This is a genomic window from Variovorax sp. PBL-E5, assembly GCF_901827185.1.
Classification (GTDB): domain Bacteria; phylum Pseudomonadota; class Gammaproteobacteria; order Burkholderiales; family Burkholderiaceae_C; genus Variovorax.
This window is the reverse complement of record NZ_LR594671.1, coordinates 2683777-2793427: the sequence shown is the minus strand read 5'-3', so window position 1 is coordinate 2793427 and position 109651 is coordinate 2683777. Positions and strand designations below refer to the sequence as shown.

Below are 109651 nucleotides of genomic sequence, written 5' to 3'. Positions count from 1 at the left end.
CGCCGTGCGGGCTTGCAGGCGAACGAGGCGCTGCCTATATTGAGGCGTCGGCATCCGCATCTGCAACCCGCCCGAAGGAGATCGTCGCATGGCCTACGTCGATGGATTCGTCATTCCCGTCCCGAAAGACAAGGTGGAGGCCTATCGCGAGTTGGCGATCCGCGCAGGCACCGTCTGGCGCGAGCACGGCGCGCTCGAATACCGCGAATGGATCGCCGACGATGTCCCCTCCGGCAAGCTCACCTCGTTCCCGCAGAGCGTGCAGCTGAAGGACGACGAGATCGTGGTGTTCACCTACATCCTCTACGAATCACGCGAGCAGCGCGACGAGGTGAATGCCAAGGTGATGAGCGATCCGCGGCTGGCCGACATGATGGACCTGACGAAGTTGCCCTTCGACGGCAAGCGCATGTTCTGGGGCGGCTTCAACCCGCTGGTCGCGCTCTAGGCTTCGGACGGCGATCGGCTTCCCGTCAAATACTGGGACTGAAGAGTCACCACGTTCCCTCCTGTTCATCTACAGTCGGACTCCCAGACCAAAAAGGAGCTGCCGTGAAGCAAGCTGTCGCATGTTCGCTTTTGGCTGCGGGCGCTTTGCTTGCGGGATGCGCCTCCAGTCCACCGGGTTCCGCATCGGCGCGAACCGAGGTCTGCAAGGCAACCAGCGAGCCGGAAGTTGCCGCGCTGTTCGATCGCTGGAACCAGTCTTTGCAGACTGGCGACGCACACAAGGTGGTCGCGAATTACGCGGATAAATCCATTCTGCTTCCCACCGTTTCCAACACGCCGCGTCTCAATGCGGCGCAGAAGCTGGACTATTTCGAACACTTTCTTGAAAACAAGCCGTTCGGCCGCATTGATTTCAGGACCATCGAGATAGGTTGCAACACGGCCGTAGATGCCGGCCTGTATACCTTCAAATTCGCCAAGACCGGCGCTGTCGTCGAGGCGCGGTACACGTACACCTACCATTGGGATGGCAACCAATGGCTGATCACCAGCCACCATTCATCGGCCATGCCGGAGAAGTAGGTCGCCGGTGCCTCGGCGCCGCACAACGCTGCCTGGCGCGCCGAACGGACAAGCCTCGATGCGTTCCGTCGCCGTGGCCGAAGTGCTGGCCGGGCTCGACATCGTGCTCCGTCCCTGACGATGGCCGGTGCCGGGCCGGCTGTCGCTCTACCCTCTACCATAGCCAGGTCGACATCGACGCGGGACGCCTGCCGGCCCGGGTGCGTACGCCGCCGGATTTTCCGGTCACGCAGCTCGCCGGCCATCGACATGGAGGTTTATGAAGGAAGTTCCAGAGGCCATCGTGTGCCAGGGTTGCGACGCCGTCTGGCGCCGCACGCCGCTGCGTCCGCGCGAGGTCTCGCACTGCGCGCGCTGCGGCACCGAACTCGACCGCCATCCGGGCGACCAGAGCACGCGCGTGCTGCCGCTCACGGTCGCCAGCCTGATCCTGTTCGCCATCGCCAACCTGTTCCCGATCGTCGAGATCGAACTGCAGGGCCTGAGCAGCCAGACCACGCTGCTCGGCGCCGTGATGGCACTCGGCAGCGAAGGCATGTCGCTGGTGGCGCTGCTGGTGCTGGCCACCACCATCCTCTTTCCGCTGCTGCAGCTGTGCATCCTGTTCTACCTGCTGGTGCCGCTGGCGCGGGAACGCCGGCCGGCCGGCTTCGGCCTGCTGGTGAAGGGGCTGCAGGCCCTGCGTCCGTGGGGAATGATCGAGGTCTTCCTGCTCGGCGTGCTGGTGGCAATCGTCAAGCTGGGCAGCATGGCCAAGGTCCTGCCGGGTCCGGCGCTCTGGGCCTTCATGGGCCTCACGGTGCTGCTGACCGCGATCCTGTCCTTCGATCCGCGCACGTTCTGGGAAATGGCCTTCGGGCCGAAGACGGAGCGGCGCGAATGAGCGATGGCCCCACGCATGTCACGACGGCGGTGCAGCTCGGGCTGATGAGCTGCCGCCACTGCGGCACCGTGTGGCAGGGCGCCGCCGAAGGCGCAGCCTGCGGGCGCTGCGGCACGCGTCTGCACATCCGCAAGCCGCACAGCATCCAGTTCACCTGGGCATTGCTGATCGCGGCCGCCGTCATGTACCTGCCGGCCAACCTGCTGCCGGTGATGATCACCCGCAGCCTGTTCGGCGCGCAGTACGACACCATCCTGAGCGGCGTGATCTACTTCTGGGTCTCGGGCGCTTACGGGCTGGCCGCCATCGTCTTCGTCGCGAGCTTCCTGGTGCCGCTGTTCAAGCTGAGCGCGCTGACGCTGATGACCATCATGGCCCAGCAGCGAAGCGACTGGCGCCAGCAGGAGCGCGCGACCCTCTACCGCATCCTCGAGGTCATCGGCCGCTGGTCGATGCTCGACGTGTTCGTGGTGTCGCTGCTGGCGGGGCTGGTGCGCATCCAGGGCTTCGCCGAGGTCACGGCGGGCGTCGGCATCGCGGCCTTCGGCGCGGTGGTGGTGCTGACCATGCTGGCCTCGCTGAGCTTCGATCCGCGGCTCAGCTGGGACAGCGAGCCCGTGGCGCAGGATGCCATGAACGCGGCCGGAATCAACGAAACCGAAAGAACCGCATGAGCGACGAAGACAAGACGACACAGGCCGAGCCGCCGCTGCTCGGGCCGGTCATCGCGCGGCGGCGCGACTGGGTGCCCTCGTTGATCTGGCTGATTCCCATCGTGGCAGCCATCGTCGGCGTGTCGCTGATCGCGCGCATCCTGATCGACCGCGGGCCCGAGATTCAGCTGAGTTTCAAGACCGCCGAAGGCCTCGAAGCCGGCAAGACGGCGGTCAAATACAAGGACGTGCAGATCGGCACGGTGCAGTCGATCCGGCTGGCCGACGATCGTTCCGAGGTGCACGTGCAGGTGCAGCTCAAGAAGGAGGCGAAGAGCTTCACGGCGCAGGACACGCGCTACTGGGTGGTGCGGCCTCGGCTCGACACCTCGGGCATCTCCGGCCTCAACACGCTGCTGTCGGGCGCCTACATCGGTGCCGACGCCGGCAGCTCCGACGAGACCGCCGACGAGTTCCAGGGACTCGAGGTGCCACCGATCGTGACGCGCGATGCGTCGGGCCGGCAGTTCCTTCTGCATGCGCGCGACGTCGGCTCGCTCGACATCGGCTCGCCGGTGTATTTCCGGCGCGTCAAGGTCGGCCAGCTCGCGGCCTACGAGCTCGACGGCGACGGCCGCGGCGTGACGCTGCGCGTGTTCATCAACGCGCCCTACGACAAGTTCATCGGCGCCAACACGCGCTTCTGGCATGCGAGCGGCGTGGACGTCGAGCTGAACGCGGGCGGCCTCAGGCTGCGCACCCAGTCGCTCGTGAGCATCCTGCTGGGCGGCATCGCCTTCCAGTCGCCCGACGACGAGATGGGGCCGGTCGCGCCCGAGAACACCGCCTTCGCGCTGGCCGATGACGAGACCACCGCGATGAAGGAGCCCGACGGGCCCGCGCAGAACCTGCTGCTGTATTTCAACCAGTCGCTGCGCGGTCTGTCGCCGGGCGCGGCGGTCGACTTCCGCGGCGTGGTGCTGGGCGAGGTCAAGTCGATCGGCGTCGAGTTCGATCGCAACGAGCGCGAGTTCAAGATGCCGGTGCTGGTGCAGGTCTACCCGGACCGCTTGCGGCGCCAGGCGCACAACATGCCGGCCGACCTGAAATTCACGGCGGCGGAACGCTTGCAGTTCCTGGTCGGCAAGGGCCTGCGCGCGCAGCTGCGCACCGGCAACCTGCTGACCGGGCAGGTCTACGTCGCGCTGGACTTCTTTCCGAAGGCCAAGCCGGCCAAGGTGGACATCGCGCAGAACCCGATCGAACTGCCGACCGAGCCCAACAACGGACTGGACGAGATCCAGTCGCAAGTGGCCGAGATCGCGGCCAAGATCAACAAGGTGCCCTTCGAGCAGATCAGCGCCGACTTACGCCGTGCGCTGGGCACGCTCAACACCACGCTGGTCAGCGCCGAGCAGTTGACGAAGAGCCTCAACAACGACGTCGCGCCTGAGATGACCGCCGCGATGAAGGACGTGCGCAAGACGCTCGACTCGGCCCAGAAGACGCTGGACTCGGCGGGCAGGGCGGTCGCCGAGGACGCGCCGCTGCAGCAGGACCTGCGCCAGACGCTGCAGGAACTCACGCGCGCGGCCGGCTCGCTGCGCGTGCTCACCGACTACCTGGAACGGCATCCCGAATCGCTGCTGCGCGGCAAGCCGGAGGACAAGCAGAAATGAAAGCCATGCTCTCTCGCGCCGCGGCGCTGATCGCCGTGCTGGTCCTGGCGGCGGGCTGCGCCAGCCCGCCGCCGCAGTACTACAGCCTGGCCGACGACACACTGCGGTCCGCACCCGCCGCGGCCGGTGCCGCGCCGCTCTTCATCGAACTTGCGCCCGTGGCGATGCCGGAGCGCTTCGCGCGCCCGCAGATGGTGGTGCGGCAGAAGGGCGCGGCGGACAGCCCGCAGGTCGACATCCTCGAGGAACATCGCTGGTCGTCCTCGTTCGAGAACGAGCTGCGCGACGCGCTGGCCAGCGGCATCGCCGGGCGGCTCGGCGCGGTCGATGCCACCAGGTCCGGGCTGGCGCGCGGCCGGCCGGTGGTCCGCATCGCGGTGCAGCTGCGCCAGTTCGACGCGGTCGAGAACAGCCGCGTCGATGCCGGCTTCAGCTGGACCGTACGCCGTGCGGACGAGGGTCCGTCGAGCGCCTGCCAGCTGTCGCTGTCGGAGCCGGTCGATCGCGGCCTCGATGCGCTGGCGGCGGGCGCGCAGCGCGTGACGGCGAAGCTGGCCGATGCCATTGCGCGCAGCGTGTCGGCGATGTCTTCGCAGCCGGCGGCGGCATGTCCCGCCTGATCAACGAACCGGGTGCCGTGAACGGCATCGGCTTCGCGCTGTTCGACACGGCCATCGGGCCGTGCGGCATCGCATGGGGCGCGCGCGGGCTGGTCGGCGTGCAGCTGCCCGAGGCCGACGAAGCCGCCACGCGGCGCCGCATGAAGGGGCGCTTTCCCTTGCTGCCCGAACTGCCGCCGCCGGCCGAGGTGCAGCAGGCGATGGCCGCGATCCGCGCGCTGCTCGACGGCGAGCCGCGCGACCTGATGGAGATCGTGCTCGACGTCGAGCACGTCAGCGAATTCCACCGGCAGGTCTACGCGATCGCGCGCCGCATCCCGCCCGGGCAGGTCCGCACCTATGGCGAGATCGCGCTCGAACTCGGCGACAAGGGCCTGTCGCGCGCGGTCGGCCAGGCACTCGGGCTCAATCCTTTCGCGCCGGTCGTGCCCTGCCATCGCGTGCTGGCGGCCGGCAGCAAGTTCGGCGGCTTCTCGGCCCATGGCGGCGCGGCGTCGAAGATCAGGATGCTGGCGATCGAGGGAGCGCGGCGGGACAGCGAGAGCGGGTCGTTGTTCTAGGGGTGGTCACAAACCGTGACCACCTTGCCGACCCGCACCTAATCCGAGAACCAGTCACCCGCCGAGCGCCCCTGGTCCGGCCCCAGCATCGAGAACCCGCCATCGACCGGAATGTCCGCACCGGTGACGAAACGCGCGGCGTCGGAGCACAGGAACAGCACGACCTTCGCCACGTCCTGCGCATCGCCGGCCCGCCCCAGCGGATGAAAACGCGCGGCGACGGCGTCCGCGTGCGCGCGATCGCCGCCCGCCATGCGCGACAACGCGTCCGACCAGGTCCAGCCGGGCGACACCGAGTTCACGCGCACGCGCCGCGGCGCGAGGCTTGCGGCCTGGTTGCGCGTCAGTTGCAGGATCGCGGCCTTGGCGGCCGGGTAGAGCGCGCGGCCGACCGTGCCGAACTTGCCGCCGACGCTGCCGAAGTTGACCACCGCGCCGGCCTGCCGCGCCAATTCATCGGCCGCCTTCTGCACCAGCATCGCACCCGAGACGAGGTTGACATCGAGCGCGCGCAGCCACTCGGCGCGCGTGGCTTGCATGCCGCGGTCGCCGTACAGCACCGCGTTGTTGACCACGAAGTCGATGCGGCCGCCGACGTGCAGCGCCTCGGCGATCAGCGCATCCAGCGCCGCATCGGACGCGATGTCGCAAGCGACGAAGCGGCAGCGCGGCCCGAGCGATGCGTGCAGCGCGCGGCCGCGATCGACGTCGATGTCAGCGGCGATCACCTGCGCGCCGGCCTCGACCAGGGTGCGCGCGATCGCACTGCCGAGCATGGCGGCGGCGCCGGTCACGATGGCGAGCTTGCCGTCCAGCCTCATGCGTGCGCCGCCATCTGCTTCAGGGCCTCATCGACGTTCACGATGCTCGCCAGCATCGAAAGGGTTTCGAGGCTGGCCTCGTGCAGATGCCGCTTGGCGGTGCTGCACGCGTCGGCCACCACCGCGACGTCGTAGCCGAGGTCGCTCGCATGGCGCGCGCCGTGCTCGACCACGTAGTTGGTCGCGATGCCGGCGACATAGAGCCGCGTGGCGCCGGTGCGCCGCACCACCTCGTCGAGATCGGTGGCCCAGAATGGGTTGTCGCGCTTGTGCGTGACCACGGCCTCGCCGGGCAACGGCGCGAGCGCATCGAAGAAGGCCGAGCCCCAGCGGCCTTCCTGCACCGCGCCGCCTTGCGCCGTGCGGCGGAACAGCTCGCAGTTGGCGAGGCAATCCGAATAGTCCGGCGCGAAGGCGATGCGCACCGAGATCACGGGCACGCCGTGCTCGCGCGCACCCTGCATCAGCCGCAGCGCCGCGTCGATGAGCTCGCTGCGCTTCGGATCGTCGGCCGCGACGCCGACCCGCACCTTGCCCTCGGGATGCAGCACGTCGTTCTGGTAATGCATGGCCAGCAGCGCGGCTTTCACAGGAACACCTGCAGTGCCTCGTGCGGCGCATCGCAGTTGATGAGGTCGACGCGCTTCATGCGGATGCGAAAGTCGTCGCCCTCGCGCTGCAGCGTGTGCAGCACCGTGCCGCCGAACATGCGCTGCTCGAACTTGCGCCATTCGAGCAGATGGAAGGTCGAATACACCACCAGCGCCGCATCCTCCTGCGATTCAAGCGTGATGTTGCCGATCACGTGGGCCGTGCGCGTGGCGGGCTGCTGCGAATAGGCGCGCGCCTGTTCGAGCCGGCGTGCGCGCACCGAGCGCTGCATGCGGTCCTCGCAGAACAGCGAGGCATGGTTGACATGGTCGGTCTGGCCCTTGACCAGCGGCACCCAGTAGAGCCCGTCGGGTGTGAACAGGTCCTGCCACTCGGCCCAGCGGTGCTCGTCGAGCAGGCGCGCCTCGTGGTGCAGGAACTGCGTGATCTGCTGCTGCTCCTGCCAGCTCGCGAAGTTCATGACGCTTCTCCCGCATCGCGCATATAGCCGGCCCAGGCCTGGAACATGTTGCGCATCGGCATCTCGCTGTTGCCGTTGGAGGCGCGGCCGCCTTCGATCGGCTGCTCGCGGCCGGCGGCGCGGTGCAGGCTGACCCAGTCGCCGCCGTCGGAGCCCAGGCCTTCCTGCACGCGGTTGTAGGCCTCGAGGTCGTCCGGCATCACGTTGGAGGAGGGCGAGTTGACCACGTTGGTGTACTTGAGCGCGCGCTGGAAGGTCGCGTCGGGCGCGCCCTTGAGCCGGAAGGTGAAGATCTCGACCAGCGTGCGGTCCACCGCCAGCGGGCGGATCACGCGGATCTGCTGGAAGGAGGTGTGCGGCGAGCAGCTCGGGTAGACGATGGTGTTGTGGCGGTTCACGCGCAGGATCTGATCGGCACGCGCCTCGCCCTGCTTGTCCTTGAGCGCCGCGACGTAAGCCAGGCTGACCGGGTCGGTCGGCGGCGTGAAGATGCCTTCCATGTAGCCATGGCCGCGGTCGTAGCCCTTGAGTTCGAGCTTCTCCCAGAACTCCAGCGGCTCGCCGTTGCCGTCGACGATCACGATCTCGAAGGGCTTGGGCGTGCCGGGCGGCATGGATTCGTACTCTTCCTTGGCCGCGCGCCAAGACGATTCGTGCGTGGCGACGGCATGCAGGGTGTCGTGCAGGTTCTCGAAGAAGATCTTCCAGTTGTTGCGCTGGATCACGCGCTGCACGCCGCCGGCCACTTCGACCTCGCCGTCGGGCGCGCGGTCGCAGAAGTTGTCCAGCGAGGTGGCGACGCCGCCGAGGAAGGTCTCCAGGTCCGGGCCGTCGGCCGCGAGACTGGCGAACACGAAGCCGCGATAGCTCGCCACGCGCGCGGCCTTGCGCACCGAGAACCGCGGGTCCTGGAGGTCGAGCGCGGTGTCCTCGTAGCCGCTGCGCAGCGGCACCGACAGCAGGGTGCCGTCGCAGTGGTAGGCCCAGCCGTGGTAGAGGCAGCGCATGAACTTGCCGACGCTGCCGCTGCCTTCGGGCACGATCCGCGCGCCCTTGTGCGCGCAGCGGTTGTAGAGCACCTGCACCGAGCCGTCGGTGTGGCGCAGCATCACCATCGGCTCGCGGCCCAGGCGCGTGGTGAAGTAGTCACCGGGCCTCGGCACCTGGCTCTCGTGGCCCACATAGAGCCAGGCCCGGCCGAAGATGCGGTCCATCTCCAGCTCGTAGATCGCGGGGTCGGTGTAGACGCGCTTGTGCACGCGGTCGGGCTGCACGAGTCGGCTCGGGTCGATGTCCATGGCGTCGGCTTTCAGGTCAAAGTGAGCTTTGGCTGTGACTGCAGCGTGCATCTTGCCAAAACCCGCGAAGCGCGTCGCTTAACGGGCGGCTAAGGCGACCTTCATCGATCGCGAATGGCCAATCGGCGCATGCGGCTGCATACTTTTCATATCGGCATCACGCCACACTACACCACATCACGCCATGCCATCCTCCCGCGCCGAATCGGCGCCATTGACCGACGCCTGGAAGGACTGGGTAGGCCGCACCGAACAGCGTACCGACATGGCCAGCGCCGCACCGGCTGCGGCGCTGGCAGCGACACTCGACCGCGAAGACCCGGGACTGCTGCCGGGCAGCGCGTTGCCGCCGCTGCGCCACTGGCTCCACTTCACGCCCCGGGCGCGGCAGAGCGAGATCGGCCAGGACGGACACGAGAAGCGCGGCGGCTTCCTGCCGCCGGTGCCGTTGCCGCGCCGCATGTGGGCGGGCGGCAGCCTGCAGTTCGACCATCCGCTGCGGGTCGACGACGAGATCACGCGCGCGTCGCGCATCGTCTCGATCGAGGGCCGCCAGGGGCGCTCGGGCGAGCTGGTCTTCGTCAAGCTGCTGCATCGCATCGCCAGCGCCGAAGGCACGGCGGTGACGGAAGAGCAGGACATCGTCTACCGCGGCATGCCGGTGCCCGGCGCGCCCGAACCCGCGCCCCTTGCGGCGCCCGCCGACGAGGCCTTCTCGCGCGAGATCCGGCCCGACCCGGTGATGCTGTTCCGCTATTCCGCGCTGACCTTCAATGGCCACCGCATCCACTACGACCGCGACTACGTGATGCGCGTCGAGGGCTATCCGGGCCTGGTCGTCCATGGCCCGCTGATCGCCACGCTGCTGCTCGACCTGGTCGACCGCGAGCGGCCGGATGCGCGCGTGCACCGCTTCAAGTTCAAGGCGGTGCGGCCGCTGTTCGACATCCATCCCTTCACCGTCTGCGGACGCTCCGACGGCGAAGGCCGTCTGGCACTGTGGGCGCGCGACCACCAGGGTTACCTCGCCATGCAGGCCGAGGCCGAACTCCTCTGACCCGACAACGAAGACACGCATGCCCTCCCACGCTCCCGACCGCCACGCCGAAATCCGCGATGCGGTGCGCGCCCTGTGCGCCCAATTCCCCGACGAATACCACCGCAAGGTCGATGCCGAGCGGGCCTATCCCGAAGCCTTCGTCGATGCGCTCACCCGGGCGGGCTGGCTGGCGGCGCTGATCCCGCAGGCCTACGGCGGCTCGGGCCTGGGCCTGACCGAGGCCTCGGTGATCATGGAAGAGATCAACCGCAGCGGCGGCAACTCCGGCGCCTGCCACGGGCAGATGTACAACATGGGCACGCTGCTGCGCCACGGCTCGGAAGCGCAGAAGCAGCAGTACCTGCCGAAGATCGCGAGCGGCGCGCTGCGCCTGCAATCGATGGGCGTGACCGAGCCGAGCACCGGCACCGACACCACGAAGATCAAGACCACCGCCGTGAAGAAGGGCGACCGCTACGTGGTCAACGGCCAGAAGGTCTGGATCTCGCGCATCCAGCATTCCGACCTGATGATCCTGCTGGCGCGCACCACGCCGCTGGCCGAGGTGAAGAAGAAGTCCGAGGGCATGTCGATCTTCCTGGTCGACCTGCACCAGGCGATCGGCAACGGCCTGACGGTGCGCCCGATCGCCAACATGGTCAACCACGAGACCAACGAGCTGTTCTTCGAGAACCTCGAGATCCCGGCCGAGAACCTGATCGGCGAGGAAGGGCAGGGCTTCAAGTACATCCTCGACGGCCTCAATGCCGAGCGCACGCTGATCGCGGCGGAATGCATCGGCGACGGCTACTGGTTCATCGACCGCGTGACCAAGTATGTCAACGAGCGCATCGTCTTCGGCCGGCCGATCGGCCAGAACCAGGGGGTGCAGTTTCCGATCGCCGAGGCCTACATCGAGGTCGAGGCGGCCAACCTGATGCGCTGGAAGGCCTGCGAACTCTTCGATGCGCACCAGCCCTGCGGCGCCGAGGCCAACATGGCGAAGTACCTGGCGGCCAAGGCTTCGTGGGAGGCCGCCAACGCCTGCCTGCAATTCCACGGCGGCTTCGGCTTCGCGCACGAATACGACATCGAGCGCAAGTTCCGCGAGACGCGGCTCTACCAGGTGGCGCCGATCTCGACCAACCTGATCCTTGCCTACGTTGGCGAACACATCCTCGGCATGCCCAGGAGTTTTGGATGAAATGCAATGAAGGCACTTGAAGGCATCACCGTCGTCGCGCTCGAACACGCGATCGCCGCGCCGTTCTGCACGCGGCAGCTGGCCGACCTGGGCGCGCGGGTCATCAAGGTCGAGCGGCCCGGGGTCGGCGACTTCGCGCGCGCCTATGACCAGCGCGTGCGCGGCCTGGCCTCGCACTTTGTGTGGACCAACCGCTCCAAGGAAAGTCTCGCGCTCGATCTCAAGCACGCGCGGGCGCCGGAAGTTCTAGCTCGCCTGCTGGCGAAGGCGGACGTGCTGGTGCAGAACCTCGCGCCGGGCGCCGCGGCGCGCATGGGCTTGTCCTTCGAGGCGCTGCACGAAAAATACCCGCGCCTGATCGTCTGCGACATCTCGGGCTACGGCGACGACGGCCCGTACCGCGACAAGAAGGCCTACGACCTGCTGATCCAGAGCGAATCCGGTTTCGTCTCGACCACCGGATCGGCCGACGAGCCGGCCAAGGCCGGCTGTTCGATCGCGGACATCGCAGCCGGCATGTACGCCTATTCGAACGTGCTGGCGGCCTTGATCGAGCGCGGCCGCACCGGCGTCGGCAAGCACATCGACGTGTCGATGCTCGAGAGCATGGTCGAGTGGATGGGCTACCCGATGTACTACGCCTTCGAGGGCGCCGCGCCGCCGCCGCGCGCGGGCGCGGCGCACGCCACCATCTATCCCTATGGACCGTTCCCTACCGGCGACGGCAAGACGGTCATGCTGGGCCTGCAGAACGAGCGCGAGTGGCAGGCCTTCTGCGACCGGGTGCTGTGCCGGCCCGAACTCGCCGCGGACGAACGCTTCTCGTCCAACGCAAGGCGCACCGCGGCGCGCGAGGCGCTGCGCGCGATCATCGTCGACGCCTTCTCCGGCATGACGGCCGCAGAGGTCGTGGCGCGGCTGGACGAAGCTTCGATCGCCAATGCGAACGTCAACCAGATGGCCGACGTGTGGGCGCATCCGCAGCTGCAGGCGCGCGGGCGCTGGGTCGAGGTGCGGACGCCGGCAGGCGCCGTGCCGGCGCTGCTTCCGCCCGGCATGCGCGACGCGGACCAGGTGCGCATGGACGCCGTGCCGGCGCTGGGCCAGCACAGCGAGGCCCTGCTGATGGAGCTCGGCTACACGGGCAGCGACATCGAAGGCCTGCGTGCCCACAAGGCGATCTGACATGGAGACTCTCGTGACCTCATCGAATCCCGGCGAAAGCCTGGCGCACTTCGCCGCGACCCTGCGCATCGACGCCATTCCGCAGCCGGTGCTGCGGCGCGCCGAGGACCTGATGCTCGACTGGTTCGGCTCCGCGCTCGCCGGCAGGAATGCGCGGCCGGTCGAATCCATCGTGCGCTTCATCGAGAGCATGGGGCCAGCCGATGGACCCAGCGAGGTGCTGACCAGCCGCAGGCGCACGAGCCCGCTGGTCGCCGCGATCGCCAACGCGGCGTCTTCGCACTTCGCGGAGCAGGACGACGTGCACAACGGCTCGGTGTTCCATCCCGCGGCGGTGGTGTTCCCGCCGGCGCTGGCGGTGGCGCAGGCCGTCGGTGCCAGCGGTGCCGAACTGCTGGTGGCCGTGGTCGCCGGCTACGAGGTGGGCATCCGCGTCGGCGAATTCCTCGGGCGCTCGCACTACCGCACCTTCCACACCACGGGCACTGCCGGCACCTTCGCGGCCGCGGCGGCCGTCGGCTCGCTGCTCGGACTGACACCCGGGCAGATGCTGCACGCCCTCGGCTCCGCGGGCACCCAGTCGGCGGGTCTCTGGGAGTTCCTGCGCGACGCGGCCGATTCCAAGCAGCTGCATACCGCGCACGCGGCGGGCGCAGGCCTCACGGCGGCCTACCTGGCGCGCGATGGCTTCACCGGCGCGCGGCGCATCCTCGACGGCATGCAGGGCGTTGCCGCGGGCATGTCGAGCGATGCCGATCCGGCCCGACTGGTCGACGGCCTCGGCACGCGCTGGTGCCTTGCCGAGACCTCGTTCAAGTTCCATGCCTCGTGCCGGCACACGCATCCGGCCGCCGACGCGCTGCAGCAGGTGATGCAGCGGCATTCGCTCGCCGCCGGCGACGTGCGGCGCGTGACCACGCTCGTGCACCAGGGCGCCATCGACGTGCTCGGCCCGGTGACGGATCCGCAGACGGTGCACCAGGCGAAGTTCTCGATGGGCACGGTGCTCGGCCTGGTGGCCGTGCACGGACGGGCGGATCTGGATGCGTTCGATGCGCACTACCGCGATCCGGCGGTGATCGCCTTTCGCGACCGGGTCGGCATGGCGCTGGACGCGGAGGTGGACGGCGCCTATCCCGCGCGCTGGATCGGCAAGGTGGTGGTCGAGACCCGCGAAGGCGGCCGCCTCGAAGGCCGCGTCGACGAGCCGAAGGGCGATCCGGGCAACACGCTGTCGCGCGACGAGATCGAACAGAAGGCGCTGCGGCTCGCGCTCTACGGCAAGGCCGCGAGCGCCGAGGAAATGCGGCAGGTGACCGGGCGCATCTGGTCGATCGCGCATGCGGCGTCGGTGCAGCACTTTCTGGCAGCGCACGGATGAACGCGAGCGTCACCCTCCGGGTGGCGTGATCGGTCGCTGCGCAGAACTACCGCCCTGCCAGCGTGGCAGAGGGCGACTCTCCGAACCGTTGGCGATAGCTGGCCGCGAACATGCCGAGGTTGACGTAGCTCCACGCTTCCGCCACATCGCGCACAGTGGTGCCCGCCGGCGCCACGAGCAGTGTGCATCTGCTGCCGCCAAAGCGTCAGCGGATGCAGGCCGATCGACTCCTCGAGATGCCGGCCCAGCGGCCCGTGCCCGACCGCGTCGGGCATCTCGGTGATGCAACGGCACACGTAGGACAGCAGGCTGATCCAGCTCGATTGCGCACCACCGAAGCGGAATTTGTGCGTCCACATGCGTTCTTCGGCCGGCTGGCCGAACCAGCGCTCGTGCAGCGCAGCCATCGCGTCGTGCTGGAACGTGAGGTTCACCTGCAGATGATCCCGGTCGGCGTCCAGCCAGTAGTGCGTGCGCGAGTTGTCGACGAGAAAGGCCTCGCCGACGCCGGTATCGCTGTGTTCCCGGCCGCTGGACCAGTGCCGGATCGCCCCGCGCAGCGTTGTCAACACCATGCCCGTGCCCGCCTCGGCCGAGAACGCCGTCAGATGGACCGGCACGCCGTAGCTGAAGCGGCTGAGGGTGAAACGCCCGATGCGGATCGCGTCGAGCACGGAGTCGGGTTTCCGATACGACCCCACCGGTGCGGCGTTGTAGGGCATGTAGACCTGGCGGCACCAGTGCTGCACCTCGTCCCAGTCGGTCGACACCACCAGGCGGTGGCGCGTGCTCGGTGCACCCGTGGCATCGGTGACCAGGACATTGCGGATCGCTTCCATCTCGACGGCCTCCTCGTGATGCGCGAATGCCCCGATGGGGAGCGGCTCAACGGTGAGTGCAAATCGCCGTCTCGAACTCCACGAAGCCAGGGTAGGACGCCATGTCCTGGAAGGGCAGGATCTGCGTGGCCCAGTAGCCGCCGATGCCGTTCGCACGATCGATCCAGTAGAAGCAATTGGCCAGCCCCGCCCACATCAGCGAGTTCGCGGGCCGACCCGAGGGCGTACGTTCACGGTTGGTCATGAAGGTGTAGGCCCAGCCCTCGGGCGTGCCCGCGAAGAACTCGCCGCTGTTGCTGAGCGAGGGGATCGAGGTCGTCCAGCCGCCCGCCGAGAGACCCATCGCCGCCAGGCCGTCGCGGCTCATGGCCTCCACGGTCTCGGGCTTCAGCACGCGGCCGTCGGGGCCGGCGCCGTTGTTGAGGATCATGCGGATGAATTTCATGTACTCACCCACGGTGGCGTAGAGGCCACGCCCGCCCATGCCCATCGGCGGCGGATCGGGCAGCGCCAGGTCGGGCAGCGGCGTGAGCCTGCCGTCGGCGGCCCGGTCGTGAATGGTCACTCGACGGGCGCGCATCGACTCGGTCAGGCCGCGCCGGGGTCGTGCAGCAGCACCGTGCGGATCGAGTCGAAGTTGCAGGCCACCACGGTCGGGATGCCCTTGGCGGTGCGGTACTTCAGATCGTCGGCACTGAAGAACTCGTAGCACAAGCCCGAGGTGTGCAGCATCAGGTCGTTGATGGTGACGGGCCGCTTCGGGGGGCGGGTACGGGGCTGGCCTGCCGCGTCGAAGCCGTCCAGCACCTGGAGCTGGTCGATCTCGGGGACGTATTTGCTTGCCCGCGGGCTCGTCCAGCCGGATGCGCCCTTCTTCGACCAACTGCATCACGCAGGTGCCCGTCAATGCCTTCGTGGTCGAGAAGATCGCGAACACCGAGTCGGTGGTCATCGGCCGATCCTGGCCGAGCTCGCGGGTGCCGGCGGCGCCTTCGTAGAAGTTGGCGTTGCGGTCGCTGACCATGGCCACCACGCCAGGGGCGCCACCGTGGCGCTGGGTGGTCTGGGCGAGAACAGCGTCCAGCGCGGGCCTGATCGTGGAATTCGTCATCTGTGGTCTCCTGTGAATCGCGTTGAGCCAGTCGGGTCGATTCCAAGGGGGCCGCTGGCGTGGCGAATCTAGGCCGCCGCGCCGCAAAGAGCTGTCCGGATCTGGCGAGCCGCTGTCTCGCGCTGGCAGGAAATGGCGCGATCGCGGCCGCGCTCAACGCCGCAGCGCAGGCGCGTCGCCGTCGCGCGCGGTCGCGGCGTCGGCTGCCAGCAGGTCCATCAGGTCGCGCGCGAAGGCGGGCAGCGAGGCGAGGCTGCGCACGCAGATCTTCAGTTCGCGCAGTGCCCATTCGTCCCGCAGCGGCACCGCGCGGATGTCGAGCCGCTGCGCATGGCGCATCGCCACCGCGTGCGGCATCACGCCGACGCCGGTGGCCGCCTCGATCATCCGGCAGGCCGATTCGAAGTTGCCGACCTGGATGCGCAGCGGAAAAGGGCGGTTGAGCGCTTCGCAGATCCGCCGCAGGAAGCCGTGGATGGCCGCGCCCTCGTGCAGGCCGATGTGCTGCAGCTCCAGCGTCTCCTCGAAGTACACGCCCTGCGAATCCGCCAGCGCATGGCCGGCCGGCACGACCAGCACGAGCCGGTCGGTGCGAAAGGGGATCACATGCAGCTTTTCCGTGCGCACGTCGCCGGCGACGATGCCGATGTCGGTCTGGCCTTCGCCCACCGCCTTGACCACGTCGTGGCTCAGGTGTTCCTTGAGGTCGATGTTGATGTCGGGATGGGTGCGCAGGTAGGTGCGCAGCACCGCCGGCAGGAACTCCATGGCGGTGGTGTTGGCGAAGACCCGCAGGTGCCCCTTCACGCCCTTTGCATACTCCAGCATGTCGCCGCGCAGATGGTCGACCTGGCCGCGCAGCAGCCTGGCGTGGTGCACCAGCGCATCGCCGGGCGGCGTGAGCGTCACGCCCTGGCTCGTGCGGTAGAACAGCTTGACGCCGAAGCTCTCCTCCAGGTTCTTGATCCGCGTGCTGGCGGCTGGAACGGAGATGTGCAGGGCCTGGGCGCCCTTCGTGAGGCTGCCGGTTTCGGCAATGTGGACGATCAGCTGCAGGTCGACCAGATCAAAATGCATCGGCATGGGACGAACTGTAGCCGGCGCGTGGATCCGCCTAGCACAGCGACCCGTCCTGCGCTGCGCAACGTCCATTGCCTCGTTGGCGACAATCGGGGCATGACTTCCTCGCGTTTCTTCAGGATCGCGCTCGTGCTGGGCCTGTTGTCGGCCGTCGGGCCGTTCGCGATCGACATGTATCTGCCGGCGCTGCCGGAGATCGGCAGCAGCCTCGGTGCGGCGATCGGTCCGGTGCAGATGAGCCTGACGGCCTTCTTCCTCTCGCTCGGCGTGGGCCAGCTGCTCTACGGTCCGGTGTCGGACATGGTGGGGCGCAAGCCGCCGCTGTATTTCGGGCTCGGGCTGTTCGCGCTGGCCAGCGTCGGCTGCGCGCTGGCGACCGACATCCACATGCTGATCGCGCTGCGCTTCGTGCAGGGCCTGGGCGCAGCCGCCGGCATGGCGATCCCGCGCGCGGTGGTGCGCGACCTCCACACCGGCAACGACGCGGCGCGGCTGATGTCGCTGCTGATGCTGGTGTTCAGCGTCTCGCCGATCCTGGCGCCCCTGGTCGGCAGCGCGGTGATCGCCTTCACCGGATGGCGCGGCGTGTTCTGGGCGGTGACGCTGGCCGCAGGCGCGGGCCTGCTGGCGACCGGCGCCTTCCTGAAGGAGACACGGCCGGTGCAGGAGCGGGTCGAAAGCAGCCTCGGCAGCGCGGTCAGGGCCTACGGCCTGCTGCTGCGCGATGGGCACTACCTCGGGCTGGTGTTCATCGGCGCCTTCGCGATGGCCGGCTTCTTCACCTACCTGGCGAATTCGTCCTTCGTGATGATCGACCACTACGGCCTGTCGCCGACGCTCTACAGCCTGGCCTTCGGCGTCAACGCCGCGGCCTTCATCGGCGCCTCGCAGTTCAACGGCGCCTTGGGCGAGCGCTTCGGCCTGGTGCGGCTGGTCAAGTTCAGCGTCGGCGCCTGCGGCCTGGTGATGCTGGCGATGTTCGGCTATTTCGCCAGCGGTGGCGATCAGCTGGAGGTGCTGATCGTGCTGTACTTCATCGCCAGCGCGTTCATGGGCTTCGTCATTCCGACCACGTCGGTGCTGGCCCTGGAACAGCACGGCGCCATCGCAGGCACGGCGTCGGCGCTGCTCGGCACGCTGCAGATGCTGACGGGCGCGCTGGTGATGGCGGTGGTCGGCCTCTTCACCGATGGCCGCCCGCTGCCGATGGTGGCGGGCATGACGGCCGGTGCGCTGATCTCGGTGCTCCTGGTCTGGCTCACGCTGGGCGGTCCGCGAACGGCCGCACGCCGGGCCGCGGAGGCGAGCCGGTGAAGCCGGCATTGGGCCCGTCGACCGACGGCCTGCCGCTGCCGCAGCGCTGGCACGCGATGCTGGTGATCATCCTGGGCATCGCGATCGCGGTGCTCGACGGCACCATCGTCAACCTCGCGTTGCCGGGCATCGCGCACGAGCTCCATGCGGACGCCTCGCATTCGATCTGGGTCGTCAACGCCTACCAGATCGCCACGCTGGTCATGCTGCTGCCGCTGGCCTCGCTCGGCGACCTGATGGGCTATCGGCGCGTGTACCTGGTGGGCATGGCGCTCTTCACGCTGTCGTCGCTCGGCGCCACGCTGGCGGATTCGCTCGGCACGCTGATCGCGGCGCGCGCGATCCAGGGCTTGGGCGCGGCCGGCATCATGAGCGTCAACGCGGCGATGGTGCGGCTGATCTACCCGTCCTCGCAGCTCGGGCGCGGCATGGCGATCAATTCGATGGTGGTGGCAACGGCCTCGGTGGCCGGGCCGTCGGTGGCGGCCTCGATCCTGTCGGTGGCCTCGTGGCCATGGCTGTTCGCGGTCAACGTGCCGTTGGGCGCGCTGGTGATGGTGCTGGGCTGGCGTTCGCTGCCCGTCAATCGCGTGGCCGCCGCGGCGGGCTCGCGTTTCTCGGTCACCGACGTGGTGCTCAACATGCTGATGTTCTCGCTGATCTTCGTCGGCGCCGACCGGCTGGGCGTGCACAGCGCGTCGGCCCAGGGCGGCGGCGATGCGCTGGCATGGGCACTGCTGCTCGCGGGCGTGGCGGTCGGCTTCTTCTACCTGCGGCGCCAGAGCCGGCTCGCATTGCCGCTGTTTCCGGTCGACCTGCTGCGCATCCCGGTGTTCGCGCTCTCGATGGGCACCTCGGTCGGCGCGTTCTGTGCGCAGATGCTGTCTTTCATCGCGTTGCCTTTCCTGCTGCTCGAGACCTACGGGCGTTCGCACTTCGCGGCCGGTCTGCTGATCACCGCATGGCCGCTGGCGATCGTCGTGATGGCGCCGATCGCGGGCCGCCTGATCGGGCGCTATCCCGACGGCCTGCTGGGCGGCGTCGGGCTGGCGATGCTGGCCACCGGCCTGACGCTGCTCGCGGCGCTGCCGGCGCATCCGAGCGACCTCGACATCGTCTGGCGCATGGTGTTGTGCGGCCTGGGCTTCGGCCTGTTCCAGTCGCCCAACAACCACACCATCGTGAGCTCGCCGCCGCCGCATCGCAGCGGTGCGGCGAGCGGCATGCTCGGCACCGCGCGACTCACGGGGCAGACGCTCGGCGCGGTGATGATCGCCTGCATCTTCAGCCTCTGGCATTCCGCCGACGGCAAGGGGCCGGTGGTGGCGCTCGGGCTGGCGGCCTGCTGTGCGGCCGTGGCCGCAGTGTTCAGCACGCTGCGTACGCGCGCGCCGGCCGCACGGCACGCCTGAACCGTGCTCGGCCGCTCTGTGCCGACAGGCATTGCGGGCGATGCGGGTTGGCGTCCATACTGGGGCGATGAGCCAGATCGGCAAACCACCGGGGGACGACGCGCTGATCCGCCACGGCTGCGAAGCCGTCACCTGTCCGCCGGCCTCCAGGCCCTGGGTGCTGACCGCGGCCATTCTCGGATCGAGCATGGCCTTCATCGACGGCACGGTGGTCAACGTGGCGCTGCCCGCCATCCAGCATGCGCTGCATGCCACGGCCTTCCAGGCGCAGTGGGTGGTGGAGTCCTATGCGCTCTTCCTCGCCGCGCTGCTCCTGGTCGGCGGTTCGCTGGGAGATCATTTCGGGCGGCGCCGGATCTTCGCCCTCGGCATCGGCATCTTCGCGCTGGCTTCCGTCGGCTGTGCGCTCGCGGCCTCGGTGCAGCAACTGATCGCGGCGCGCGCGGTGCAGGGCGTCGGCGGCGCCTTGCTGGTGCCCGGCAGCCTGGCGCTGATCAGCGCCTCGTTCCCCGAAAAGGAGCGCGGGCGCGCCATCGGCACCTGGTCGGGATTCAGCGGCATCACGGCGGCGATCGGGCCGGTGCTCGGCGGCTACCTGGTCGACCACTATTCCTGGGCCTGGGCATTCCTGATCAATGTGCCGATGGCGATCGCTGTTCTGGCGATCGCGTGGCGCCACGTGCCCGAGAGCCGCGGCGGCCCGGCGGCCTCCGGTGCGCTGGACCTCTGGGGCGCGGTCCTCGCGACGCTCGCATTGGGCGGCATCGTCTACGCGTTCATCGAAGCACCCACGCAAGGATGGACCTCGCCGGCCGTGCTCGCGGCGCTGATCGCAGGCGTGGCGGGCAGCGTGGCGTTCGTCGCGGTCGAATTGCGCGTGCGCTCCCCGATGCTGCCGCTGGCGCTGCTGCGCATCGGCAATTTCGGTGGCGCCAACCTGCTGACGCTCTTGCTGTATGCGGCGCTCGGCGGCAGCCTGTACTTCTTCCCGCTGAACCTGATCCAGGTGCAGGGCTACTCGGCCACCGTGGCCGGCGCCGCGCTGCTGCCTTTCATCCTGATCCTGTTCGCGCTGTCGGGCTGGGCCGGGCAACTGGTCGACCGCTTCGGGCCGCGCCTGCCGCTGGTGATCGGGCCGGCCATCGCAGCGGCGGGTTTCGCGCTGTTCGCGGTGCCGGGTGTCGGCGCCAGCTACTGGACGGCGTTCTTTCCGGCGGTGGTGGTGCTCGGCCTCGGCATGGCGGTGACGGTCGCGCCGCTCACGACGACGGTGATGAATGCGGTCGGGCCGGATCGCGCGGGCATTGCGTCGGGCGTCAACAACGCGGTGTCGCGCACGGCCTCGGTGCTGGCCATCGCGGTCTTCGGTGTCGTGATGGCCTGGGCCTTCGACGCAGCGCTGGCCGATGGCCTGCACGCGGCAGGCGCATCGACCGAGGCCAGTGCCTTTCTGGAAGGCCAGCGAAGCAGGCTCGCGGGTGCCGAATTGCCGCCGGGACTCGATGCGGCGGCAGCGGCCGCGTTGCGCAAGATCGTCGCCGAGTCCTTTGTCGCCGGTTTTCGCTGGGTGATGCTGCTCGGTGCCGGCCTGGCGCTTCTGAGCGCGCTGAGCGCGTGGATGCTGATCGAGAAACGGCCGGCGGCGGGGCAGGGCGAGCAGGGCTTGCCGGAATCTCGCTGAGCGCCGGCCCTGCGCGCGGCGATCAACGCAGCAGATGGCTGTCGGGCTCCTGCCGCAGCCGGGAAGGAGAAAGCTTCTCGCGCTTGTTCCAGTTCGCGCGGAACGCCTGCACGCTGCTGAAGCCGCAGCGCTCCACCACGTTCTCCAGCGTCAATCCGGAATCGAGCAGCAGGCGGCGCGCGAGTTCCATGCGCATCTCGATCTGGTAGCGCTTGATGCTGATGCCCGTCTCGGCAGAGAACAGGCGCGAGAGATGCCGCACGCTCAAGCCGAAGCGCTGCGCCAGGATCTCGCAGCCGTCGTTCGATGCGAGACCCTTGCCGATGGCATCCTGGACCGAATGCACGAGCTGGTTGCCATGAGACCGGTAGCGAAAGGGCACGTTGAGTTCCGGGTCGCTGCCGAAACGGCGGAAGTGAACCACGTTCTCGCGCGCCACCTGGACGGCAGCGTCGTCGCCGTAGGCATGGGCGATCACGTGCAGGGCCAGGTCCACGCCCGATGCCACGCCGGCCGAGGTCCACACGTCGCGGTCGCGAACGAGCACCCGGTTGTCGACGACATGCGCGTCGGGACACCAATGGCGCAGCTTGCGCACGAATCGATGGTGTGTCGTGCAGACGCGGCCGCTGAGCAGTCCGGCCTGCGCGAGCAGAAAGGTGCCGGTGCACACGCCGCACAATTGCAGCGCCGGAGATCCGCTGGTCCTCACGCTGCGCAACCAGGCGACGGCCTCGGCCCACGGGGCCGACTGCATCAGCGTCTCGTCGAGCTTGCTGCCGATCACGAACAGCACGTCGCCATCGGCGAGCCGCGGCGGCAGCGCGCCGATGTCCGACAGCATGACTTTCTGGAAAGTGCGCAGCGTCGTTCGCGGGCCGACGCATTCCACGGGCACCTTCGCAATGCCGAGTTCCTTCAGTGTCGTAATGATCTGCAGCGGGCCTGCCAGGTCGAGCAGGTGCGCATTGGCAACGACGAGGAAGAAGACTCTCCTCAACGTTCCCGGACCTCCAAAATCGGATGAGAACGCATAAGTGCCTATGACGGGTTTCTTGCCTGACATTTGTTCGCTCCCTTTTTTTCCAGTATAGAAAGAGAAAACGCAGTGAGGCAATGGGATGTCTGAATATTTGCTATTTCGATCCGCTTATTTGCTCGAAACGATGGGCGCAAATCGTTAAATTCCATGGCATGTCACACATCTCAGGCCGCGCCGCGGTCGCTTCATGATCGAGCTCGACGTCACTGCCCATTGGGTCACGCTGTTCGATGACGAGGTCGCCGCGGCGCTCGTTTCACTGGTCGATTGCGCGGTCGACGATGGCGGCACACTCGGCTATTCGGAGCCGTTGACACCCGACGAAGCGGCAAGCTTCGTCGCCAACCTGCGCCGCCGTGTGGAAGCCGGCGAGGCGCATGTCCTGCTGGGCCGCGTCTGTGGCGTTCCCGCCATGATGGCGGTGCTTGCATTGAACGGAATGCACAACTGCCGCCATCGCGCCGAGATCTGCAAGGGGATCGTGCATCCGTCGTTTCGGGGCCGTCGACTCGTCGAGATGGCGCTGAAGCAACTCGTGAAGCGCGCCGAGTCGCTTGGCATCGAGCAGCTGATTCTGGATGTCCGGGAAGGCAGCCGCGCGCATGCGCTGTGGAAGCGATTCGGCTTCTCTACTTACGGCGTGCTGCACGACTATGCGCGCATCGATGGGCGTACCTATCGCGGCCATTTCATGGTCCAGGCGGTCGGATCCCTGCGCACACGCCTCGGCTTGGACACACACACACCCACTGGATCAATGAAACGGAGAACCTCCATGCTTGAAAGAACGGCATTCAAGAGCGAACTGAAGCACCTGCTTCAAACCCACCTGACGCTTTCGCATCCCATCTTCCTGGAGCTGTTCGATCCCAGGCGACCGAACCTGGAGTTGTTGCGCAAGGTGGCGTTGCAGGGATACCAGTTGACCAAGCACTTCCTGGGCTATGTCGAACACCTGTACTTCCATTGCCCGCTGCCGAGGTTCAAGCGCGCGCTTCTGATCAATGTCTACGAGGAAGAGACCGGGCGCCTCTCCCGGACGGGCAATCACGTTGCGCTGATGCAGAACTTCATTGCCGCACTCGGCGTTTCCGATGCTGCGCGCGAGGCGGCGCAGCCACTGCCGGCGACCCGCGAACTCATCGAATATCGGCTGGCTGCGGTCAGGGACCCGGGCCGCTATCACGTCGGCGCTGCCGCGGTGATGATCGCGAGCGAGGGACAGAACCTCGAGACGCGTGCCGGCGAGCCGCGTCACGAGCTGCTTGCCAAGGCCTACGGATTGAGCCCGTTCGACCTGCAGTTCTTTTCCGTGCATCAGCAGGAAGATGTCGGGCACGTCGAGCAGGGACTGAGTCTGGTGGCCGAGCTGTGCACGACGCGCGCCATGCAGGACGAGGCACGCGATGCAGTCGACCATACCTGCCGGCTCTTCCATGCGATGTACGAGAACATGCACGTCGAATTCTGCCGCCCTGCGGCCCGCGCGATGGCGGTCTGACCATGCAGTCCCCGACCCTTCAACGCGCGATGGTCTACCGGCTGGTGGCGCTCGGCTTTCTGGTGATGTTCCTTTCGACCAGCATCAAGAGCGTCTACCAGGTCTACTTCAGCCAGCTCGCCGTGCACTTCGGCACGGGGCGAGCCGATCTGGCCTGGTCCGGTTCGTTGTTCATGCTTGTCACGGGCCTGATGTCGCCGCTCTGCGGTGCGCTCTGCGAGCGTGCCGGACCGCTGCGCACATTGCTCGCCGGCGCCTTGGCCGGTGGCGCCGCGCTCATCGGCATGGCCCTGGTGCCGCAATCGCTGACGGCATTCGTGCTGATCTATGGCATCGGGGCGGCCTTCGCGCTCGCGGCGATGACCTACGTCCCGATGGGCATGCTGGTCGATCGTCTGTTCGAACAAAGGAAGAAGGGATTGGCCTATGCCATCGTCACCAACGGGACCGCGGTCGGCTTCATCGTGCTGTCGCCGTTCTGGATCTGGCTGCAGCCGAAAGTCGACTGGACGACAGCCTTCCTCGTGACAGGGCTCGTGCTTGCGGGCCCGGTCGCTGCGCTCGTGGCGTGGGCGTCGAAAGCTGCCGCGGCATCGGGTCTCGCTCAGCCGGAACGCCGTTCCACCTCGGAGTCGGGCGCATGGCGGCAAGTCTGCTCGGATCCGGGCTTCTATGCGCTGGCCCTGGGGTTCCTGGGTTGTGGTGCCACGATGGCCTTCATCGACGTGCACCTCGTGCCTTACTGGCAGGACGCCGGCACGCCGCGCGCGCAGATGGGATTGAGCATGAGCTTGCTGGGCGTGCTCGAGCTCGCCAGTGGTCTTGCCACCGGCTGGCTGGCGATGTGCTGCAGCAAGCGCGTGCTGCTCGGCGCCTTCTATGCCTTGCGTTCGCTGGCGATGCTCATGCTTCTGAGTGGCGTGCCCGTTGTCCACACCATGGGTTTCGCCGCCGTCTTCGGCGCCAGCTATCTCGGCACGGTGGTGCTGACCTCCATGTATTGCTTCGAGCGCTACGGCCCGCAGGTCAAGGGCCGGGTGTTCGGGGTGCTGTTCCTGGTGCATCAGCTCGGCGCATTCGCGTCGGTGCAATTCGGTGCCTGGTGCTATGACCTCACCGGCAGCTACCGGCTCTCCATCCTGCTGCTGGCGAGCCTGACCGTCCTCGCCGCGATCGCCAGCTGGATCGGCCTGCGCCATCCGTCGCGAGACCTGGGGCGCGACACGGCGCTCGTTGCAAGTGCTTGATGCGCAGGGGCAGCCGCTGATGCAGGCCCGCGACGCAACCCGCGCCGTTCACGTCGGACAGCATCAGGACCTGTCCGATGCCCATTGCGAACCCATTGCACTCACTTCCTCCTACGTGTTCGCGTCCGCCGCCGATGCTGCGGGCAAGTTCAGCGGCGCGGTGCCTGGCAACGTGTATTCGCGCTTCACGAATCCCACGGTCCGCGCTTTCGAGCAACGGCTCGCCTCGCTGGAGGAGGCCGAAGACTGCGCCGCCTTCGCGTCTGGCATGGCGGCCATCGTGGCCATCGCGCATGCCTGCCTGGCGGCGGGCAGCAACGTGGTCTGTTCGCGCGACGTGTTCGGCACCACGCTGACCGCCTTTCGCCGCTACTTCGGCAAGCTCGGCATCGAGCTGCGCGCCGTCGGCCTGACGCAGTTGCACAGCTGGCATTCCGCCATCGACGAGCGCACGCGGCTCGTGTTTCTCGAAACGCCCTCCAACCCGTTGCAGCAGGTCGCCGACATCGGCGCGATCGCCGCCATCGCGCATGCGGCCGGCGCATGGGTCGTCGTAGACAACACGATGCTGACCCCGGTCTGCCAGAAGCCGCTGCGCTTCGGTGCCGATATCGTCGTTCACTCCGCCGGCAAGTACATCGACGGGCAGGGGCGGTCGATCGGCGGCGCGGCGCTGGGCAGCGAGCGGCTGATGGGCGAACTGCGCGGCGTGCTGCGCACGCTCGGATCCAGCCTCGGCCCGATGAACGCGTGGTTGCTGCTCAAGAGCATCGAGACGCTCGCACTGCGCGTGCATGCGATCAACCAGACGGCCGGTCGGCTGGCCTGCTGGCTGGCAACCCATCCGAAGGTTGCCAAGGTGCACTACACGGGCCTGCCGGGCCATGCGCAACGCGCCCTCGTGCAACGTCAGCAGACGGGTTGCGGCGGGGTGCTGGGCTTCGAGATCGCCGGTGGCCGCGAAGCTGCATGGCAGCTGATCGATGCGCTGCGGCTGGTGTCGATCGCAACCAACATGGGCGATACGCGCAGCATGGTGACGCATCCGGCCACGACCACGCATGGCAGGCTCACCCCCGAAGAACGCCAGCTCTGCGGCATCACCAGTGGGCTGGTGCGCCTGTCGGTCGGCCTGGAGCACCAGGACGACCTGCTGGCGGACCTCGACCAGGCACTGTCCACGCTGCCGGACTTCGATGCCGCGGCACGCGCGGCCGACGATCTCTCCACAGCGCACGCGCCATGCAGACCGCATTGAAGCTGCTGTTCTTCGCCTGCGTCGCCGCGCCGATGATCGCAGCCATCGGGCATTCATCGCGGAGGATGGCCCTCGGGATCTGCGGCATCGCGTTGATGCTGTTCGTCCTTGCCCAGACGCGGGTCGACCCGCTCGCCGTCGGCTCGCTGCAGGTCGACGAGGCGCTGTTTCGCGGCTTCTGCGGGATTGGCCTACGCCCTTCGCGTTAGCGCGCATGGCCGATAGCCAAAAGTGCCGGCCGCCATCCACACTGCGCGTCGATGGACCGTTCACCCGGGCGGTCGATCCCGGAGGAATGGCAATGACCCAAGGTGGCTGGCGCGCGGCAAGGCTGTTGCCGCTTCTCGCATGCATGATCTTCGCGGTGGGTTCCAGAGCGCAGCAGCCCGGCGAAGTGCTCGACGAGGCCAAGCTGGCCGGCCGCGACGCGGCGTCGTTCACGCAGGCCTCGGAAGACTACTTCCACGACATGGATGGCGGCGTGGCACTCACGCAGGAAGAGATCAGGGGCCGCAACATGTGGCTGGTCTGGAGCGGCGGCAACGACCGCTTCTGGAACCAGATGACCGACTACACCTTCGGCGCCTTCGATCTGCTGAAGATCATCAGCTCGCACCCGAGCCTCGGCTATTCGAGGACCAACCGCTGGGACTATTTCGGCCTCGTGAACGAGCCTTGCTTCGAAAAGTCGACCGGCCCCGACAAGGCGCGCCGCGGCCTTTGGCTGGACGTGCGCAGCAAGAACTGCCCGGCCGATCCGTTCGAGAACGAAGGCAAGTACCCCGGCGTCGCGGTCGGCTCGCGCGGCAAGCCCCTGGGCGACGGCACCACGCAGCCCATCGGATCCTTCTACGGCTGGGGCACGGGCATTGCCGGCCTGCGCCTCTTTCCCAATCCGGACTTCGACGCGAAGGCGGCCAAGGCCTGGGACGCCGACAGGTACTACACCGACCCCAGCTACTACAACCGCAAGGACCTGGTGCGTCCTTACCGCGTCGGCATGTCCTGCGGCTTCTGCCACCTGGGGCCGAGTCCGGTGAATCCGCCGGCCGATCCCGCGAACCCGAAGTTCGCCAACCTCAGCTCGTCGGTGGGCGCGCAATACATGTGGGTCGACCGGCTCTTCATCTTCAATTCGAACAAGCCCGAAGGCCGCCGGAACTACATGTACCAGCTCGCCCACACCTACCGGCCGGGCACCATGGACACCTCGCTGGTCTCCACCGACAGCATCAACAATCCGCGCACCATGAACGCGGTCTACGAGTTCGTCGGCCGCATGGGCATGGCCAAGCGGATCGGCCAGGAGAAACTGGGCGGCGGCGAGCTCGACAACAAGCAGTTCAACGACTATCTCACCAGCGGGCCGCTGCTCGAATTCTTCTCCAAGGCCGACGGCACGGTCCACACGCCCCATGTGCTGAAGGACGGCGCCGATTCGGTCGGCCTGCTGGGCGCGCTCAACCGCGTCTACCTGAACATCGGCCTCTTCAGCGAGGAGTGGCTGCTGCATTTCAATCCGGTGATCGGTGGCAAGACCATCACGCCGATCAAGATCGCGTCGGCGCAGAAGAACTCGGTCTACTGGCAGGCGACCGAAGCCGGCACGCCCGACACCGCGCTGTTCTTCCTGAAGGCAGCCCAGCCCGATCGATTGAAGGATGCGCCCGGCGGCAGCAAGTACCTGAATGCGGACTCGGCCACGCTCGACCGCGGCAAGGTGGTCTTCGCCGACACCTGCGCACGCTGTCATTCGAGCAAGGGCCCGCCGCCGCCGCAGGCGCTCGATCTGCGTCCCGAGAAGTGCGCCGGTCCCGGCTACGTCGACTGCTTCAAGCGCTACTGGGGCTGGACGCAGACCGATGAATTCAAGGCCCAGATGCGCAAGGTCGTGCAGGCGCCGGACTTCCTGCAGGGCAACTACCTGTCGAGCGACGCACGCATCCCCGTGACGCTGCTGCGCACCAACATCTGCAGCCCGCTCGCGACCAATGCGCTGGCCGGCAACATCTGGGACAACTTCTCGTCCGACACCTACAAGAGCCTGCCGTCGGTCGGCACCGTCACGCTGAGCGATCCGTTCACCGGTGCGCCGCGGTCCTACGTCATGCCGGCCGGCGGGCGCGGCTACACGCGCGTGCCTTCGCTCATCAGCCTGTGGTCGACCGCGCCTTTCCTGCTCAACAACACGGTCGGCAAGTTCGACGGCAATCCCTCGGTCGAATCCCGCATGAAGGTGTTCGACGATGCGATCACGCAGATGCTGTGGCCCGAGAAGCGCGAGCAGGACGCGGTGCTGGGCGACAAGGTCGGCGGCACCATCGACCGCACGACCGAGCGCAGCGCGATCATCATCGCGCCCGGCTTCCTGCCCGAACCGCTGCAGCCGCTGCAGGGCGCGCTGCATCGCTGGCTGCCATGGCTGGTCGGCCGCGGCGACGATGTCACGCTCGGCCCGATTCCGCAGGGCGTGCCGATCGGCCTGCTCGCCAATCTCAAGCTGCGCGCCGAAAGCGACGATCTCGGCGACAAGGCCCAGCAGGTGCGCGACGCGGGCGACCTGCTGCTCAAGCTCAAGCTCGCGCTCGCCAGCGCGCCAGCCAATGCCACCGACGCCGAGCTGCGCCAGCATTTCGCGTCGCTCAGGGAGCCGATGCTGAAGCTCAGCAAGTGCCCCGACCTGGTGGTCAACCGCGGGCACTACTTCGGCACCGCGCAGTTCAACCGGCAGGAGGATCTGAGCGCCGACGAAAAGGCCTTCGGCCGCGAGCCGGAGCTGAGCGACGACGACAAGCGCGCGCTGATCGCCTTCCTCAAGACCTTTTGACCTCGACCTCCGACGCACCGATGGCCGGCGCCGACGCGCCCCGGTGGGACTACGTGATCGTCGGCTCGGGCGCGGGCGGCGGCACGCTGGCGGCGCGGCTGGTCGAATCGGGCATGCGGGTGCTGCTGCTCGAGGCCGGCGGCGATCCGCGCGCCGGCGGCGGGCGCCTGCCCGATGACTACGACGTGCCGGCCTTTCATCCCTTCGCCTGCGAGGACGCGGCGATGCGCTGGGACTTCCATGTCCGCCACTACGCCGACGAGGCGCAGCAGTCCAAGGATTGGAAATACCAGGCGGGGCAGGGCGTGCTGTACCCGCGGGCCGCGACGCTGGGCGGCTGCACCTCGCACAACGCGATGATCTTCATGCTGCCGCACGACAGCGACTGGGACCACATCGCTCAGCTTACCGGCGACCGTTCGTGGGTGGCTTCGCAGATGCGCCGCTATGCGCATCGCGTCGAGGACTGCCGGCATCGGCCGCTGTGGCGTCTGCTGCGCCATGTCGGACTCGATCCCACCGGTCACGGCTGGAACGGCTGGCTGCGCACCGAGAAGGCCATGCCACTGTCGGTGCTGGGCGACGAGGGCCTGCTGCGTCTGCTGATCGACAGTGCCGGCGCCTTCACGCACGGGTTGCCGGCGCCGCTGCGCAGCGCCTTGCGCTGGGTGCGCGGTGGCCTCGGCGATCCCAATGCGCGGCGCTTTCGGCCCGGCAGCTTCGAGGGCCTGTGCTACACGCCGCTCGCCACGTCCTCGCACCAGCGCACCGGCGTGCGGGAGCGCCTGCTGGCAGTGGCCGCGGCGCATCCGGGCCGGCTGCAGATCGAACTCAATGCGTTGGCGACGCGCGTGCTCTTCGATGCCGACGGCGCGGCCTGCGGTGTCGAATACCTGAAAGGCGCGCACCTCTACAAGGCCCATGCCGTGCCCAGCGAGAAGCCGGGCGATCGGTGCACGGCACGCGCGCGGCGCGAGGTCGTGCTGTGCGGCGGCGCGTTCAATACGCCGCAGTTGCTGATGCTGTCCGGCATCGGTGCGGCCGCGGAATTGCAGGCGCATGGTATCGCATTGCGCGCCGACCTGCCGGGTGTCGGCCGCAACCTGCAGGACCGCTACGAGGTCGCCGTGACGCACCGCATGCGCGAGCCCTGGCGGGTGCTGAAGGGCGCCCGCTTCGATCGCGACGACACGCTCTGGCGCCGATGGCAGCTGGAGCGCGAGGGCATGTACGCATCGAACGGCGCCGCGCTCGGCGTGGTCAGCCGCTCCGACGGCGCGCAGCAGCAGGGGCACGATCCGGACCTCTTCTGCATGGCGCTGCTGGCGCGCTTCGAAGGCTACTTCCCCGGCTTCTCGGCACGCATCCGCGACCAGGCCGACCAGATGACCTGGGCCGTGCTGAAGGCCCACACGCGCAACCGCGCCGGCACCGTGCGCCTGCGCTCGGCCGATCCGCGCGACATGCCGCGGGTCGACTTCCACTACTTCGAGGAGGGCGACGACCAGGCCGGCGAGGACCTGCGCGCCGTGGTGCAGGCAATCCGCCAGGTGCGCGCCATGACGGCGCCGCTGATCGCCAGCGGCTGGATCGCCGAGGAACTCGCGCCGGGCGCCGAGGTGCAGAGCGACGGGGCGCTGGCCGACTATGTGCGCCACACGGCCTGGGGGCATCACGCCTCGTGCTCGTGCCCGATCGGGCCGCCAGGGCAGGGCGGCGTGCTCGACAGCGCCTTCATCGTGCACGGCGTGCCGCGGCTGCGCGTCGTCGATGCCTCGGTATTTCCGCGCATTCCCGGATTCTTCGTCGCCGGTGCGATCTACATGGTGGCCGAGAAGGCCGCCGATGCCTTGCTGCACACGGCGTCGAAGACACCACTTTCGGCAAATTGACGCCCCCTTGCCAGGGGCAGACACTTTGCCGGCAACGAGGTTTCACCAGAGGAGAACGTGCATGGCCTACGACGTACAACAACTGCTCGACATGTCGCAGCAGCAACTCGACGACCTGTTCCGTGCCAGCCCGCCGGGCGACATCCCCTCCGGCGAGGCCGACGGCACCGCCATCATCGCGCCCGGCACGCGCTACACGCTGTCGATCGCGAAGACGATCAGCTACTTCGGCTGGCAGGGCAAGGTGTTCGATGCGGAGAACGGCGTGCTGAAGAACAAGGTCACACCCTTCGGCGTCAAGGCCATCGTGGCCAAGGTCTACAAGGGCGACAGCTGGCTCGACGGCAGGGAGTGCATCGTGCTGGACTATTCCGAGACCTCGCTGGTCGCGCACTGGATCCGCGACGAGATCCGCCTGATCTCCCCGAACTTCTACCTGGGCAAGGTCTACTGGGGCAAGGAACGGCTGATCGACTTCTGCCTCCAGTTCTGATGCGGTGACGCCCCAATCCCACTTCACGGTGGCCGCGCCGATCGCCCCGGGCCGCGAACCCGGCCTCAGGGCGATGCTCGACACGATGAACACCGAACCCGGCGTGGTCGACGCCGCGAATGCGCTGCTGCCTTTCGCTGCCTTCGAGCGGCTGCACTTCGCGCGCTTCGCGATCCTCGACGACATGACCATGGGCGACCTCGAAGTGTTCGGCCTGCTGCGTCCCGTGCTGCCGCGGTACCTGTCGTTCATGGGCGATTGCGATGGCCCGGCACGCGCGCAGCTGACCGAGCTGGTGCAGCGTGCGGGCGAGGGGCTGCGCCGGATCTTCTCCCACTGCGAAGGCTTCGATGCGGCAGGCGATCTGCTCGGCTGGCTCATGGCGCACGACCTGCCCGTGGCGACCCGCTATGTCAACTGGATCGGCCGCACGGTGCTGCAGGTGCACGAGGAGGCCGCGTTGCAGCGCGCGCTGTCTTCGCGGGTGCCGCGGCCTGCGACGGGTGCCGCGCAGGCCGATCCGCAGGCCACGCGCAACGCGCTGGTCGCCTTCGTGCGCGCCGAACAGGCCGCCGGCCGCCTCGCGCTCACGCCACCCGAGCCGACGCCGCCGGGATGGCAACTGCGCAACCTGCTGCACCTGATCGGCATCCCGGCGATCGGGCTCGTGCTGGTCGTGCTCGCGATCGTGCTGCTGCCGCTGGCGATCGTGCTGGCGGTATGGGCTGCCGTGACGCTTCGCCGCCACGAGCGAAGCGATCCGGAATACTGCCCGCGTCCCGACGCGGCGGCCGTGCTCGCGATGCAGCAGCTCGAGGACCATGACCTCAGCAACAGCTTCACGGCCGTGGGCGCCGTCAAGCCCGGCCGCTTTCGGCGCGCGCTGGTGCAACTCGTCCTGGTGCTGATCGACTATGCCGCGCGCCATCTCTTCGCACGCGGCCATCTCGCGCGCGTGCAGACCATCCATTTCGCACGCTGGGTCTTCCTCGACGACAGGACGCGGATGGTGTTCGCGAGCAGCTACGACGGCAGCCACGAGAGCTATATGGATGACTTCATCAACAAGGCGGGCTGGGGCCTCAACCTGGTCTTCAGCAACGGCTTCGGCTGGCCGCGCACCGCATGGCTGATCAAGCAGGGCGCCCGCCACGAGCTGCGCTTCAAGCACTACCAGCGGCGGCACCAGGTGCCGACCCAGGTCTGGTACAAGGCCTACCCCGGGTTGACGCTGACCGATCTCGACCGCAACCGGCGCATTCGCGACGGGCTGGAGCGGCCCGCGATGAGCGATGCAGAAACGCTCGAATGGCTGGGGCTGCTATGAGCGCGAGCACGAGGCGATCGGTCGAGTACGAGGACATCCAAGGCCTGGTGCGCTTCGGCTACGGCAAGCTCACCGAAGCCTGCTTCCTGCTGCTGCGCATCAAGGACCCAGCGGCTGCGTGCGTCTGGCTTGCGGGCGCGCCGGTTGCCAATGCGGTCGCTTGCGAACATGCGCCCGAGACCGCGATGCAGATCGCCTTCACCAGCGAAGGCCTGCGTGTGCTCGGCGTGGCCGAGGACATCGTGCAAGGCTTTTCGCCGGAATTCATTGCCGGCATGAACGGTGACCCGAGCCGCGCACGCCGGCTCGGCGACCTCGGCCCGAATGCGCCTGCCGAATGGGCATGGGGCGGTGCGCCGCAGCGCCTGCCGCATGTGCTGGTGATGCTCTATGCGATGCCGCACAGGCTGCAGCCGTGGCAGGACGACGTGTGCGCTGCGCTTGCCGCCGGCTTCGACCGGATCGACTGCCTCACGACCTCCGACATGAAAGGCTTCGAGCCCTTCGGTTTTGCCGACGGCATTTCGGAACCCATGCTCGACTGGAAGCGCACGCGCGAGGCGCGTGACCAGGAGCTGCTGACCTACACCAACCTGTCTTGCCTCGGCGAATTCCTGCTCGGCTACCCGAACGAATACGGCGAGTACACCGATCGTCCGCTGCTCGATGCCGAACGCGATCCGCGGGCGATGCTCGCGCGTGCGGAAGACGACGCCGGCAAGGCCGACCTCGGGCGCAACGGCAGCTACCTGATCGTGCGCACGCTGCGCCAGGATGTCGGCCGCTTCTGGCGCTTTCTCGACGCACAGGCCGGCGGCGATGCAGCGCGACGCGTGCAGCTGGCCCAGGCGATGGTCGGCCGCACGATGGACGGCGCGCCGCTCGTCGACTTCGCCGACAAGCGCATCGACGGCGAAGACGAACTGCGCAACACCTTCACCTACGACAAGGATCCGTCGGGATTGCGCTGTCCGTTCGGCGCCCACATCCGCCGCAGCAACCCGCGCAATGCCGATCTGCCGCCGGGCGATGAGGGCTTCATCTCGTGGGCCCGGCGCACGCTGGGATTCGACGCCGATGCGCTCGCCCGTGACCTGATCGCTTCGACACGTTTCCACCGCGTGTTGCGCCGCGGACGCGAATACGGCAAGGCGATGTCGATGGGCGAGGCGCTGGGCGGCGCGGCGGAAGGCGAAGACACGGGACTGCACTTCATCTGCCTGGGTGCCAACATCGCGCGCCAGTTCGAATTCGTGCAGGGCGCATGGCTCGCCGGCATCCGCTTCGACGGCGCACGCGACGAGAGCGATCCATTGATCGCCACCCATCTGCCGCGGCCCGACGGCACGCGCACCGACGCCTTCTCGATGCCCACGGCCTCGGGACCCGACGAGCGGATCGCGGGCCTGCCCCAGTTCGTCACCGTGCGGGGCGGCGCCTATTTCTTCCTGCCCGGCCTGCGTGCGCTGCGCTATCTGTCGAAGGTCCAGCCATGACGAATTCCAATGTCAGCCGTCCCGCGCCGAGGGCCAACACAGGCTCGGTGCTGCGCAACTTCATCAGCGACTCGGGCATGGCGCTGCTGCGCCTGGAGCGGCGCTTCGATCCCTTCGTGCGGCCGGCCTTCGACGCGCTGCTGCGCGATCCCCTGGCGCGCTTCACGACGGCGCTCATCAACAGCAAGCGAAAGGACGAAGGCCTCGGCATCGCCGAGGAAAGGCTGATGCCCGACGAGGAGAGCTTCACCGACTCGATCGTGCAGAGCTTCACGCGCCAGATGAGCGACCTCTGGAAGCCCGGCGGCTTCGAGCGCGGCGGCAACACCAAGACGCAGGGCATCGTGCGCGGCGAGTTCATCGTGCACGACGGCATCCCCGAACCGATGCGCCGCGGCATCTATGCGCAGCCGCAGACCTTTCGCGCCTGGGTGCGCTTCTCGGGCCCCGGTCCCTACATCACGCCCGACATCGACGACGTCGGCTTCATGAGCATCAGCATCAAGCTGATGGGCGTGCCGGGGCCGAAGCTGATGGACGACGAGCAGCACACGCTGGACATGTTCGGCGTCTCCACGCCGACCTTCGTGACGCCCGATGCCAGGGCGAATGCGGCGCTGCAGATCGAAAGCGTGAAGAACGCGCAGATCTTCTACTTCGTCAACCTGCACGATTCGCACGTGCTCGACCTGGTCATGCAGTCGCTCTTCATCAAGACGCAGAGCAGTCCCTTCGAAGCGCCTTACTTCAGCTGCGTGCCTTACCTGATGGGGGAGGGCCAGGCGATGCAGTACTCGGTGTGGCCGAGGTCGACGAAGCGCACGCCGATACCGCGGCTGCCCTTGCGCCCGCCGGACGACTACCTGCGCCAGGCGATGGTCGCCTCGCTGGCCGAAGGGGATGTCGAGTTCGACATCCGCCTGCAGATGCAGACCCATCCGCACCTCATGCCGATCGAGAACGCCGGGGTGCTGTGGCCCGAGAAGCTGTCGCCGCGCGTCACGGTGGCCACGCTGCGCCTGCCGCGTCAGACCTTCGATTCACCGCTGCAGATGGACTTCGCCAAGCGGCTGTCGTACAACCCGTGGCACACCATCGCCGAACACCGGCCGCTCGGCAACCAGAGCCGGGCGCGCAAGCGCATGTACTGGGAGCTGTCGAAGCTGCGGCATTCGATGAATGCGGTACCGCACTACGAGCCGACGGGCGACGAAGTGTTCGAATAGATGGAACCTCGGCAGCGGACCCCTGTCGAAGCCGCGAGAGGTGCATCGAATGAAAAAGCGCTGGATTGCCATGGCCGTGGTGGTTTATTGCGGAGCGGCCGTGATCGGCGCGGAAATTGCATCGGTGGTCATGAGCCCCGGATCTTCGGCCGCACCGGTCGCAAACGCTGCCCCGCAAGCCGCGCCGGCGGCCCCGGTCGTTGCGGCGGCCCCGGCCGCCGCGCCGGCCAACTTCAGGAAGATCGAATGGGATGCGCTGGTGCCCAAGGACTGGGATCCCCAGAAGCGCTTCCAGAATGCCGACCTGAATGCGTTGAGCGACTCGGATCCCAAGGCGAAGAAGCTGCTCGCGGACCTGCGGGCGGTCTGGGACAGTGCGCCGACGGTCAGCGCCCTGGAAGGCGCGGCGGTCAAGTTGCCCGGCTACGTGGTTCCGCTGGAGGAAGTCGACGGCAAGCTGAAGGAATTCCTGCTGGTGCCGTACTTCGGCGCCTGCATCCACACGCCGCCGCCGCCGGCCAACCAGATCGTCCACGTGATCACTGCCAAGCCTGAAGAAGGACTTCATGCCATGGACACCGTCTGGGTCAGCGGAACGATGCAGAGCGTCCGCTCCAATTCCGAGATGGGTGTCAGCGGCTACCGGATGGCCGAGGCCACGGTCGAACCCTACACAGCCCCCAAGCCGCAATGAACGTGGTCAGTTGGAGGTCAAGGTCGGCGGGTTACAAGCGCGAGGGGTGCCGTGGATCGGCACCGTCACACCGGGAGGGCCACCATGCCGGCCGATTGCCGAATCGTGCTCGTTCTTCTGCTCGCGGCGCTGGCGCCGCTGCAAGCCAATGCCGCGCTGGGCGGCCTCGTCTCGTCCGTCGAAGCCGACCAGATCCACATGCATGCCGCGCGCAAGGTGACGGCCGCAGGGGCCTACACCGTGCACGAGATCACGCTGCCCTCGGGAACCGCGGTCCGTGAGTTCGTGTCGTCCGCCACCGGGCAAGTGTTTGCGGTGGCATGGCACGGGCCCTTCATGCCCGACCTGAAGCAAGTCCTGGGCGATCAGTTCGATACTTTCGTCCAGGCCGCGGGCAGCGCCGGGCTTCGGCGCAGCAATGTGCTGGTCAACCGGCCCGGACTGGTGGTGCATTCGGGCGGACACATGCGCGCGTTTTTCGGCAAGGCCTATCTGCCCGGCCAGTTGCCGGCGGGAGTTCATGTTGAAGACATTCGCTGACCGCATCGGCCTTCGACGCCTGCGGGCCGCGCTCGCGGCCGGCCTTTGCGTTCTTGCCACGGGATGCGGCGGTGGGGGCGGTGGCGGCGGTGCGCTGCCGGTCCTTCCCGCCATCACGGGCACGACCACGGCGGCCGGCACCACCACGTCCGGCAGCACGACGGCGAGCACGTCGGGCTCCAACGTGGCCGCCATCAGCGTGGACGTCGGCCCAGCCGGCACGGCCAGCACGGTCAACTTCCCCTTTGTCAGCGTCAAGGTGTGCGCGCCCGGCAGCACCACCGTCTGTCAGACCATCGACCACATCATCCTGGATACCGGGTCGAGCGGACTGCGCCTCCTGGCCTCGGCCCTGAACATCCGCACCGGGCTGACGCCGCAGATCGACGGCTCGAGCGTGCCCTACGCGGAATGCGTGCAGTTCGTCAGCAGCTATGCCTGGGGCTCGGTCAGGCTGGCCGACGTCAGTCTGGCGGGCGAGACGGCGCCCTCGGTGCCGGTGCAGATCATCGGCGACCCCGACTTCGGCGTGGTGCCGTCGTCCTGCTCGACCAGCGGCGCGCAGGCCGACACGGTCGCGAGCTTCGGCGGCAACGGTCTGCTGGGTGTGAGCGTGTTCCGGCAGGACTGCGGCAGCGCCTGCGTCGGCAATGCCATCCCCGGCACCTACTACGTGTGCCCATCCGCAGCGTCATGCACTTCATCGACCATCACGCTCGCGCGGCAGGTCGCCAATCCGGTGGCGCTGCTTGCGTCCGACAACAACGGCGTGCTGATCCAGCTTCCGGCGATCGCCGCCGCCGGTGCCAAGGCCGTGGCCGGCTCCCTGGTGCTCGGCATCGGCACGCGCAGCAACAACGCACTGGGCAGCGCGCAGATCTACGGCCTGGACCGCTTCGGCAATTTCAGCACCACCTTCAACGGGCACGCCTACGCGCAGAGCTTCATCGACAGCGGCTCGAATTTCTTCTTCTTCGATTCGAGCACGCTGCCGGGGTGTACCAACGCGGGCGAAGCGGGTCTTTATTGCCCGACTGCCGCGCAGTCGCTGAGCGCGGTCAACCAGGGCACCAACGGCACCAACGGCACGGTGAACTTCAGCATCGGCAACGCCCAGGCGCTGCTCGCCGGCAATCCCACCGCGACGGCATTCGACAACATCGGCGGCAACATCCCGGGGATCGACGGCTTCGACTGGGGCCTGTCCTTCTTCTTCGGACGCAACGTGTTCACGGCGCTGGAAGGCGCCTCGACCGCCGGCGGGACCGGGCCCTACGTCGCGTACTGAGCGCTCCTCAGATCAGCCTGCGGATCGCCTTCTTGCGCCACACGAAGCGGTAGTAGCAGGCCTGCAGCGTCAGCATCGAGATGAAGGCCGCCGGGTAGGCGATCCAGATGCCGTTGAGGCCGATGCGATGGCTGAACCACCACGCCACCGGCACCTCGATCAGCGCGATGCAGAAGATCGAGATCGAGGTCGGCACCAGCACCGAACCGCTGGCGCGCATGATCCCCGACAACGCCGAGCCCATGCCGAAGATCACCGTGCTCCACAGCATGATGTGCAGCAGCGTCTGCGCGACCTCGATCACCGGATCGCTGGTGATGAAGAAGCCCATCAGCGAACGCGAGAACAGGTAGCCCAGCAGCACCAGCGCACCGGTGAGCACCAGGTTCATCAGCAGCGCCGTGCGCGTGATGGCGCCCAGGCGCTGCACCTGTCCGGCGCCGATGGCCTGCGCACCCAGGATCGAGGCCGTGATCGCGATCGAGATCGCCGGGAACTGCACGTAGGCCACCACCTGGTTCACCGCGCCATAGGCCGCCGTCGCATTGGAGCCGTAGCTGTTGACGAAGGACAGCAGCACGAGTTCGGCCAGCGACACCACGATCATCTGCACGCCGGTGGGCACGCCGACCTTGAGCACCGCCAGCAGCAGCTTTGGCCGCACGCGCAGGTGCCGAACGAAATCGGCATCGGGCGCGAGCGGGCTCTTCTTGCGCCGTAGATGGAAGGCCAGCCAGGTGGTCGCCACCACGAACGCGACCACGGTCGCGCTGGCACCGCTGGCCACGCCGAGCTGCGGCAGGCCGAACCAGCCGCGGATCAGCGCCGGCGTGATGACGACGCCGAGCCCGGTCGAGATCAAGAGCGTGTAGAGCGGCGCCACCGTGTCGCCGACGCCGCGCAGCATCGCGGTCGAAAGCAGGAACACGAACAGGCCCGGCATCGCGATCAGGATGATGCGTGCATAGCGCGTGGCGTCCGGCAGGATGTCGGCCGGCGTGCCCAGCGCGGCCAGCATCGGCTGCGTGAAGGCGCCGCCGAACACCGCCACGCACAGGCCGAACAGCACGCCCACCGTGAGCGTGGTGCCGGCGACCGCGCGCGCCTTGTCGAGTTCGCGCGCGCCCCAGGCCTGGCCGATCAGCACCGACGCACCGGCGCCGAGACCGATGGTGAAGGCGATGAAGAAGAACATCATCGGAAAGAAGCTCGACACCGCCGCCATCGCGCCGACGCCGATCATCTGACCGAGGTAGACGTTGTTGAGCGTGCCCGACAGCGATTGAAGGATGTTGCTCAGCAGCATGGGCGCGAGGAACAGCAGGAAGGTCTGCCATAGCGGCTTGTTGGACGCCATCGCTGCGGCGTGCCGGTTGGCGTTGGCTTGCGGCGCGATCGGCGGTGGCACGGGGTCGGCCACCGTCGCGGGCGGTGCGGCGATCTCGCCGGCGTGCTGGATGTCTTCGGGGTCGAGGGCGGCGTCGGGGGTCAGGGTGGGTCCTTTCATGATGCGGCGCTCCAGGCCGCGGCGGCAAGCTTGTGAAGGTGAGTGCGCAAATCCTGGGGCCAGGGCGCGACGAGTTCATCGAAACGCGAACGATCGCCGGCGAAGAGCGCGCGGGTCGCGTCCTCGAAACCCGGCAGGTCGCCCGCGATCGCGGTCATGAAGCGGTAGGTGGCTTCGCGCGCGCCGCGTTCGGCGTCGCGGCCGGCATGCACTCGGCGGGCCTCGTCGACCAGGCGCCGCAACGCCACCGAGGCGCCGCCGGGCTGGCGGCCGAGCCATTCCCAATGGCGCGGCAACAGCGTGACCTCGCGCGCCACCACGCCCAGGCGTGGGCGGCCGACGCCGCGCGCCGTTTGTCCTTCGGATGGCGTGGCGGCCGCTGCGGGCGCAGGGCCGTGGCGCAGATCGAGGTCGAGACGGTCGCCCGTGGCGTCGTCGAACACGAAGGGTGCCGCGTCCTCGGCATGGCGGCGCAGCTTGCGCAGCTTGGCGATCACCTCGGCGCGCGGGCCGGACGCGATGCGCCGGAATCCCGCGAAAGCGGTGAGGGTGGATTCGGGTGCGGGGGATGACATGGGCGCGAATAATACCCGGACAAAAACCCCTTGGCAATCTACCCGGGTGAAAATTCAGCGGATCAGGCGGTGCCGCGCCATTGGCGCCACCGGCGGCGTGCGCCATCCTTCAGGCGGCGCACGACACGCCAGGTCGCGCTCGCGCGCACGATCGAGAGCATGCGGTCCTTCCAGGTCTTCCAGCGCGGATACCAGCGCGCGAACAGCGGAATGCGCATCAGCGTCGGCTCCAGCAGCTGGAACAGCCGCGCCACGATCGCGGTGCCGATCACCTTGGCCGCCAACAGCAGCAACAGCGCGCTCAGTCCGTGGCCTTCGCCGAGCAGGAACAGCCCGAGCAGCTTGATCGGGAACAACACCCCCATCGGTACGAAGAACGCCAGCAGCGCAGCCCATGGCGGCAGGGACCTGAGCCAGCGTTCGAAGCGCGCCCACAAGGGCAGGCGGGTCAGTTGCGCCACGACACGGGCCAGCGGTTCCCAACCCCATTCCTCGAACAGCAGGATCGGAACGAGGAGGACGGCGGCGAGTGCGGCCAGGAGTTTCTTGAGCATGCGCATGCCGGGCCATTGTCGCCGCGGGCCCTATGGCAAACTTCCGCGCTTTACCCGCCCTGCGTCGCCGGCCCGTCGGCGGCGCGCTCCAGGAACGCTCCTCCAGACATGCAGAAAATCATTCGCCAGCTCGCGGCCGAGATCAAGGTCGGCGAGCACCAGGTGAAGGCCGCCGTCGATCTGCTCGACGGAGGTGCCACCGTGCCCTTCATCGCACGCTATCGCAAGGAGGCGACCGACGGCCTCGACGACATCCAGCTGCGCGAACTCGAAGCGCGCCTGTCCTATCTGCGCGAACTCGAAGACCGCCGCGCCGCCGTGCTGAAAAGCATCGAGGAGCAGGGCAAGCTCACGCCCGAGTTGCGCGCCGCGGTCGAGGCCGCGCCGACCAAGCAGGAGCTCGAAGACCTGTACCTGCCCTACAAGCCGAGGCGCCGCACCAAGGGCCAGATGGCGCGCGAGGCCGGCATCGAGCCGCTGGCCGACAGGCTCTTCGCTGAGCCGACGCTGAACCCCGCGGAAGAAGCCGCGGCCTTCGTCAAGCCGGCCGCCGACGGTCTCGATTTCTCGACCGTCGCGCTGGTGCTCGACGGCGTGCGCGACATCCTCTCCGAGCGCTGGGCCGAAGATGCGCCGCTGGTGCAGCGCCTGCGCGAATGGCTGTGGGCCGAGGGCCTTCTCAAGTCGAGCCTGATGAGCGGCAAGGACGAGAACAACGCCGACGTCTCCAAGTTCCGCGACTACTTCGACTACGACGAGCCGATCGGCCGCGTGCCTTCGCACCGTGCGCTGGCCGTGTTCCGCGGCCGCGCGCAGGACATCCTCGATGCCAAGCTGGTGCTGCCGGTCGAGCCCGAGCCGGGCAAGCCGTCGATCGCCGAAGGCAGGATCGCGCTGCACCTTGGATGGAGTCATGCGGGCCGGCCGGCCGACGATCTGATCCGCAAGTGCGTGGCCTGGACCTGGCGCGTCAAGCTCGCGCTGTCGACCGAGCGCGACCTCTTCACGCGGCTGCGCGAAGAGGCAGAGAAGGTCGCGATCAAGGTCTTCGCCGACAACCTGCGCGACCTGCTGCTGGCGGCGCCCGCCGGCCCGCGCGTCGTGATGGGGCTGGACCCGGGCATCCGTACCGGCGTCAAGGTGGCGGTGGTCGATGCGACCGGCAAGCTGGTCGAGACCGCCACCGTGTTCCCGCACGAGCCGCGCAAGGATTGGGAAGGCTCGCTGCACACGCTCGGCAAACTGTGCGCCAGGCACGGCGTGAACCTGATCGCGATCGGCAACGGCACCGCCAGCCGCGAGACCGACAAGCTGGCGGCCGACCTGATCAAGCTGCTCGCAAAGATGACGCAGCAGGCCGGCGCGCCGGCGGTGAACGTCGAGAAGGTGGTGGTCAGCGAGGCCGGCGCCTCGGTCTATTCGGCGAGCGAATTCGCGTCGCAGGAAATGCCCGACGTCGATGTCAGCCTGCGCGGTGCCGCGAGCATCGCACGCCGGCTGCAGGATCCGCTGGCCGAGCTGGTGAAGATCGATCCCAAGTCGATCGGCGTCGGCCAGTACCAGCACGACGTGAACCAGAGCGAGCTCGCGCGCACGCTGCATGCGGTGGTCGAGGACTGCGTGAACTCGGTCGGCGTCGACCTCAACACCGCGAGCGTGCCGCTGCTGTCGCGCGTCTCGGGCCTGTCGGCCAGCGTGGCCAAGGCGGTGGTGCGCTGGCGCGAGGCCAATGGTGCGTTCGCGAGCCGGCAGCAATTGCTGGACGTGAGCGGCTTCGGTGCCAAGACCTTCGAACAGAGCGCAGGCTTCCTGCGCATCCGCGGCGGCGCCAATCCGCTCGACGTGACCGGCGTGCATCCGGAAACCTACCCGGTGGTAGAAAAGATGATCGAGAAGACCGGCAAGCCGATCGCCGAACTGATGGGCCGCGCCGAGATGCTCAAGACGCTGCGGCCCGAGCTGTTCGCCAACGAGAAATTCGGCGTCATCACCGTCAAGGACATCCTCGGCGAGCTCGAGAAGCCGGGCCGCGACCCGCGACCCGACTTCAAGGTGGCGCGCTTCAACGACGGTGTCGACGACATCAAGGACCTGGTCGAAGGCATGGTGCTCGAAGGCACGGTGAGCAACGTGGCCCAGTTCGGCGCCTTCATCGACCTCGGCGTGCACCAGGACGGGCTGGTGCACGTGAGCCAGCTCTCGCACAAGTTCGTCAACGATGCGCGCGAGGTCGTGAAGACGGGCGACATCGTCAAGGTCAAGGTGATGGAGGTCGACGTCGCGCGCAAGCGCATCGGGCTGTCGATGAAGCTCGATGCCGCGCCGTCGCGGCGCGATGGTCCGCGCGAGAACCGCTTCGAAGGGGCAGGGCGCGGGCAGCAGGGACCGCGCCGCGACAACAGCCCGCAGCCTTCGGGGCAGATGGCTTCCGCCTTTGCCAAGCTGCAGGGCCTGCGCAAGTAAAGTGGGCGCATGAAGGCGCTGCGCATCCACGCCGGCCCCGCGGCGCGCGCGCACATCGAGGCCCATGGGCTGCGGCCGCAGGACGTGCGCATCATTCCCGGCGCGGCGGGTGGACCCAAGGGCTTGATCCTCGGGCCGATCGACCGCTTTCTTTTTTCCGAATGGCTGCCGCAATCGGCGCAGCCCGTCGATCTGGTCGGCGCATCGATCGGCGCCTGGCGACTGGCCAACGCCTGCCTCGACGATCCGAAGACGGCCTTCGAGCAGTTCGAGCACGGCTACATCCACCAGCACTTCGAAGTGCCGGCGGGCCAGAAACGTCTGAGCGCGAAAGAGGTCAGCGCGCAGTTCTGCGAAGGGCTGCGCAGCTTCTACGGCGGCCGCGTCGACGAGGTGCTGCGCCACCCGCGCTATCGGCTGCATGTGATCACCTCGCGCGGCCGGCACATCCTCGGGCGCGAGGGCAGGGCGCGCACGCCGGTCGGCTACCTGGGCGCCTTCCTCTCCAACAGCATGCATCGCCGCAGCCTGGGCGCATGGCTCGAACGCGTGGTGTTCTCCAGCCCGGGTGCGGTGCTGCCTTTCGGCACGCGGGACTTTCGCACGCGGCAGGTCGAACTGATGCCCTTGAATTTCGAGCTGGCGCTGCAGGCTTCCTGCTCGATCCCCTTCATGCTCGAGGCCGTGCACGACATCCCCGGCGCCCCCCGTGGCGCGTACTGGGACGGCGGCATCACCGACTACCACCTGCACCTGGACTACGGCAACGCCGACGGCATCGTGCTCTATCCCCATTTCCAGAAAGCCGTGGTGCCGGGTTGGCTCGACAAGGGCCTCAAGTGGCGCCATGGCGCGACCCGCTTTCTCGATCGCATGGTGCTGCTGGCGCCGGACCCCGCATGGGTGAAGAGCCTGCCCAACGGCAAGCTGCCGGACCGCAACGACTTCGTGCGCTATGGCAACGACGCATCCGCGCGCATGAAAGCCTGGCGCGCGGCAGCCGACGCGTCGCGCCAGCTGGCCGATGAGTTCGCGCAATGGCTGCATGCGGGCAGCGCGTGCGACGTGCTGCCCTTGTGAGGGCGCGCCGCGGCTACAGTCGGGCGTGCATCAACGGAGGATCTTCATGAATGCAACTCGAATCGTCGGCCTCGTGCTGATCGTGGCCGGCATTGCAGCCCTCGGCATGGGCGGCTTCAGCTTCACCAAGGAAACGCATCAGGCCAAGATCGGGCCGATCGAGCTCTCGCTGCAGGAAAAGCAGGAGGTCGACTTCCCGGTCTGGGCCGGGGTGGCGGCGATCGTCGTGGGCGGCGCGCTGCTGGTGTTCGGCGGCAAGAAGGGCTGAGTCCGGCGCGACGTCAGACCCAGCCTGCGATGGCCGCTCCGGCCGATGCGATCGTGGCATTGCGCGCATTGGCCGGCGCCTCCGTTTCCGTGAGATAGATGGTGACCAGGATCGGTGCGCGACCCGGCGGCCGCAGGATGCCGATGTCGTTGGTCGCGCCGCGTTCTCCGGAGCCGGTCTTGTCGCCGACCTTCCAGCCCGCGGGCAGGCGCGCACGCATCCGTTCATCGCCGGTCTTGTTGGCGTCGAGCCAGCGCAGCAGCTGCGCGCGCGAAGAGGGCGACAGCGCATCGCCGACGAGGATCTTTTGCAGGTTGCCGAGCATGGCGGCGGGCGTGGTGGTGTCGCGCGGGTCGCCCGGGCGGGCCTCGTTGAGCGAGGTCTCGTTCCGGTCGAGCCGCGTGAGCGTGTCGCCCAGCGAGCGCGCATAGGTCGTGAACACCTTCGGTCCGCCGAAGCTGGCGAGCAGCATGTTACCGGCCGTGTTGTCGCTGCGCGTGATGGCGGCTTCGCAGAGTTCGGCCATCGTCATGCCGTTGCCGCCGGCGTGCTGGCCGGTGATCGGCGAACCATCGACCAGATCGCGCGCACCGAAGACCACGCGGCGCTCCAGCCGTTCTTCATGCCGGTCGACGCGCGCGAGCACGAGCGCAGAAGCGAGCAGCTTGAAGGTGCTGCACATCGGGAAGCGCTCGTCCTCGCGATGGCCGGCGCGCTGTCCGGTGGCGGTGTCGAGCACGCCGACGCCGAGCCGGCCGCCGCTGCCGCGCTCGATCTCTGCCAGCTGCGCCGGCAGATCGGCCAGAGATTCGGCGCGAGCGAGCGATGACATGCCCAGGGATGCGAACAGTGCGGCGGAGAATTGACGTCGATGAATCATGGAAGGGTCCTGAAAAGCGAATGACTTTCGGCGATCCGCATCGACGGCACAAACGATAGTATTTGTTGCCTCGCCCCAGAAAAACTACCAGCTCGACGATGACGCGCCCGCACCTTCCGCTCAATGCCTTGCGCGCCTTCGAATCCTCCGCACGCCATCTGAGCTTCACGCTGGCGGCGTCGGAGCTGAACGTGACGCAGGCCGCGGTGAGCCAGCAGGTCCGCGGGCTGGAGGCGCGACTGGGCGTTGCGCTCTTTCGCAGGTTGCCGCGCGGCCTCGCGCTCAGCGACGAAGGGCATGCACTGCTGCCGGTGCTGGTCGATGCCTTCGGCCGCATGGAAGCAGTGATCCAGCAATTCGACAACGGCCATTTCTTCGAAGTCCTCACGGTCGGCGTGGTGGGCACCTTCGCGGTCGGATGGCTGATCCCGCGCCTGCGGCTGTTCCAGGAAAGCTGCCCCTTCATCGACCTGCGGCTGATGACGCACAACAATGTCGTCGACCTCGCCGCCGAGGGGCTGGACTTCGCGATCCGGTTCGGCGACGGCACCTGGCAGGGGATGCAGGCCGAGCATCTGACGGATGCGCCGCTGACGGTGCTGTGCGCGCCCGCCGTCGCGGCACGCATCATGCGGCCGCAGGCCCTTGCCCACGAGACGTTGCTGCGTTCGTACCGCCCGGACGACTGGCCGGGCTGGTTCGCTGCGGCCGGCATGGCATGCCCGGCGATTCGCGGGCCGGTCTTCGATTCCTCGCGGCTCATGGTGGAGGCCGCGATGCAGGGCGCCGGCGCGGCGCTCGCGCCGGCCTCGATGTTCGCGCAGGAACTGGCCGATGGGCGGCTGGTGCGGCCGCTCGAGATCGAAGTGATGACCGGGAGCTATTGGCTCACCCGCCTGCGGTCCAGGCCGCAGAGCCAGGCGATGCAGGCCTTTCGCCAATGGCTGCTGGAGCAGACCGCCGCCATCGGCGCCCCGAAGGGCCGGCCGGCGAGACGCCGACTGTACGATCCGGAGCTTCGCATCCAACCCGTGCCGTCTCGGACATGAACCCCACCCTTGCCGCAGTCGCGGCCGATCGCGCAGGCATGCCGCCGCTCACGCCCAAGATGGCCGGCGTGGTCGATCGCATGGCACGCGCGCGCAATCCGCCGCTCTACACGCTGACACCCGCAGAGGCCAAGGCCGCCTACGAGAAAGGCGCCGGCGTGCTCGAGGTGCCGAAGCCCGCGCTCGAGCGCGTCGAAGACTTCACGCTGCCCGCGCGCGATGGCCATGCCTTGCCGGCGCGGCTCTATGCGCCTTCGCATGAGGTGCTGCCGTTCCTGCTGTACTTTCATGGCGGCGGCTTCACGGTCGGGAGTATCGCGACGCACGACACGCTGTGCCGCGTGCTGAGCCGCCAGAGCGGCTGCGCGGTGGTCTCGCTCGACTATCGCCTCGCACCCGAGCACAAGTTTCCGACCGCCCAGAACGATGCCTGGGACGCACTGGCCGCGCTGGCGAAGAACGCAGCGCAATGGGGCCTCGACGGCACGCGCATCGCCGTCGGCGGCGACAGCGCGGGCGGCACGCTGGCTGCGGTCTGCGCGATCCTGGCGCGCGACGCCGGGCTGCGGCTTGCGCTGCAATTGCTCTTCTACCCGGGCATGACGGCGCACCAGGACACGCCCTCGCACCGCCGCTTCGCCGCCGGGCCCTTGCTCGGCGAGCCGCTGATCACGTGGTTCTTCGCCCAGTACGTCCACAATCGTGCCGAGCGCGACGACTGGCGCTTCGCGCCGCTGAATGCCGAGGACGTGGACGGTGTCGCACCGGCCTGGCTCGGCCTGGCCGAATGCGATCCGGTCGTCGACGAAGGCATCGCCTATGCCGACAAGCTGCGCGCCGCAGGTGTCGCGGTCGACCTGGAGATCTACCGCGGCGTGATCCACGAATTCGTCAAGATGGGCCGCGCGATCCCCGAGGCGCTGCAGGCGCACGCCGATGCGGCCCGCGCACTGAAAGAAGCCTTGCAACCATGACCGACAATCAGCAGAAATCCGACTTCCGATTCTTCCATCGCCTGCGCGTGCGCTGGGCCGAGGTGGACATGCAGAAGATCGTCTTCAACGCGCACTACCTGATGTACTTCGACACCGCCGTCTCGGATTACTGGCGCGCGCTGGCGCTGCCGTATGAAGAGGCGATGCAGTCGCTGGCGGGCGACCTCTATGTGCGCAAGGCGACCATCGAATTCAATGCCTCGGCCCGCGTGGACGATCTGCTCGACGTCGGCATGAAGTGCGTGCGCGTGGGCAACTCGTCGATCGTCTTTCACGGCGGGCTGTTCCGCGGCGACGATCTGCTGGTGAGTTGCGAACTGGTCTATGTCTTTGCCGATCCGGCCACGCAGACCTCCAGGCCGGTGCCGCAGGTGCTGCGCGCGATCTTCGAAGACTACGAAGCGGGAGGCTCCATGCGCGAGATCGTCACAGGGACGTGGGCCTCGCTCGGTGAGGGTGCGGCTGCGCTGCGGCGCGCGGTGTTCATCGAGGAGCAGAGGATCCCGGACGAACTCGAATGGGACGCGCACGATGCTATCGGTTTGCACTGCGTCGCACGCAACCGGCTGGGCCAGGTGATCGCCACCGGGCGGCTGATCGCGGACGGCACGGGCATCGGCCGCATCGGCCGCGTGGCGGTTCACCGCGCACTGCGCAGCGGTGGCCATGGTGCCGCGGTGATGCGCGCGCTGGAAGAAGCGGCGAAGGCGCGCGGCGATCGCGAAGTCACGCTGCATGCTCAGCGCAGCGCGCAGCCCTTCTACGCGCGGCTCGGCTATGCGCCGCACGGCGAGCCCTTCGAGGAAGCGGACATCGCGCACATCGAGATGCGGCGGCCGCTCCAGGACGCGCTCTAAGCCCTCAGATGTCCTCGAGCAGCGCGTAGGGCAGCGGCTCGATGGTGAGTGCAGCACCATCGACCGCGCCGGCGTGCAGGCCCCCGGCTTCCAGGGCCGCGATCTGGATCGAGATCAGCGCGGCCCATCCACCGTCCGGCGCCAGGGCGGCCTGGGCCACGGTGCCGACGGGCTGTTCGGCGTTGTGGGCGGCAAAGACTTCCTGGCCCGCGGCCAATGCGGCATCCGCCTTCACGAGGTAGGTGCGGCGCTTGAGCGTGCCGCGGAACTGGCTGCGCGCCACCACCTCCTGGCCCGGGTAGCAACCCTTCTTGAAGTTCACGCCGCCGACCGATTCGTAGTTGAGCATCTGCGGCACGAAGGCCTCGACCACCGGCTGGGTCAGCGTGACGATGCCGCTGCGCACCTCGCTCCATTGCCACAGCGCGAGATCGAGGTCGGCACCCTGGGGCGCCGCGCTGGCGGCCGGTGCGATCCATAGCGCGCGCGGCACGCCGTCGGAGGGATAGAGCGCGACCACCTGCGCCTGGCCGGCCACGCTGCACCGGCCCGGCGCCGAGCCGGCATCGATGCCATTGGCGGCCAGCGCAGTCCCTGCCAGGCCATGGAGCGCGAACTCCTCGCTGGCATCGCTCAGCTTCACCTTGGCGCGCAGCACGAACATCGACAGCCGCTTCAGCGTGGCGGGAAGGATGTCGCGGCTGCACACCAGCAGGATCCGATCGGGTTGCGGCCGGATACCGATGAAACTCGCGATCACGCGGCCCTTGGCCGTGCACAGTGCGGCCAAGCGCGCTTCGGAGGCACCGAGCAGCACGAAGTCCTGGGTCAGCTGGCCATGCAGGAAGTCGGCGGCATCGGGGCCTTCGGCGCGAATCACACCGAGGTGAGGGAGGGCGGTGACGCCATTCAGAACGACAGAGGTCATCGCTGAATTATCATGGTCGGCTTCGTTCCGTTCGACCCGCAGGGCTACCTGTTTTCTGTGTCCGCCTCTCTCCATCGGAATCCGTGCGCCGCTTCTTTCTCAAGCTCTTTCTCCTGGCTGCCGTGCTTGTGCTCGGCGCCGGCGCGGCAGGTCTGTGGTGGGTGAACCAGCCGCTGAAGCTGCCTGCGCCGGCCGTCGACCTGTCGGTCGAACCCGGCACCACGCCGCGCGGCATCGCGCAGGCCATATCGGACGCCGGCGTGGGCGCGCCCGCGCCACTGCTCTATGGATGGTTCCGCTTCTCAGGGCAGGCGCGGCAGATCCGGGCCGGCAGCTACGAATTGGAGCGCGGCGTCACGCCGCGCCTGCTGCTGAACATGCTGGTGCGCGGCGAGGAAGCCACGCGCAGCGTGGTGCTGGTCGAAGGGTGGAACTTCCGCCAGGTGCGCGCCGCCCTGGCCAAGGCCGATCAATTGAAGCCCGAGACCGTCGGCCGGACGGACGAGGAGGTGATGGCCCTGCTCGGCAAGCCGGGCCTGCACCCCGAAGGCCGCTTCTTCCCGGACACCTATACCTATTCCAAGGGTTCGACGGATGTGGCGCTGCTGCAGCGCGCCATGCGCGCGATGGACAAGAGGCTGGATGCCGCCTGGGCTGCGAGAGCGTCCAGCCTGCCGCTCAAGACGCCCGATGAGGCGCTGATCTTGGCCAGCATTGTCGAAAAGGAGACAGGCAAGGCCAATGACCGTGCCGAGATCGCAGCGGTCTTCGTCAATCGCCTGCGTGCGGGGATGCCTTTGCAGACCGATCCGTCGGTGATCTATGGCCTCGGCACGCGCTTCGACGGCAACCTGCACAAGAAGGATCTCCAGACCGACACGCCGTGGAACACCTATCTGCGCGGCGGCCTGCCGCCGACGCCGATCTCGATGCCCGGCAAGGCGGCGCTGCTGGCGGCGGTGCAGCCGGCGCAGAGCAGCTCGCTCTATTTCGTGTCGCGCGGTGACGGTTCGAGCCAGTTCAGCAACTCGCTCGACGAGCACAACCGCGCGGTGAATCGTTATCAGCGGGGCGGCGACCCCAGCCAGCGGAGCGGCCAATGAAGGGATTGTTCCTGACGCTCGAGGGCATCGACGGCGCCGGCAAGTCGAGTCACATCGATGCGCTTGAAGCGCTGTTCAAGGCCGAAGGCCGGCAGGTCACGCGCACGCGCGAGCCGGGCGGCACGCCGATCGCCGAGATCCTGCGCACGATGATTCTGGAGCAGCCGATGGACCCGCTGACCGAATCGCTGCTCGTCTTCGCGGCCCGTCGCGATCACGTGGTGCGGGTCATCGAACCCGCGCTGGCGCGCGGCGACGTCGTGCTGTGCGACCGCTTCACCGACGCCACCTTCGCCTACCAGGGCGCGGGCCGAGGCTTCGACACGGCCGTGTTGTCGATGCTCGAAGAATGGGTGCAGGGAGGAGGGCGCAGCGCCGGACCCGAGGCCTTGCTGCAGCCCGACGTCACGCTCTGGTTCGATCTGGCGCCGGAGCTGGCGGCCGAGCGGCTGGCCGGTGCGCGGCTGCCGGACAAGTTCGAGTCGCAGCCTGTCGAATTCTTCCGGCAGGTCGCGGCCGGCTATGCCCAACGGGCCGCAGAGACATCGCGTTTCCTTCGGATCGATGCGAGCCAGTCGCGCGATCAGGTCTGGCAACAGGTCGAGGCTGCCCTGGCCGGGCGCGGCGTGGTCGCGTCGCGGATCGGGAGGGCATCATGAACGCGTCCGCCCTGTCGCCGTGGTTGCGCGAGCCGCTGGTCGAACTGCTGCGTCAGCGCGGCCATGCCTGGCTGCTGCAAGGCCCTTCCGGCCTGGGGCAATACGAACTCGGCCTGGCGCTCGCAGCGGCCTGGCTGTGCGAGCAACGGGACGAGGAAACGGGCGAGGGCGCCTGCGGCCACTGCCCCAGCTGCCATGCGATCCAGGTGCGCACGCACGCCGATCTCTGCATGCTCATGCCCGAGGTGGCCATGCAGGAACTGGGCTGGCCGCTCGACGAAAAGGCCCAGGCCGACATCGACGACAAGAAGCGCAAGCCCAGCCGAGAGATCCGCGTCGAAGCGATGCGCGATGCGGTCGGCTTCGCACAGCGCACCAGCGGGCGAGGGCGAGGGAAGGTCGTGCTGGTCTATCCGGCCGAGCGCATGAACACCGTCACCGCGAACACGCTGCTGAAGACGCTCGAAGAGCCGGTCGGCGATGTGCGTTTCGTGCTCGCCACGGAGGCCGCGTGGCAACTGCTGCCGACGATCCGCAGCCGTTGTCTGGGGTTCACCTTGCCGTGGCCTGCGAGCGAGGAAGCGCGGGACTGGCTGGTGGCACAAGGCGTGCCGCCAGCGGATGCGCTCGGCTTGCTGCGCAGTGCCGGCGGCCGGCCCAGCGATGCGCTGCGATTGGCGGGCCAGGGACAATCGCCCAAGGCCTGGGCCTTGCTGCCCAAGGCCATGTCGCGCGGCGATGCGAGCGCCCTGGCGGACCATGCGCCATCGCAGGCCATCGGTGTGCTGCAGAAGCTGTGCCATGACCTGATGGCGGCGGGCAATGGCGCCGCGCCGCGCTTCTTCGAAGCCGCGGATCTGCCGCCAGCCCCTTCGCGGGTTGCGCTGGCCCGCTGGTCGAAGTCGCTCGCAAACGCGGCAAAAACCGCAGAACATCCGTTCAATGCAGGGCTGATGCTCGAGGCGCTTGTGAGCGAAGCGCGAACCACCCTAAACTCGGCGGGTCGTCGCCCATGAACACACCTGCACCACCCACGCCCCCCGCACCCGCCCGGCCCAGCGTCATTCAGCTGGCCATCAAGGAAAAAGGGGCTCTCTATGCAGCGTACATCCCGCTGTTCGCCGAGGGTGGGATCTTCATCCCGACCTCGCGCGAGTACCGCCTCGGCGACGATGTCTACGTGCTGCTCACCCTGCCTGAAGATCCACAGCGTTATCCGGTGGCCGGCAAGGTCGCCTGGATCACGCCGGCGCGCGCCGCTGGCAATCGTGCACCGGGTGTCGGCATCCGTTTCCCGGCCGACGAGAAGTCACGCCAGCTCAAGGCCCGGATCGAAGAGGCGCTGGGCGGCACGATGGCGTCCGACCGCCCAACACAAACTATTTGACTCGCCCCCAGGCTTGCCCACTTCGTGTGGCCGCCAACCCCCCTGCCGGGGGCGATACCGGCGGACCGGCTGAGCCGGATCCGCAGTATCTCTGAACTGGGGTGCGGGCACTAAACCACGATGTTCACCGATTCCCACTGTCACCTTACTTTTCCCGAGTTTGCGGATCAGATGCCGCAGATCCGTGCCGCAATGGCGGCGGCGCAAGTCGATCGGGCGCTGTGCATCTGCACGACGCTCGAGGAATTCGGCGACGTGCAATCGTTGGCGGCGCGCTATGACAATTTCTGGGCCAGCGTCGGCGTGCATCCAGACAACGAGGACATCGCCGAGCCGACCGTGGCCGATCTGGTCCGGCGCGCGGCGCTGCCCAAGGTGATCGCGATCGGCGAAACCGGGCTGGACTACTACCAGATGGAGGAGCGAAAGGGCGGCCGAAGCATCGCGGACATGGAATGGCAACGCGACCGGTTCCGGGTGCACATTCGCGCTGCGCAAGAGACGCGCAAGCCGCTCGTGATTCACACGCGGGACGCTTCAGCCGACACACTGGCGATCCTCAGGGAGGAGGGCGAGGACGGTGCGGGCCGCGCGGCCGGCGGCGTCTTCCATTGCTTCACCGAAACCGCGGAGGTGGCGCGTGCGGCCCTCGATCTCGGGTTCTACATCTCCTTCTCCGGCATTCTGACTTTCAAGAAGGCACAGGATCTGCGTGACGTGGCCGGGTTCGTTCCGCTGGACCGGATGCTGATCGAAACCGACAGTCCCTATCTCGCGCCTGTCCCGTACCGGGGCAAGACCAACAACCCGTCCTATGTGCCTTTTGTCGCGCAACAGATCGCCCAGGTGCGCCAGTTGCCGGTCGAAGCGATCGCCGAGGCCACCAGCACCAACTTCGAAGCCCTCTTTCCTGGGGCGAAAATATGAGAAGTCACTTGAAGAAAATCATCTATCTTTCTGTTTTTGCTTGCACTTTTGCAGCACATGCAGGCTCTTTCGACGATTTCTTCCGGGCCGTTCGCAGCGACAACGCCAGCGGCATCAGGACGTTGCTGAATCGTGGATTCGACCCCAACACGCGGGATGCGCAGGGCCAGACGGGCTTGCTGATCGCTTTGCGCGAGCCGTCGCCCAAGGTCATTCAGGTGCTTCTGGAATCGCCGCAGACCGACGTCGATGCGGGGAATTCCAAGGACGAGAGCCCATTGATGCTGGCAGCGATCAAGGGCGAGCAGGCTGTCGTCACGCGGCTGCTGGAGCGCGATGCCGCCGTCAACAAGCCCGGCTGGACGCCGCTTCACTACGCGGCGACCTCCGGGCAGTTGACCATCATGAAGCAATTGCTCGACCACTATGCATTCATCGACGCGCAGTCGCCCAACGGCACCACGCCTTTGATGATGGCCGCCATGTACGGCTCGACCGAAGCCGTGAAGCTGTTGCTGGACGAAGGCGCCGACACGCAAATGAAGAACGAGCAAGGCATGACGGCGCTCGATTTTGCGCAACGGGGGCAACGTCCGGATGCGGTCGAGCTGTTGACCGCTGCCATGCGTGGCAAGAAGCCGCCTGCGGATGGGAAATGGTGAGGGTCGACGGGATCATTTGCATGAGCTTGGTCGAGCTTGAGAATAATACAATGTATATTATGTAAAATAACATGTGCAGTGAATGGCTCAAAAGCTGAGCACGCTGCTGCCGCCATCGAGTTTCCGGCGTTGATCCGCGCTGACCTCGCCAAGTGGCCCGCCGCCCATCACCAAGGCCTCGGGCGCCAAAGTGGATCAGATCTCGACCCGCGTCCCCAACTCGATCACCCGGTTGGCAGGCAGCTTGAGGTAATCGGCGACATTGCCGATGTTGTGGGCCATGGCTGCGAACAGTTTCTCGCGCCATATCGGCATGCCCTCGCCCAGCGTGGGCACCACCGTTGCGCGACTCAGGAAGTAGGAGCTGCGTGCCGGCTCGAGCATGATCCCGTGCGCGCCGCAGCCCTCGAGCGCCAGCGGCACATCGACCTCGTCCTTGAATCCGTAGGCAATCGTGACCTGGTAGCAGTCGGGCGCCACCTCCCTCACGCTCACCCGATCGGACACCGGCACGCGCGGGATTTCCCGGTTCATGACGGTGACGAACAGCACCCGGTTGTGCAGCACCGCGTTGTGTTCGAGATTGTTCAGCAGCGCGTGCGGCACCGCATCGGCCTCGATCGACATGAAGATGGCCGTGCCGACGACACGCACCGGCGAGCGCGCGAGCAAGGATTCGAGGAAGGGTTTGAGCGGTGTCGCGCCGGCGCGCACGCGCGCCTCGTCCAGCATCATCTGGCGCCCACGGCCCCAGGTCGCCATGACGGTGAAGATCAGCGTCCCGATGAGCAGCGGGAACCAGCCGCCCTGCACGATCTTCAGCAGATTCGCGGAGAAGAAGGTCAGGTCGATCACGAAGAAGAAGCCGGTCGCCAGCACGCACAGCAGCCAGTTGTAGTGCCAGGCGTAGCGTATGACGTAGAAGGTGAGGCAAGTGGTGATCAGCATGGTCCCGGTCACCGCGATGCCGTAGGCCGCGCCCAGATTGGTCGACGACCCGAAGCCGATCACCGCCGCCAGCACGGCGGCCAGCAGCATCCAGTTGATGGCGGGCACGTAGATCTGCCCGATCTGCCGGTCGGACGTGTGTGTCACGCTCATGCGCGGCAGGAAGCCGAGCTGGATCGCCTGCTTGGTCATCGAATAGGCGCCCGAGATGACGGCCTGCGATGCGATCACGGTGGCCACCGTCGCCAGCACCACCATCGGCACCAGGGCCCATGCCGGGAACATGTGGAAGAACGGGTTGTCCAGCGCCGGGGGATCGCGCAGCAGCAAGGCGCCCTGCCCCAGATAGTTCAGCGCCAGCGCCGGAAAGACGAGCATGAACCATGACAGGCGGATCGGCGCCGCGCCGAAATGGCCCATGTCCGCGTAGAGCGCTTCGGCACCGGTGAGCGCCAGCACCACCGAACCGAGCGCGATGAAGGCAAGCCAGCCGTGGTGCATGCAGAAGCCCAGCCCTTCGAAAGGATTGAGCGCGGCCAGGATGGCGGGTGTCTGCAGCAGGTGGATCAAGCCCACGACCGCGAGCACGCCGAACCACGCCACCATGACCGGGCCGAACACCGCGCCGATGCCCGCCGTGCCCCACTTCTGCGCGACGAACAAGCCGACGAGCACGGCAAGCGTGATCGGCACGACGTACGGCGAGAGCTTGGGAGCGGCGATCTCGAGCCCTTCCACCGCGCTCAGCACGGAGATCGCCGGCGTGATGACGCCGTCGCCATAGAACAGCGCGGCGCCGAACACGCCGAGCAGCAGCAGGATCTGGCGCAACTGCGGCCGGTGGGCCACCGATGACGAGGCCAGCGCCAGCAGCGCCATGATGCCGCCCTCGCCGTGGTTGTTGGCCCGCATGATCAGCGTCACGTACTTGAGCGAGACGACGATCATGAGCGACCAGAAGATCAGCGAGATCACACCGACCAGGTTGGCGGTATTGAGAGACAGGCCGTTTGCCGGATCGAACACCGTTTTCATGGTGTAGAGCGGGCTGGTTCCGATGTCGCCGAAGACCACGCCGATAGCGGCCAGCGCCAGCCCTGGCAGAGCCGTCCGGTGCGGCGATGCGTGGCCGGCGGTCGCGCCGGTCGTGTGGGTGGCTGCAGGTGTCGTCATGTCTCGCCCTTTTTTGATCTCGCCAAGGCCACTCTCTCGTGCGTAGTATGGGCCGTTCAAACGGCCTTGTGCAGGGCTGGCGCCGACAAGGTGCGAGACATGAATCCCGCCGGATGGTGCCCATACGCGATCCGCAATGAAGTGGCGCGCCTCGCTATGTCAGAATGAATACGACGTTCCGGGCCGCAGGTGCGGAGAGCTTCAGGTCTTCGCCGCCCGCGGCCAACTTTTGCGATGGAGGTACGAAGCGATGCTCGTGCTTGAGCCTGATTCCGGCCTGACTTTGGCCATGCCACCACCTGCCCCGCGCCGCCCGGCAACGGTCGCACTCGACGTGGCAGGCAACGTGCCCAGGGCCTGCAGCTTCAGTCTGCAGGCTCTCAAACACTTGCCGAGGCAGGCGCTCGGGCCGACACAGATCCTCTGCTTCACCGGGCGCCATGTCGCGCAGGTGGAGAGCTACGCGGGGACGCGTCTGGTAAGCACGCGGTGCGCCGATCTTCACTATGTTTATAAAAATATAGTGAAAGAGGTTTTCTCGTCGATGAAGAGGAGCTTTTCTTTCAATGGCCCTCTACCCAAAGGCACTGACGACGATCACCTCGACCACACGAAGACTCCTCTTGCTCGCGACGGGGCTGCTGGCTGCTGACGGCGCCGTGGCTCCCGCCGGTGCGCAGGCCTACGCGGTGATCAAGGCTTCCAGCGTGACGATCGGCGCCGACTGACGCGTCGCGCGTGCGGCCGCGAGTCGATCTTTCTAGCGGATGTCCCGACGCGCCAGCAGCACGTTGCCGCCGGTGGTGTTGAACGAGATCGTCGGCGCGCTGAAATCGCTCAGCGGCGCGCCGAGGCCGATCTCGCCGCTGCCGTGCAGCACGCATTCGTCGCGCCGCAGCGCAATCTCGCCGCTTGCGCCCGCGGTACCATGAAAGCGCACCCATGTGCCGTAGGTGCTGACATCGACGAGCACGCAACTGCCTTGGCGCGCCTCGATCCTCGCGTGCAAGCGCGACACCCTCGGATCGTTGACGACGAACTGCGCCTCATCGACGCGGCCCAGATGGATCGGCAGTTCTTCGGCGCGGAACATCGACCGGACATCGAGCCACGCGAGTTCGATCTGCCCGAACGATGAATCGGCGGCGTTTCGAGCCGCTGGGACGAGCGATGCCGGCATCGTGAGAAATTCCGAGACTTCGTCCTGCCAATCGATTCGATGGACAGTCGGCATCTCGTTCTTGCCGCGGATGTTGATCGGACCGAGGCTTCGGTGGCGAACCTCGCCGCCGTGCAATTGATCGATCACCGATTCCGTGGCCCATATCTGGCTGGGGCCGGCGAGATCGCTCAAGCGGGAAGCCAGGTTGACGGCGTCGCCATAGCAGTCCCCATCGACTTCGACGACTTCCCCGCTCGCCACGCCGATCTGCAATTCCATTCGCAGCGGCGCCGGCCAGGTTTGCAATCGTTTCTGGTGATTGCGCTGCATTTCGAGGACGGCACGCGTCGCCGTGGTGCCATTCTCGAATATCGCAAAGACGCCATCGCCCAGCGATTTCACGACGCGGCCGCCGTGTGACTCGCACACGCCGCCGATCCACTGGATCAGCCGGGTGACGGTTTCCGTCGCACGTGCGTTGCCCATGGCCTCGAAGACCCTGGTACTCCCCGTCAAATCAGCAAATACGACAGTGGATTGCGCGGCCATGTTGTGAAGTTTTTGGTAGCTCTCTCGCGTGGATTATGGCAAAGCGGCAGAAGAGCGCCGTGCAAGGGGTTCAAATCGATCGCTGACAACAAAAGCTGTTGCTTTTTCATTCAGACACATCGCGTTTCCACAGCGAGACAGAGTAAGTACCACTAAGGTATCAATGTTCGTTTGGCGCTTGAAGAATTTCGTGAAGAATGTTGTTTTTGAACATGAAATCTTGTTTCCGGGCTTGTGTCGCCTCACCCCCCGTCTTAACGTAGCGGCACCCAGGCTTCCGGCAATCGCTTTTCTCCATGGCGTCCACCAGCAGTTTCTTTCGCTTTCTGTCTTCCTCGATGCGCGGCTTTCGCCGGTCGTCGGACCGTCAGATGGGCCAGATCCGCGCTGCCATGCTGTCGCTGCTGCAGGTTCACGGCGGCCATGCAGTTCAGCGGGTTGCCCAGCGCGTGCGCTTTGCGGGCGACCTCGAAGCACTCTGGTACCTGCGCCAGGACGTCCTGACCGCGCTCAGCGCCGTCGATGGCGAAGTCGCTGCCCGTGAGCAGATGCAGCAGATCAATCGCCTGTTCAAAGGCGGTCTGCCAGGCGCGATGGGCCCGCGCCACCATCATCGCATCACGACCTGAGCACGGCGCGTCCACTGCGCCCGTCCCAGGTCTGCGGCATGCTCAATGCGCGTGCCGATGTCCCCAGACCATGAAGACATCGCGGCCATCCGCGGCCAGTTCGATTTGCGCGCCGACAGGCAGCAGCACCTTGGTCGGAACATGACCGAACGGTAGGCCGGTCAGCACCGGAACCTTGATCAGCTCGCGCAGCCGTGCCACCACGGTCTGCATGCCGAAGCCGCGGTCATGCGGCACTTTCCTGATCCCCGTGAAGTGTCCGAGGACGACCGCCTTCTGGCGCGCCAGCACCCCGGCGTGACGCAACTGCTCAAGCATCCGCTCGACGCGATAAGGATGCTCGTTCACGTCCTCGAGGAAGAGCACGCCCTTGTCGATCGCAGGAAAGTAAGGTGTACCTAGCAGGCTCACCAGCACGCAAAGATTGCCGCCCCAGAGCGTTGCCCCATGGATGCTCCGAAGCGCCGGCACGGCCGCGCCGCGTTGCGCAGGCATGCGCCATCCGGTGCCCTCGCCCTGCCCACTCAGCAGATCGTCGAAGCAGGCTTCCATGATGTCATCCGCCCCCGATTCGGCGCCGAAGTCTTCGCCGACCGCAGGCCCGGCCCAGGTGGTTGCACCCGTCTTCGCCAGCAAGGCGCACTGCAAGGCAGTGAAGTCACTCAGTCCGATGAAATCGGTGCCTCGGTCGATGGCCTTGGCCACGGCCTTGTAGGGAATGGCATCGAGGATGCGCGTGAAGCCATAGCCACCGCGCGAAATCAGCGCCACGTCGGCACCGCTGCCCGCGGCGCGGGTGATAGCCGCAAGGCGGGTGGCATCGTCGCCGGCAAAGCGCTGATGGCTGGTGAGCGCTGCTTCGTCGATTTCGACCTCGTGGCCGAGCGACCGCAGCCGCGCCACACCGCGGCGGAACGCCGCCTTGTCGCGCACGGCGCTGGAAGGCGAGTAGATGTAAATGTGCTTTGTCACGAAGCGAAGTATCCCATTGCCTCCCGGACCAATTGCGCGGCCTGCGCAGCGGTCGGACCGGAAACGCCCTTCGGGATCGACCCCAGGGCACGCAACGCGGCTTCATGCCCGCGATCGGGAAACGGCGCTCGCCAGGCGGTGTTCGCATCCTGCCCGCAGTCGGGCGCGGCGAGCACGGCCACGAATCGACGTGGCGCCGAATCCTCGAGCAGCGAAGCGATCGCCCGAGCGGCCGCGCTGTGCACGAGCACGAGCGGCCCCGGCTGCAGCCAATCCAGCCATTCGAGCAGCACGTCGCGATGCCAGTCGAGCCGGTGCACCGCCTCGCGCTTCGGCTTGTCGCTGAGACCGAAACCGATCAGGTCCGGCGCCAGCACGCGCATGCCTTTCGCGCCGACGAGATGGCGAAAGAAGTAGCTCCACTCGCCCGGCCCGTGCAGGCACAGGCAGGCCGCTACGGCATCTGGCGGGCCTTCATCCAGGTAGTGCATGCGCCAGCCATGCAGGCTCGGGAGATCACTCATCCAGTGCGGTGCGAACGCATAGTCGGCCAGCATGCCGAAGCGCTCGATGGGCGTGCGCAACGCATCGTCGCGCAGCGGCTCGGCCACGTCTCGCGCGGCGCTGCGGCGCTGCTGGAAGAATGCCTGGAGCAGATCCTGACACGCCTGCGCCGACACACCTGCGACAACCCGGGTATGGTGATTGAGCTGCGTTTGCGCGAACAGATCGAGCACCGATCCGGCGGCGCCCGTCTTCGGGTCCGCCGCGCCGAACACCACGCGGTCCAGGCGCGCATGGAGTATCGCGCCCGCACACATCGCACAAGGTTCGAGCGTCACGAACAGTTCACAGCCATCGAGACGGTAGTTGCCGAGCGCCGCCGCGCCGGCGCGCAACGCATTGATCTCGGCATGGGCGCTGGGATCGCGCTGGCCGATCGGTGCATTGCGCCCCGAAGCGATCAGCACGCCATCCTTCACCAGCACCGCACCGACCGGCACCTCGCCCGCTTCGGACGCCTGTCGCGCCTGCGCCAGCGCCAGCTGCATCCAGTGCTCGTCGCTCGTCATCCCGGCCCGCGCCGCGCCTCACTGATCATCCGGCACCCGTTGCGACTGCTGCATCGCGGCGTCGAGCGACTTCTTGAACTGCTGCTGGATCTGCTGGCTCTGCGCGCGAACGTCGCCGGGCTGCGCACCCGCCGCCGCCTGGCCGGCAGGTGCGACGGGCGCGGCGATCGTGCTCAGTTGCCGCTTCGCCAGCAGCCCGACGATGACCAGTGCCAGCACGAGGCCGATCAGCGCAACCGCGCGCATCTCAGGCTCCTTCCACGCGCGCGGCGTCGGTGGTGGCCATGCCGAGCCGCTGCATCCAGCCTGCCAGCGCCTGCTCGTCGGGCGTACCCTGGCTGTAGGCCGCGTACATCGCGACGTGCGCCTCGCGGCGGTGCTGGTTGAGCTTGAGCTTGCATTGCAGCGCCGTCACCTCCAGCTCGAAACCGACGATGCCCTGAAGCATCTTGCGCTGGAACTCCTCGCCGAGTTCGCGCCATTGCTGCGCATAGGACGGTTCGTGCTGCGCGATCAGCCGCTTGAGCAGCGCGTCCTTCTCGGCCGGCTCCTCGATCAGGCGAGCCTGCACCGTGCAGTCCACCGCGAGATAGTTCCACGTCGGCACCCGCGCAAGATCCGGGTAGACCGACGGCGACAGATACGCATGCGGCCCCAGAAAGCTCACGACCGCGGTGGGCCGCGTCCGCAGATAGCGCCAGTGGGGGTTGGGCTTGGCGCAATGGCCGAGCAAGGCCAGCGCGCCCTCACCGCGCTCTTCCAGCACCAGCGGCAGGTGCGTCACGAAAGGCAGGCCCTCGTCGTCGTTCGAGATCAGGCTGGCGAACGGGTGCGAACGCATCAGCTCCGCAGCGAGCGTGCGGTCCTTGGCGTCGAATTGCGGCGGCATGTACATGGGTTCTTCCTGCAAGGGGATCGCCCGATTGTCCCCGAGCCTTTCGGCCCGCGCCAGAATCGCAGCCCATGCGCGCTCGAAGATTGTTCCTTCCCGGTCTCGTCCTTCCGCTCCTCGTCAGTCTGGCGGGCTGCGTCGCCGGTCGCGGACCGGGCGGCTTCGACCCGGTGGCCGCTGCGCGCATCGAGTCGCTCATCGGGCGCATGACGGTCGAAGAGAAGGTCGGCCAGTTGAGCCTCTACGCCCCTGCCGGCATCGACATCGTGGGCAATCCGCAGGCCGCGCGCCAGAGCCAGGCGCAACAGCTGGCCGACATCCGCGCCGGCCGCGTGACCGGCCTCTTCAACAACGAGGGTCGCGAAGGCAAGCGCCGCGCGCAGCGGGCGGCGGTCAACGAATCGCGCCTGGGCATTCCGCTGATCTTCGGCGCCGACATCATCCACGGCTTTCGCACCGTGTTCCCCGTGCCGCTCGCCGAGGCAGCCAGCTGGGAGCCGCAGCTGGCCGAGCGCACCGCGCGCGCCGCGGCTGAAGAGGCCAGTGCCGACGGCTTTCGCTGGACCTTCGCGCCGATGGTGGACATCGCACGCGATGCACGCTGGGGCCGTGGCGTCGAAGGCGCCGGCGAGGACGTCTACCTCGGGCGGCAGTTCGCCGCCGCCCGCGTGCGCGGCTTCCAGGGCAGCGATCTGTCGCGGCCCGACGCGATGCTGGCCACGCCCAAGCACTTCGCCGGCTACGGCGCCGCGGAAGGCGGCCTCGACTACAACACGGTCGACCTCTCCGAACGCACGTTGCGCGAGGTCTACCTGCCGCCCTTTCGCGCTGCGATCGATGCCGGTGCGCTGTCGATCATGAGCGCCTTCAACGAGATCGGCGGCATCCCGTCGAACGCCAACCACGCACTGCTGACGGACATCCTGCGCGGCGAATGGGGCTTCCAGGGCTTCGTTGTCTCCGACTACACGGCCGACGAGGAACTCATCGCGCACGGCTTCGCCGCCGACGAGCGCCAGGCCGCCAAGCGCGCCTTCCTCGCCGGCACCGATGTGAGCATGCAGAGCGGCCTCTACATGCGCCACCTGCCGGAGCTCGTGGCGTCGGGCGAGGTGCCGATGTCGCGGCTCGACGATGCCGTCCGGCGCGTGCTGCGGGTCAAGCAGCGGCTCGGCCTGTTCGACCATCCCTTCAGCGGCCTGGACGACAAGAGAGAAGGTCCAGGCTTCGACCTGGCAGCGCACGAGTCGCTGGCGCGCGAGGCGGCCGACCGCTCCATCGTGATGCTCAGGAACGACGGCGACCTGCTGCCGCTGCCGAAGTCGGGCACCCGCATCGCGCTGATCGGCCCGTTCGCGGGCACCTCCGATCTGTTCGGACCATGGCGCATCTTTCCCGATCAGGCGCCGCCCGTGGGCATCGAGCAGGCGCTTCGCAACGCGCTGGCCTCGCCGGATGCGCTCACGGTGGTGCGCGGTTCGGACGTCGATGCAGCGATCCCCGGCGGCATCGCCGCCGTCGTCGCCGCGGCACGGGCAGCCGACGTGGTGGTGCTGTCGATCGGCGAGAACGAACAGATGTCCGGCGAAGCCCGATCGCGCTCCGACATCGAGATCCCCCGCGCGCAACAGGAGCTCGCCGATGCCGTCGTCGCCACGGGCAAGCCGATCGTCGTGCTGCTGCGCAACGGCCGCGCGCTCGCGCTCAAGGGCGGCGTGCGGCAGGCGCGCGCACTGCTCGTCACCTGGTTCCTGGGCTCCGAGACCGGCCCGGCGATCGCCGACGTGCTGTTCGGCGACGTCAATCCGTCCGGCCGCTTGCCGGTGAGTTTCCCGCAGACGCCGGGCCAGGTGCCCTACTACTACAGCCACAAGCGCACCGGCCGGCCCGAGCTCGCAGACAATCCGAACCTTGCCTACAAGACACGCTATCTGGATGCGACGAACGAAGCGCTCTACCCCTTCGGCTATGGCCTTGGCTACGCGCCCATCCACTACGACGCGCTCGAGACGACGCCGGCACGCATGGCATGGGATGGCACGATCAAGGTCCACGCCCGCATCAGCAACACCGGACAACGCGAAGCCGAGGAAGTGGCACAGCTCTACATCGGCAACCGCGCCGCCAGCGTCACCCGGCCGGTGCGCGAACTCAAGGCTTTCCGCAAGGTCCGCATCGGCGCGGGGCAGACGGTCGACGTCGACTTCACGCTCTCGCGCACCGACCTGATGTTCATCGGGCAGGACATGAAGCCCACCGTCGAATCGGGCCGCTTCGACCTGTGGGTCGGGCCGTCGGCGACCCAGGGCCTGAAGACCAGCTTCGTGCTCGCGCCGGAATAGGATCGCGCTCGCCGATCCGCCGCTCACAAGGACCCGCACGCACACGCCATGCAGGAATCTCTCTTCGACGACCCGAACGAGCCGGACGGCCCCGCGCCGGCCCGCGCTCCCGTGCCAGCCAAGCGCGCGGCCGCGCGCGTGGCAAAGGTCCAGCCGGCGCAACCCGGCGCGGCGCAGCACGCGCTGGCCGACACGCTGCCACGGACCCTGCACCTCGGAACTTCGTCCTGGCATTTCCCCGGCTGGGCCGGCATGGTCTGGGACGGCGCGTACGAATCCTCGGCACTTTCGAAACACGGACTCGCTGCCTATGCACAGCACCCGCTCCTTCGCACCGTGAGCGTGGACCGCAGTTTCTACAAGCCGCTGTCCGCCAGCCAGTTCGCTGCATATGCCGCACAGGTTCCGGACGACTTCCGCTTCGTCGTGAAAGCGCCGAGCGTTGTCGCCGATGCGATGGTCCGCGGCGAGAACGGACGCGGCATGGAGCCCAACCCCGCGTTCCTCGATCCGCTGCTGGCGGCCGCCGAATTCGTGCAGCCCGCGCTCGACGGCCTCGGGCACAAGACGGGCGCGCTGGTGTTCCAGCTCAGCCCCTTGCCCGGGCCGATGCTGGCGCAGTTGCCCGACATCCTTCGGCGCCTCGGCGCCATGCTGCGCGCCCTGCCCGCCTTGCGTCCCATCGCACCGGATGGCGTGATCGCGGTCGAGACGCGCAACCCCGAATTCCTGATCCCCGCCTTTGTCGACGTCCTGCGCGAGGCCGGCGCGACCTACTGCCTGGGCCTGCATCCGAAGATGCCGCCGATCGCCGAGCAACTGCCACTGCTGCGCGCGCTCTGGCCCGGGCCACTGGTCTGCCGCTGGAACCTGAACCGCCGGCATGGCGCCTACGGCTACGAAGAAGCCAAGACCCTCTACGAACCCTTCGACAAGCTGGTCGATCCGGACTTGGAGACGCGCGCCACGCTGGCCCGCGTGATCGCCGGCACTACGGGCGCCGGACAGCACGCCTACGTGACGGTCAACAACAAGGCCGAGGGCTCGGCACCGTTGACCGTGCAGGCGCTGGCCGACGAACTTCGGCGTCTGCGAAATCCGCAGGCCGATCCTGCGCCGGATTGACTCTGCGCGCGCTTCGCCGCTCCTGGAAAATCGGGATCGCGTGCACACGGCCGCGCTACGCCCGTGCGTGCGCGGGAAAGTGCAGCTCGAATCGGATCGAGCCCGGCGTCGGGCTCGTGGCGCACGCTTCGCCGCCATGCAGCACCATGATGGCCTTGACGATCGCGAGGCCCAGGCCGTTGGATTCGGTATCGCGGCTGCGCGCCGCGTCGCCGCGGTAGAAGCGGTCGAAAAGGCGCGCGAGCTGCTCGGGCGGCACGGGAGATCCCTCGTTCTCGACCGCGATGGTCGCCGTGTCGCCATCCTGAACGCCGATCAGCCGCACCTTCGTTCCCTCTGCCCCGTAGCGCACTGCATTGACGACGAGATTGTTGACGGCGCGCCGGCACAGCGTTGCATTGACGAACGCAGTGCCGCTCGCTTGCACGTCGAATCGGATGCCGCGTTCCTCGGCCGGGCCTTCGAAATAGTCGGCAATCTTCCGCAGTTCATCGTGCAGCCCGAGCGGCGCGCGTTCGATCGTCAGCGCCGCATGGTCGGCCTGCGCCAGGAACAGGATGTTCTCTGCGATGAGCCGCAATCGGTTGAGTTCTTCGAGGTTCGACTCGAGCAGGTGCTGGTATTCGTCGACGCTGCGCGCGCGATGCAATGCCACCTGCGTCTGCCCGATCAACGCGCCGATGGGCGTGCGGGTCTCGTGCGCGAGGTCGGCCGAGAACTGCGACAGGCGCTCGTAGCCCGTCGCGATGCGATCGAGCATCGCGTTGAAAGCGACGACCATGTGCTGCACCTCTCGCGGCGCATCGTGCTCGGGCAGCCGCATGGCGAGGTTGATCGGATTGATCAGCGCCGCCTTCGCAGCCACCCGTCGCAGCGGCCGAAGCCCGTGCCGCAGCACCAGGTACGCCAGCAGCGTGGAGGCCAGCATGGCGACGATGGCGCCGAACACCACGCGGTCCCGGTTGGCGCGGATCATCCTCACTTCGTTGGTCAGCGGATGGCCGGCCACCACCTCGACCATGTCGCCGTCGCGGCCCGAGCGCGCGAGCGCCGCGACCCAGTGCATCGGCATGGCGGCGGTGGCCGGAATGCGCAGTACGTCGCGCACCGTCAACTCGCGCTCGGGCGCCGCCGCGGCGAGTGTGCCGGGCACGGGAAAGTGTGCGGGGTTGACGTCGATGAACGGCGCCTCGCCGGGCCGGCGCAGCAGCAGGACATCGTTCTCGGCACCGAGCATGGTCTCGAACAGCAGCGGCCGGTCGTGCAGGTCCGCAATGGTCTGCACATTGCCGACCAGGCGCCGGAAGTGCTCGACGCGGCCGATCAGTTGCGTGTCGAGATGCTCCATCACCGCCGTGCGCGCGGTGTAGAAGAAATAGGCGCCGAGCACGCCGGTGACTGCGCACGCGATCAGCCCGAGCAGCAGGGTCGCACGCACCGCCAGCGAGCGCGGCAGCCATGTCATGGGGCATCCCCGAACGCATAGCCGATGCTGCGCACCGTGTGGATCAGCTTCTTGTCGAAGGGCTGGTCGACCTTCACGCGCAGCCGCTTGATCGCGACATCGACGACGTTGGTGTCGCTGTCGAAATTCATGTCCCACACCTCGGAGGCGATCAGCGTGCGCGAGAGCGGCTCGCCCTCGCGCTTGACCAGCAACTGCAGGAGCAGGAATTCCTTGTTCGTCAGCACGATCTCGATGCCCTCGCGCGTGACCTTGCGGCGCAGCACGTCGAGCTTGAGATCGGCGAACTCGTAGAACTCCGCCTCGCGCACGATGCCGCGCCGCAGCAGCGTGCGGATCCGCAGCACCAGTTCGGTGAAGGAAAACGGCTTGACCAGATAGTCGTCGGCGCCGAGTTCGAGTCCTCGGATGCGATCGTCCAGCCCGTCGCGTGCCGTGAGGAAGAGCACCGGCAGATCGCGCTTGTCGCGCAAGGCCTGCATGATCTGCCAGCCATCGATGCCGGGCAGCATCACGTCGAGCACGACGAGGTCGTACGCGTTCTCCAGCGCCATGTGAAGGCCGTCGGTGCCGGTGCGCGCGAGGTCGACCGCGTAGCCGCTTTCCTTCAGGCCCTTCTTGAGGTAGTCGCCCGTCTTCGGGTCGTCTTCGATAACGAGGATGCTCATGGGAATGTGGCGGCCATTTTCTCGCGCCACGCAGCGCAGTGCCGCTTCATGACGCTTTTGTCATTCGAATGTCATGCCTGCGAGCTGGCGCGGTGCCTAGAGTGGACTTGTCTTCATTTTCTGGCACATGCGCATGAACACCGGATTCGGAAAACTCTTCAGGACCCTCGTCGCCCCCGCCGCGATGGCCGCCAGTCTGCTCGGCCTCAGCCACGGCACGCTGGCGCAGACACCGCCGGTCGGCGTGCGCGGCGCGATCACCGCGGTCAGCGATGACGCGATCAAGGTCCACACCAACCGCGGCGAAGACCTGAGCATCAAGATCAACAAGGACACCCAGGTGCGCGCGGTCACCCTGGCCAAGGTCACCGACATCAAGCCCGGCAGCTACATCGGAACCGCGGCGATCCCGCTGCCCGACGGCTCGCTGAAGGCGCTGGAAGTGCACGTGTTCCCGCCCGCGATGGCAGGCACCGGCGACGGCCACCGTGCCTGGGATCTCGGCTCCAAGAGTTCGATGACCAACGGCACCGTGGGCGACCTGGTGATGGCCAATGGCCGCACCCTGACCCTCAAGTACAAGGGCGGCGAGCAGAAGGTCGTCGTGCCGGACGACGTGCCGATCGTCAACCTTGAGCCCGGCGATCGCTCGCTGCTCGCCGTCGGTACCAAGGTCGTGCTGTTCGCGAAGAAGGAAGCCGATTCGAGCTTGTCCGCGGGCTTCATCTCCGCCGGCAAGAACGGCGTGACGCCACCGATGTGAGCATGAAGCGCGCAGTGATTCATCCGCTGGCGGTGCGCGCCACGCACTGGATCAACGCGTTCGCGATGAGCTGCATGCTGATGAGCGGCTGGGCGATCTACAACGCCTCGCCGCTGTTCGGATTCAGATTCCCGGCCTGGGCCACGGTGGGCGGATGGCTCGGCGGCTCGATCGCATGGCACTTCGCGGCGATGTGGCTGCTGGCGGTGAATGGGCTGGTGTACACAGCCTACGGCTTGGCCAGCGGGCATTTCCGGCGGCATCTGCTGCCCGTGCATCCGGCCGCGGTGGCGCATGACCTGAAGCTCGCGGCGAAGCTGAAGCTGCCGCATGCGAGCGGTTCGTACAACGCGGTCCAGCGGCTCTCGTACCTCGGCGTGCTCGCGCTCGGCGTGTTGGTGCTGGCGTCGGGGCTGTCGATCTGGAAGCCGGTGCAGTTCGATGGGCTGGTCGATCTGTTCGGCGGCTACGACTTCGCTCGCCGCGTGCACTTCTTCGCAATGGCCGGGATCGTCGCGTTCATCGTCGTGCACCTGCTGCTCGTGATCATCGTGCCGAAGACCTTGCTGCCGATGTTCACGGGCCGCGCCATGCGCGGCGAGCGCACCTCGCCATGAACGCAGGCGAAAAGAAACCGGCGATCCGGCTGGCCGACCATCGCAGCGGCCTGGTCAAGCTCGAACGCCGGCTGCTGCTGCGCTCCTCGCTTTCGCTCGGCGCGCTGGCGATGCTGTCGGGCTGCAACCTGCAGGACAACGATACGGTCGACAAGGTCCTGTGGGCCATGTCGCGCTGGAACGATCGCGTGCAGGCGCGCCTGTTCAGCCGCACGAAACTGGCGCCGACCTATGCGGCCAGTCAGATCACCCAGCCCTTCCCTTTCAATGCCTTCTATGCCGAGTTCGACGCGCCCGAGATCGATGTCTCGACCTGGCGGCTGGAGGTGTCGGGACTCGTGCGCAACAAGAGCCCTTGGACCGTCGAGCAACTGCGCGCCCTGCCACAGCAGGGTCAGATCACGCGCCATATCTGCATCGAAGGCTGGAGCGCGATCGGCGATTGGCGCGGCGTGCCGTTGCGGACTCTTCTCGAGCGCATCGGTGCCGACCTGACGGCGAAATACGTCGGCTTCAAATGCGCCGACCGCTACTACTCCAGCCTGGACATGGCAACGGCGCTGCATCCGCAGACGCTGCTCGCGCTGGACTTCGGGAGGGAGCCGCTGCCGACGCCCTTGGGCTTTCCGTTGAAACTGCGCGTGCCGACCAAGCTGGGGTTCAAGAATCCAAAGCACATTGCGGCGGTCTTCGTGACGAATGAGTATCCCGGCGGGTACTGGGAAGACCAGGGGTACAACTGGTTCAGTGGCGTGTAGGGAATATCTGCGATGGCGAGCCCTCGGGGCAGCCATCGGCGTCGCCTCACTCCCACTCAATCGTCGCCGGCGGCTTGCTGCTCACGTCATAGGTCACGCGGTTGATCCCGCGCACCTCGTTGATGATCCGCCCCGACACCTTCTTGAGCAGCGCATACGGCAGTTCGGCCCAGTCCGCGGTCATGAAGTCGCTGGTCTGCACCGCACGCAGCGCGACGACATAGTCGTAGGTGCGCCCATCGCCCATCACGCCGACGCTCTTGACCGGCAGGAACACGGCGAAGGCCTGGCTCGTGAGGTCGTACCAGCTCTTGCCGCTGGCCGCGTCCTTGAAGTTGCGCAGTTCCTCGATGAAGATCGCATCGGCGCGGCGCAGCAGGTCGGCGTAGTCCTTCTTCACCTCGCCGAGGATGCGCACGCCCAGGCCTGGGCCGGGGAAAGGATGGCGATACACCATCTCGGGCGGCAAACCGAGCGCGACGCCGAGTTCGCGCACCTCGTCCTTGAACAGATCGCGCAAGGGCTCGAGCAGCTTCAGGCCCAGTTGCTCGGGCAGGCCGCCGACGTTGTGGTGGCTCTTGATCGTGACGGCCTTCTTGCTCTTCGCGCCGCCCGACTCGATGACGTCGGGGTAGATGGTGCCCTGCGCCAGCCATTTCGCACCTTTGGCGCCGGCGCTGGTCAGCCTGGCCGCCTCCTGCTTGAACACGGTCACGAACTCACCGCCGATGATCTTGCGCTTGGCCTCGGGGTCGCTCACGCCGGCGAGCTTGCCGAGGAACAGGTCGCTCGCATCGACGCGGATCACCTTGGCGTGCAGTTGGCCAACGAACATGTCCATCACCATGTCGCCTTCGTTCAGACGCAGCAGGCCGTGGTCGACGAAGACGCAGGTGAGCTGGTCACCGATCGCGCGGTGGATCAGCGCCGCGGCAACCGACGAATCGACGCCGCCCGACAGACCGAGGATGACCTCTTCGTCGCCGACCTGCTCGCGGATCTTCGCGACGGCTTCGGCGACATGGTCGCGCATCACCCAGTCGGGCTTCGCGCCGCAGATGCCGAGCACGAAGCGTTCGAGGATCGCCTTGCCCTGCTGCGTGTGCGTGACTTCGGGATGGAACTGCACGGCGTAGAAATGCCGGTCTTCATCGGCCATGCCGGCGATCGGGCAGCTGTCGGTCGAGGCCATCAGCTTGAAGCCCGGTGGCAGCTCGGTGACCTTGTCGCCGTGGCTCATCCAGACGTTGAGCATGCCGTGGCCGTCCTCGGTCGTGAAGTCGGCGATGTCCTTCAGCAGCGCCGTGTGGCCGCGCGCGCGCACGGCGGCGAATCCGAATTCGCGCTTGTGCCCGCCCTCGACCTTGCCGCCGAGCTGGTGCGCCATGGTCTGCATGCCATAGCAGATGCCGAGCACTGGCACGCCGAGTTCGAACACGGCCTGCGGTGCCTTGTCGGTCGTGTCTTCATAGACGCTCGCATGGCTGCCCGACAGGATCACGCCCTTGAGCGTGCCGTCCTTGGCGTACTCGCGCACCCATTCGTCGCTGACGTCGCACGGATGGACTTCGGACAGCACATGCGCCTCGCGCACGCGACGCGCGATCAGCTGCGTGACCTGGGAGCCGAAATCGAGGATGAGGATTTTTTGATGTGACATCGACGCCAATCACTCCGCCCGATAGTTCGGGGCTTCCTTGGTGATCTGCACGTCGTGCACATGGCTCTCGCGGATGCCGGCCGTGGTGATCTCGACGAACTCGGCCTTGTTCTTCATGTCCTCGATGGTGGCGCAACCGCAGTAGCCCATGCTGGCACGCAAGCCGCCCGACATCTGGTAGACGATCGACACCATCGAGCCCTTGTACGGCACGCGGCCTTCGATGCCCTCGGGCACCAGCTTGTCGGCGTTGGGATTGCCGGTGGTCGATTCCTGAAAGTAGCGGTCGGCGCTGCCCTGCTGCATGGCGCCGATCGAGCCCATGCCGCGGTAGCTCTTGTAGCTGCGGCCCTGGAACAGCACGATCTCGCCCGGCGCCTCTTCGGTGCCGGCGAACATGCCGCCCATCATCACGCTGCTGGCGCCCGCCGCGATGGCCTTGGCGATGTCGCCGGAATAGCGGATGCCGCCATCGGCGATGAGCGGAATGCCGGTGCCCTGCAACGCGGTCGCGACGCTGTCCACGGCCATGATCTGCGGCACGCCGACACCGGCGACGATGCGCGTGGTGCAGATCGAGCCGGGACCGATGCCGACCTTGACCGCGTCGGCGCCGACATCGGCCAGCGCGCGCGCGGCATCGCCGGTGGCGATGTTGCCGCCGATCACGTCGACCTGCGGGTAGTTCTTCTTGACCCAGCGCACGCGCTCGATCACGCCGGCGCTGTGGCCGTGCGCGGTATCGACCACGATGGCGTCGACACCGGCCTTCACCAGCGCCTCGACGCGCTCCTCGGTGCCCTCGCCCACGCCCACTGCAGCGCCCACGCGCAGGCGGCCGCTGGCGTCGCGCGCGGCGTTCGGAAAGCTGGTCTGCTTGGTGATGTCCTTGACGGTGATCAGGCCCTTGAGCTCCCAGGCGCTGTTGATGACGAGCAGGCGTTCGAGCTTGTACTTGTTGAGCAGCGCCTTGGCATCGGCCAGCGTGGTCCCGTCAGGCACGGTGATGAGCTTCTCGCGCGGCGTCATGATCTCGCTCACCGGCACGTCGTAGCGGTTCTCGAAACGCAGGTCGCGTCCGGTCACGATGCCGACGACCTTGCCCGCATCGCAGACCGGAAAGCCCGAGATGCCCAGTTGCTCCGACAGTGCCATCACCTGCCGCACCGTGTGGGTCGGCGTGATGACGACGGGATCGCGCAGCACGCCGGATTCGTAGCGCTTCACCTTGGCGACCTGCGCCGCCTGCTCGGCCGCGGTGAAGTTCTTGTGCACGATGCCGATGCCGCCTTCCTGCGCCATGGCGATCGCAAGGCGCGCTTCCGTCACGGTGTCCATCGCGGCCGAAACCAGGGGCAGGTTCAGCGTGATGTTGCGCGAGAGTCGGGTGGCAAGGGAGGTGTCCTTGGGCAGGACCTGGGAGAACGCTGGCACCAACAACACGTCGTCGAAGGTGAGCGCTTTGCCGAGAAGGCGCATGGGTGAAGCTCCAAAAGACGGATTGTAACGATGGCTCGGTACTTACCCGGACGCAGGGAAATGGCGTTGCGCATTCGCGGCGAAATGTGTTCCGGATCACGCTCGGGCGTTGCAAATGTGCCCGCGCTGCGTTGCAAAACGTAAGGGCAGGCTAAACTTCCGCCATGAAAATCGCGCACCTGCTCGTCCTGGGAGTGGCCTGCTGCTTGCCACTGGCCGCAAGCGCCCAATGGCAGTGGCTCGACAAGGACAACAAGAACGTCTTCAGCGACCAGGCGCCGCCGCCCGAGGTGCCCGACAAGAACATCCTGCGCCGGCCCACCGGATTGACGCCGCGCGTGCGCTTCAGTACCGCACCAGCGGCGCCCGATGCCGCCGCGTCGGCGGCCAGCGCAGCCAGCCCTGCCAAGCCCAGCGGCGTGGACAAGGACCTCGCGGAAAAAGCGCGCAAGGCCGAGGAAGCGGAAAAGGCCCAAAAGGCGGCCGAAGCGCAGAAGGTCGTGCAGGCCAAGGCCGAGAACTGCACCCGCGCGCGCCAGGGCAAGGCCACCTTCGACAGCGGCATGCGCGTGGCCCGCCTCAATGCGCAGGGCGAGCGCGAGATCATGGACGACAGCGCACGCGCGGCGGAGCAGCAGCGCCTGCAGTCGGTCATCGACTCCGACTGTAAGTAGGGCTCGCCCCCAGGCTTCGCGCACTTCGTGTCGCTTCGCCTACCCCCTGCCGGGGGCAACACCGGCGGACCGGCTGAGCCGGATCCGCGGTGTTTCGCGAAGGGGCCCGCTGCGCCTTGGGGGCTTGCTCTCAATAGCCGGCTTTGCCGCCCTTGCGGCGGTTGGCGAACAGGCCCGTGCCTCTGGCGCCCTGTTGGCGGAATCGCTCGCGGCGCGCCACTTTCGGGTCGACTTGGAGCGGGCGGCACAGCTCGATGCGGTCGAGGTCCGACAGGCGCGAATCCCACGCCACCGCCCTGCCCCAGATGCCCGGCGTCAAGACCTGCCAGTCGAGTTGCGGAAAAGTTGGCTGAAGGCGGCTTGCCATCACCGCGTCGCGCACCGTCGAATCCGCCGCGAGGCTCAGCGTCTCCTCGAACACTTCGCGCGGAGCCGGCGAATAGGCCACCGTCACGCGCAGCATCAGACCTTGCCGTAGACGTGCTCGGCGCGCTTGACGAAGGCCTCCACCAGGTTGGAGGCGATCTTGTCGAACACCGGGCCGACCAGCGCCTGCAGCGCGAAGTTGCTGAAGCCGTAGCTGAGATCGAGGCCGACGCGGCAGGCGCGTTCGCCGGGCTCGCCGACAGGGGTGAATTTCCAGACCCCGTCGAGGTTGGAGAACGGTCCATCGACCAGCTTCAGATGCACCTCGCGCCCGGGCACATGGGTATTGCGCGTGGTGAAGCTCTGGTGGAAACCGCTGAATGCGAGGCCGACTTCGGCCGTCATGCCGGCCTCGTCCCGCTCGATCACGCGGGACTTGTCGCACCAGGGCAGAAACTCGGGATACTTCGCCACATCCGTGACGAGCGCGTACATCTCTTCGGCGCTGTACCAGATCAGGACGGACTTGTGGACTGTTTTCATAGAATGGACACAGCGTGCGCGACGGATTGTATTGAAGCCATGCAGCCTCACCTGATTCACCATGGCCACGAAAAAACAAGACCCTTCGACCCGCATCGCCGACAACAAGAAGGCCGCCTACAACTATTTCTTCGAGGAACGCTTCGAGGCTGGCATGGTGCTGGAGGGCTGGGAAGTCAAATCGCTGCGCGAGGGCAAGGTGCAACTGACCGACGGCTACGTGGTGATCCGCGACGGCGAGCTCTTCGTCATCGGCTGCCAGATCAATCCGCTGCGTTCGGCATCGACCCACATCACGCCCGATTCGGTGCGCACCAAGAAGCTGCTGCTGCACAAGGAGCAGATCCGGCGGCTGATCGGCAAGGTCGAGCAGAAGGGCTACACCCTGGTCCCGCTCAACCTGCACTGGAAGGCCGGCAAGGTCAAGTGCGAGATCGCGCTGGCCAAGGGCAAGGCCGAGCATGACAAGCGCGACACCATCAAGGATCGCGAAGGCAAACGCGAAGTCGAGCGGGCCATGAAGAGCCGCAGTCGCTGAAGGAAAGAACCATGGCGCTTCAACCGCTGGACGCGACCCGTGTCAATCCGCTCGAAGGCGGCCCGAGCTTCACGCTCGCGAACCGGCTGCACCGTGCGGCATGGAACCTGAGCTGGGCGCTGCTGGCCTCGTGGACGCCGCCGCAGATGCGCGCGTGGCGCCGCTTCCTGCTCAAGCTCTTCGGCGCACGCCTGGGCGTGTCGAGCGACGTGCGCGGCAGCGCGCGCGTCTGGTATCCACCCCACCTGCACCTCGAGGATCGCGCGCTGCTGGCCGAACGCGTGATCTGCTACAACATGGCGCCGATCACGCTCGGCCGCGCGGCGCTGGTGTCGCAGGGCGCCCACTTGTGTGCGGGCAGCCACGACATCACGTCCGCCGCCTTCCAGCTGACCGCGCAGCCGATCACCATCGGCGCCGGGGCCTGGATCGCGGCCGAAGCCTTCGTCGGGCCGGGCGTGACGGTCGGGGAAGGCGCGGTGCTGGGCGCGCGCGGCGTCGCATTCCGGTCGCTCGATCCGTGGACGGTCTACAGCGGCAATCCGGCCCAGCGGCTCAAGGCGCGCGTGCTGCGCGCCGAGTCGGGCAGCGCCGCCGGCGACCGGCCCTGAATCTTTTTTGGGTGCGGATGGAATAAACACCCGGGCGCCGGCGTTTGTGCAGGCAGTTGCCCATGAAGGGCGACGAGCCCCGAGGAGTTTCTCCATGTCGTCCGTCCATCTGCCCACCGCCCTGCTGGTTGCCTATCTCACCTTCGTGAGCGGCTACCTGGCCATCTGCGATCCCGAGGCCGCGGTGCCGATCTGCAGGGCGCCCCAGCGCTGAGCGCACATCCGGCATGGACGCCCGCTCGCTCGTCGACCACATCCCCTCGCTGCGGCGCTATGCCCGCGCGCTGACGGGCGACGCCTGGACGGCCGACGACCTGGTGCAGGACACGCTGGAACGCGCCTGCAGCAAGTGGCGCCTGTGGATCGTGGGCACCGACCTGCGGGCCTGGCTCTTCACTCTCATGCACAACCTGTTCGCCAGCCAGCTCCGGCGCGCACGGCCGCGCAGCACGGTCGATGTCGACGAGGTCGCGCATGAGCTGCGCAGCGTCGAAGGGCATCACGATCAGGCCATCGATCTGCAGCGCTGCCTGCTGCTCCTGCCCGAGGACCAGCGCGCGGTGCTGCTGCTGGTGGCGCTCGAAGACCTCTCGTACGCGCAGGTCGCGAAGGTGCTGGCGATTCCGGTGGGCACCGTGATGTCGCGCCTTTCCCGCGCGCGCGTTCGCCTGCAGGATCTGATGGAAGGCGCGCCGCCGTCGATGGCCAGCAAGTCCGGCCTGCGCCGCCTCAAGTAACCGACCCGAGCCGCCATGAACCATCCCACGCCGCCCATCGACACCGACCTGCCCGCCTGGCGGGCCCAGCGCGACGCCTTGCGCCAGCTGCACAGCGAAGTCCTCGACGAAGCGATTCCACCGGCCCTGCTGGCTGCCGCGGGCCTGGCGGCCGAACATCACGCCCGGCAGGCGCGCTGGATGCGCTGGGGCGGCATGGCGGCCAGCGTGGCGATCGCCTTCGGCGCCGGCTGGCTGGCCAATGGCCAATGGTCGACGGCAAGCGGCACGCTGCTGGCGCGCGCGCCGGCCACGCGCGAATTCGTGCATGCGGCGGAGGTCGCGCACGTGGTCTATGCGCCCGAGAAGCGGCATCCGGTCGAGGTGGCCGCGGCCGAACAGCAGCATCTGGCCCAATGGCTGTCGAAACGGCTCGACAAGGCGCTCAAGGTGCCCGATCTGTCGGCGCAGGGCTACGCGCTGGTCGGCGGTCGTCTGCTGCCGGGCAGCGAAGGCGCACGGGCACAGTTCATGTTCGAGCGGGCCGGCGGCGATCGGGTCACGCTCTACATCGGCAGCCTGGGCGCCGCGGCCGATCCGGCACGCGCCGGCGAGACCGCGTTCCGCTTCTCGTCCGACGGTCCGGTGCCGAGCTTCTACTGGGTCGACCACGGCTTTGGCTATGCGCTCGCGGGCGCCCTGCCGCGAGATCAATTGATGAGCCTCGCGACCGCGGTGTACCGCCAGCTCGAGAAGGCCGAAGGATAGACTGCCGCGTCCGCGTTCCTGTTTTTTAACCCGAAGGAGAAACTTCACCATGAAACTGATCAGTGCCTCGATCCTCGCTGCTGCCCTGCTCGCCGGTTGCGGAAGCATGTCCATGTCTTCGGCTCCGGACACCCCGACCCGCACCGCCGACGGCGTGCTGATCGGGCCCTCGGGCATGACGCTCTACACCTTCGACCGCGATGCGGCGGGCAGCGGCAAGTCGGCCTGCAACGGGCCCTGCGCCATGGCCTGGCCACCGCTCACGGCCACCGACACCGCCAAGCCGATGGGCGGCTACACCATCCTCATGCGCGACGACGGCAAGAAGCAGTGGGCCTACAAGGGCTGGCCGCTCTACTACTACTCGAAGGACGCCAAGGCCGGCGACAAGACGGGCGACGGCTTCAACAAGATCTGGAAGCTCGCGCGGCCCTGAACCCGCGAAGGCTCGTCATGCGACGGGCCTCGACACGACAAGGCCGGCCTCGCGCCGGCCTTTTTCATGGGCGCAGACCGAGCAGCGCGTTGAGCACCAGTGCCCCGATGACGAGCGTGCCGCCGGCCAGCACGCTGGCGGTCGGCGCTTCGCCCGCACCGACCCAGGCCAGCGCAATGCCGAAGATGACTTCGAGCAGCGCCAGCAGGGCCACCTCCGGCGCCTTCAGCACGCGCGCGCACACCATGGCGAGCACGCACGGGATCGCGAGCTGGAACAGGCCGAGGAAGGCCAGCAGTCCCAGATCGTGTGCATTCGCCTGAAAGGGCCATGCCAGCGGCAGTGCGACCGCCGCGGAGAGCATGGCGCCGATGAGCACCGCGGGCACCAGGTCGATCTCGCGGCCTTTCGCGTGCGCATGCTGGGCGACGGTCCAGTTGGCGGCGCTGGCCAGCGGCACGCACAAAGCGACCAGCGTGCCCAGCAGGACGCCCTCGCCCAGCTGGCTGCCGTACATCCAGCCGATGCCCAGCCCGGCCAGCACGATGGCGAACCAGGTGCGCGATGCCAGCTTGTGGCCGATGGCGATCCGCGCGGCCAGCGCCGTCAGCAGCGGGCTCACCGCCATGGTCACCAGCACGTCGGCCACGCGCGTCAGCGTGAGCGCGACCATGAAGGCGGTGAACATCACGCTCCAGCACAGGCCGGAGATCCAGAGCTCGCGCCCGCCGCGGCGGATCTTCGAGAACACGGCCCTGCCCTGCCACAGCGGCAGGATCACGATCAGCGACAGCGAGGTGAAGAAGCTGCGCCAGAAGGTCACCTCGAAGCTGTTCGCCTGCTCGAGCTGGCGCGTGACGACGCCGGCCGTGGCCCACATCAGGGTCACGACGACCATCAGCCAGGCCGCGCGGCCGTGGGTCAGCGCAGGCTCAGGCGGTCTCGCGGTTCGCGCGCTTGCGCTCATGTTCCTTCAGGTGGCGCTTGCGCAGGCGCACGCTCTTGGGCGTGATCTCGACCAGTTCGTCGTCCTCGATGAACTCGACGCCGTACTCCAGCGTGAGCTCGATCGGCGGCGTGATCTTGATCGCGTCTTCCTTGCCCGAGACGCGGAAGTTGGTCAGCTGCTTGGTGCGCGTGGCGTTGACCACCAGGTCGTTGTCGCGGCTGTGGATGCCGACGATCATGCCTTCGTACACCGGGTCGTTCGCGCGCACGAACATGCGGCCGCGATCGTCCAGCTTGCCCAGCGCGTAGGTGAAGATCTCGCCGTCGTCCATCGAGATCAGCACGCCGTTCTTGCGGCTGCCGATCTCGCCCTTGTACGGCTCGTAGCTGTCGAAGATGTTGGAGATCAGGCCCGAGCCGCGCGTCAGGTTCAGGAATTCGTTGGTGAAGCCGATCAGGCCGCGCGCCGGAATGCGGTACTCGAGACGCACGCGGCCGCGGCCGTCCGGCTCCATGTTGACCAGCTCGCCCTTGCGCTCGCCCAACGCCTGCATCACGCCGCCCTGATGCTGGTCCTCGATGTCGGCGGTCACCAGCTCGATCGGCTCGTGCCGCTCGCCGCCGATCTCGCGGAACACCACGCGCGGCTTGGACACGGCGAGTTCATAGCCCTCGCGGCGCATGTTCTCCAGCAGGATGGTCAGGTGCAGTTCGCCGCGGCCCATGACTTCGAAGATGCCTTCCTCACTGGTTTCCTTGACGCGCAAGGCCACGTTGTGCTGCAGCTCCTTTTGCAGACGGTCCCAGATCTGGCGGCTGGTGACGAACTTGCCTTCGCGGCCGGCCAGCGGGCTGGTGTTGACGCAGAAGTTCATGGTCAGCGTCGGCTCGTCGATCTTGAGCATCGGTAGCGGCGCCGGATTGGCCGGGTCGGTGACGGTGACGCCGATGCCGATGTCGGCGATGCCGTTGATCAGCACGATCTCGCCCGGGCCGGCCTCGGTGGCCTGCACGCGCTCCAGGCCCTGGAAGGTCAGCACCTGGTTGACCCGGCCCTTGACGGCACTGCCGTCCGGCCCTTCCATCACCACGACGTCCATCATGGGCCGGATGGTGCCGGCGTTGATGCGGCCGACGCCGATGCGGCCCACGAAGCTCGAGAAATCGAGCGCGGAAATCTGCAGCTGCAACGGCGCGTCGGCATCGCCCGCATGGGCCGGGACGTGCTTGAGAATCGTATCGAACAGGGCCGACATGTCGGGCCCCCACTGCTCGCCGTGCTCGCCTTCTTCGAGCGACGACCAGCCGTTGATGCCCGAGGCATAGACGACCGGGAAGTCCAGCTGTTCGTCGGTGGCGCCGAGCTTGTCGAACAGGTCGAACGCGGCATTGACCACGTAGTCCGGCCGCGCGCCGGGCTTGTCGACCTTGTTCACCACCAGGATGGGCTTCAGGCCCAGTGCCAGCGCCTTCTTGGTCACGAAGCGGGTCTGCGGCATCGGGCCTTCCTGCGCATCGATCAGCAGCACCACGCCGTCCACCATGCTGAGCGCACGTTCCACTTCGCCGCCGAAGTCGGCGTGGCCGGGGGTGTCGACGATGTTGATGTGCGTGCCTTGCCAGGTCACGGCGCAGTTCTTGGCCAGGATCGTGATGCCGCGCTCTTTCTCGATCGCGTTGTTGTCCATCACGGTGTCGACCACTTTCTCGTGTTCGGCGAAGGTGCCGGACTGCCGCAGCAGTTGGTCGACCATCGTGGTCTTGCCGTGGTCCACGTGGGCAATGATGGCGATGTTGCGGATCTGTGTGTTGCTCATGGTGTCGCTTCGGTCAAAAGTGTCTGCTGGATTTCGATGGGGTTCAGCAAGCGCCCCGGAATCAGTTCGCCGGCCGTGACGTGTCCCGTGCCGAGAAAGGCGTGCGGCTCGCGGCCGAACACGGCGACCTGCGCGGCATCGGGCCAGCCGCCGCGGCGGCGCAGGCCCGAAAGAAAGCGTGCCGCATCTTCGGTGTCGAGCGTGACGTTCGTGTGGCCGGCGACGAGGCTCTCGATCGGCAGCAGCTGCGCGAGGCGCTGCGCTTCGTCCATGGCTTCGAGCGCTTCCAGTGTCACGCATTGCGCGATGTCGAACACGCCCGTGGCGGTGCGCCGCAATGCGGTGAGATGGGCGCCGCAGCCGAGCGCTTCGCCGATGTCCTCGCCGAGGGTGCGGATGTAGGTGCCCTTGCTCACCGTCGCATCGATGCGGATGTCGCACGCCGACAAGGCCGAGAGCGCGAGCCTGTGGATCACCACATCGCGCGCCGCGCGCTCGATCTCGACGCCTTCGCGGGCGTATTCGTAGAGCGCCTTGCCGTCCTTCTTGAGCGCGCTGTGCATCGGTGGCACCTGGCGGATCGGCCCGGTGAATTTCGTCGCGACTTGCGCGAGATCACTCGGCGTGAATGCGACCGGCCGCTCGTCGATCACCTCGCCTTCGGCATCGCCGGTCGAGGTCTTCACGCCGAGCCGCGCCGCGGCTTCGTAGGTCTTGTCGGCATCGAGATGCAGCTGGCTGAACTTGGTGGCCGCGCCGAAGCACAGCGGCAGCACGCCGCTCGCGAGCGGATCGAGCGTGCCGGTATGGCCCGCCTTCTCGGCGCGCAGCAGCCACTTGGCCTTCTGCAAGGCCTGGTTGCTGGAAAGACCCAGCGGCTTGTCGAGCAACAACACCCCGTGCACAGGGCGCCGCTGCACCCGTGTGCGTGGCGCGTTCATCTTCAGTCGTCTTTGGAACGGGAAGCGACGGCCTGCGCAATGAGCGCATTCATGTCGGCGGCGCGCTCGGTCGTGCGGTCGAACTGGAAATGCAGCGTCGGCACCGTGTGGATGTGCAGGCGCTTGAACAGGCCGTTGCGCAGGAAGCCCGCAGCCTGGTTGAGCGCCTCGGTGGTTTCCACCGGATCGCCCACCAGCAGGCTGAAGAAGACCTTCGCATGCGCGTAGTCCGGCGTCACCTCCACCGCCTGGATCGTGACCATGCCCACCCGCGGATCCTTCAACTCGCGCGCGATCAGCTCCGTCAGATCGCGCTGGATCTGATCGGCGACCTTGAAGGCGCGGTTGGGGGTGGCGGCTTTGCGTTTGGGCATGTCAAAGACTCAGCAGACGCTCAGAGCGTTCTGGCGATTTCCTTGATCTCGAAGAACTCCAGCTGATCACCTTCCTTGATGTCGTTGTAGTTCTTGAGCTTGATACCGCACTCGAAGCCTTCGCGCACTTCGCGCACATCATCCTTGAGGCGCTTGATCGAATCGATCTCGCCGGTGTAGATCACCACGTTGTCGCGCAGCAGGCGGAAATGCGCGCTGCGGTTGACCGAACCCGCGGTGACCATGCAACCCGCGACCGTGCCGATCTTGGAGGCCACGAACACGGTGCGGATCTCGGCCGAACCGATGACCTCTTCGCGCCGCTCGGGTGCCAGCATGCCGGACATCGCGACCTTGATCTCGTCGACCGCGTCGTAGATGATGCTGTAGTAGTGCAGCTGCACGCCGTTGCCTTCGGCCAGCTTGCGCGCACCGGCATCAGCCCGCACGTTGAAGCCGATCACGATCGCCTTCGAAGCGATGGCGAGGTTGATGTCGCTTTCGCTGATGCCGCCCACGCCGGCGTACACCATCTGCACCTTGACCTCCTCCGTCGCCAGCTTGAGCAGCGACTGGGCCAGCGCTTCCTGCGAGCCCTGGACATCGGCCTTGATGATGATGCGCAGCGTCTGCACCTCGCCCGCCGACAGGTCGGTGAACATGTTCTGCAGGTTCGCGGCCTGGGCCTTCGCCAGCTTGGTGTTGCGGAACTTGCCGGCGCGGTAGGTCGCGATCTCGCGCGCGCGGCGCTCGTCGCCCATCACCATGAACTCGTCGCCGGCCTGCGGCACCTCGGTCAGGCCCTGGATCTCGACCGGAATCGACGGACCCGCGGTCTTGATGCTCTTGCCGTCCTCGTCCAGCATGGCGCGCACGCGGCCATAGGTCGAGCCGGCCAGCACCACGTCGCCGGTCTTGAGCGTGCCGGATTGCACCAGCACGGTGGCAACCGGGCCGCGGCCCTTGTCGAGCTGCGCCTCGATGACCAGGCCCTTGGCAGCGGCATCCACCGGCGCCTTGAGCTCCAGCACTTCGGCTTGCAGCAGCACCTGTTCGAGCAGGTTGTCCACGCCCTCCCCGGTCTTTGCGGAGACCGGCACGAAAGGCACGTCGCCGCCGTATTCCTCGGGCACGACTTCCTCGGCCACCAGCTCCTGCTTCACACGGTCGAGGTTGGCATCGGGCTTGTCGATCTTGTTGATCGCGACCACGATCGGCACGCCGGCCGCCTTCGCGTGCTTGATGGCTTCCTTGGTCTGCGGCATGACGCCGTCGTCCGCCGCGACCACCAGGATCACGATGTCGGTGGCCTGGGCACCGCGGGCACGCATGGCGGTGAACGCCTCGTGGCCCGGGGTATCGAGGAAGGACACCATGCCGCGCGCCGTCTCGACGTGGTAAGCGCCGATGTGCTGCGTGATGCCGCCGGCCTCGCCCGCTGCGACCTTGGCGCGGCGGATGTAGTCGAGCAGCGAAGTCTTGCCGTGGTCGACGTGACCCATGACGGTGACCACCGGTGCGCGCGGCAGCGCCTCGGCTTCCTGCGCCGACACGTCCTCGTCGGTGAAGGCTTCCGGATCGTCCAGCGCGGCGACCACCGCGGTATGGCCCATGTCCTCCACGATGATCATCGCGGTGTCCTGGTCCAGCGACTGGTTGATGGTCGCCATCTGGCCGAGCTTCATCAGTTGCTTGATGACTTCGGACGCCTTGACGGCCATCTTGTGCGCGAGCTCGGAGACCGTGATGGTTTCGGGCACGTGCACTTCGAGCACGCGCGCCTCGACCGGTGCGGCCTGCACGCGCTCTTCCTGGCCACCGCGGTCGTTGCCGCGACGCCCGCGCGGACCGCCGCGCCAGTTGCCCCGGCCGACGCCACCGCTGGCGTCGCCACGGGTCTTGATTTCCTTTTTCTTGGCGGTGTCGCCGGCCCAGCTCGACGAGAGCTTGGCCGACTTGACTTCCTTGCCGGCGCCGGGCGCCGTACTGCCGGGCGCGGCGGGCGCCGCGGTGCGGGCCGCGGGCGCGGCCGGCTTGTGCAGCGTGCCCTTGACGGCCGCCTTGGCTTCGGGTGCCGGCTTTTCCGGCGCCTTGTGGGGCACCAGAACGCGCGCAGGCGCATTCATCATGGCGCGGATGGCTTCCGCCTCGGCGAGTGCCTTGCGGCGGCGCTCGTCGAGATCCTTGGCGCGCGCGGCTTCCTCGTCGGCACGAGCCTTCGATTCGGCAGCAGCCTTGGCCTTGGCATCCGCCTTGGCATCGTCCTTGGCCTGCGTGGCGGCAGCTTCGGCGGCCGCCTTGCGATCGGCCACGGCCGGCGCTTCGGCGACGGGCTCCGGCGCGCCTTCGGTCACGACGGCAGGCGCCTCGGCCGCCTTCTTGCGGGCCGCCCTGGCTTCCTGTTCGGCCTTCTCGGCGCGCTCGGCCTGCTCGCGTTCGCGGGCTTCGGTTTCTTCGCGCACGCGGCGCTTTTCCACCAGCTCTTCTTCCTGGCGGCGGATCAGCTCGGCCTGGCGTCGCGCTTCTTCCTCGCGGCGTGCGAGCTCGGCTTCGTCGATGCGGGGCGCGGCCGGCGCGGCCGCAGGCGCCTCGGCCTGCGGTGCCAGCTCGGGCGTGGCGGGATGGCCTTCGTCGCGCTGGATGAAGGTGCGCTTCTTGCGCACCTCGACCTGGATCGTGCGCGCGCGGCCGGTGGCATCGGCTTGCTTGATCTCGCTGGTCGACTTCTTGGTCAGCGTGATCTTCTTGCGCTCGGGCTCGATCGTGCCGTGGCTGGCCTTGAGGAAGCCAAGCAGGCGCTGCTTGTCGGCCTCGGTGAGCGCATCGGACGGCGCGGCCTTGGCCACGCCTGCGCTCTTGAGCTGGTCAAGCAGGATTTCGGGAGTCTTCTTGAGCTCGTTCGCGAACTCGGCGACAGTGGTACTGGACATATTGGTTTCGTGCCTCCATGACCATCACTCTTGGCCGGCGAACCAGTGTTCGCGGGCTTTCAAGATGAGGTTCTTGGCGTCATCGGCGCTGTGGCCGGTGATCTCGGTGAGTTCATCGACCGCAAGGTCGGCCAGGTCGTCACGGGTGTGGACACCCGCCTCGGCCAATTTGGGAATCAGCGCCGGGTCGAGCCCTTCGAGGTCGCGCAGGTTCTGCGAGACGCCTTCGGCATTCTCTTCCTTGGCAATCTCCATGGTCAGCAGCGCATCCTTGGCGCGCGAGCGCAGCTCGTTGATCGTGTCTTCGTCGAAGCTCTCGATCTCGAGCAGTTCGGAAATCGGCACGTAGGCCACTTCTTCCAGGCTGGTGAAGCCTTCGGAGATCAGGATGTCGGCGATCTCCTCGTCGACATCGAGCCTCTCCATGAACAGCTTGCGGCTGGCATCGGTCTCGGTCGCCTGCTTCTGGGCCGATTCGTTGGCGTCCATGATGTTGATCTTCCAGCCGGTCAGGTCGGAAGCGAGCCGCACGTTCTGGCCGCCGCGGCCGATGGCGATCGCGAGGTTTTCCTCGTCGACCACCACGTCCATCGCATGCTTTTCCTCGTCGACCACGATCGACGACACGTTGGCCGGCGCCAGCGCGCCGATCACGAACTGGGCCGGATCCTCGCTCCACAGCACGATGTCGACGCGCTCGCCGGCGAGCTCGTTGGTGACGGCGTTGACGCGGGTGCCGCGCACGCCGACGCAGGTGCCGATGGGGTCGACGCGCTTGTCGTGCGAGAGCACGGCGATCTTGGCGCGCGAACCGGGATCGCGGGCGCAGCTCTTGATCTCGAGCAGGCCCTGCTCGATCTCGGGCACTTCCTGGCGGAACAGCTCGATCATGAACTCGGGCGCGGAGCGCGACAGGATGATCGGCGCGCCGCGCAGCGTGAGGTCGACCTCCATGATCATGGCCCGCACGCGGTCGCCGTTGCGCAGGTTTTCCTTGGCGATCATCTCGCTGCGGCGCAGGCGCCCTTCGACGCGGCCGGCCTCGACGATGATGTCGCCCTTGTCCAGGCGCTTGACGGTGCCGGTGAAGATCTTCTCGCCGCGCGACATGAAGTCGTTGAGCAACATCTCGCGCTCGGCGTCGCGGATCTTCTGCAGGATCACCTGCTTGGCCGCCATCGCGCCGATGCGGCCGATCGGCACCGACTCCACCGATTCCTCGATGTACTCGTCGAGCTCGATATCGGGCATTTCTTCCTTGGCTTCGAACAGGAGGATTTCCTGGTCGGGCAACTGCAGGCCGGCTTCGTCGGGCACCACGTGCCAGCGGCGGAAGGTCTCGTAGTCGCCGCTGTCGCGATCGACCGCGACGCGGATGTCCACGTCGCCCTGATAGAGCTTCTTGGTGGCTTGCGCCAGGGCGGACTCGACCGCGCCGAAGACGACGTCGCGTTCGACGTTCTTCTCGCGCGAGATCGCATCCACCAACATCAACATTTCGCGATTCATGCCACTACGCTCCTCGTTCAGTCCGACACCACCGTGCCAGGTTTGGGCCTGCGCCCCTTGAAATCCACTATCGGGGCCAGCCGCGCTTCGCGCAGCTCGTCCAGCGCAAAACCCAGCGCCTGCAGGGTTGCAGGTGCGCGCTTCTTGCTGATCTTCTGACCCGGCTTCGGCTGCGGTTCGTCGGTCCAGACGATCTGCCAGCCCTGCGAGCCGTCGGCCCCGGCGACCCGCTCCAGCGTGCCGCGAAACTTCTTGCGGCTGGCGGACACCTGGCCGCCGGCCGCCGCACCCATCGGCGCCTTGAGCGTGATGTCGATCACCTCGCCCGCAAAACGTTCGAAATCCTGCTCACTGCGCAACGGCCGGTCAATACCCGGCGACGACACTTCGAGCCGCTTGTAATCGGCGCCGTCCACCTCGAGCGCGAACTGCAGTTGCCGGGTCACCTTCTCGCAGTCTTCGACGGTGACGAAGGGCTCCGGCGCGCCGGCGGCCGCAGCTTCCGAATTGGGGGCATTCCATGGCAAATCAATCGTCACGCGCAGCAGTCCCCCGGCCGAGCGTTCGACCTCGATCAGGTCGTAGCCGAGTCCGGCCACGGTTTGTTCCACTGTCTGCTGCAATGCCACGTGTCTGTATGCGCCCTTGATGTTGCCCAGCCGCCGCCTGAACTGCTCGCTGCATTCCGCCCCGCCCGAATCCACCCGCCTGAATTCGCCTGCGAAATCAAGAATGCCCAAGAATGCTTCGACCAATAAAAAACGGGCGGTTGGTACCCGCCCGTTTGGTCGTGAGCCTCGAATTATATGCCAAACGCGTTACCCGGCAGGGGTTTCTACGTGGGCAATCGGCCTTGCGCAAGCCTGGAACGGCTCCAGACGTGCACGAACAGTGCCGCCCCGAGCCCCAGGGTCGCCGCCGCGACCAGCAAAGGCACGGTGAACGAGCCGGTGCGCTGGGCCAGTGGCGCGGCGAACAGCGGTCCGAGAATCTGCCCGACCCCATAGGACGCGGTCGCATAGCCGATCAGCCCGGCCGACGCATTTCCCCTCAGGCGCCGCGCATCCCGCATGGCGAACAGGGTGATGGCGGTGAATGGGAGGCCGACCAGCAGGCTGCCCAGCGCGAAGCCGGCGATCGTCGGCCACACGACCGACAGCACGATGCCGGAGGCCTGCAGCATGTAGGCGCAGGCCAGCAGCAAGCGGTTGTCCCACTCGATGGGCGCACGGGCACCGATCAGCGCGCCCACCACGACCGCGATCCCGAGCAGGGGCCAGAACAGGTCGGGCCAGGGCGAGCCCGGCAGCGCCTGCCGCGCGATCACGGGCAGGAAGGTGGCGGTGATGATGTAGCCGAAACCCGCCAATCCGTAGAGCGCGACGAGCCAGCCCGCATCGCTGCGCGCCGCGGCCGCTTCGGCTGCCGTCGGCGGCGCGCTTTGCCCGATGTTCGCGGCACTGGCCGGTTCACGGTCGCCGAAGATCCGCCAGATCACGGCGATCAGCAGCAGCGACAGCAATCCGAACCCGATCCAGCCCGCCTCCGATCCCCAGCGTCCGACGGCGCCACCCAGCAGGCCGGTCGCCACGATGCCGATGCCCGGACCCGCGTAGATCACGCCGCCCAAGGCGGGCGCTCCGGTTTCCGCCAGCCGCCGCAGACCCCATCCGGAAGCGAAGACGAAGGTCCAGGCGCTCACCACCCCGGCGGCCGTGCGCAGGATGCCCCACAGGGTGAAGTCCTGCACCAGCCCCATGCCGATCAGCAGCGCGGCCGTGGCGATCAGGCCGCCGCGCACCATGCTGGCCGCCTTCATGCGGATCGCCGCGCAGACGAGCGCACCAACGAAGTAGCCGAGGTAGTTGAGCGATGCCAGCACGCCGCCGCCCTGCAGGTCCAGCTTGCCCTCGTGCAGCATGATCGGCAGCATCGGCGTGAAGGCAAAGCGCCCCAGGCCCATGGCGACGGCCAGGGCCACCATGCAGGCCAGCGCGGCGCGCCAGGCGCCACGCGGGTCGTATCCGATCTGCGACATTCGTCTCTCCGCGTTTTTCTAATCGGCCAGCGCTGCGGCCACCAGCTTTTGCGTGTAGGGGTGCTCGGGTGCGTCGAGCACGCGCTCGACGGGGCCCGACTCGAGGATGGCGCCGTCCTTCATCACGATGACCTGGTGCGCCATCGCGCGGATCACCTCGACATCATGGGTGATCAACAGATAGCTCAGGCCGCGCTCGCGCTGCAGGCGCTGCAGCAGGCCGAGCACCTGCTTCTGGATGGTGACGTCGAGCGCGCTGGTGGGCTCGTCGAGCACAAGCAGTTGCGGATCGACGATCAATGCCCGTGCGATCGCCAGCCGCTGGCGCTGGCCGCCCGAGAACTCGTGCGGATAGCGCTGGAGCAGCGACGGGAATTGCGCCTCGGTGAGCCCGACATCGGCCAGCGCCGCGAGGGCGCGCATTCGGCGCGCGGCCGTGTCGAGTTCGGGTGCGTGCACCGTGAGGCCTTCGCCCACGATCTGCTCGACCGTCATGCGCGGCGAGAGCGAGGAAAACGGATCCTGGAACACGACCTGCATCACGCGGCGCAGCGCGCGGTCGCCACCGCGCGCGCCACCCCATTGACGGCCGGCGACATCCAGCAGGCCCCGGTGCGGCAACAGGCCGAGCGCCGCGAGCGCGAGGGTCGATTTGCCCGAGCCCGACTCGCCGACCACGCCCAGGGTCTCGCGCGGCGCGATGCGGAAATCGGCGCCGTGCACCGCCACGAACTCGTCCTTGCGGAACCAGCCGGCCATGCCCGGCCGCGCCATCGGATAGCTCACGCGCAGGCCCTTGGCCTCGAGCACCGGCGCCGCACTCGGCTCGACCGCGGCCGGCGCCACGTCGCGCGCCGGGCGGCTGTCGATCAGCTTGCGCGTGTAGGCATGCCGCGGCGCCTCGAACACGCGCGCGACCTCGCCGTGTTCCACGATGTCGCCGTTCTCCATCACGGCCACGCGGTCGGCGAAGCGGCGCACGAGGTTGAGGTCGTGCGTGATCAGCAGCACGGCCATGCCGTACCTGCGCTGCAGGTCGGCGAGCAGATCGAGGATCTGCGCCCGCACCGTCACATCGAGCGCCGTCGTCGGTTCGTCGGCCAAAAGCAGCCGCGGCCTGCAGGCGAGCGCCATCGCGATCATCGCGCGCTGGCGCTGGCCGCCCGACAGCTGATGCGGAAACGCCCTCGCCCGCCGCGCCGACTCCGGAATGCCGGTGTCGGCCAGCAGTTGCACGGCGGCTTCGTGTGCCGCGCGCACCGGCAGGCCCTGGTGCAGTTCGAGCACCTCGGCGATCTGGTCGCCGACCGTGTAGAGCGCGTTGAGCGCCGTCATCGGTTCCTGGAAGATCATCGCAATCTCCTTGCCGCGGATGCCGCGCAGCGCGCGCTCGGGCATTGCGAGCAGGTCGCGTGCACCCGTACCCTGCGCGCCGGCGAAGGTCGCGCGCCCCGAGAGCTCGGCGTTCTGCACCAGTCGCAGCAGGCTCAGCGCGGTCACGGTCTTGCCCGAGCCCGACTCGCCGACCAGCGCCAGTTTCTCGCCCTCGCGAATCGCGAAATCGATGCCGTGCACCACTTCCTTGCCGCCGAATGCGACGCGCAGTCCCTCGACGGTCAGCAGCACGCCGCTCACAGCTCGGCCTTCCGCGGATCGAGCGCGTCACGCAGCGCATCACCCATGAAGGTCAGCAGCATCAGCGTGATCACCAGCACGCCGAAGGTCGACAGCGAGATCCACCAGGCATCGATGTTGACCTTGCCCTGGCTCAGCAGCTCGCCGAGCGAGGGCGTGCCCGGCGGCACGCCGAGGCCGAGAAAATCGAGCGAGGTCAATGCAAGGATCGCCGCGCTCATGCGAAACGGCAGGAAGGTCACGACCGGCACCATGCTGTTGGGCAGGATGTGGCGCCACATGATCTGCAGGTTGCCGACGCCGAGCGCCCGTGCCGCGCGCACGTAGTCCATCTGTCGGTTGCGCAGGAACTCCGCGCGCACGTAGTCCGCGAGGCCCATCCAGCCGAACAGGCTCAGCAGGACCAGCAGCAATGCGACGCTGGGCGCGAAGATCGCGCTGAAGATGATCAACAGGTACAGCTCCGGCATCGAGCCCCAGATCTCGATGAAGCGCTGGAATGCGAGGTCGGTCTTGCCGGCGAAATAGCCCTGCACCGCGCCGGCTGCGATGCCGAGCACCGTGCCGATCGCCGTGAGCGCCAGCCCGAACAGCACGCTGACCCGAAAGCCGTAGAGCAGTTGGGCCAGCAGATCGCGGCCGCGGTCGTCGGTGCCCAGCCAGTTGTCGCGCGTGGGTGCGGCCGGGCTCGGCGACTTGGCGAAGTAGTTCAGCGTCGTCGGGCCGTAGGGATTGGGCGCATAGATCGCCCAGTTGCCGCCCCGGGTGATGCGCTCGCGAATGAACGGATCGAGGTAGTCGGCCGGCGTCTCGAAGTCGCCGCCGAAGGTCTTCTCCGAATAGTCGTGCAGCACCGGGAAATACAGCTTGCCTTCGTAGCGCATGACCAGCGGACGGTCGGTCGACAGCACTTCGGCAAACAGGCTCGTGACGACCATCAGCACGAACAGCACCAGGCTCCAGTAACCCAGCCGGTTGCGCTTGAAACGCAGCCACGCGCGGCGGCCGGGACTCAGCGGCATCGGGGCAGCAGGCAGCGCGCTAGTCAAACTTCACCCTCGGATCGACCCAGACATAGCAAAGGTCCGAGATCAGCTTGGTCACCAGGCCGATCAGCGTGAAGAGGTAGAGCGTGCCGAGCACCACCGGATAGTCGCGCCGGATCACGCTCTCGTAGCCCAGGAGGCCCATGCCGTCGAGCGAGAACAGCGTCTCGATCAGCAGGGCGCCGGTGAAGAAGGCGCCGATGAAAGCCGACGGCAGTCCGGTGATGATCGGGATCAGCGCGTTGCGGAACACGTGCTTCCACAGCACCTGCCGCTCGCCCAGTCCCTTGGCCCGCGCGGTCAGCACGTACTGCTTGCGGATCTCCTCGAGGAAGGCGTTCTTGGTGAGCATGGCCGTCACCGCGAAACTGCCGAGCACCATGGCCGTCACCGGCAGCGTGATGTGCCAGAGGTAGTCGACGATGCGCGCACCCCAGCCCATGTCGTCCCAGTTCGCCGAGGTCAGTCCGCGCAACGGAAACCACTGCAATTGCCCGCCGAAGATCACCAGCAGCGCCACGCCGAGCACGAAGCCCGGAATCGCGTAGCCGATCAGGATCAGCAGCGTGCTCACCAGGTCGAAGCGCGTGCCGGCGCGCACCGCCTTGGCCACGCCGAGCGGAATGGCCACGCCGTAGCTGATGAAGAAGGTCCAGAGGCCGAGGCTGATCGACACCGGCAGCTTCTCGAGGATCAGCGTCCACACGTCCTTGTTCTGGAAGAAGCTGCGGCCCAGGTCGAAGTGCGCGAACTGGCGCAGCATCAGCCACAGCCGCTCGGGCGCCGGCTTGTCGAAGCCGTAGAGCGCCTTGATCTCGGCCAGCCGCTTCGGATCGACGCCCTGGTTGCCGCGGTAGTTCGCGCCACCGGATTCGAAGCCGCCGCGGCCACTGCTCTTGGCCTCGGCCAGGTACTGCTCCACCGGACCGCCCGGCACGAACTGGATGACGACGAAGGTCACCAGCAGCACGCCGAGCAGCGTCGGGATGAACAGCAGCAGGCGCTTGACGATATAGGCCAGCATCGGACTTCCCTATTTGGCCCACCAGGTCGACATGACCCAGTCCTCGGCCTGCGTATAGGGCGGCATCGGCGCCTTGAAGGCGAGGCGCCACGCGTCGTAGACGACACGGTGCACCGTCAGCGTCCACTGCGGAATGATGTAGTGGCTGTGCATGATCACGCGGTCGAGCGCATGGCAGGCCGGCAGCAGTTCGGACTTGCTGTGGGCGCCCGCGATATCGGTCAGCAGTGCGTCGACCGCCGGACTGCTCACGCCCATGTAGTTGCCGGAGCCTTCCGTCTTCGCCGCCTTGCTGCCGAAGATGTCCGCCAGCTGCTGCCCCGGATCGTTGGTGCCCGGAAAATTGATGCTCGTGATGTCGAACTCGAACTTGTCCAGGCGCTGCTGGTACAGCGCGAAGTCGACCGTGGCGAAGTTGAGCCGGATGCCGAGCTTGTCGAGGTTGCGCAGCCAGGGCGACACCGTGCGCACGCCGCCTTCCTTGCTGTCGAGGTATTCGAGCACCATCGCTTCGCCCTGGGCGTTGCGCAATGCGCCGTCGCGGTATTCCCAGCCGGCCTGCTTCAGCAGATCGCGCGCGCGGCGCAGGTTGTTGCGCAGGGATTGGCCCGGGCCCTCGGTGGTCGGCGGCACGTACATCGGACCGAAGGCGGCGTCGGGGATCTTGCCGCGCCATGGCGCCAGCAGCGCGAGCTCTTCGGGCGACGGCAGGCCGTGGGTCTCGCAATCGGTGTTGCCGAACAGGTCCGAAACGCGCGGATAGCCGCCGTAGAACATCTGGCGGTTCATCCACTCGTAGTCCAGCGCCAGGCCCAGCGCCTCGCGCACGCGCGGGTCCTGCAGCTTGGGACGGCGACTGTTCAGCACGTAGCTCTGGAAGCCCGACGGCAGCTTGTGGGCGAACTCGTGCTTGACGAGCTCACCGGTGTCGAAGCGCTTGCCTTTCACGCGCCGCGCCCAGTCGCCGGCCGAATAGAAACTCATCATGTCGAACTCACCGGCCTTGAGCGCTTCGAGGCGGGCCGTGTTGTCCTGGTAGATCTTGACCGTGATCCGATCGAAGTTGGCGCTGCCGCGCTTGACGCCCAGATCGCGTGCCCAGTAGTTCGGATCGCGCACATAGGTGATGTCCTTGCCGAAGCGCACCGGGCCGATCTTGTAGGGCCCGCTGCCGATCGGGATGTCCATCACCACCTGATCGAAAGGCTTGGCCTTGCCGTTCTCCATGCCCCATCGGCGGCTGAAGATGGGCAGCGCGCCGACCAGCAGCGGCAGTTCGCGATTCGGCTTCTTGAAGGTGAAGCGGATGGTCCGGGCATCGATGACCTCGGCGCCGCTCACGTCCTCGAGCGTCGTCCTGTACGACGGCGAGACAAAGGGACCGACCAGCGTGTCGAAGCTGTGCTTGACGTCGCCCGCCTCGACCGGCGTGCCATCGTGGAAGCGCGCCTGCGGCCGCAGCCTGAAGGTCGCGCTCAGGCGATCGGGCGCGACGGCCACGTCCTCGGCGAGCAGGCCGTAGGCCGACGCGGTCTCGTCCATCGACGTGGCGAGCAAGGTATCGAACATCAGCGTCGCCAGGTAGGCCGGCGGCGCGCCCTTGATGGTGAAGGGGTTGTACTTGTCGAAGGTCGAATAGCGCTCATTGCTGACCAGGCGCAGTTCACCACCCTTGGGCGCCTCGGGATTGACGTAGTCGAAGGCGGTGAAGCCCGGCGGGTACTTGAGGTCGTCCCAGAGCGCGTAGCCATGCGCGGCCCAGGCGGGCATCGCACACCACATCAGCCAACAGACCCAGAGAACCCGCATGCGAGAATTCTGCACAAGATTTTCACGAGGTCGTCTTATGGGCTTTCTTTCCGGCAAAAAACTTCTGATCACGGGCGTGCTGAGCAACCGCTCCATCGCCTACGGCATCGCCAGGGCATGCCACGCGCAGGGCGCAGAGCTGGCCTTCAGCTATGTCGGCGAGCGCTTCAAGGACCGCATCACCGAGTTCGCGGCCGACTTCGATTCGAAGCTGGTCTTCGACTGCGACGTCGGCGACGACGCGCAGATCGACAAGCTCTTCGCCGATCTCGCGCAGACCTGGCCCAAGTTCGACGGCTTCGTCCACAGCATCGGCTTCGCGCCGCGCGAGGCCATTGCCGGCGACTTCCTCGAGGGCCTGTCGCGCGAAGGCTTCAAGATCGCGCATGACATCAGCGCCTACAGCTTCCCCGCCATGGCCCGGGCTGCGCTGCCCTACCTCAACGACAAGTCGGCGCTGCTGACGCTCACCTACCTGGGCGCCCTGCGCGCGCTGCCCAACTACAACACGATGGGCCTGGCCAAGGCCTCGCTCGAAGCGTCGGTGCGCTACATGGCCGAGTCGCTCGGCCCCCGCGGCATGCGCGTCAACGGCATCAGCGCCGGCCCGATCAAGACGCTGGCAGCCAGCGGCATCAAGGGCTTCGGCAAGATGCTTGCGGCCGTGGCCGAGGTATCGCCGATCCGCCGCAACGTGACCATCGAGGAAGTCGGCAACGTGGCCGCCTTCCTGCTGAGCGACCTCGCCAGCGGCGTGACGGCGGGCATCACCTATGTCGATGGCGGCTTCAGCCAGGTCGTCGGCGGGATGGCCGAACCGGCGGCCTGAGGCGAAGCGCGCGGCGGCGGGCCGGACCCGGTCGCCGATCTTTCATAATCTCCGGCATATCAAAAAATGTCGGGGAGTCGACCATGAGTTCAAGCATCCGTTCGCCCGGGGCCAGCCGGCCCGTGTCTCGCCGGGCCCTTCTCTTCACCGCCATCGGCGCCGCCTGCACCCTGTCGGCCCTGCCCGAGGCACAGGCCCGCAATGCCGCCACGGCCCCTGCTCTCATGCGGCCCGAGGTCTACCGCCCCGGCCTCGCGCTGAACGACCAATGGGTGAGCGAAAAATACGACGGCGTGCGCGGCTACTGGGACGGCAAGCAACTGTGGACGCGCGGCGGCGAGCGCGTCACGTCGCCCGCGTGGTTCACCGCCGCGTTGCCGGCAATGCCGATGGACGGCGAACTCTGGGCAGGCCGCGGCCGTTTCTCGCACGCAGTCTCCGCGGTGCGCAGCGAGACGCCGGTCGACGCGGCCTGGCGCGAGATGCATTTCATGGTGTTCGATCTGCCCACCGAACCCGGTGACTTCACGACACGCCTCGCCGTGCTGCGAAAAGTGCTGCCGATCACGGCAGCGCCCTGGCTGGTGCTTGTTCCGCAGCAACGCGCGACCACGCCCGAAGCGCTGCAGGCGCTGCTCGACAAGACGGTCCGGATGGGTGGCGAAGGCCTGGTGCTGCACCGCGGCGCTTCGCCCTACCGCGGCGAACGCACGGCCGACCTGCTCAAGTTCAAGCCCTACGACGATGCCGAGGCGCGCGTGGTCGCGCACGTCGCCGGCCGGGGCAAGTACGCCGGTCGGCTGGGCGCGCTCCTGGTCGAGATGCCGGACGGCAAGCGCTTCAAGATCGGCAGCGGCTTCAGCGATGCCGAGCGTGATGACCCACCCGCGATCGGCAGTTGGGTCACCTATCGCTACAACGGAACGAACCCCGGTGGCGTGCCGAGGTTCGCGCGTTTCATGCGCGTGCGCGACGACGTCGAGTCCTGAGCCGCAGCGCGCTTCAGCGCACGCAGTCCGCGTAGTAGCGCTTCTTGCCGGTCTCGTCGATGCGTCCGACCAGTCCGTGGATGTCGGTCTCGAAGCCCGGGCACTCGGTGTTGAATTCCCGCGCGAACTTCAGGTAGTCGACGATCTTCTTGTTGAAGACCTCGCCCGGAATCAGCAGCGGAATGCCGGGCGGATACGGCGTGATCAGGCTGGTGGTGACGCGGCCCTCGAGCTCGTCGATCTCCACGCGCTCGGTCTTGCGGTGGGCGATGTGGGCGAAGGCATCGCTGGGCTTCATCGCCGGCGTCAGGTCGCTCAGGTACATCTCGGTCGTGAGCCGCGCGACATCGAAGCGGGCATAGAGCTGGTGGATGTGCTGGCACAGATCGCGCAGCCCGAGGCGCTCGTAGCCCGGATGCTGCTGGCAGAACTCGGGCAGGATGCGCCACATCGGCTGGTTGCGCGCGTAGTCGTCCTTGAACTGCTGCAGCGCCGTGAGCAGCGTGTTCCATCGGCCCTTGGTGATGCCGATCGTGAACATGATGAAGAAGCTGTAGAGGCCGGTCTTCTCGACGATCACGCCGTGCTCGGCCAGGAACTTGGTGACGATGCTGGCGGGAATGCCCGTCGGCGCGAACTTGCCGTTGAGGTCGAGGCCGGGCGTCACGATGGTCGACTTGATCGGGTCGAGCATGTTGAAGCCATCGGCCAGCTTGCCGAAGCCGTGCCAGTTGCGCGCCGAGTGCTTGGTCTTGCGCTCGGTGCTGCCCTCGCCCTTCATGATCCAGTCGTCGGCGCGGCCGATGCCCTCGTCGACCAGCTTCTCGGGGCCCCAGACCTTGAACCACCACTCATCCTTGCCAAACTCGTCCTCGACCTTGCGCATCGCACGGCGGAAGTCGAGCGCCTCGAGAATGCTCTCCTCCACCAGCGCGGTGCCGCCGGGCGGCTCCATCATCGCGGCCGCCACGTCGCAGCTGGCGATGATCGCGTACTGCGGGCTGGTCGACGAGTGCATCAGGTAGGCCTCGTTGAACAGGTCGCGGTCGAGCGCGCGGTTCTGCGAGTCCTGCACCAGCACGTGGCTGGCCTGGCTGATGCCGGCCAGCAGCTTGTGGGTGGACTGCGTCGCGAACACCAGCGATTCCTTGGGCCGCACGCGGCGCTTGCCCATCGCGTGGTAGGCGCCGTAGAACGGATGGAAGGCCGCGTGCGGCAGCCAGGCCTCGTCGAAATGCAGCGTGTCGACGTAGCCGTCCAGCATGCCCTTGATGGTCTCGGTGTTGTAGATCACGCCGTCGTAGGTCGATTGCGTGAGCGTCATCACGCGCGGCTTGACCTTGTCGGCGTCCACGTGCGAGAGCAGCGGGTTGGCGCGGATCTTGGCCCGGATCGCGGCCGGCTCGAACTCGCTCTTCGGGATCGGCCCGATGATGCCGAAGTGATTGCGCGTGGGCTTCATGAAGACCGGAATGGCGCCCGTCATCACGATCGCGTGCAGGATCGACTTGTGGCAATTGCGGTCGACCACCACGACGTCGTCCGGCGCCACCGTGTGATGCCACACCATCTTGTTGCTGGTGCTGGTGCCGTTGGTCACGAAGAAGCAGTGGTCGGCATTGAAGATGCGCGCCGCGTTGCGTTCGCTGGCCGCCACCGGCCCGGTGTGGTCGAGCAGCTGTCCGAGTTCCTCGACCGCGTTGCAGACGTCGGCGCGCAGCATGTTCTCGCCGAAGAACTGGTGGAACATCTGGCCGACCGGGCTCTTGAGGAAGGCGACGCCGCCCGAGTGGCCCGGGCAGTGCCAGGAGTACGAACCGTCCTCCGCATAGTCGATCAGCGCCTTGAAGAACGGCGGCTGCACGCCTTCGAGGTAGCTCTTGGCTTCGCGGATGATGTGGCGCGCCACGAATTCCGGCGTGTCCTCGAACATGTGGATGAAGCCGTGCAGCTCGCGCAGGATGTCGTTCGGGATGTGGCGCGAGGTGCGGGTCTCGCCGTAGATGTAGATCGGCACGTCGGCATTCTTGCGGCGCACCTCGCCGATGAAGTTGCGCAGGTTCAGCACGGCGGGGTCGAGGTCGGGGCCGACGGTGAATTCCTCGTCGTCGATCGACAGGATGAAGGCGCTGGCGCGGCTTTGCTGCTGCGCGAACTGGCTCAGGTCGCCGTAGCTGGTGACGCCGAGCACCTCGAAACCCTCGCTCTCGAAGGCCTGCGCCAGCGCGCGGATGCCGAGGCCCGACGTGTTCTCGGCGCGGAAATCCTCGTCGATGATGACGATGGGAAAGCGAAATTTCATGAGCGGGGCTCCGGACGGGCAAATAGGCGCGAAGTGTACGGAATTCAGATGAAGGATCCGGTCAGCTTTTGACTCAGAATGTCGAGGCTTCAACTTGGAGAGGAAACGTCATGGCGGATTCCACCGTCTGGTGGCTGATCGCGGCGGCTGCCGTGGTGCTGGAACTGTTGTCCGGCACGGTCTATTTGCTGCTGCTGGGTGCGGGCTTCGCGGCTGCGGCGCTCGCGGCGTCGGCGGGTGCCGGCCTCACGCTGCAGCTTGTCGTCGCCGCAGTCGTCGGCGTCGGCGCGATGCTGGTCTGGTATGCGATCCGTCGCCGGCGCCCGGCCGAGCCGAAAGCCGGCGCCAACCGCGACGTCAACCTCGATATCGGCGAAACCGTCTACGTCGACCTGTGGAACCCGGACGGCACGGCCAGCGTGCGGTATCGTGGCGCGCAATGGACGGTCTTGCAGCGTCCGGGCGGCGCGCCGGTGCGCGGCGCCTACCGTGTGGTCGAGGTCGTCGGCAGCCGCCTGGTGGTCGACAAGATCTGACCCCGTCATTCAGGAAACAAGGGATCTCCATGGAAATCGCAGTCGCCATCCTCGTCATCGCCGTCATCTTCGTCTGGCTCACCATCAAGATCGTGCCGCAGCAGCACGCCTGGGTCAGGGAACGCCTGGGCAAGTACAACGGGACCATGACGCCGGGCGCCAATTTCCTGATCCCCTTCGTCGACCGCGTGGCCTACAAGCACAGCCTGAAGGAAATTCCGCTCGACGTGCCGAGCCAGATCTGCATCACGCGCGACAACACGCAGCTGCAGGTCGACGGCATCCTCTACTTCCAGGTGACCGATCCGATGCGCGCGAGCTACGGCTCGTCGAACTACATCGTCGCCGTCACGCAGCTCGCGCAGACCTCGCTGCGCAGCGTGATCGGCAAGCTCGAACTCGACAAGACCTTCGAGGAACGCGACATCATCAACGCCCAGGTGGTGGCCGCGATCGACGAGGCCGCGCTCAACTGGGGCGTGAAGGTGCTGCGCTACGAGATCAAGGACCTGACGCCGCCCAAGGAGATCCTGCAGGCCATGCAGCGCCAGATCACTGCGGAGCGCGAAAAGCGCGCGCTGATCGCGGCCTCCGAAGGCCGGCGCCAGGAGCAGATCAACATCGCCACCGGCGAGCGCGAAGCCTTCATCGCCCGCTCCGAGGGCGAGAAGCAGGCGCAGATCAACAACGCCCAGGGCGAGGCCGCCGCGATCACCGCGGTGGCGCAGGCGACTGCGGGCGCGATCGAACTCGTCGCGGCCGCGATCCGGCAGCCGGGCGGCGAACAGGCCGTCCAGCTCAAGGTGGCGGAACGTGCGGTCGATGCCTACGGCAAGGTCGCGGCCGATGCCAAGACCACGCTGATCGTGCCGAGCAACATGACCGAGACTGCCGCGCTCATCGCGTCGGCGATGCGGATGGTGCAGGCCGGCAAGCCGGCTGCGACGAGCTGAGGACGACGCGCCCGCTGCTACAATCGCGGGCTTCGGAGCGGTGGATGAGCGGTTTAAGTCGCACGCCTGGAAAGCGTGTGAGGGTTAACAGCCCTCCGCGGGTTCGAATCCCGCCTGCTCCGCCGACCATCCAGTAAATACGGGCCTTTGCGGCCCGTTTTGCTTTCCGTTCCCACAACCCGACCCACAAACCTAAGACTGGCCCATCCAGCCGTCGGTCACCCCCCTGGTCCCAAACGCCTGGCAGACGACGATCGGAACGACAAAACCGGCGAATCGCCGGTTTCGGCAGCTGCAGCGGCGGGCGCGCTGTGATCACGTGGCCCAGCGATTGCATACGAAGTTCGTCCGCAGTCATCAAGGGGCGGTTTTCCTCCTGGAACAGGGGCGAGCTCATGAACAGGCTCCCCGATTTCGTCGGGTATCCCTGCCGGCGTCGGCCTTCGGACTCAGCCGCCTAGCACCCGCCACGGTGGCGGGTGCTACTTGCGGGCCGGCTTCGTCGAAGATCGCGACTACGTGGTTCTCGCCCAGACGGGCGTAAACCCGCTGACCGGCGACCCGCAGCAGGGTCGACCGTGTAACGCTCAACTCTCGCCCGTCCAGGCCGCCGCTCATTGGGCAATCGACCGTGTATCGCGCCCGTGTAACGCTCTTTTTTTCGTTACACGGTCCCGAAGATCGGGCGCGCGCAATGCCCGTGTCCTGAGATCCCGTCCGAAGGACCCGGAGCGATCGCGCGGAGGGCCTTGCTCGGTCGCAAACGCTTGGCAGCGGGACTGACCGGATGACTTCCGGTCTGTGCACTGCGATCGGCGCCCGACCGCCGTCGTAAGAGAGACACAGTGCCTCGCTCGTCGTGCCGTTGGGATTGGTCACTACAAAAATTTTGTAGTCGTGGCATTCGGGCTGTGATTGCAGAGATCTTCTACTTCGACCAAGTGCACGGACCGCCCGAGGGCGCCGGAGTTCGCGCGGTCGACATCGATGGCGAGCCTTATTTCGTCGGCAAGGATGTGGCGGCCACCCTTGGCTATGCCAACGAGACAGACGCCATGAACACCCACTGCCGTGGGGTAGCCAAACGCTACCCCATCCCTGACGCGCTGGGACGATTGCAGGACACCCGGGTCATCTCTGAGCCCGACATGCTGCGCCTGATCGTGAACAGCACCTTGCTCGGCGTGCCGCCTTTCGGGCGGGCGATGCCAAGCGAACGAATTTCGTCCGGCTGGTCGATCTCATGGAAGTCCGCACCAATGACGAAGCGGACGCGGTGTTCGTTGAAGTTCCAACGCGCGGTACCTTCGGGGCGTTGGTGCACGTAGCCCTCGAAGTCGACGGGGACGAGTTCGCTATTCACGGTGTAGAAAACGTTTCCGGAAACTTCGGAGCCGTTTTCGCTGCCGAAGATTCCACCGAAGGTTCCGAAGGCTCCAAGATTCTGGAGACGGAATCTTCGGAATCTTCGTCGCCGAATCGGCGGCCGACTTCCGTTTCAAGGGATCTCTTCACGTTGGCCAAGACTTCTGCTCGTTCTTGAGCGAAAGTCTGGACGTGGACTTCTTCACCGCCAGTTCCGACGAGATTCGTCGGAACAATCCGGTCGCCCAGGCCGTCAAGACCATGACCAGCCGCGAGATCGCGGACCTCACTGGCAAGGAGCACAAGCATGTCATTCGCGACATTCGCGCGATGCTCGACGAGCTCGCCGAGGATGGTCCAACTTTGGGCCATGTCCAAGAGGACAAGGATGCGCGCGGCTATACCGCGATGTTCCACCTCGACCGCGAGCTGACCGACACGCTGCTGACCGGCTACAGCGCCGTCGCGCGGCGCCACCGGTGTTGGAACGGAGCTGCTCACCCTTTTGGGTGGGGACCTTGCTCGCGTTTTTACCTATCCCGAGCAGCCTCAGCCCTTGCCCCTTGTAGATCGAAACCTCGCTTTTGCGCTTTCTGAATTTGTCGTGCGAAGTTGCGAAGTAGCGAAGAATGAGCATCCATGCGGGTTGCAGCCCGATTCAAACTTCGCGAGGTTGGCGAAGTAGCGAAGTAAGAAGCGCTGCCGACGATGTCGCCAACCCACCCGCCACGGCCGCGGCTGGGTTCAACGGCACGCCGAGCAATGCACGCGCGGTTGAGGAAGAAGTACAGGCCAGGCTCGTGGGCGTTGTCATTTCTTGCAAACCGCCAGGGGGTCAGAACGGACCTGACCCCTTTCCACTCGTCGGGGACGTGCGAGATTGCGGCAGTGCCATTCCAGGCGGCGCTGGGCATCCCTGTCGAGAAGGTGCGCGAGGTCGCGATCGCCGGGCAGGCCTACCGGCCTCGAGTCAGTTCACTCTTGCGATGGCGTGAGGGTGCATCCGCCGAAGTCGTTCTCGTCGAACACGACTTCGGCCAGCGCGTACGGGGGACCGTCATACCAGCTAGGATCATGATCGTGATCGAGCTTCATCGCGACGATGACACGAGTGCCGATGTCGGTGCAGCGCCAGACCGACCCGCCACAGTAGAACACTCCGCCGATGACGAAATCGCCGAGTTCCATGTCCCGATGAAGCGAGTCCTGCTGAGGTGCGCTTTTCATGGCACGGATATTAGCCGTGTCCCGCGCTCGCTGCGCTCGGCGTGAGGGTTCGTCCAAGGGGTTCGCCGACCTGACGAAGAAAGTGCCCAAAGTGCTCGGGGCGCGTGCCGGAAATTTTTCCGGCACATACCAAAGCCCTGAGCCGGGCGGACGCACGCGCTATTTCACCGAGCCCGGGAAAGTCGCGATCTCGGGCGACAGATGGAGAGCCGCCATCTGCATCCCCTGAGCGAAGGCGCCTTCCATGGAATCACCTCGCAGATTCGTCGGTGATCGGCTCAGCGAGGTCCGAGGGCCGTCACCTTGCTGCAAGTAGACGTGGAATGGCCAAGCGTCGAAATTGATGTCGTACGCCGTCACGACCACGACGTGCGTCCCCTCGAATCCGCCCTCTCTCACGAAACGCGGGCCATTCTCCGTTTGCACAATGCCTTGAACCTCGGATTGCATATCGATCTCCATTCGGACAAGCCAAAGACTTTCGATCATTTTTGGGTGAAAGTACCGGAGGCCGGCCACGCACGGAATGCTTCATTTCGCTTCCCTGCGGCGGTGACAAAGGCGACTGCGCGCACCGGTTCGGCCCCGCCAAGCACATCCCAGTTCTGAAGCGCTCGCATGATGACGGTCTCAGCCTCGACGTCGAGATGCCAGGTCACCGCATCGGGGTCGTCCTTCTTGTCGTTGTGCCGCAGCCAGTTGAACATGCCTCGCATCAGGTTGATCGTGTCTTTTTCAGAGGCAGCGCCGCCACCTGGGTCGAGCCTCTGAGCGATTTCCTGAGCCGAGGAGAGCATCTGCACCCGCGCGGCCTCAGCGGACCGGCCCTGGCCCGTCAGGATGCCCTGCAAAAGATCCTCTGCGGACCCCGCAAGCACGATGGCCGATACGCAGTCGCTCGCGTCGAGGTAGAGCTCGATCGCGCGGTTGAGCAGGATGCCGGCGGCGTCGAGTTTGGTGATTGTGGCTTCCATGGGAGCGAATCGTAAGCCTCTCCCGGAACTGCATCGTGATTTATTGCCCTAAAAATCAAAATGACACAATGGGCGTTGTTCCGGATGTCATTTGATTTATGGGGCTTTCAATCAATGACACAATGCACCCATGTCGATCGACGAACTCATTGGACGCGGCGGCCCAGGCAGAGGTCAGGGTCGGAAGCCGATCTCGGATGACGCCAAGCCCTACAAGCTGCTGCTGCCGGCCGAACTGCGAGCGAAGCTAGTCGACCTCGGCGGCGCCGAGTGGTTGCGGGCTCAACTCGCGCTAGCGGCTCATCTGGATTCAATCAACTTGGAGGGTGCAGTGAACCTTGCGGCTCGATACATCAACGCGATGCGGCAACTTCCGCAGTACCACAACAACCTCGATCACCGCGGCCCGCTTGTGCACATCATGACCGGCGTCCGCGTGCTGCCCGTCGGCGATCTCACCGACGATGATGACGACAGCGGCGTCCTGGAGGTGGTCTATGCGGGCGGCCATCGCGCCGAGGTCAACGGACACGCCTTCTATCAGATGGCCGTGGCGGAAGGGGCTCGATGGGAAGTCGACAGCAATGTCGACGACATCCCCGCGCGCAAGCATGATGTCTATCAGCAGCGCATCGCGAGCCTGGATGAGCACCTTCGGCAAAAGCATGGACTGGACTGAGCCACCTCGACCAGCTGCGCGCCGCGCTAAGATCTTTCCGTTCAAGGCGGCCTGATGGGCGAAGCGCGAGTCAAGGAAGCCAGCGCACGGGACGCGGCATTCGCAAAGTCGAAGATGTGCATCTTCTGCGGCGGCGGCGTGGAGGCGGCGACCGTAGATCACTGCCCTCCGCGGTCAATCTTTTCGCACAGGAAATGGCCCGAGGGCTACGTCTTCCCCGCATGCAACGCTTGCAATTCGGGGAGCAAACTTGCCGAGAACTGGGTTGCATTCCTGTCGCGCATGCACTCTGCTGCGGGCGTGGTTGACGACGAACAGGCAGAGGTAGAGATGCGCAAGTTGGCAAAACCTCTGCTGAAACCCGAAGTGATAAAGGCAATGCAGTTGTCCGCCGCGAAGAAGCGTGCTCTGGCGCGCCACTTAGGCGTTGGCCCGAGCCCAGGCGAGACATTCGCCGACATGTCTCTCGTGGCGATCCCAGAAGAGGCCGCTGCTGCCATCCCCGTGTTCGCAAGGAAGATTGCAAAGGCGCTTCACTTTGAGCACACCGGGCAGATCGTTCCCAGCGATGCGGCGATAGAACATCGCTGGTTCACCAACTACAACCTGATCGAGGGCAAAGTGCCTGCGGAAGTCTTCTCGGTGCCCACAGGCATCGCCAATCTGCGCCGCGCGACCGTCGACCTCAGCAACCAGTTCAACTATCGATATGCGATCGCCGACGGTGGTGAGCTGAGCATCTTTACGATGATGTTCCGGTTCTCGTTCTGCCTTACCGTTCTTCTGACGCTCGACCCTACACTGATGGCTCGCGCGCTGGCCGAGGCGACTGAACGGGCAAGTGCACGGGCAGATGGATCGACGCCCTCCGGGGAATAGGTCGGAGAAGAAAGATCCTCTTCGCGCGCAACAAGCGCCGGCGCGCGATCGCGAAGACGGCGCCGCTGCTCAGGTGGCAGTCGAACTTGCCACCGCAATTGCAGGCGGTGCTCAGCGCTTGAAGAACAACCCGGCGATTGAAATAAGGGCCGCCAGACCCGAAAGGATCAACGAAAGGCGGTACTTCCAGCTCTCTTGCCTCTGCGTCGCCAGGACCGCAACGAGCAAGGGGAAGTGAACACAGTGAAATTTGTCGCCGACCTTCTTGGCAAAAAGATGCACTTGGCCACCGCCGTCCATCGCGTAGCTGTGGGTGTGGTCGAGGACGTAGTAGAGGCGTCCGTAAAGCAGTTCAGGGCTTGTATCGAGCCTCGAAGCCACGTCGTGGATGTCTATCTGCAGGTAGGGGTCATTCTCTGCCTTGCCGCCCCCAGGAGGCCGTCCGGGATAGGAGGCTCGGTACATGTCGAAGATGCGCTGCAGGATCTCGCGGTCAGTGTGAAATGACTTCCTCGACATCTTGTTCCCCCACCTTTCAACGCTCGCACTTGCAGGCGACAACGACTTTAGTCACGATGTATGGGGCCTTCTGCGGGCGAGGCCCTTGCGTTCAGCTACTTCGCGCATTTCCAAGTCGCTTGGAGCGCCGCAGCGATCGAAAAATCAGCGGATTTGTCCCAGGCTTCGGGATGCTTCTGCATGTAGTTGTAAACGACCTGCTTGACTTGCCCGACTGTGGCGCCGCTGGGCATGCAAAAAAGCACTCCATCTCCGAAGTCTGAAACCCCCACTATGTACCCTATTGCCGCACCTTGCTCGTAACTTGCCTGCCCCCGAAGGTCCTGCTCTAGCCACTGGAAAAGCTTCGAGCCAGACCAGAAGGATGCAAAAGCTGACTGGGCCGTAATAGACATGATCAATGCCATCGGCAACAGCGCAAATAATCGCTTGTTCATTTTCGAGCTCCTCGCCCGTTCAAGTGCGCCGTATTGCCAGGCTCGAGAAACGGCTTGCCGCCGGAATTCTTTCGAGACCTCGCGATTCCGGGCCTCGGCGTGAAATAGTGCTGCGCTCGCTGATGCCATCGCGGGTGATGGCTTCGCGGCCCGTGCTGATGCCGGTGTCGGCGAGTGCGCCTGGCGTAGTAGGGACGGCGGCTCCGCATGCCCGGATTTTCTGGCATGTCAGGCCATCGCTTTCTTCATCGCTTGTCGCCACACGTCGAAGCATTCGGCCACACCCTGATCGGATTTGAGTACTTCCGCAAAGGCGTCGACATCCCCCGAGCTGGCGAGGGCTCTGAGATTGCGCCTTCGCGTGTCTGCGTCATCAAGCGCAAGGCGAGCAATTGCGACCCGCCGCCAGTCTTCTGTAGACCCCATCTCTACCCTCATCGTTTGGGAGCCGCAGTATCGCGCGTTGTCGACGGCAAACGCTTCGCCCCGGAGAACACTACGAAAGCTTCGTAGTGACGAAGCACAGACGGCGCACGTAGCGCAAGTCAAGCAACCTGGGGTTTCCGATAATAAAGGCATTGCATTTATCCGCTTGTGTCGTGCGATAGTTGCATTACACTTATCGGATGACAAAGCGAGAACGTGAAGAATTGGCAAGAGGCCCAGGCAGGCCCGCGCTGCCACCCGCGGAAAAGGCTGTCACAAGTTCGCTGCGCTTGACGCCTGCTCGCTGGGAAAAGCTGCGTCGGCTGGGCATGCCTTGGCTCAACCGAGCGATCGACCGCGCGAAGGGGCCGAAGGAATGACCCAGGCTAAGAATGCTGCGGACGGCACGAACGCCGCGAATGCGCGTCGGGAGAAGCTGGCAGCTGCGCGTCTGGAACAGCGCGACGCTGTACTCGCTGAAATACCGGAGTTCAGCCGCATCGCGCAGGCGCTGCGCGAACTTGGCGAGTCCGCTCAGCACGAAGCGGTACGCCGCGAGATCCTGGCGCTCACTGAAACCATCCAACGCTCGCTCGATCTGCGTCAGCAGCAGGTCGACATGCTGGCCGGGCCGGGCATTTCGGAACTGCTTCTACCTTTTGGCGTGGCACATCGATTGCAGGAGGCTGACATCGTGACTGTGGAGCAGGTGCGCCGGGCGCTTGCAGACGGTGGCGCTCAACTGCGACGCCTGCCTGCGGTTGGCGAGGCCACGTGCGATGTCATCCGCGCGCACTTGGAAGCCCTCGATGCTGATAAGCCGCCGCCGGCAAAGATAGAGATCCGCAGCAAGAAGGTCACCTTGACCATGCGCGAGAAGGTACTGGCGGAAAAGATGGGCCTGTCGGCCGAACAAGCTGGCGAGTTACTGAAAAGTGAGCGCGCTGAGCGCAAAGGACCGGCACCAAAGGAATAACGCCGCGTCTCAGGGCGATCGTCAACTCGAAAGTGAGCTGACGATGCTGAGGCAATCAAGGCGCCGGCCAAGGTGGTGGTACACCGAGGCCGGCTAACCACAACGTGCAAACCAGCAAAGGAACCGCACATCATGGCTACCCAGAAGTCTACTCAACCCGCGCCAGCGTCGTCTGTGACGCAATCGACGAACCCGCAGCGCCAATTCCTAAGCCGCCCCTGCTCAGGCAAGATTCGCTCGAGGCTTTACCCCTTGACCCTGCGCAGGGATCTTGAGGCCGCCGCAGTGCAACTCGAGGCCGCCCTGGGCACCTCCGAGAGTTGCCAGCGGATGCTAGTGCACATGGCCTTTAGTCAGGTCAAGCAATTGAGCAGCGACTTGAGCTATTGCCCCATCAACGCCGCCAACAACGAGGAATTTCTCGATTGTTTTCCCGAGATCGTCGCATGCTTGCACGGGGCCATCGCGCTCGCCCGCGGAGGCGCCGTGGACACCCCGGCTCAGCTCTATCTCGGGTTGACCCGGCTTGGGCGAGCTCGAAAGGCACTGCGCACGCTCGTCGATCAGGTTACGGATCAATCTGGCCATGAGCACCGGATCGCAGCTGCGCTCAATCGGACGCGCGGTGCCGGACTTGCCTCCCTGTCCGCCGGCAACTCGATGCCATAGGGCTTGCGGTAGTAGGCCCGCCGGCGCTCCGAGATGTAGCCCGAACGTCTACGGCAGCACCGACCCGAACCCGAACGGCCCAGCCGGTGGCTTCGGCGCTGGCGGCGGCGCTGCTTTGGCTCGTGGTCCGACTTTGAGGCCTTCGATTAGCGTCTGAAGCGCCGCCAGCCCTGCGGCCATGGCCTCCTGACTCGGCCTCGGAATATACGAGGAGCGCGAATTGCCGCACCAGCCTGGCGACTACAAGGTGACGCCGGGCGATCGGTGGACCGTCACATCGCTCAAGACCGGAGAGACGGTCTACTCGGGCATCGGGCCGGTCGAGGTGGTCAGGTCGGCGGCGCCCTATTGAAGGCAGCTCGAACGTCAGAGGCGAGGTTGTTCAATCTCGGCCCGCACAGAGCCTGCGCCGCGCGACATGACGAAGCTGCTGATGCGCTTCGCCGAAGCGATCCCAAGTCGGTCCATCGGCGCAAGCAAAGTCGCGCTGCCGATGCAGACGGCCACGATTGAGAGGTTCAGCAGCAGCTTCTGCAGATCCGTAGGGGTCTCGATCCAACGGTAGGCGTTGTTGCCGTAGGCGAGCATCAGGGGCCGTGGACCAAGTAGAGCGGAAACGAGATCCGCCCAAAAAATCTGCTCACGCCACCAGACAGGAAGCCGGACAGCGGACGGCTGAATATGCCGCCCAACGTCAGAAGCAGGGCCACCGCAAAGTACGCCGCGTGATGCTCTTCGGCCTCCTTCGGCAAGAGACTGGCAGCGTAGATGCCGGGGATGATCAGCAACGCAGCGCTCCCCGATAGCTTGGCCACATGCTGCCCCCAGAACTCGGAGACGTGCACCTCTGCCAAAGCGAGCCCAACGACGAAAGCCGCGTAGATCGGATGAATCAGGTAGGCGACAACGGCCAGCGCAGCATAAACGTAGCCTCTGCGCTCAAGTCGCCCGGCGACGAACAGCGCGCCCAGTACCAGACACGAACCCCAGAGTTCAAATGGCATCGTCCATAGCGGGCCAATCAGCGTTGTCGCAGGGTTGAAGGCGAAGAACACATCGAAGACCGAGAACCGGATCACTTCCCATAGATTGGGTGCTGTGGGAAGGACACCCTGGAACTTTGGGAGACGCTGGTCAGCTGGAAGCACCATCCCCAAGGAGAAAAGCAGGTAGAGCAGCAATACGGCGCACAGGATCGGCACTGCCAAACGCACGTAGCGCCCGAGGGCAATCTTGGCAAGTGTTTGGCTATCGCGCCTGCGGCAGTAGGCGATCGCGAGTGAGAAGCCAGAAACGAGGAAGAACACCCAGACCGCCAGCACTCCGTTGAACATGAAAACGTGGCGAAGCGAGGCTGTAACTTCTGGATTGATCGGGAAGGCTTCCACGAACACATGAAACAGCAGGACGGCCGCCGCGCCCCAGCCGCGCAGCCCGTCGAGAAAATGCAGACGGTCGGCGGCAACGGTTTCTTTCATGGGTCGCCATTTTGCTCGGTCTGCGGGGCCCAAACGCGAAAAGGCCCCCGGCCGAAGCCGCGAGCTCCCCGAAGGCGCCCAGATGACGACTGGGCGAGTACGAACAGCGCTCGAGCGACATCATGCTACCGCCTCCGCTGGTTGCCGGTGTTGCCCACCGCCGGCTGGGGTTTAGGACAGCTCGATGCCCACGGCTCGAAGCGGCGCGAGGATCTTTTCCTGAGCATCGGGCAGATGCTTTCGAATGCCATCGTCGTAAGGCAACGTTGAGGCCACGCTCCTGATGCTGTCTGCATACCTCGCCAGCATGCTGGTGTGACCTGTCGGCGTGTTCGCACGCTGAGAGGCGGTAAGGAAGGTTCGAGCCAGCATGTCAGCAAGAGCGGCCGTTGCTCTCATGCCTGCGGTCGCGGCATCGACTGCATCGGATGCCTCGCGGTGTCGAGCAGTGCTCAGTAGATTGGCCGCCTGCAGGTAGCTGGCCAATGCATCGTTGAACGCCTCGCTGAGGGTCGCGTGCTGCGCCTGCAGCGGCGCCATCGCTTCATCGATAAGGCGCACCGCGGCCGCGGACGCAATGCCCGCGGCGGAGATGGCATCCAAGCGCCCGCGTGCAGCCTTCATCGCTTCGTCCGCCACGGCGGTGTTGGGTTTGCGCTGCTCGATCAACGCTTGACCGAGCTCGTTCTCGCGCATCCGTTGGGCTTCCGCAAGGTCGTCATTGGCTTGCACATGTTGGTCGCTCGCCTCTGCCAGAGTGGCACGCCTGGTCGAGAGCTCGTCGATCTCTGCTCCCTTCTGCCGGTAGGTTTCATGGGCGGCCTTGACTGCGGCGAGCAGATCGACGCAATTGGCTTCGAGCGCTTTGATGTTGGTGATCATTTTGGATTCCTATGGGTCGATTAATGACTGCCCTTGCGGGCCTTTTCTCCTGCAGCCAGGATTGCTTGCGCAACGCCGCGCGGCGTCGCAGGGTCAGGCCCGGGCATGCCATCGCCCGGGCCTACGTTTGGCGTTGAAATCTCTTCCATGCGCTGCGCCAGGCGGCCGCGTGCTGGGCGATCCAGCACCGCGGCGTCCAGCAGCGCTATTGCCTGCGTGCACCGCAGCTCGGTTTCGAAGGTGAGGCGATAGGCCTCAGTGGCGAGCCCTATCTGCAATCCGTGCCGGAAGATTGCGCCGCAGCGCGCACGCTCTTTGGCGACTGCGAGCGCACCGAGTTCGGTGCGTGTTGGGACCGGTGGGTGCGTCGTTGACGATCGCGAAGCTGCTTGCGATCCATCTGTGATCGGATGGCGCTTCGAATCAGCTGCTCGATGTGCGTGGGGCCTTATGTGCTTCGGGACGGCTACAAGCCCCGAAGTCTTCGCACCTCTGTCGGGCAGGCCAAGGAAATGTGCGAATCTCAGAGCGCCGGCTACAAGTCGATTCGGTGGCTTCGCGTGCGTGGAGGCGCTGGCGGAGGCGCTTTTCATTTTTAAGCTTCCTGGTGAAGTCAGACGGATAGTCATACAGGGGTGCCCGTGTTGGAGCCCACGGCCGTGACAGGATGGACGTGGCTCTTGTCGATCACGTGGCCGTCGTGCGAGATCGCGCCGCCGGTGTAGGTAACGGTCATGTTGTTGAAGCTCATGGTTCCACCGCCGCCGCTACCCCATTTGGCAGCGCCGCCGGCCACCATTGCGAAGTTCAGTGTGGTGAACAGCGCGTCAACGGTGTGATTCCCCGTCGAATGCACCAGAGGTGCATCGAGCGTGATGCTCGTGTCCGCCTTCAGCGTGATCGTCGGCGTGTTGTGCACGAGGATCGGCAGCCCGGCGCCGTTG

The 109651-nt window shown here is 66.7% G+C and carries 111 protein-coding genes, 1 tRNA gene and 1 pseudogene (1 of these 113 cut by a window edge); 64 read left to right on the top strand and 49 right to left on the bottom strand.

Annotated features, from left to right (window positions below; genetic code table 11):
• Nucleotides 1-88 precede the first annotated feature (88 nt).
• The 7 genes from WDLP6_RS13620 to WDLP6_RS13590 all read left to right on the top strand — a co-directional run bounded on the left by WDLP6_RS13620 (nt 89) and on the right by WDLP6_RS13590 (nt 5427).
• The gene (locus tag WDLP6_RS13620; protein ID WP_162592756.1) at nt 89-448 is read left to right on the top strand and encodes a DUF1428 domain-containing protein; all 360 of its coding nucleotides are present in this window, start codon (nt 89-91) and stop codon (nt 446-448) included.
• Between the two features lie 131 nt (nt 449-579).
• Nucleotides 580-1032 carry a nuclear transport factor 2 family protein gene (locus WDLP6_RS13615; RefSeq protein WP_162595090.1) on the top strand — a complete coding sequence of 151 codons (453 nt, stop codon included), beginning with the start codon at nt 580-582 and terminating at the stop codon, nt 1030-1032.
• 259 nt (nt 1033-1291) lie between these two features.
• Nucleotides 1292-1915 carry a paraquat-inducible protein A gene (locus WDLP6_RS13610; protein WP_162592755.1) on the top strand — a complete coding sequence of 208 codons (624 nt, stop codon included), beginning with the start codon at nt 1292-1294 and terminating at the stop codon, nt 1913-1915.
• Nucleotides 1912-2589 carry a paraquat-inducible protein A gene (locus tag WDLP6_RS13605; protein ID WP_162592754.1) on the top strand — a complete coding sequence of 226 codons (678 nt, stop codon included), beginning with the start codon at nt 1912-1914 and terminating at the stop codon, nt 2587-2589. The genes WDLP6_RS13610 and WDLP6_RS13605 overlap by 4 nt, the downstream gene beginning before the upstream one ends.
• Nucleotides 2586-4247 carry a PqiB family protein gene (locus WDLP6_RS13600; RefSeq protein ID WP_162592753.1) on the top strand — a complete coding sequence of 554 codons (1662 nt, stop codon included), beginning with the start codon at nt 2586-2588 and terminating at the stop codon, nt 4245-4247. The genes WDLP6_RS13605 and WDLP6_RS13600 overlap by 4 nt, the downstream gene beginning before the upstream one ends.
• Nucleotides 4244-4867, top strand: a complete 624-nt coding sequence (locus tag WDLP6_RS13595) for a PqiC family protein (protein WP_162592752.1) — start codon at nt 4244-4246, stop codon at nt 4865-4867. The genes WDLP6_RS13600 and WDLP6_RS13595 overlap by 4 nt, the downstream gene beginning before the upstream one ends.
• Nucleotides 4855-5427 (top strand): methylated-DNA--[protein]-cysteine S-methyltransferase, encoded by a 573-nt coding sequence (locus tag WDLP6_RS13590; protein ID WP_162592751.1) that lies wholly within the window; start codon nt 4855-4857, stop codon nt 5425-5427. Before WDLP6_RS13595 ends, WDLP6_RS13590 begins: the two co-directional genes overlap by 13 nt.
• 38 nt (nt 5428-5465) lie before the next feature.
• On the opposite strand, the gene WDLP6_RS13585 is transcribed toward WDLP6_RS13590, so the two are convergent.
• The 4 genes from WDLP6_RS13585 to WDLP6_RS13570 are packed head-to-tail and all read right to left on the bottom strand — an operon-like array spanning nt 5466 to nt 8618.
• Nucleotides 5466-6248, bottom strand: a complete 783-nt coding sequence (locus WDLP6_RS13585; protein ID WP_162567714.1) for an SDR family oxidoreductase — start codon at nt 6246-6248, stop codon at nt 5466-5468.
• On the bottom strand, nt 6245-6838 hold the full coding sequence (locus WDLP6_RS13580; protein ID WP_162592750.1) for a cysteine hydrolase family protein: 594 nt from the start codon (nt 6836-6838) through the stop codon (nt 6245-6247). The genes WDLP6_RS13585 and WDLP6_RS13580 overlap by 4 nt, the downstream gene beginning before the upstream one ends.
• Nucleotides 6835-7320, bottom strand: a complete 486-nt coding sequence (locus WDLP6_RS13575) for an aromatic-ring-hydroxylating dioxygenase subunit beta (RefSeq protein WP_162592749.1) — start codon at nt 7318-7320, stop codon at nt 6835-6837. Before WDLP6_RS13575 ends, WDLP6_RS13580 begins: the two co-directional genes overlap by 4 nt.
• Nucleotides 7317-8618 (bottom strand): aromatic ring-hydroxylating dioxygenase subunit alpha, encoded by a 1302-nt coding sequence (locus tag WDLP6_RS13570; RefSeq protein ID WP_162592748.1) that lies wholly within the window; start codon nt 8616-8618, stop codon nt 7317-7319. Before WDLP6_RS13570 ends, WDLP6_RS13575 begins: the two co-directional genes overlap by 4 nt.
• A 184-nt stretch (nt 8619-8802) precedes the next feature.
• Here WDLP6_RS13570 and WDLP6_RS13565 point away from each other — a divergent pair, with 184 nt between their 5' ends.
• The 4 genes from WDLP6_RS13565 to WDLP6_RS13550 are packed head-to-tail and all read left to right on the top strand — an operon-like array spanning nt 8803 to nt 13427.
• Entirely contained in the window at nt 8803-9675 is an 873-nt protein-coding gene (locus WDLP6_RS13565) for an FAS1-like dehydratase domain-containing protein (protein WP_162592747.1), read from the top strand.
• A 19-nt stretch (nt 9676-9694) separates the two neighbouring features.
• The gene (locus tag WDLP6_RS13560) at nt 9695-10861 is read left to right on the top strand and encodes an acyl-CoA dehydrogenase family protein (RefSeq protein ID WP_162592746.1); all 1167 of its coding nucleotides are present in this window, start codon (nt 9695-9697) and stop codon (nt 10859-10861) included.
• A gap of 6 nt (nt 10862-10867) precedes the next feature.
• A complete protein-coding gene (locus WDLP6_RS13555; RefSeq protein ID WP_162592745.1) occupies nt 10868-12046 on the top strand; it encodes a CaiB/BaiF CoA transferase family protein in 1179 nt (392 codons plus the stop codon).
• 1 nt (nt 12047) lies between these two features.
• Nucleotides 12048-13427, top strand: a complete 1380-nt coding sequence (locus WDLP6_RS13550) for an MmgE/PrpD family protein (RefSeq protein ID WP_162592744.1) — start codon at nt 12048-12050, stop codon at nt 13425-13427.
• Here the strand turns inward: WDLP6_RS13550 and WDLP6_RS35445 are convergent.
• From WDLP6_RS35445 to WDLP6_RS13535, 5 genes and pseudogenes are all read right to left on the bottom strand, one after another.
• Nucleotides 13322-14266, bottom strand: a complete 945-nt coding sequence (locus WDLP6_RS35445; protein ID WP_332105583.1) for a hypothetical protein — start codon at nt 14264-14266, stop codon at nt 13322-13324. The two genes, WDLP6_RS13550 and WDLP6_RS35445, sit on opposite strands and share 106 nt — an antisense overlap.
• 46 nt (nt 14267-14312) lie before the next feature.
• Nucleotides 14313-14831, bottom strand: a complete 519-nt coding sequence (locus tag WDLP6_RS35075; protein WP_232077060.1) for a serine hydrolase — start codon at nt 14829-14831, stop codon at nt 14313-14315.
• A gap of 23 nt (nt 14832-14854) precedes the next feature.
• A complete protein-coding gene (locus tag WDLP6_RS35370; protein WP_269475596.1) occupies nt 14855-15073 on the bottom strand; it encodes a hypothetical protein in 219 nt (72 codons plus the stop codon).
• 64 nt (nt 15074-15137) lie between these two features.
• A pseudogene (locus tag WDLP6_RS35365) lies at nt 15138-15290 on the bottom strand (serine hydrolase); the annotation flags it as partial.
• Nucleotides 15291-15530: 240 nt separating this feature from the next.
• Nucleotides 15531-16460, bottom strand: a complete 930-nt coding sequence (locus tag WDLP6_RS13535; protein WP_162592743.1) for a LysR family transcriptional regulator — start codon at nt 16458-16460, stop codon at nt 15531-15533.
• 93 nt (nt 16461-16553) lie between these two features.
• On the opposite strand from WDLP6_RS13535, the gene WDLP6_RS13530 reads away from it, so the two are divergent.
• The 3 genes from WDLP6_RS13530 (at nt 16554) to WDLP6_RS13520 (ending at nt 20864) form a co-directional block, all read left to right on the top strand.
• Nucleotides 16554-17771: a multidrug effflux MFS transporter gene (locus WDLP6_RS13530; protein ID WP_162592742.1), complete on the top strand. Its 1218-nt coding sequence runs from the start codon at nt 16554-16556 to the stop codon at nt 17769-17771.
• A 56-nt stretch (nt 17772-17827) separates the two neighbouring features.
• Nucleotides 17828-19183 carry an MFS transporter gene (locus WDLP6_RS13525; protein WP_162595088.1) on the top strand — a complete coding sequence of 452 codons (1356 nt, stop codon included), beginning with the start codon at nt 17828-17830 and terminating at the stop codon, nt 19181-19183.
• 67 nt (nt 19184-19250) lie between these two features.
• Nucleotides 19251-20864 (top strand): MFS transporter, encoded by a 1614-nt coding sequence (locus WDLP6_RS13520; protein WP_162592741.1) that lies wholly within the window; start codon nt 19251-19253, stop codon nt 20862-20864.
• Between the two features lie 22 nt (nt 20865-20886).
• On the opposite strand, the gene WDLP6_RS13515 is transcribed toward WDLP6_RS13520, so the two are convergent.
• Nucleotides 20887-21864 (bottom strand): GlxA family transcriptional regulator, encoded by a 978-nt coding sequence (locus WDLP6_RS13515; RefSeq protein ID WP_162592740.1) that lies wholly within the window; start codon nt 21862-21864, stop codon nt 20887-20889.
• 229 nt (nt 21865-22093) lie between these two features.
• Between WDLP6_RS13515 and WDLP6_RS13510 the strand changes: the two genes are divergently transcribed.
• The 13 genes from WDLP6_RS13510 (at nt 22094) to WDLP6_RS13450 (ending at nt 37695) form a co-directional block, all read left to right on the top strand.
• A complete protein-coding gene (locus WDLP6_RS13510) occupies nt 22094-23407 on the top strand; it encodes a GNAT family N-acetyltransferase (RefSeq protein WP_162592739.1) in 1314 nt (437 codons plus the stop codon).
• A gap of 2 nt (nt 23408-23409) precedes the next feature.
• On the top strand, nt 23410-24654 hold the full coding sequence (locus tag WDLP6_RS13505; protein ID WP_162592738.1) for an MFS transporter: 1245 nt from the start codon (nt 23410-23412) through the stop codon (nt 24652-24654).
• Nucleotides 24655-24673: 19 nt separating this feature from the next.
• A complete protein-coding gene (locus tag WDLP6_RS13500; RefSeq protein WP_162570486.1) occupies nt 24674-25912 on the top strand; it encodes an O-succinylhomoserine sulfhydrylase in 1239 nt (412 codons plus the stop codon).
• Nucleotides 25897-26121 carry a hypothetical protein gene (locus WDLP6_RS13495; protein WP_162592737.1) on the top strand — a complete coding sequence of 75 codons (225 nt, stop codon included), beginning with the start codon at nt 25897-25899 and terminating at the stop codon, nt 26119-26121. The genes WDLP6_RS13500 and WDLP6_RS13495 overlap by 16 nt, the downstream gene beginning before the upstream one ends.
• Nucleotides 26122-26213: 92 nt before the next feature.
• Nucleotides 26214-28739 carry a hypothetical protein gene (locus tag WDLP6_RS13490; protein ID WP_197910161.1) on the top strand — a complete coding sequence of 842 codons (2526 nt, stop codon included), beginning with the start codon at nt 26214-26216 and terminating at the stop codon, nt 28737-28739.
• Nucleotides 28736-30631, top strand: coding sequence for a GMC family oxidoreductase (locus WDLP6_RS13485; protein WP_232077059.1), 1896 nt, complete (start codon nt 28736-28738; stop codon nt 30629-30631). Before WDLP6_RS13490 ends, WDLP6_RS13485 begins: the two co-directional genes overlap by 4 nt.
• A gap of 61 nt (nt 30632-30692) precedes the next feature.
• The gene (locus WDLP6_RS13480; RefSeq protein WP_162592735.1) at nt 30693-31124 is read left to right on the top strand and encodes a hypothetical protein; all 432 of its coding nucleotides are present in this window, start codon (nt 30693-30695) and stop codon (nt 31122-31124) included.
• Nucleotides 31125-31128: 4 nt separating this feature from the next.
• Complete coding sequence (locus WDLP6_RS13475) at nt 31129-32451, top strand: hypothetical protein (RefSeq protein ID WP_162592734.1); 1323 nt, start codon at nt 31129-31131, stop codon at nt 32449-32451.
• Nucleotides 32448-33947 carry a Dyp-type peroxidase gene (locus WDLP6_RS13470; RefSeq protein WP_162592733.1) on the top strand — a complete coding sequence of 500 codons (1500 nt, stop codon included), beginning with the start codon at nt 32448-32450 and terminating at the stop codon, nt 33945-33947. Before WDLP6_RS13475 ends, WDLP6_RS13470 begins: the two co-directional genes overlap by 4 nt.
• Nucleotides 33944-35173 (top strand): hypothetical protein, encoded by a 1230-nt coding sequence (locus tag WDLP6_RS13465; protein ID WP_197910160.1) that lies wholly within the window; start codon nt 33944-33946, stop codon nt 35171-35173. The genes WDLP6_RS13470 and WDLP6_RS13465 overlap by 4 nt, the downstream gene beginning before the upstream one ends.
• A gap of 49 nt (nt 35174-35222) precedes the next feature.
• Nucleotides 35223-35867, top strand: coding sequence for a DUF3299 domain-containing protein (locus tag WDLP6_RS13460; protein ID WP_232077058.1), 645 nt, complete (start codon nt 35223-35225; stop codon nt 35865-35867).
• 84 nt (nt 35868-35951) lie between these two features.
• Nucleotides 35952-36407, top strand: a complete 456-nt coding sequence (locus WDLP6_RS13455) for a DUF2844 domain-containing protein (RefSeq protein ID WP_162567693.1) — start codon at nt 35952-35954, stop codon at nt 36405-36407.
• Nucleotides 36391-37695: a DUF3443 domain-containing protein gene (locus WDLP6_RS13450; protein ID WP_232077057.1), complete on the top strand. Its 1305-nt coding sequence runs from the start codon at nt 36391-36393 to the stop codon at nt 37693-37695. Before WDLP6_RS13455 ends, WDLP6_RS13450 begins: the two co-directional genes overlap by 17 nt.
• 7 nt (nt 37696-37702) lie before the next feature.
• On the opposite strand, the gene WDLP6_RS13445 is transcribed toward WDLP6_RS13450, so the two are convergent.
• From WDLP6_RS13445 to WDLP6_RS13435, 3 genes are all read right to left on the bottom strand, one after another.
• Nucleotides 37703-39052 carry an MATE family efflux transporter gene (locus WDLP6_RS13445; RefSeq protein ID WP_162570482.1) on the bottom strand — a complete coding sequence of 450 codons (1350 nt, stop codon included), beginning with the start codon at nt 39050-39052 and terminating at the stop codon, nt 37703-37705.
• A 146-nt stretch (nt 39053-39198) separates the two neighbouring features.
• Nucleotides 39199-39777 (bottom strand): DUF2239 family protein, encoded by a 579-nt coding sequence (locus WDLP6_RS13440; protein ID WP_162592731.1) that lies wholly within the window; start codon nt 39775-39777, stop codon nt 39199-39201.
• Nucleotides 39778-39839: 62 nt separating this feature from the next.
• Nucleotides 39840-40331, bottom strand: coding sequence for a hypothetical protein (locus WDLP6_RS13435; protein WP_232077056.1), 492 nt, complete (start codon nt 40329-40331; stop codon nt 39840-39842).
• A 108-nt stretch (nt 40332-40439) separates the two neighbouring features.
• On the opposite strand from WDLP6_RS13435, the gene WDLP6_RS13430 reads away from it, so the two are divergent.
• Genes WDLP6_RS13430 through WDLP6_RS13420 form a run of 3 tightly spaced genes read left to right on the top strand, consistent with a single transcriptional unit; the run spans nt 40440 to nt 44142 of the window.
• Nucleotides 40440-42794, top strand: a complete 2355-nt coding sequence (locus WDLP6_RS13430; protein WP_162592729.1) for a Tex family protein — start codon at nt 40440-40442, stop codon at nt 42792-42794.
• A gap of 9 nt (nt 42795-42803) precedes the next feature.
• The gene (locus tag WDLP6_RS13425) at nt 42804-43874 is read left to right on the top strand and encodes a phospholipase (protein WP_162592728.1); all 1071 of its coding nucleotides are present in this window, start codon (nt 42804-42806) and stop codon (nt 43872-43874) included.
• A 46-nt stretch (nt 43875-43920) separates the two neighbouring features.
• Nucleotides 43921-44142 (top strand): hypothetical protein, encoded by a 222-nt coding sequence (locus tag WDLP6_RS13420; RefSeq protein ID WP_162567687.1) that lies wholly within the window; start codon nt 43921-43923, stop codon nt 44140-44142.
• A gap of 13 nt (nt 44143-44155) precedes the next feature.
• Here the strand turns inward: WDLP6_RS13420 and bla are convergent, their stop codons facing one another.
• Nucleotides 44156-45022 (bottom strand): class A beta-lactamase, encoded by an 867-nt coding sequence (gene bla / locus WDLP6_RS13415; RefSeq protein ID WP_162592727.1) that lies wholly within the window; start codon nt 45020-45022, stop codon nt 44156-44158.
• 98 nt (nt 45023-45120) lie between these two features.
• On the opposite strand from bla, the gene WDLP6_RS13410 reads away from it, so the two are divergent.
• From WDLP6_RS13410 to WDLP6_RS13400, 3 genes are read left to right on the top strand one after another with little or no spacing between them, the layout of a single operon-like run.
• Nucleotides 45121-46071: a LysR family transcriptional regulator gene (locus tag WDLP6_RS13410; protein WP_162592726.1), complete on the top strand. Its 951-nt coding sequence runs from the start codon at nt 45121-45123 to the stop codon at nt 46069-46071.
• Entirely contained in the window at nt 46068-47045 is a 978-nt protein-coding gene (locus tag WDLP6_RS13405; protein ID WP_162592725.1) for an alpha/beta hydrolase, read from the top strand. The genes WDLP6_RS13410 and WDLP6_RS13405 overlap by 4 nt, the downstream gene beginning before the upstream one ends.
• Nucleotides 47042-47923, top strand: coding sequence for a YbgC/FadM family acyl-CoA thioesterase (locus WDLP6_RS13400; RefSeq protein WP_162592724.1), 882 nt, complete (start codon nt 47042-47044; stop codon nt 47921-47923). The genes WDLP6_RS13405 and WDLP6_RS13400 overlap by 4 nt, the downstream gene beginning before the upstream one ends.
• Nucleotides 47924-47927: 4 nt before the next feature.
• On the opposite strand, the gene ygfZ is transcribed toward WDLP6_RS13400, so the two are convergent.
• Entirely contained in the window at nt 47928-48851 is a 924-nt protein-coding gene (gene ygfZ, locus WDLP6_RS13395) for a CAF17-like 4Fe-4S cluster assembly/insertion protein YgfZ (protein ID WP_162592723.1), read from the bottom strand.
• A gap of 83 nt (nt 48852-48934) precedes the next feature.
• Here ygfZ and mltG point away from each other — a divergent pair, with 83 nt between their 5' ends.
• The 6 genes from mltG to WDLP6_RS13365 all read left to right on the top strand — a co-directional run bounded on the left by mltG (nt 48935) and on the right by WDLP6_RS13365 (nt 53589).
• Nucleotides 48935-49954: an endolytic transglycosylase MltG gene (gene mltG / locus WDLP6_RS13390; RefSeq protein ID WP_162592722.1), complete on the top strand. Its 1020-nt coding sequence runs from the start codon at nt 48935-48937 to the stop codon at nt 49952-49954.
• Nucleotides 49951-50613, top strand: coding sequence for a dTMP kinase (gene tmk, locus WDLP6_RS13385; RefSeq protein ID WP_162592721.1), 663 nt, complete (start codon nt 49951-49953; stop codon nt 50611-50613). The genes mltG and tmk overlap by 4 nt, the downstream gene beginning before the upstream one ends.
• On the top strand, nt 50610-51629 hold the full coding sequence (locus tag WDLP6_RS13380) for a DNA polymerase III subunit delta' (protein WP_162592720.1): 1020 nt from the start codon (nt 50610-50612) through the stop codon (nt 51627-51629). The genes tmk and WDLP6_RS13380 overlap by 4 nt, the downstream gene beginning before the upstream one ends.
• Nucleotides 51626-52000: a PilZ domain-containing protein gene (locus WDLP6_RS13375; RefSeq protein WP_162567678.1), complete on the top strand. Its 375-nt coding sequence runs from the start codon at nt 51626-51628 to the stop codon at nt 51998-52000. Before WDLP6_RS13380 ends, WDLP6_RS13375 begins: the two co-directional genes overlap by 4 nt.
• A 120-nt stretch (nt 52001-52120) precedes the next feature.
• On the top strand, nt 52121-52927 hold the full coding sequence (locus WDLP6_RS13370; RefSeq protein WP_162592719.1) for a TatD family hydrolase: 807 nt from the start codon (nt 52121-52123) through the stop codon (nt 52925-52927).
• Nucleotides 52924-53589 carry an ankyrin repeat domain-containing protein gene (locus tag WDLP6_RS13365; protein WP_162592718.1) on the top strand — a complete coding sequence of 222 codons (666 nt, stop codon included), beginning with the start codon at nt 52924-52926 and terminating at the stop codon, nt 53587-53589. Before WDLP6_RS13370 ends, WDLP6_RS13365 begins: the two co-directional genes overlap by 4 nt.
• Nucleotides 53590-53784: 195 nt before the next feature.
• Here the strand turns inward: WDLP6_RS13365 and WDLP6_RS13360 are convergent, their stop codons facing one another.
• The gene (locus WDLP6_RS13360; protein WP_162592717.1) at nt 53785-55710 is read right to left on the bottom strand and encodes a potassium transporter Kup; all 1926 of its coding nucleotides are present in this window, start codon (nt 55708-55710) and stop codon (nt 53785-53787) included.
• Between the two features lie 566 nt (nt 55711-56276).
• On the opposite strand from WDLP6_RS13360, the gene WDLP6_RS13355 reads away from it, so the two are divergent.
• Nucleotides 56277-56438: a hypothetical protein gene (locus WDLP6_RS13355; RefSeq protein WP_162592716.1), complete on the top strand. Its 162-nt coding sequence runs from the start codon at nt 56277-56279 to the stop codon at nt 56436-56438.
• Nucleotides 56439-56470: 32 nt separating this feature from the next.
• Here WDLP6_RS13355 and WDLP6_RS13350 read toward each other — a convergent pair whose 3' ends face one another.
• Nucleotides 56471-57421, bottom strand: a complete 951-nt coding sequence (locus WDLP6_RS13350) for an adenylate/guanylate cyclase domain-containing protein (RefSeq protein WP_162567654.1) — start codon at nt 57419-57421, stop codon at nt 56471-56473.
• Nucleotides 57422-57792: 371 nt separating this feature from the next.
• Between WDLP6_RS13350 and WDLP6_RS13345 the strand changes: the two genes are divergently transcribed.
• The gene (locus WDLP6_RS13345) at nt 57793-58050 is read left to right on the top strand and encodes a hypothetical protein (protein ID WP_232077055.1); all 258 of its coding nucleotides are present in this window, start codon (nt 57793-57795) and stop codon (nt 58048-58050) included.
• Nucleotides 58051-58092: 42 nt separating this feature from the next.
• Here WDLP6_RS13345 and WDLP6_RS13340 read toward each other — a convergent pair whose 3' ends face one another.
• From WDLP6_RS13340 to WDLP6_RS13325, 4 genes are read right to left on the bottom strand one after another with little or no spacing between them, the layout of a single operon-like run.
• Entirely contained in the window at nt 58093-59022 is a 930-nt protein-coding gene (locus tag WDLP6_RS13340) for an LD-carboxypeptidase (RefSeq protein WP_162592714.1), read from the bottom strand.
• Nucleotides 59019-60095 (bottom strand): tRNA adenosine(34) deaminase TadA, encoded by a 1077-nt coding sequence (gene tadA, locus WDLP6_RS13335; protein WP_162592713.1) that lies wholly within the window; start codon nt 60093-60095, stop codon nt 59019-59021. The genes WDLP6_RS13340 and tadA overlap by 4 nt, the downstream gene beginning before the upstream one ends.
• An 18-nt stretch (nt 60096-60113) precedes the next feature.
• Entirely contained in the window at nt 60114-60341 is a 228-nt protein-coding gene (locus WDLP6_RS13330) for a hypothetical protein (RefSeq protein WP_162592712.1), read from the bottom strand.
• Between the two features lies 1 nt (nt 60342).
• On the bottom strand, nt 60343-60990 hold the full coding sequence (locus WDLP6_RS13325) for an FMN-binding negative transcriptional regulator (RefSeq protein ID WP_162592711.1): 648 nt from the start codon (nt 60988-60990) through the stop codon (nt 60343-60345).
• Between the two features lie 68 nt (nt 60991-61058).
• Between WDLP6_RS13325 and WDLP6_RS13320 the strand changes: the two genes are divergently transcribed.
• Nucleotides 61059-63329 (top strand): glycoside hydrolase family 3 N-terminal domain-containing protein, encoded by a 2271-nt coding sequence (locus WDLP6_RS13320; protein WP_162592710.1) that lies wholly within the window; start codon nt 61059-61061, stop codon nt 63327-63329.
• Nucleotides 63330-63377: 48 nt separating this feature from the next.
• Complete coding sequence (locus WDLP6_RS13315) at nt 63378-64454, top strand: DUF72 domain-containing protein (protein WP_162592709.1); 1077 nt, start codon at nt 63378-63380, stop codon at nt 64452-64454.
• A 55-nt stretch (nt 64455-64509) separates the two neighbouring features.
• Here WDLP6_RS13315 and WDLP6_RS13310 read toward each other — a convergent pair whose 3' ends face one another.
• Nucleotides 64510-65919 (bottom strand): heavy metal sensor histidine kinase, encoded by a 1410-nt coding sequence (locus WDLP6_RS13310; RefSeq protein ID WP_162592708.1) that lies wholly within the window; start codon nt 65917-65919, stop codon nt 64510-64512.
• Nucleotides 65916-66587, bottom strand: a complete 672-nt coding sequence (locus WDLP6_RS13305; RefSeq protein ID WP_162567645.1) for a heavy metal response regulator transcription factor — start codon at nt 66585-66587, stop codon at nt 65916-65918. Before WDLP6_RS13305 ends, WDLP6_RS13310 begins: the two co-directional genes overlap by 4 nt.
• 133 nt (nt 66588-66720) lie before the next feature.
• Between WDLP6_RS13305 and WDLP6_RS13300 the strand changes: the two genes are divergently transcribed.
• The 3 genes from WDLP6_RS13300 to WDLP6_RS13290 are packed head-to-tail and all read left to right on the top strand — an operon-like array spanning nt 66721 to nt 68725.
• The gene (locus tag WDLP6_RS13300; RefSeq protein WP_162592707.1) at nt 66721-67350 is read left to right on the top strand and encodes a DUF5666 domain-containing protein; all 630 of its coding nucleotides are present in this window, start codon (nt 66721-66723) and stop codon (nt 67348-67350) included.
• Between the two features lie 2 nt (nt 67351-67352).
• Nucleotides 67353-67967 carry a cytochrome b/b6 domain-containing protein gene (locus tag WDLP6_RS13295; RefSeq protein ID WP_162592706.1) on the top strand — a complete coding sequence of 205 codons (615 nt, stop codon included), beginning with the start codon at nt 67353-67355 and terminating at the stop codon, nt 67965-67967.
• Nucleotides 67964-68725 carry a molybdopterin-dependent oxidoreductase gene (locus WDLP6_RS13290; RefSeq protein WP_162592705.1) on the top strand — a complete coding sequence of 254 codons (762 nt, stop codon included), beginning with the start codon at nt 67964-67966 and terminating at the stop codon, nt 68723-68725. The genes WDLP6_RS13295 and WDLP6_RS13290 overlap by 4 nt, the downstream gene beginning before the upstream one ends.
• A gap of 46 nt (nt 68726-68771) precedes the next feature.
• Here WDLP6_RS13290 and guaA read toward each other — a convergent pair whose 3' ends face one another.
• Entirely contained in the window at nt 68772-70385 is a 1614-nt protein-coding gene (gene guaA / locus WDLP6_RS13285) for a glutamine-hydrolyzing GMP synthase (protein ID WP_162592704.1), read from the bottom strand.
• A 9-nt stretch (nt 70386-70394) separates the two neighbouring features.
• On the bottom strand, nt 70395-71864 hold the full coding sequence (guaB, locus tag WDLP6_RS13280) for an IMP dehydrogenase (protein WP_162592703.1): 1470 nt from the start codon (nt 71862-71864) through the stop codon (nt 70395-70397).
• A gap of 164 nt (nt 71865-72028) precedes the next feature.
• On the opposite strand from guaB, the gene WDLP6_RS13275 reads away from it, so the two are divergent.
• Nucleotides 72029-72538 (top strand): DUF4124 domain-containing protein, encoded by a 510-nt coding sequence (locus WDLP6_RS13275; protein WP_162592702.1) that lies wholly within the window; start codon nt 72029-72031, stop codon nt 72536-72538.
• 130 nt (nt 72539-72668) lie between these two features.
• Here WDLP6_RS13275 and WDLP6_RS13270 read toward each other — a convergent pair whose 3' ends face one another.
• Nucleotides 72669-73001 (bottom strand): RnfH family protein, encoded by a 333-nt coding sequence (locus WDLP6_RS13270; protein ID WP_162592701.1) that lies wholly within the window; start codon nt 72999-73001, stop codon nt 72669-72671.
• Nucleotides 73001-73447 (bottom strand): type II toxin-antitoxin system RatA family toxin, encoded by a 447-nt coding sequence (locus WDLP6_RS13265; protein WP_162592700.1) that lies wholly within the window; start codon nt 73445-73447, stop codon nt 73001-73003. The genes WDLP6_RS13270 and WDLP6_RS13265 overlap by 1 nt, the downstream gene beginning before the upstream one ends.
• A gap of 61 nt (nt 73448-73508) precedes the next feature.
• Here WDLP6_RS13265 and smpB point away from each other — a divergent pair, with 61 nt between their 5' ends.
• The 5 genes from smpB (at nt 73509) to WDLP6_RS13240 (ending at nt 76516) form a co-directional block, all read left to right on the top strand.
• On the top strand, nt 73509-73985 hold the full coding sequence (gene smpB / locus WDLP6_RS13260) for an SsrA-binding protein SmpB (RefSeq protein ID WP_162567622.1): 477 nt from the start codon (nt 73509-73511) through the stop codon (nt 73983-73985).
• Between the two features lie 11 nt (nt 73986-73996).
• Nucleotides 73997-74596 carry a putative colanic acid biosynthesis acetyltransferase gene (locus WDLP6_RS13255; RefSeq protein WP_162567621.1) on the top strand — a complete coding sequence of 200 codons (600 nt, stop codon included), beginning with the start codon at nt 73997-73999 and terminating at the stop codon, nt 74594-74596.
• Nucleotides 74597-74823: 227 nt separating this feature from the next.
• Nucleotides 74824-75333, top strand: coding sequence for an RNA polymerase sigma factor (locus WDLP6_RS13250; protein WP_162592699.1), 510 nt, complete (start codon nt 74824-74826; stop codon nt 75331-75333).
• A gap of 15 nt (nt 75334-75348) precedes the next feature.
• Nucleotides 75349-76080 carry an anti-sigma factor family protein gene (locus tag WDLP6_RS13245; RefSeq protein WP_162567619.1) on the top strand — a complete coding sequence of 244 codons (732 nt, stop codon included), beginning with the start codon at nt 75349-75351 and terminating at the stop codon, nt 76078-76080.
• Nucleotides 76081-76129: 49 nt separating this feature from the next.
• Nucleotides 76130-76516: a COG4315 family predicted lipoprotein gene (locus tag WDLP6_RS13240; protein WP_162567618.1), complete on the top strand. Its 387-nt coding sequence runs from the start codon at nt 76130-76132 to the stop codon at nt 76514-76516.
• A gap of 64 nt (nt 76517-76580) precedes the next feature.
• Here WDLP6_RS13240 and WDLP6_RS13235 read toward each other — a convergent pair whose 3' ends face one another.
• From WDLP6_RS13235 to WDLP6_RS13180, 12 genes are all read right to left on the bottom strand, one after another.
• Complete coding sequence (locus tag WDLP6_RS13235) at nt 76581-77483, bottom strand: DMT family transporter (protein WP_232077054.1); 903 nt, start codon at nt 77481-77483, stop codon at nt 76581-76583.
• Nucleotides 77449-79281: a translational GTPase TypA gene (gene typA / locus WDLP6_RS13230; protein ID WP_162592698.1), complete on the bottom strand. Its 1833-nt coding sequence runs from the start codon at nt 79279-79281 to the stop codon at nt 77449-77451. The genes WDLP6_RS13235 and typA overlap by 35 nt, the downstream gene beginning before the upstream one ends.
• Nucleotides 79278-80222: a tRNA pseudouridine(55) synthase TruB gene (truB, locus tag WDLP6_RS13225; protein WP_162592697.1), complete on the bottom strand. Its 945-nt coding sequence runs from the start codon at nt 80220-80222 to the stop codon at nt 79278-79280. Before truB ends, typA begins: the two co-directional genes overlap by 4 nt.
• Nucleotides 80223-80224: 2 nt before the next feature.
• Nucleotides 80225-80596 (bottom strand): 30S ribosome-binding factor RbfA, encoded by a 372-nt coding sequence (gene rbfA, locus WDLP6_RS13220; RefSeq protein WP_068685509.1) that lies wholly within the window; start codon nt 80594-80596, stop codon nt 80225-80227.
• A gap of 20 nt (nt 80597-80616) precedes the next feature.
• Entirely contained in the window at nt 80617-83526 is a 2910-nt protein-coding gene (gene infB / locus WDLP6_RS13215) for a translation initiation factor IF-2 (RefSeq protein WP_162592696.1), read from the bottom strand.
• Nucleotides 83527-83550: 24 nt separating this feature from the next.
• Nucleotides 83551-85035 carry a transcription termination factor NusA gene (gene nusA / locus WDLP6_RS13210; RefSeq protein ID WP_162567613.1) on the bottom strand — a complete coding sequence of 495 codons (1485 nt, stop codon included), beginning with the start codon at nt 85033-85035 and terminating at the stop codon, nt 83551-83553.
• A gap of 17 nt (nt 85036-85052) precedes the next feature.
• Nucleotides 85053-85664 (bottom strand): ribosome maturation factor RimP, encoded by a 612-nt coding sequence (gene rimP / locus WDLP6_RS13205; protein WP_162595084.1) that lies wholly within the window; start codon nt 85662-85664, stop codon nt 85053-85055.
• 206 nt (nt 85665-85870) lie between these two features.
• Nucleotides 85871-87073 (bottom strand): YbfB/YjiJ family MFS transporter, encoded by a 1203-nt coding sequence (locus tag WDLP6_RS13200; RefSeq protein ID WP_162592695.1) that lies wholly within the window; start codon nt 87071-87073, stop codon nt 85871-85873.
• A gap of 18 nt (nt 87074-87091) precedes the next feature.
• Complete coding sequence (locus tag WDLP6_RS13195) at nt 87092-88708, bottom strand: ABC transporter ATP-binding protein (RefSeq protein ID WP_162592694.1); 1617 nt, start codon at nt 88706-88708, stop codon at nt 87092-87094.
• Nucleotides 88705-89730 carry an ABC transporter permease gene (locus tag WDLP6_RS13190; protein WP_162592693.1) on the bottom strand — a complete coding sequence of 342 codons (1026 nt, stop codon included), beginning with the start codon at nt 89728-89730 and terminating at the stop codon, nt 88705-88707. The genes WDLP6_RS13195 and WDLP6_RS13190 overlap by 4 nt, the downstream gene beginning before the upstream one ends.
• A gap of 19 nt (nt 89731-89749) precedes the next feature.
• Nucleotides 89750-90778 (bottom strand): microcin C ABC transporter permease YejB, encoded by a 1029-nt coding sequence (locus WDLP6_RS13185; protein WP_162592692.1) that lies wholly within the window; start codon nt 90776-90778, stop codon nt 89750-89752.
• A gap of 9 nt (nt 90779-90787) precedes the next feature.
• Entirely contained in the window at nt 90788-92587 is a 1800-nt protein-coding gene (locus WDLP6_RS13180; protein ID WP_162592691.1) for an extracellular solute-binding protein, read from the bottom strand.
• Between the two features lie 37 nt (nt 92588-92624).
• Between WDLP6_RS13180 and fabI the strand changes: the two genes are divergently transcribed.
• Nucleotides 92625-93416, top strand: a complete 792-nt coding sequence (fabI, locus tag WDLP6_RS13175; protein ID WP_162567607.1) for an enoyl-ACP reductase FabI — start codon at nt 92625-92627, stop codon at nt 93414-93416.
• Between the two features lie 83 nt (nt 93417-93499).
• Nucleotides 93500-94405 carry a DNA ligase gene (locus WDLP6_RS13170; protein WP_162592690.1) on the top strand — a complete coding sequence of 302 codons (906 nt, stop codon included), beginning with the start codon at nt 93500-93502 and terminating at the stop codon, nt 94403-94405.
• A gap of 13 nt (nt 94406-94418) precedes the next feature.
• On the opposite strand, the gene WDLP6_RS13165 is transcribed toward WDLP6_RS13170, so the two are convergent.
• A complete protein-coding gene (locus WDLP6_RS13165) occupies nt 94419-96707 on the bottom strand; it encodes an arginine/lysine/ornithine decarboxylase (RefSeq protein WP_162592689.1) in 2289 nt (762 codons plus the stop codon).
• Nucleotides 96708-96817: 110 nt separating this feature from the next.
• On the opposite strand from WDLP6_RS13165, the gene WDLP6_RS13160 reads away from it, so the two are divergent.
• The 5 genes from WDLP6_RS13160 (at nt 96818) to WDLP6_RS13140 (ending at nt 100158) form a co-directional block, all read left to right on the top strand.
• Nucleotides 96818-97243 (top strand): NfeD family protein, encoded by a 426-nt coding sequence (locus tag WDLP6_RS13160; RefSeq protein ID WP_162567604.1) that lies wholly within the window; start codon nt 96818-96820, stop codon nt 97241-97243.
• Nucleotides 97244-97272: 29 nt separating this feature from the next.
• On the top strand, nt 97273-98196 hold the full coding sequence (locus WDLP6_RS13155; RefSeq protein ID WP_162567603.1) for an SPFH domain-containing protein: 924 nt from the start codon (nt 97273-97275) through the stop codon (nt 98194-98196).
• A gap of 34 nt (nt 98197-98230) precedes the next feature.
• Nucleotides 98231-98318, top strand: a tRNA-Ser gene (locus tag WDLP6_RS13150).
• Between the two features lie 789 nt (nt 98319-99107).
• Nucleotides 99108-99524, top strand: coding sequence for a BRO-N domain-containing protein (locus tag WDLP6_RS13145; protein ID WP_197910159.1), 417 nt, complete (start codon nt 99108-99110; stop codon nt 99522-99524).
• Nucleotides 99525-99753: 229 nt separating this feature from the next.
• Nucleotides 99754-100158, top strand: a complete 405-nt coding sequence (locus tag WDLP6_RS13140; RefSeq protein ID WP_232077053.1) for a Rha family transcriptional regulator — start codon at nt 99754-99756, stop codon at nt 100156-100158.
• 378 nt (nt 100159-100536) lie between these two features.
• On the opposite strand, the gene WDLP6_RS13135 is transcribed toward WDLP6_RS13140, so the two are convergent.
• The 3 genes from WDLP6_RS13135 to WDLP6_RS13125 all read right to left on the bottom strand — a co-directional run bounded on the left by WDLP6_RS13135 (nt 100537) and on the right by WDLP6_RS13125 (nt 101762).
• Nucleotides 100537-100788, bottom strand: a complete 252-nt coding sequence (locus WDLP6_RS13135; protein ID WP_197910158.1) for a hypothetical protein — start codon at nt 100786-100788, stop codon at nt 100537-100539.
• Between the two features lie 159 nt (nt 100789-100947).
• Nucleotides 100948-101238: a hypothetical protein gene (locus WDLP6_RS13130; RefSeq protein WP_162592688.1), complete on the bottom strand. Its 291-nt coding sequence runs from the start codon at nt 101236-101238 to the stop codon at nt 100948-100950.
• A 35-nt stretch (nt 101239-101273) separates the two neighbouring features.
• Nucleotides 101274-101762 (bottom strand): hypothetical protein, encoded by a 489-nt coding sequence (locus WDLP6_RS13125; protein WP_162592687.1) that lies wholly within the window; start codon nt 101760-101762, stop codon nt 101274-101276.
• 130 nt (nt 101763-101892) lie between these two features.
• On the opposite strand from WDLP6_RS13125, the gene WDLP6_RS13120 reads away from it, so the two are divergent.
• Both WDLP6_RS13120 and WDLP6_RS13115 read left to right on the top strand, forming a co-directional pair.
• A complete protein-coding gene (locus WDLP6_RS13120; RefSeq protein ID WP_162592686.1) occupies nt 101893-102441 on the top strand; it encodes a hypothetical protein in 549 nt (182 codons plus the stop codon).
• A 54-nt stretch (nt 102442-102495) separates the two neighbouring features.
• Nucleotides 102496-103320, top strand: a complete 825-nt coding sequence (locus WDLP6_RS13115; RefSeq protein ID WP_162592685.1) for a hypothetical protein — start codon at nt 102496-102498, stop codon at nt 103318-103320.
• Nucleotides 103321-103431: 111 nt separating this feature from the next.
• On the opposite strand, the gene WDLP6_RS13110 is transcribed toward WDLP6_RS13115, so the two are convergent.
• A complete protein-coding gene (locus tag WDLP6_RS13110) occupies nt 103432-103839 on the bottom strand; it encodes a hypothetical protein (RefSeq protein WP_162592684.1) in 408 nt (135 codons plus the stop codon).
• Nucleotides 103840-103934: 95 nt separating this feature from the next.
• Nucleotides 103935-104276, bottom strand: coding sequence for a Rap1a/Tai family immunity protein (locus WDLP6_RS13105; protein WP_162592683.1), 342 nt, complete (start codon nt 104274-104276; stop codon nt 103935-103937).
• Between the two features lie 802 nt (nt 104277-105078).
• Between WDLP6_RS13105 and WDLP6_RS13100 the strand changes: the two genes are divergently transcribed.
• The 3 genes from WDLP6_RS13100 to WDLP6_RS35360 all read left to right on the top strand — a co-directional run bounded on the left by WDLP6_RS13100 (nt 105079) and on the right by WDLP6_RS35360 (nt 106699).
• A complete protein-coding gene (locus WDLP6_RS13100; RefSeq protein WP_162592682.1) occupies nt 105079-105678 on the top strand; it encodes a hypothetical protein in 600 nt (199 codons plus the stop codon).
• A 132-nt stretch (nt 105679-105810) separates the two neighbouring features.
• On the top strand, nt 105811-106347 hold the full coding sequence (locus WDLP6_RS13095) for a hypothetical protein (RefSeq protein WP_232077052.1): 537 nt from the start codon (nt 105811-105813) through the stop codon (nt 106345-106347).
• A 220-nt stretch (nt 106348-106567) separates the two neighbouring features.
• A complete protein-coding gene (locus WDLP6_RS35360; RefSeq protein ID WP_269475570.1) occupies nt 106568-106699 on the top strand; it encodes a hypothetical protein in 132 nt (43 codons plus the stop codon).
• 14 nt (nt 106700-106713) lie between these two features.
• Here WDLP6_RS35360 and WDLP6_RS13090 read toward each other — a convergent pair whose 3' ends face one another.
• The 4 genes from WDLP6_RS13090 to WDLP6_RS13075 all read right to left on the bottom strand — a co-directional run.
• Nucleotides 106714-106935 carry a hypothetical protein gene (locus tag WDLP6_RS13090; RefSeq protein ID WP_162592680.1) on the bottom strand — a complete coding sequence of 74 codons (222 nt, stop codon included), beginning with the start codon at nt 106933-106935 and terminating at the stop codon, nt 106714-106716.
• Nucleotides 106935-107825 carry an acyltransferase family protein gene (locus tag WDLP6_RS13085; RefSeq protein ID WP_162592679.1) on the bottom strand — a complete coding sequence of 297 codons (891 nt, stop codon included), beginning with the start codon at nt 107823-107825 and terminating at the stop codon, nt 106935-106937. The genes WDLP6_RS13090 and WDLP6_RS13085 overlap by 1 nt, the downstream gene beginning before the upstream one ends.
• 171 nt (nt 107826-107996) lie before the next feature.
• Entirely contained in the window at nt 107997-108707 is a 711-nt protein-coding gene (locus WDLP6_RS13080) for a hypothetical protein (protein WP_162592678.1), read from the bottom strand.
• Nucleotides 108708-109332: 625 nt separating this feature from the next.
• Nucleotides 109333-109651, bottom strand: partial view of a phage baseplate assembly protein V gene (locus WDLP6_RS13075; RefSeq protein WP_162592677.1) — the 3' end only. 353 nt of this gene lie beyond the right edge of the window; the window shows 319 of its 672 coding nt (coding positions 354-672); its start codon lies beyond the right edge, outside the window — the gene reads right to left on this strand; it ends in the stop codon at nt 109333-109335.

What these genes read in the sequence shown, in the direction of transcription:
- WDLP6_RS13605 (WP_162592754.1), top strand. Translation starts at nt 1,912, where the DNA reads ATGAGCGATGGCCCCACGCATGTCACGACGGCGGTGCAGCTCGGGCTG.
- WDLP6_RS13100 (WP_162592682.1), top strand. Translation starts at nt 105,079, where the DNA reads ATGACCCAGGCTAAGAATGCTGCGGACGGCACGAACGCCGCGAATGCG.
- WDLP6_RS13530 (WP_162592742.1), top strand. Translation starts at nt 16,554, where the DNA reads ATGACTTCCTCGCGTTTCTTCAGGATCGCGCTCGTGCTGGGCCTGTTG.
- WDLP6_RS13130 (WP_162592688.1), bottom strand. Translation starts at nt 101,238, where the DNA reads ATGCAATCCGAGGTTCAAGGCATTGTGCAAACGGAGAATGGCCCGCGT.
- WDLP6_RS13270 (WP_162592701.1), bottom strand. Translation starts at nt 73,001, where the DNA reads ATGCTGCGCGTGACGGTGGCCTATTCGCCGGCTCCGCGCGAAGTGTTC.
- fabI (WP_162567607.1), top strand. Translation starts at nt 92,625, where the DNA reads ATGGGCTTTCTTTCCGGCAAAAAACTTCTGATCACGGGCGTGCTGAGC.
- WDLP6_RS13245 (WP_162567619.1), top strand. Translation starts at nt 75,349, where the DNA reads ATGAACCATCCCACGCCGCCCATCGACACCGACCTGCCCGCCTGGCGG.
- infB (WP_162592696.1), bottom strand. Translation starts at nt 83,526, where the DNA reads ATGTCCAGTACCACTGTCGCCGAGTTCGCGAACGAGCTCAAGAAGACT.
- WDLP6_RS13370 (WP_162592719.1), top strand. Translation starts at nt 52,121, where the DNA reads ATGTTCACCGATTCCCACTGTCACCTTACTTTTCCCGAGTTTGCGGAT.
- WDLP6_RS13470 (WP_162592733.1), top strand. Translation starts at nt 32,448, where the DNA reads ATGAGCGCGAGCACGAGGCGATCGGTCGAGTACGAGGACATCCAAGGC.
- WDLP6_RS13460 (WP_232077058.1), top strand. Translation starts at nt 35,223, where the DNA reads ATGAAAAAGCGCTGGATTGCCATGGCCGTGGTGGTTTATTGCGGAGCG.
- WDLP6_RS13410 (WP_162592726.1), top strand. Translation starts at nt 45,121, where the DNA reads ATGACGCGCCCGCACCTTCCGCTCAATGCCTTGCGCGCCTTCGAATCC.
- WDLP6_RS13365 (WP_162592718.1), top strand. Translation starts at nt 52,924, where the DNA reads ATGAGAAGTCACTTGAAGAAAATCATCTATCTTTCTGTTTTTGCTTGC.
- WDLP6_RS13110 (WP_162592684.1), bottom strand. Translation starts at nt 103,839, where the DNA reads ATGTCGAGGAAGTCATTTCACACTGACCGCGAGATCCTGCAGCGCATC.
- WDLP6_RS13445 (WP_162570482.1), bottom strand. Translation starts at nt 39,052, where the DNA reads ATGGCGTCCAACAAGCCGCTATGGCAGACCTTCCTGCTGTTCCTCGCG.
- WDLP6_RS13170 (WP_162592690.1), top strand. Translation starts at nt 93,500, where the DNA reads ATGAGTTCAAGCATCCGTTCGCCCGGGGCCAGCCGGCCCGTGTCTCGC.
- WDLP6_RS13115 (WP_162592685.1), top strand. Translation starts at nt 102,496, where the DNA reads ATGGGCGAAGCGCGAGTCAAGGAAGCCAGCGCACGGGACGCGGCATTC.
- WDLP6_RS35445 (WP_332105583.1), bottom strand. Translation starts at nt 14,266, where the DNA reads ATGGAAGCGATCCGCAATGTCCTGGTCACCGATGCCACGGGTGCACCG.
- WDLP6_RS13610 (WP_162592755.1), top strand. Translation starts at nt 1,292, where the DNA reads ATGAAGGAAGTTCCAGAGGCCATCGTGTGCCAGGGTTGCGACGCCGTC.
- WDLP6_RS13250 (WP_162592699.1), top strand. Translation starts at nt 74,824, where the DNA reads ATGGACGCCCGCTCGCTCGTCGACCACATCCCCTCGCTGCGGCGCTAT.
- WDLP6_RS13425 (WP_162592728.1), top strand. Translation starts at nt 42,804, where the DNA reads ATGAAGGCGCTGCGCATCCACGCCGGCCCCGCGGCGCGCGCGCACATC.
- WDLP6_RS13135 (WP_197910158.1), bottom strand. Translation starts at nt 100,788, where the DNA reads ATGAAAAGCGCACCTCAGCAGGACTCGCTTCATCGGGACATGGAACTC.
- WDLP6_RS13600 (WP_162592753.1), top strand. Translation starts at nt 2,586, where the DNA reads ATGAGCGACGAAGACAAGACGACACAGGCCGAGCCGCCGCTGCTCGGG.
- WDLP6_RS13555 (WP_162592745.1), top strand. Translation starts at nt 10,868, where the DNA reads ATGAAGGCACTTGAAGGCATCACCGTCGTCGCGCTCGAACACGCGATC.
- WDLP6_RS13325 (WP_162592711.1), bottom strand. Translation starts at nt 60,990, where the DNA reads ATGTACATGCCGCCGCAATTCGACGCCAAGGACCGCACGCTCGCTGCG.
- WDLP6_RS13360 (WP_162592717.1), bottom strand. Translation starts at nt 55,710, where the DNA reads ATGACGACACCTGCAGCCACCCACACGACCGGCGCGACCGCCGGCCAC.
- WDLP6_RS13255 (WP_162567621.1), top strand. Translation starts at nt 73,997, where the DNA reads ATGGCGCTTCAACCGCTGGACGCGACCCGTGTCAATCCGCTCGAAGGC.
- WDLP6_RS13420 (WP_162567687.1), top strand. Translation starts at nt 43,921, where the DNA reads ATGAATGCAACTCGAATCGTCGGCCTCGTGCTGATCGTGGCCGGCATT.
- WDLP6_RS13550 (WP_162592744.1), top strand. Translation starts at nt 12,048, where the DNA reads ATGGAGACTCTCGTGACCTCATCGAATCCCGGCGAAAGCCTGGCGCAC.
- WDLP6_RS13565 (WP_162592747.1), top strand. Translation starts at nt 8,803, where the DNA reads ATGCCATCCTCCCGCGCCGAATCGGCGCCATTGACCGACGCCTGGAAG.
- WDLP6_RS13305 (WP_162567645.1), bottom strand. Translation starts at nt 66,587, where the DNA reads ATGAGCATCCTCGTTATCGAAGACGACCCGAAGACGGGCGACTACCTC.
- WDLP6_RS13560 (WP_162592746.1), top strand. Translation starts at nt 9,695, where the DNA reads ATGCCCTCCCACGCTCCCGACCGCCACGCCGAAATCCGCGATGCGGTG.
- WDLP6_RS13290 (WP_162592705.1), top strand. Translation starts at nt 67,964, where the DNA reads ATGAACGCAGGCGAAAAGAAACCGGCGATCCGGCTGGCCGACCATCGC.
- WDLP6_RS13155 (WP_162567603.1), top strand. Translation starts at nt 97,273, where the DNA reads ATGGAAATCGCAGTCGCCATCCTCGTCATCGCCGTCATCTTCGTCTGG.
- WDLP6_RS13235 (WP_232077054.1), bottom strand. Translation starts at nt 77,483, where the DNA reads ATGAGCGCAAGCGCGCGAACCGCGAGACCGCCTGAGCCTGCGCTGACC.
- WDLP6_RS13430 (WP_162592729.1), top strand. Translation starts at nt 40,440, where the DNA reads ATGCAGAAAATCATTCGCCAGCTCGCGGCCGAGATCAAGGTCGGCGAG.
- WDLP6_RS13080 (WP_162592678.1), bottom strand. Translation starts at nt 108,707, where the DNA reads ATGATCACCAACATCAAAGCGCTCGAAGCCAATTGCGTCGATCTGCTC.
- WDLP6_RS13435 (WP_232077056.1), bottom strand. Translation starts at nt 40,331, where the DNA reads ATGCTCAAGAAACTCCTGGCCGCACTCGCCGCCGTCCTCCTCGTTCCG.
- WDLP6_RS13440 (WP_162592731.1), bottom strand. Translation starts at nt 39,777, where the DNA reads ATGTCATCCCCCGCACCCGAATCCACCCTCACCGCTTTCGCGGGATTC.
- WDLP6_RS13185 (WP_162592692.1), bottom strand. Translation starts at nt 90,778, where the DNA reads ATGCTGGCCTATATCGTCAAGCGCCTGCTGCTGTTCATCCCGACGCTG.
- WDLP6_RS13455 (WP_162567693.1), top strand. Translation starts at nt 35,952, where the DNA reads ATGCCGGCCGATTGCCGAATCGTGCTCGTTCTTCTGCTCGCGGCGCTG.
- WDLP6_RS13120 (WP_162592686.1), top strand. Translation starts at nt 101,893, where the DNA reads ATGTCGATCGACGAACTCATTGGACGCGGCGGCCCAGGCAGAGGTCAG.
- WDLP6_RS13330 (WP_162592712.1), bottom strand. Translation starts at nt 60,341, where the DNA reads ATGCGCGCGGTTGCGCTGATCGGCCTCGTGCTGGCACTGGTCATCGTC.
- WDLP6_RS13090 (WP_162592680.1), bottom strand. Translation starts at nt 106,935, where the DNA reads ATGCTCGCCTACGGCAACAACGCCTACCGTTGGATCGAGACCCCTACG.
- WDLP6_RS13525 (WP_162595088.1), top strand. Translation starts at nt 17,828, where the DNA reads ATGCTGGTGATCATCCTGGGCATCGCGATCGCGGTGCTCGACGGCACC.
- WDLP6_RS13590 (WP_162592751.1), top strand. Translation starts at nt 4,855, where the DNA reads ATGTCCCGCCTGATCAACGAACCGGGTGCCGTGAACGGCATCGGCTTC.
- WDLP6_RS13165 (WP_162592689.1), bottom strand. Translation starts at nt 96,707, where the DNA reads ATGAAATTTCGCTTTCCCATCGTCATCATCGACGAGGATTTCCGCGCC.
- WDLP6_RS13510 (WP_162592739.1), top strand. Translation starts at nt 22,094, where the DNA reads ATGATCGAGCTCGACGTCACTGCCCATTGGGTCACGCTGTTCGATGAC.
- WDLP6_RS13575 (WP_162592749.1), bottom strand. Translation starts at nt 7,320, where the DNA reads ATGAACTTCGCGAGCTGGCAGGAGCAGCAGCAGATCACGCAGTTCCTG.
- truB (WP_162592697.1), bottom strand. Translation starts at nt 80,222, where the DNA reads ATGAACGCGCCACGCACACGGGTGCAGCGGCGCCCTGTGCACGGGGTG.
- guaA (WP_162592704.1), bottom strand. Translation starts at nt 70,385, where the DNA reads ATGTCACATCAAAAAATCCTCATCCTCGATTTCGGCTCCCAGGTCACG.
- WDLP6_RS13160 (WP_162567604.1), top strand. Translation starts at nt 96,818, where the DNA reads ATGGCGGATTCCACCGTCTGGTGGCTGATCGCGGCGGCTGCCGTGGTG.
- WDLP6_RS13520 (WP_162592741.1), top strand. Translation starts at nt 19,251, where the DNA reads ATGAGCCAGATCGGCAAACCACCGGGGGACGACGCGCTGATCCGCCAC.
- WDLP6_RS13095 (WP_232077052.1), top strand. Translation starts at nt 105,811, where the DNA reads ATGGCTACCCAGAAGTCTACTCAACCCGCGCCAGCGTCGTCTGTGACG.
- WDLP6_RS13295 (WP_162592706.1), top strand. Translation starts at nt 67,353, where the DNA reads ATGAAGCGCGCAGTGATTCATCCGCTGGCGGTGCGCGCCACGCACTGG.
- bla (WP_162592727.1), bottom strand. Translation starts at nt 45,022, where the DNA reads ATGATTCATCGACGTCAATTCTCCGCCGCACTGTTCGCATCCCTGGGC.
- rbfA (WP_068685509.1), bottom strand. Translation starts at nt 80,596, where the DNA reads ATGCCCAAACGCAAAGCCGCCACCCCCAACCGCGCCTTCAAGGTCGCC.
- WDLP6_RS13345 (WP_232077055.1), top strand. Translation starts at nt 57,793, where the DNA reads ATGGGCCAGATCCGCGCTGCCATGCTGTCGCTGCTGCAGGTTCACGGC.
- WDLP6_RS13240 (WP_162567618.1), top strand. Translation starts at nt 76,130, where the DNA reads ATGAAACTGATCAGTGCCTCGATCCTCGCTGCTGCCCTGCTCGCCGGT.
- typA (WP_162592698.1), bottom strand. Translation starts at nt 79,281, where the DNA reads ATGAGCAACACACAGATCCGCAACATCGCCATCATTGCCCACGTGGAC.
- WDLP6_RS13350 (WP_162567654.1), bottom strand. Translation starts at nt 57,421, where the DNA reads ATGGCCGCGCAATCCACTGTCGTATTTGCTGATTTGACGGGGAGTACC.
- WDLP6_RS13320 (WP_162592710.1), top strand. Translation starts at nt 61,059, where the DNA reads ATGCGCGCTCGAAGATTGTTCCTTCCCGGTCTCGTCCTTCCGCTCCTC.
- WDLP6_RS13085 (WP_162592679.1), bottom strand. Translation starts at nt 107,825, where the DNA reads ATGAAAGAAACCGTTGCCGCCGACCGTCTGCATTTTCTCGACGGGCTG.
- nusA (WP_162567613.1), bottom strand. Translation starts at nt 85,035, where the DNA reads ATGAATCGCGAAATGTTGATGTTGGTGGATGCGATCTCGCGCGAGAAG.
- WDLP6_RS13585 (WP_162567714.1), bottom strand. Translation starts at nt 6,248, where the DNA reads ATGAGGCTGGACGGCAAGCTCGCCATCGTGACCGGCGCCGCCGCCATG.
- tadA (WP_162592713.1), bottom strand. Translation starts at nt 60,095, where the DNA reads ATGACGAGCGACGAGCACTGGATGCAGCTGGCGCTGGCGCAGGCGCGA.
- WDLP6_RS13535 (WP_162592743.1), bottom strand. Translation starts at nt 16,460, where the DNA reads ATGCCGATGCATTTTGATCTGGTCGACCTGCAGCTGATCGTCCACATT.
- WDLP6_RS13265 (WP_162592700.1), bottom strand. Translation starts at nt 73,447, where the DNA reads ATGAAAACAGTCCACAAGTCCGTCCTGATCTGGTACAGCGCCGAAGAG.
- WDLP6_RS13315 (WP_162592709.1), top strand. Translation starts at nt 63,378, where the DNA reads ATGCAGGAATCTCTCTTCGACGACCCGAACGAGCCGGACGGCCCCGCG.
- WDLP6_RS13375 (WP_162567678.1), top strand. Translation starts at nt 51,626, where the DNA reads ATGAACACACCTGCACCACCCACGCCCCCCGCACCCGCCCGGCCCAGC.
- WDLP6_RS13275 (WP_162592702.1), top strand. Translation starts at nt 72,029, where the DNA reads ATGAAAATCGCGCACCTGCTCGTCCTGGGAGTGGCCTGCTGCTTGCCA.
- WDLP6_RS13125 (WP_162592687.1), bottom strand. Translation starts at nt 101,762, where the DNA reads ATGGAAGCCACAATCACCAAACTCGACGCCGCCGGCATCCTGCTCAAC.
- WDLP6_RS13400 (WP_162592724.1), top strand. Translation starts at nt 47,042, where the DNA reads ATGACCGACAATCAGCAGAAATCCGACTTCCGATTCTTCCATCGCCTG.
- WDLP6_RS13310 (WP_162592708.1), bottom strand. Translation starts at nt 65,919, where the DNA reads ATGACATGGCTGCCGCGCTCGCTGGCGGTGCGTGCGACCCTGCTGCTC.
- smpB (WP_162567622.1), top strand. Translation starts at nt 73,509, where the DNA reads ATGGCCACGAAAAAACAAGACCCTTCGACCCGCATCGCCGACAACAAG.
- WDLP6_RS13500 (WP_162570486.1), top strand. Translation starts at nt 24,674, where the DNA reads ATGCAGGCCCGCGACGCAACCCGCGCCGTTCACGTCGGACAGCATCAG.
- WDLP6_RS13465 (WP_197910160.1), top strand. Translation starts at nt 33,944, where the DNA reads ATGACGAATTCCAATGTCAGCCGTCCCGCGCCGAGGGCCAACACAGGC.
- WDLP6_RS13480 (WP_162592735.1), top strand. Translation starts at nt 30,693, where the DNA reads ATGGCCTACGACGTACAACAACTGCTCGACATGTCGCAGCAGCAACTC.
- WDLP6_RS13495 (WP_162592737.1), top strand. Translation starts at nt 25,897, where the DNA reads ATGCAGACCGCATTGAAGCTGCTGTTCTTCGCCTGCGTCGCCGCGCCG.
- ygfZ (WP_162592723.1), bottom strand. Translation starts at nt 48,851, where the DNA reads ATGACCTCTGTCGTTCTGAATGGCGTCACCGCCCTCCCTCACCTCGGT.
- WDLP6_RS13405 (WP_162592725.1), top strand. Translation starts at nt 46,068, where the DNA reads ATGAACCCCACCCTTGCCGCAGTCGCGGCCGATCGCGCAGGCATGCCG.
- WDLP6_RS13355 (WP_162592716.1), top strand. Translation starts at nt 56,277, where the DNA reads ATGGCCCTCTACCCAAAGGCACTGACGACGATCACCTCGACCACACGA.
- WDLP6_RS13620 (WP_162592756.1), top strand. Translation starts at nt 89, where the DNA reads ATGGCCTACGTCGATGGATTCGTCATTCCCGTCCCGAAAGACAAGGTG.
- WDLP6_RS13180 (WP_162592691.1), bottom strand. Translation starts at nt 92,587, where the DNA reads ATGCGGGTTCTCTGGGTCTGTTGGCTGATGTGGTGTGCGATGCCCGCC.
- WDLP6_RS13570 (WP_162592748.1), bottom strand. Translation starts at nt 8,618, where the DNA reads ATGGACATCGACCCGAGCCGACTCGTGCAGCCCGACCGCGTGCACAAG.
- WDLP6_RS13300 (WP_162592707.1), top strand. Translation starts at nt 66,721, where the DNA reads ATGAACACCGGATTCGGAAAACTCTTCAGGACCCTCGTCGCCCCCGCC.
- guaB (WP_162592703.1), bottom strand. Translation starts at nt 71,864, where the DNA reads ATGCGCCTTCTCGGCAAAGCGCTCACCTTCGACGACGTGTTGTTGGTG.
- WDLP6_RS13105 (WP_162592683.1), bottom strand. Translation starts at nt 104,276, where the DNA reads ATGAACAAGCGATTATTTGCGCTGTTGCCGATGGCATTGATCATGTCT.
- WDLP6_RS13380 (WP_162592720.1), top strand. Translation starts at nt 50,610, where the DNA reads ATGAACGCGTCCGCCCTGTCGCCGTGGTTGCGCGAGCCGCTGGTCGAA.
- tmk (WP_162592721.1), top strand. Translation starts at nt 49,951, where the DNA reads ATGAAGGGATTGTTCCTGACGCTCGAGGGCATCGACGGCGCCGGCAAG.
- WDLP6_RS13200 (WP_162592695.1), bottom strand. Translation starts at nt 87,073, where the DNA reads ATGTCGCAGATCGGATACGACCCGCGTGGCGCCTGGCGCGCCGCGCTG.
- WDLP6_RS13490 (WP_197910161.1), top strand. Translation starts at nt 26,214, where the DNA reads ATGACCCAAGGTGGCTGGCGCGCGGCAAGGCTGTTGCCGCTTCTCGCA.
- WDLP6_RS13595 (WP_162592752.1), top strand. Translation starts at nt 4,244, where the DNA reads ATGAAAGCCATGCTCTCTCGCGCCGCGGCGCTGATCGCCGTGCTGGTC.
- WDLP6_RS13505 (WP_162592738.1), top strand. Translation starts at nt 23,410, where the DNA reads ATGCAGTCCCCGACCCTTCAACGCGCGATGGTCTACCGGCTGGTGGCG.
- WDLP6_RS13190 (WP_162592693.1), bottom strand. Translation starts at nt 89,730, where the DNA reads ATGCCGCTGAGTCCCGGCCGCCGCGCGTGGCTGCGTTTCAAGCGCAAC.